This is a genomic window from Serratia sp. root2 (genome assembly GCF_031931805.1).
Lineage (GTDB): Bacteria > Pseudomonadota > Gammaproteobacteria > Enterobacterales > Enterobacteriaceae > Serratia > Serratia inhibens.
Genome location: NZ_JAUJXB010000005.1, coordinates 114,968 through 230,310 on the forward strand (window position 1 = coordinate 114,968; position 115,343 = coordinate 230,310).

The window sequence follows — 115,343 nt, forward strand, 5'->3', positions numbered from 1 at the left end:
TATTGCCGACGGTTTCCATAAAAAAGCCGACCTTAATTAATACCGACATCCGGTGACGCGGAGGGAATAATGCCCTGCCTATTGGAAATGAAAAATATCACCATGCAATTCGGCGCAGTCAAGGCCGTGGATAATGTCAGCCTGCAACTGGAGGCCGGTCAGGTATTATCGCTGTGCGGTGAAAACGGGTCGGGAAAATCCACGCTGATGAAAGTGCTGTGCGGAATATATCCGCACGGCAGTTATCAGGGCGATATTTATTTTTCCGACGATGTGTTAGCGGCAAAAAATATCCGCGACACCGAGAAAAAAGGCATTGCCATCATTCATCAGGAACTGGCGTTGGTGAAACAGATGACGGTGCTGGAAAACATGTTTCTCGGCAACGAACAGTGTCGCCGTGGCGTGATGGATTACGACGCCATGTACCTGCGCTGCCGGCGCATGCTGGCCCAGGTCAAGCTGGAGGTGGATCCCAATACCCGCGTCGGCGAGTTGGGGCTGGGGCAGCAGCAATTGGTGGAGATCGCCAAGGCGCTCAACAAGCAGGTACGGCTGCTGGTGCTGGATGAACCGACGGCGTCGCTGACCGAAAGCGAAACCGCCACGCTGTTGGCGATCATTCAGGATCTGCGCGATCACGGCATCGCCTGCATTTATATTTCGCACAAGCTGAACGAGGTGAAAGCGATCTCGGATCTGATCTGCGTGATCCGCGACGGCAAGCATATCGGCACGCGGCCGGCGGCGGAAATGAGCGAAAAAGACATTATCGCCATGATGGTGGGCCGCGAACTGACCGAGCTGTATCCGCAGCAGGAGCATGCGATCGGCGACGTGATTTTGCAGGTGGACAACCTGACCGCCTGGCACCCGGTGAACCGCCATGTCCGCCGGGTGGATGAGGTGTCGTTCAGCCTGCGGCGCGGCGAAATTCTTGGCGTCGCCGGGTTGGTCGGCTCTGGCCGCACCGAGACCATGCAGTGCCTGTTCGGCGTCTATCCCGGCCGCTGGCAGGGCAGCATCCGCATTAACGGCCTGCCGGCCATTATCAATAATTGCCGGCAGGCGATGCGCCACGGCATCGCCATGGTGCCGGAAGACCGCAAGCGCGACGGCATTGTGCCGGTGATGGGCGTCGGGGCGAATATGACGCTGGCGGCGCTGAGCGATTTCAGCGGCGCATTGACGGTGATCGACGACGCGCAGGAGCAGGCGACCATTCGTCAGTCGCTGGCGCAACTGAAGGTGAAAACATCGTCGCCCGAGCTGGCGATCGCCAGGCTGAGCGGCGGGAACCAGCAGAAGGCGATTTTGGCCAAATGCCTGTTGCTGAAGCCGAAAATCCTCATTCTGGACGAGCCGACCCGGGGCATCGATATCGGCGCAAAACAGGAAATTTATAAATTGATCAATCAGCTGGTACAGCAGGGTATCGCGGTGATCGTGGTGTCTTCGGAACTGCCGGAAGTGCTGGGCCTCAGTGACCGCGTGTTGGTGATGCATCAGGGGCGTATCAAAGCGTCGCTGGAGAACCGGGGTTTGACCCAGGAACAGGTGATGGAAGCCGCATTGAGGAGTGAAACCGATGTCGAAAAGCACGCAGTCTGACGCGATAACGCAGGAAATTACCGAGAAAAAGCCCATCCTGAAGCTGAAATCCATCAATTTTCAGGTGCTGGTGATGCTGGCAGCGATCGCCGTCATTATGCTGTTCTTTACCTTTACCACCGAGGGGGCTTATCTCAGCGCGCGCAATGTCTCCAACCTGCTGCGCCAGACGGCGATTACCGGCATTTTGGCGGTGGGCATGGTGTTCGTGATTATTTCGGCGGAGATCGACTTGTCGGTCGGTTCGATGATGGGGCTACTGGGCGGCGCGGCGGCGATTTTTGACGTCTGGCTCGGCTGGCCGCTGCCGTTGACCATCGTGGTGACGCTGCTGGCCGGCCTGCTGTTGGGCGCCTGGAACGGCTGGTGGGTGGCGTACCGCAAGGTGCCGTCGTTTATCGTCACGCTGGCGGGCATGCTGGCCTTTCGCGGCATTCTGATCGGCATCACCAACGGCACCACGGTAGCGCCGACCAGTGGGGCCATGTCGCAGATCGGCCAGAGCTATCTGCCGAGCGGTGTGGGTTTTGGCATCGGCGCGGTCGGGCTGATGCTGTTCGTCGCCTGGCAATGGCGGCGACGCAGCCGACGCGCGCAGCTCGGGTTGCCGGTGGCCGCGGTGACCGGCGACGTGACCCGGCAAAGCATTCTGGCGGTGGTGGTGCTGGGGGCCATTTATCTGCTCAATGATTATCGGGGCGTACCTACGCCGGTACTGATCCTCACCGCGCTGATGCTGGCGGGGATATTCATGGCCACTCGTACCGCTTTTGGCCGCCGGATTTATGCCATCGGCGGCAATATCGATGCCGCGCGCCTGTCGGGGGTCAACGTCGAACGCACCAAACTGGCGGTGTTCGCCATCAATGGCCTGATGGTGGCGATTGCCGGGCTGATCCTCAGTTCGCGGCTGGGCGCCGGCTCGCCGTCGGCGGGCAATATCGCCGAGCTGGATGCCATCGCCGCCTGCGTGATTGGCGGCACCAGCCTGGCCGGCGGCATCGGCAGCGTAGCCGGCGCGGTGATGGGGGCGTTTATCATGGCGTCGCTGGATAACGGCATGAGCATGCTGGACGTGCCGACCTTCTGGCAGTACATCGTCAAGGGTGCGATCCTGCTGCTGGCGGTGTGGATGGACTCCGCCACCAAGCGCCGGGCATAAGAATATATCCTTCATACTTGAAGCTGCATCTGTGTTGGCTGCGTTATTCGGCCCATCCCTGGGCCTCACCCCTGACGGGGCCGCTGCAAGCAGCGTTCAAATCTACCGGGAGTAGATTTGTCACTCACCCGAATCACTTACTTTAGTAAGCTCATCGGAATGAGTTCCTTTGCCGCCTTGATACAACTCCAATTATTTTGGATATAGCGTTTGAGCTCACAGTTATGAGTTGACGTATGCTGCTCTCGCAGATAATACCCTATAGCTTTCAAGTTGCAGCTAGGCGACCAACTCGCTCATCCCCAGGCGCTTACTTGAGTAAGTCACTGGGGTGAGCGAGTGCAGGCAACAACGCTGCAGCTTGAAAGATGACGGGATGGTTATGCTATCCCAGAGAGCAGTTTATTTATCGGGGATGCCGCATGTTCGCGAAGCGCTTTCGCATTACGTTACTGTTCAACGCCAATAAAGTGTATGACCGCCAGGTGGTCGAGGGCGTCGGCGAGTATTTACAGGCTTCACAGTGCGACTGGGACATCTTTATCGAAGAGGATTTTCGCTGCCGTATCGACAACATCAAGGATTGGTTGGGCGATGGGGTGATAGCCGATTATGACGATCGCGAGATTGAGCGGCTGCTGCATAACGTCAATGTGCCGATCGTCGGCGTTGGCGGCTCCTATCACCGTGAAGAGGACTACCCGCCGGTGCACTATATCGCCACCGATAATCAGGCGCTGGTGGAGGCGGCGTTTATGCACCTGAAGGAGAAGGGGGTCAATCGCTTTGCCTTTTACGGCCTGCCGGCGGAAGGCGGCAAACGCTGGGCGCAGGAGCGCGAACAGGCCTTCCGCCAACGGGTGGCGGCGGAGCAGTATCAGGGCGTGGTGTATCAGGGCATGGCCACCGCGCCGGAGAACTGGCAGTACGCGCAGAACCGGCTGGCGGATTGGGTGCAGACCCTGCCGCAGCAGACCGGCATCATCGCCGTGACCGACGCGCGGGCCCGCCATTTGCTGCAGGTGTGCGAGCACCTGGATATCGCGGTGCCGGAGAAACTCTGCGTGATCGGCATCGATAACGAAGAGCTGACGCGCTACCTGTCGCGGGTGGCGCTGTCGTCGGTGGCGCAGGGTACCCGGCAGATGGGTTACCGCGCCGCCAAGCTGCTGCATCAACTGCTGGACCGCCGCGAACTGCCGCTGCAACGCATTTTGGTGCCGCCGGTGAAGGTGATTGAACGCCGCTCCACCGATTTCCGCTCGCTGCGCGATCCGGCGGTGATTCAGGCCATGCATTACATCCGTCATCACGCCTGCAAGGGCATCAAGGTCGAGCAGGTGCTGGATGCGGTCGGCATGTCGCGCTCCAACCTGGAAAAACGCTTTCGGGACGAGACCGGCGAAACCATCCACCATATGATCCATCAGGAAAAGCTGGAGCGCGCCCGTAATCTGCTGACGGCGACTTCGCTGACCATCAACGAGATCTCCCAGATGTGCGGCTACCCGTCGCTGCAGTATTTCTATTCGGTATTCAAAAAAGGCTATGACGCAACGCCCAAAGAGTACCGCGAACGCCACGGCGAAAGCGGGTATTAAGAGGTGTAGCCATAATGGCTACAAATGTAGTTAATCAGGCTACATCGCTCTTCTCACACCAACCCGCAGAATGCCCTTAGCCGCTCGGCCAGCTCCGGGGTGGCGGCGGGTGCGCTGTCGCGGTAGTAAAGCGCCAGCTCGAAGCTGCCGACCGGCGGTAACCCTTCGGCGATGCCCAGCACCCGGTGGCTCGGCAATCGGCAGCCGGCCGGCAACAGGGTGACGCCCAACCCGGCGGCGGAGGCGGCGGTGAGTGCCGCCAGGCTGGCGCTGCTGTAGCCGATGCGCCAGCGTTTGCCGAGGTTATCCAGCGCCTGACACAGCTCCTCACGGTACAGGCCGTTGAGCGGAAACACCGCCAGCGGCACCGGGGATTGTTCGATCGCCGGAAAGGCCAGGCTGTCGAGCCACAGCAGCGGTTCCGGCCTGGCGGCGCGCGGCGGCTGGCTGCGGCGCTGCTTGACCAGGATCAGATCCAGCTCTTCGCGGGCGTAGGCGCTGTGCAGATCGGCGCTCAGGCCGCTGGCGACGTCGAGGCGCAGGTGCGGGTGCGCACGGCTGAATTCCGCCAGCAGCTCGGTGGTCGGCACCGCGAAATCCTCCGGCATCCCCAGCCGCAATACCCCGTCGCGCCAGATGCCGGTCAGCGCGTCGTGCGCCTCTTCATTCAGCGCGATAATCCGCCGCGCATAGCTCAGCAGCTTGACGCCCTCTTCGGTCAGCAATACCTGATGGGATGAGCGCTCAAACAGCGGCTTGCCGAGCATCTCCTCCAGCCGCCGCACCTGCTGGCTGACGGTCGATTGCGACAGGAACACCCGCTCTGCGGCACGGGTGAAGCTGCCGCTGTCGCAGACCGCGACAAAGCTGAGCAATAACTGCGGATTGAACATCGGGTAACGATTCATTTTCCCACTGCCGGCTATTTTATTATTTAATTTCCCAATACTAGCGGCGATGCCTACAGTAACGCAACGCTGTGGCGCACAGGCTGTGACGCTGCACTCTTCATCCCGCAAGACCAGGATTATGCCGTGTTGAATCATTCCGTTTCCCCCGCCACCCCGCGCCGCTGGTTTAACCCGCTGCTGTGGGCGCTGGTGCTGATTGGCCTGAATATGCGGCCCTTGTTGACCTCTATCGGCCCATTGCTGCCGACGCTGCGGCAGGCCACCGGGCTGAGCTTTGGCGGCGCTGCGCTGCTGACCACTTTGCCGGTGCTGATGATGGGGCTGATGGCGCTGGCGGGCGGGGCGATCAACCGCCTGTTCAGCGAACGAACCAGCGTGGTGCTGAGCCTGCTGGCGATCGGCCTCGGTGCCGCCTGGCGCGAACTGGCGCCGGGCAGCGCGCAACTGATGCTGAGCGCGGTGCTGGGCGGGCTGGGGATTGGGGTGATCCAGGCGGTGATGCCCGGGATTATCAAGCATCACTTTCTCAAGCAGATGGCGTTGGTGGCCGGGCTGTGGTCGGCGGCGCTGATGGGCGGTGGCGGACTGGGAGCGGCGATAACGCCGTGGCTGATGAGCGCCGGGCATGACTGGCACGGCGCGCTGGCCTGGTGGGCCGCACCGGCGCTGGTGGCGTTGATCGCCTGGTGGCCGGTCAGCCGTGGGTTGGCTCGCCTTGCGCCGCCCGGCGCTTCTGCCGGCCCGAGCCTGCTGTTCAGCCGCCGCGCCTGGCTGCTCGGCGCTTATTTTGGTTTGATTAACGGCGGTTATACCAGCCTGATCGCCTGGCTGCCGCCGTATTACATGCAGCTTGGCTGGCAGCCGCAGGCCAGCGGAACGCTGCTGGCGCTGATGACCTTCGGCCAGGTGATTGGCGCGCTGTTGCTGCCGGCGGTGGCGCGGGCGCAGGATCGTCGGCCGCTGTTATTGTTGGCGCTGGTGATGCAACTGATTGGTTTTATCGGCCTGATTTACCTGCCGCAGACGCTGCCGTGGCTATGGGTACTGATCGCCGGCCTGGGGCTGGGCGGTGCCTTCCCGCTGTGCCTGGTGCTGGCGCTCGATCATATTCCGCACCCGGCGGCGGCGGGGCGGCTGGTGGCGTTTATGCAGGGCATCGGTTTTCTGCTGGCGGGGGTGACGCCGTATCTTTCCGGCCTGCTGCGCGATTACAGCGGCGGCTTTACGCTGGACTGGCAAATCCATGCGCTGCTGGTGGTGGTGTTAATCGCCATCACCGGGCGTTTTCATCCGCGCAGCTACCGGCGGGCATTTAGCGAATAATATTTCTGTCATTGCGGCTCCCTATAGTGACGTTGCTTTTACCTCGGGGCGATAACAACAATTAGGGAACCATGACATGCACATCACCAAAACCCGTTTGGCGCTGTTGGCCGGCTGTATGGCGTTAAGCGGCAACCTGTGGGCCGACGCGCAGCCGGCGCAGGCGATACTGGCCGGGCATGCGCTGCTGCCGGTTAAATCCAGCATCTCCGCGCCACAGGATGCGCCGACCGATTTGCGGCAAAGCGGCAAATACACCAGCGGCAAACGTGTCACCGAATTGGGCAGCGTGGCGGGCAAATCGGCCGATCGCATGACCGGCATCGGCCTGCCGATCAACGGCCAACCCTTGCAGGGCCATTCCGGTATCAAGCACATGCCCGACGGCACTTACTGGGTGCTGACCGACAACGGCTTTGGCAGCAAGGCCAACTCGCCGGACGCCATGCTGTATCTTAATCATTACAAAATCGACTTTAGCACCGGCACGGTCACGCCGCTGAAGACGGTATTCCTGCACGACCCGGACCAGAAGGTGCCCTTCCATATCATCAATGAAAGCACCGAAAAACGTTACCTGACCGGCAGCGATTTCGATCCGGAAAGCTTCCAGTTCGCCGACAATGCGTTGTGGATCGGCGACGAGTTCGGTCCTTACCTGATCAAGGCCGATCTGAACGGCAAAGTGCTGGAGGTGTTCGACACCAAGGTGGACGGCAAGGCGGTGAAATCGCCGGACAACCCGACGCTGACTCTGCCGGGCGCACCAGACGGCAAACAGAACTTCCAGGTGGCGCGTTCCAAGGGCTTTGAAGGCATGGCGGCGTCACCGGACGGCAGCAAACTCTACCCGCTGCTGGAGGGCGCGCTGTGGGACGGCGAGAAGTTTGAAAACGTCGACGGCAAACGCTACCTGCGGGTGCTGGAGTTTGACGTGAAACAGCAGGCCTGGACCGGGCGCAGCTGGCAATACGTACTGGAAGACAACCAGAACGCCATCGGCGATTTCAATATGATCGACGCCACGCACGGCCTGGTGATTGAGCGCGACAACGGCGAAGGCACGCCGGACAAAGCCTGCGCTGCGGGCGCACCGACCGACAACTGTTTCAGCCAGGTGGCGAAGTTCAAACGGGTGTATAAAATCGCCTTCTCAGACGCCAACGTCGGCAAACCGGTGGAAAAACTGGCGTATATCGATCTGCTGAACATTCAGGACCCGAACAAGCTGGCGCGCAAACCGCTCAATAACGGCGTACTGACCTTCCCGTTCTTCACCATTGAAAACGTCGACGTGGTGGATGGCAGCCATATCATTGTCGGTAACGACAATAACTTCCCGTTCTCTTCCAGCCGCCAGCCGAACGTGGCGGACGACAACGAATTTATCCTGCTGGACGTGAAAGATCTGCTGAAGCCTTAACCCCGCCGGCCTCCGGTATCGCTGCCGGGGGCCACCGCTATTCCTTCTTACTTAGCGCCAGAGATAAACTGCGCTATAATCAGCCTCTTGCTTCTGACTCCCGAAGGAAGATCCTCGTCCCCGGTGGGGCGGCCGGACTTCAAATCCGGTTGGGGCCGCCAGCGGTCCTGGGCAGGTTCGACTCCTGTGATCTTCCGCCAACGCTTGTCCTGATAGCTCCCGTAAAGTCCGTAAAAACACTATAAATCAATATATTGGTTGCGTTGTTTATCCGTATAAGTCTGTCTGCTACTGCCTGAATCCGTGAAAAATGTGTATAGTGATGCGTATAGATTTTTTATACACAGAATCCACTTATACACATGCTCCTAACTGACATACAAATTCGACGCTCTAAACCGCAGGAAAAGCCCTACACCCTCAACGACGGCCAAGGCCTGTCCCTCCTTATCAATACTGACGGGAGCAAAGGTTGGCGTTTTCGCTATCGCTATGCCGGAAAAGCCAAGCTGATGTCCTTTGGCACCTACCCTTTGATAACGCTGGCCGAAGCGCGAGAAAAGCGCGGGGAGGCCCGTAAGCAGGTTGCGAATGGCATTCCAATCGCATAGAAAAAGACGCAAAATCTCTCCTGTAGCAGCCTCTTTTGCATAATGCCATTGTACGAACCAATTTATATTTAAATGAAAAACTCATCTTCGCTTTTTCCTATACTTGTCATCCTATATGACTTTTATTATATATTTTTTATTCTCAATGCTAAGCCCAGAAATAACTTCGATGCCATGTTGAGGATGCAATAGTTTATATTGGAAATTATCCTCTATATCATTCATAAAAAGGTATTTATTACGATTATTACCGGGAGAATTACTTTCTATGTTTCTGACCTCAACTTTCCCTCTGTTGAAAGTTTTAAGTCTACAGCTACCTTGTGGTATTTTTACAAGACGGGCACCAAGTTCAGCTTTTATTTCATTGATTGCAGGTTTTGTTTTTTTGAGTGGTTTATGCCATCGATGATTGTCATCAATTGTTCGCTGCTGGCGAGTGGCGGATGTTTGTCGAACAGATCGATCTGGGTAAGCTTGTCACAGATCGTTCAAAATTATCCCCGTTTTCTTGTTGTGGTACTCGTCACGCCAGATAGCTTCGAGCAGTTTTCACTGCGGCCGCCACAATATCGCGGGTGTCTTGGGGGTTCTACGCTGGAACCACCTAAATTTCCGGTAGGCAAGTTCTAGGGATTACAAGCGGAGACCGTCCAAAATGTGTCATGTTTTCCTCCTAATTATTAACAACGTAAATATTAACAACACAAAGTGATATTGGTGCTCTGACAACCAGGTTTTTATTTAATATGTTGATTTAAAATTAAAAAAATAATATTTCCCATGTGAAATTACAACCAATCTAAGTAATGTAGACTCGAAAAACATAAAAGCCGCCTCAGTAATGATTAAATTTTCTAATTAAATATGTTGAAAAATTTTCACGCATGGGTTATTGATTAATCGCTTTGCACAAAATTCTATAGGTTAGTATCATCTTCAAAAGGAGTTGTTTATGAAAGTTATTGATTCATCATTATTAGACAATATTTCTGGCGGCCGTGGAAATAATGGTGGTGATCGTTCTGATAACGGTGGTGGTCGCGGTGGCGCTAACGGTAATTCTGGAAATGATCGTCAACATAATAGCTATACTCAATCCAATCGGGGTAGCGGCAGCCAAGCCAATCATTTCGGTCGTCCGGGAGGAATGAAGGGCGGAGATTGTGGTTGTACTGGTGGCATGCGTACTTGTTAAGATAAATTTAAACATCACAAGGAGATATGCTCTCCTTGTGATATCTAAAATATTCTAAGGATAAGCATGAAAAAATTTAATTTTATCTATAATAATGAAAAATATTTTCTCTATGATGAACGTAAAAGAAATGAAAATGAATTAGAGAAACTAATGGGCAAAGGTTTTCAAAAAGTAGAGGTTGAGGCTGAATCCAAAAAAGAAGCGGTGAAAAAATTCAAAGAAAAATTAGGTGAAAATAGCAAGTCCCTTGAGGAATATACAAAAGATATATCATTTTCTTCTATTATTGAGGTGTTTTTAAGATAAAATGGAAAGACACACTCTAAAATACAATCTGGCAATGGGGGGGGGCTATGAAGATGTGAGTCTTAAGCAAGCTATAGATATTATAAAGAATAAAAACTTTAAAAGGATTAAGGTTCCCGACAATATCCACTTTGTCTGGATAGGTGATCTGTACTGTGCCGATATATCATATATAAAAGTATGGAGTGATATTAATAAAGATAAATCGTTATTTTTATGGATCGATTCATCTTCCTCTTTTATTAAATGGTTTCAGCGGGCTTTAAAATCATACTGTGATAGTGACTCTGGTAAGAAAGACATTTTAAAACTCCAGAATGATGCTTTTAAGTATATCTGGCATAAAATAAAAAATGGGGTTGGATTTAATGATGCCGCGCATGAATTTCTTAAGAATATAAATATTGAAGATGTTGGCTGCGATTCTTACTCTAATAAAGAAATATCAGACCGCATAAAAATAATGGATATACAAGAGTTGTTTGATGTTGAGTTCAGTGAGTATAAGAAATTTTACTATTATGAGCTAATATTAAGAGGTAATTTGGCATGTGCAAGTGATGTTATCAGAATTTTGATATTGTACAAATATGGTGGAGTATATATAGATATAGATACACTTCCTTACCTTGAAAGTATTTATCAGAAAACAAATGCTTTGTTAGATAAACTCGATATCCGTCATGATGAAAACGTTTATTTAGCTAAGTCCCATGCTTTCTTGTGCAAGTTTAATTATGAAAATGAAGCCTTGATGAATTTTAACGACTATTTAAAAAAAATTAAATATGTTAGTGATGTTGATATTAGCGATATTTCCGATGCATTAATATCAGACATTAATAACTCTGAGGTTCATCAACTTCCGGCCCTAGGTGATATCTATGTCTATGATGGGTTAATATCAATAAGTACAGTAGCATTTATTGGCGGTGTGTTTTTTAATAACATAATTGCGTCGGCTCCTTGTTCTCGTTTTTTGAAAACTTTACTTAAAAGAGTAGCATTTAACTATCACTATATTGAAAGGCATAATAAAATTTTTGAAGGTAATTTTGTAGTATCTTCTTTACAGGACAGGAGCACTACTTTTAGTTTCTTGCTAAATTATAGACATGATGTAATTTCAAAAAATGAGTTCGTAACATTCTATTTGTCCGGGCCAAGGTTAGTATCTAATACAATATATCGAGTAATATGTAAACTTACTGGCCTACATAGAATCTTGTCAACCGAGAAACTCGCTAAACTTATGCAAAATGACGATTTAGGGGTAGGGTTTCAAAAGCAAACTTTAGACACACCGTTAGGTATCAAATCCTCTTGGAGAACTAGGAATGAATAAAACTGGAATCAGCGCATTAATAATAGTATGCAATGCTGAAAATTCAATATTAAGAACGATAGATTCTATTATTGATGTTACGGATGAAATTGTCATTGTTGATACAGGCTCTGTTGATAATACTTTAGACATAATCCCTAAAGAAAATAGTAAAATAAAAACATATAATCATCGATGGGACGATGACTTTTCAAAATCTCGCAATTATGCAATAGAGCTTGCATCTGGCCCTTATTGTTTTGTTATTGACGCTGACGAGTATTTAGCAGAGGAAAGTCGAAAGGGATTTAGAGAGAATATATATTCGCTATTTGATGGGCAGGAACTTACTCTATACTCCCCTACTATTGATAACATGAATGGTTCTATTTTGCGGAATAATGCAAGGATATTTATGAAGAGGCCATCCTTGAGATATAAAGGGTTTGTTCATGAGTATCTTTTTGAAGATAACTACAATATAAAACACGCACCGGAAATAATAATAAACCATACGGGGTATTTAGAGTATAGGAACCTAGAAGGGAAGAGAAAAAGAAATCTACAGCTTCTGAAACGTCAGTTGGATGAGGCGCCAACGGAGTTAAGGTGGAAGTATTTTATGCTTAGATATTTGGATTTAAATGATAAGCAATTTGAAGATATCCTTGACGAGTTTGGGAAAGTACCCCTACCTTACAGTCATGATATTGAAGTATATGCACTGAACGTGAAGTCGAGGCTTATAATATATCTCTTAGACAAATCTGATTTTTATGAGGCATATCGTCATGCTGATGAACTATTAAAGTTTTATAAAGATAAAAATAGTTGTTTACTCCACTTCATTTCTCTATATTTAATGTCTACGCAACGCTATCATAATGATATGCTTCATTTGGAAAAAATTCATAGTAATATTGATAATTATCAACAAGACGAATTCATAACTGAAACTATAGATGAACAAGCTGTATCATCTATTATGAATAAATTCTTACGAGATATTGATTTTATAATTTAATCATACAATAACTATTTAAGAGATATAACTCTGTCTGCTGATGAAATTGTGGTCTCTCTGTGAGCAATTATCACTCTCGTTATTTTTAGCTTTTTTATTGCTTTATTTACAAAACTTTCACTTTCATGATCCAATGAACTTGTAGCCTCATCCATGAAGAGGATGCCTGGCTTTCGGTAAAGAGCCCTAGCAATAAATATACGCTGTTTTTGTCCTCCAGACAAACCTTCACCCAATTCGCCGATCAAAGTTTCATAACCCATAGGCATTTTAATAATAACATCGTGAATGTAACTTGCCTTAGCGCATTCAATCATCCAGTCTTCATTTTCGCCCTCATCAAATCCACAAATATTCTCTCGTATCGAGCCAGAGAATAATTTGTCATCTTGCATTACGCAACCGATCATTTTATGATAATTATTAACACCAAGCTGCTGTATATCAGTACCGTCTACTATTACTTTGCCTTCATCTGGTTCGAACAACCCGCACAATACTCTCATCAGGGTCGTTTTCCCTGCTCCAGAAGACCCTGTGATTGCTACACTTTCCCCGGGTAGAATATGGATAAAGAGATCACTGAAAACTGGTGAAGACTGGCTATCATAGCGATAACTTAAGTTATATGCTTCTAAAGAAACAGGGCGCATGGCAACATTTACGATAATATCCGGCTTTCTAGCTTCCTGTGAGTGTATTGCAATATCTGTAATACGTTCGTTATGTAGACTCATCATGCGTAATTGCAAAAGAAAGTTAGTCAGAGATGAGACTCTATCGGCAAACTGTTCTCTGAATACACCAAAAGCAATAAACATCCCTATAGTCATTTGGTTGTCAATTACAAGGCTTGCACCTAGCCATAATATTACTATCTGATCACAAGCCCCTATAAATGAGTTTATTCCCCCGAAAAGCAAGTCCATCTTAGTGACTTTTATCTCTGTGTTGATGGTGTCAATCTCTAAATTTAGCCAGTGATTTGCTCTACGTTCGCTCATTCCTTGCATCTTAATCGTTGCGATCCCATATAGGGTTTCCATAAAATATGATCTTGTTCGAGCATCCCTGACTAACGCTTCTTCCGACAACTGCCGATACGTGCCATATGTTAGTAGCCTAATGAGCACATAAGTTGCAGTAAATCCTAGTACAAACCAAGTTAACCAGCCCCCATATAGTATCATCATCACTATTACGCCGATCACCATGATACCATCCATTAGTGCCCCTACGATGCTGCTAGTAAACGTCTCACGTAATGTGTTTAGTGAGCCAAATCGGGACTGAATGTCACCCAGTTTGCGCCTTTCAAAATAACTCAATGGCAGTCTCAGCAGGTGGTTGAATAACCCCGATTGCCACTGGACGTTGATGAGTGTCGCCATTATCAGAGAAGACCAGGAACGAAACATGCTTACTGCCGTTCGCAGTAGAATAAATAGCATGAGCCCAATACAGATAAGAGCGAGTAAACCGTGATCCCCAGCAGGGATCGCGTGATCCATCACCAGTTGCGTTCCTATAGGCATCATCAGGTTGATGGTTTCTATCATTAGTGACAGGAAAAAAATCTTGCCAAGCGTTCCCTTAAGGCCGTGTACACTGCCCACTAATGTGCTTAGACTGAGCCGATTACGCACAATGTGTGCCGTAAATGTGCTGCTTGGCCAGACTTCAAGCGCCACGCCGGTAAAGCTCTGCGAAAGTTCTGCCAGACTGACGGAACGATAACCCCGTGCGGGGTCATGCAGTATCGCGCGGTTGCGATTAACACTGATCAATACCACAAAATGGTTGAACTCCCAGTGCAATATGCATGGCATTTTAAGTGCGCCAAGCTCATCGATCTCCAGAGACAAGGGTCGGGTTGAGAGTCCTAACTGGTCGGCAATACTTGTCAGTCCGGACAACGTGGTACCACGTGCCGACAGATTGAACTGTTGACGCAGTGCAATCAGATCAATGTTCTTGCCATAGTGGCCACATATCATCGCCAAGCAAGCCAAACCGCACTCAGAAGACTCGGTTTGATGAACCAATGGGACACGGTTGCGTAGCCGCATATCCAGCTGGCTTAGCAACTTCTTAATAGAGGGCTTACTCATTGACTGGCCCCTCTGCGCTGTGTTTCATGTCGTAGAAAGGTGATAACATCCATTGATAAATCCTCCTTTTTTCCAGAAACAGGGTGCTCTGTGCTGTCATGCCGTTTTCTAGGCTCAGACGTTTACCATTGTAAGCAATAACCTGCTTCTCCGGTCTGACAATCACCTTGTAGTACGGCACGGCGGCGGTCAGCGCTGCTTTTGGCGCCCCTTGATAGGTCTGCATTTCCTGCGGCGAGGCAGGGGCTTTGGAAATGACGGACACAGTACCTGCGAACTGACCAAATTTCTCCGCCGGAAAGGCGTCATAACGTACATTGACCTTATCTCCGGTGGCAATATAGGGAATGGCATCGTTGGGCACCCAGAGCACTAGGGCATAGTGGTCGATCTTGTGCGGAATGATCTGTAGCAAGCTATCGCCAACGTTGACCATTTGCCCGACAGTGACGCTCAGTGAATCGACGCGACCGCCGGCTAGTGCACGCACAATGATTGCCCCGCCAGCATCGATGTTGAGCATCTCTTTTTGTAGGTCGTAACGTTGCAGCTCCATCTGGTAAATTTGATTGTCAAACTCAGCAGCCTGAGTATGAATCTGACTTTCTAATGCTGTTATTTGCAAGGAATTTTGCTCGTTCTGGCCGGAGAGGCCCAGCAGGTTGTTTTGTTGCTGGTAATACAGTGCGACCTTGTCTGAGAGTTGATCCTTGTTGATGAGGCCCCGGGTCTGATAGTGCCGGTAGTTTTCCATATTTTCCTTCATGATACGGATTCCTTCCTGGGCACGTCGAAGTATGTCGGTGGAACGCTGTAAGGCAGCTGTATACTGCGCTCTTTGTTTTTCCAGCATGTCGAGAGTAGCTTTCTTGCTGCTTTCCAACCGGCTGATGATCTGCGTAATACGCTCTAGCTGATTATCGATATCTCGGCGCTGGTTGTCACTGACCACGCCACTGCGGGTGCTTTTGCTGACATCGATTTGGTAAATGGGATCTCCAGGTTTTATCTCCTGTCCTTCGGTGACGAATTGTTTGACTACCACGCCTTGAACTCCGGAATAGACATTGGCGGCGCGCGGATAGGTACTGATCTCACCAGTTACGTTGACCTGCCGGGTATAGGTGCCGGCAATAACGAAGCTGAGAAGCGCGACGATAAAAAACAGGCATAACCCCGCGGTGAACCAAAAGGGAACTCCGGGGAGAAGGAGGGCTCGACCGCGCCATTTCATTTTCTGATTTTCAATCGCTTCCTGGCGAAACAATGTGTACCTTCCTTGTTTATCAATCCAATGTTATCGGAGGGAGAGGATAGCCTGCAGAGTGGCAGTGAAAAAACGACCTGTCAGTAGGACGACATAGCCTGTGGGCAAATAAGTCACACGTCATGGACTGCCAATATACGTATTTTTTCCGGTGTAAGGACCACTGTGGTGGCTCCATGCAAGTGGGCATCTTGCCACCCGCGCTCGTAATCATAAATAGCATCAATCCCTGCGTGGCGTAATAAGGTGATTTCATGATCGTCATGATACTCAGGATCAATTTTATTGAACCGGAAATAATCAGCGAATAGCGTATCGTAATGGGTCTGCACTGATATACAGACCGGTAAGACGTTGGTTAGCTGTTTCTGGATGGCGGGTTGCTGGTTGAGCGAAATATCGGCTTTCATTAGTACAGCGTCCGCTGCCAATTCGCATTCATAGACCCAGCACTGACTATAGTTGCCCACCTGCCAGGCATGATTGCGTGCCGCAGTAAAGTTATTGGCAAACCAGATAGCATGAATATTACCGGCTTCGCCAGTGCCGGGGTAATCAACACTGAAGGTATCGAAAGTGAATTTAGTGCCGTGAAACAGTTTCATGCGTCATGCTCCTGACTCAGGTTTCGGTATGATGCACTACTTTATGGGCTGGCGAGATTAACTCAAGAAATTCTTTACAATCGATGGTAAAGCGCTGTCGGGGCGTGGCGTAGTTCTTCGCTCTTTCAGTCAGAGGGATCGTCTCGGCGAGGCTCAGCACTACATGGTTACCCCTTTGCAGAGGCATTTCTGATAATGAGTAACGCAGGTAAGTGTGATTCCTGCCTGCGTTATCGCTTCGTGCCATAGTTTGTATGATCACGTAAAAATTTATGTATAGGATTATTGTTTTTATCGTTAATTTTATTGCTTATCAATCAGTTGAATGCATTTCATCACTCCTGTGATCTTCCGCCAAATCACTGTTTTCTGTACTTTCTTAAATTCAACAGAACCCCTCTCCGAGCGAATCGATTTTCGGTTATTTTTCCGGAAAATAACTGTTATCCTGACCTGCTCCCCGTTGATTAGTACACCCCGATGTTAGTAATGTCTTCATAAGCCACATGAGGACATCCCCATGAAGAAGCGTTTTTCCGACCAACAGATCATCAGTATTCTCCGCGAGGCTGAAGCCGGGGTTTCTGCCCGTGAACTCTGCCGCAAGCATGCCATTTCCGACGCCACGTTTTACACATGGCGTAAGAAGTATGGCGGTATGGAGGTGCCTGAGGTTAAGCGCCTGAAGTCGCTTGAGGAAGAGAACGCCAGACTCAAGAAGCTGCTTGCCGAAGCCATGCTGGATAAGGAGGCGCTACAGGTGGCTCTTGGGCGAAAGTACTGACGACAGACCAGAAGCGGGAAGCTGTGGTGTTGATGTGTGATGCGACCGGTCTGTCGCAACGTCGAGCCTGCAGACTCACAGGTTTGTCCCTGTCGACCTGCCGCTATGACGCTCATCGTTCAGTTGCTGATGCGCATTTATCAGGGCGTATCACTGATGCTGGCACTGGAGCGCAGGCGTTTTGGCTACCGCCGCATCTGGCAGTTACTACGCCGTGAAGGCCTTCATGTTAATCACAAGCGCGTGTACCGCCTTTATCATCTGAGCGGACTGGGTGTAAAACACAGACGACGTCGTAAAGGGCTAGCAACAGAACGTCTGCCGCTGCTCCGCCCGGCGGCGCCCAACCTGACCTGGTCGATGGATTTCGTCATGGACGCGCTGGCCACCGGTCGCAGGATCAAGTGCCTGACCTGTGTGGACGACTTCACGAAGGAGTGTCTGACAATTACCATCGCATTCGGGATTTCAGGCGCTCAGGTCACGCGTATTCTGGACAGCATTGCACTGTTTCGAGGCTATCCGGCGACGATAAGAACTGACCAGGGGCCGGAGTTTACCTGCAGAGCACTTGACCAGTGGGCTTACGAGCATGGCGTGGAGCTGCGGCTTATCCAGCCCGGCAAGCCGACACAGAACGGATTTATTGAGAGTTTTAACGGACGCTTTCGCGATGAATGCCTGAATGAACACTGGTTCAGCGACGTCAGTCATGCCAGGAAAACTATCAGTGAATGGCGTCAGGATTATAACGAGTGCCGCCCGCACTCCACGCTGAATTATCAGACGCCGTCTGAATTTGCGGCGGGTTGGAGAAAGGGTAATTCTGATAGTGAAGGATCCGACATTACTAACTGAGCGTTGTATCTAATCCTGGGGGCAGGTCAATCCGAGTAATGAGCTTCGATATGGATCTCTGGTGACTCTCTGCGGGCTATATGGTAAAGCTAAAGCGACCATAAGCAATATCTTTGAAGACTCTGGTCTAGGCATCATCACCATCCTGATGCCGGGTCATCGTCATTGCGGAAGCAAAATGAAGGTGCCGGCCGGTATCGATGCGTTCGAACCGGCGGGCTATTAGGATAGTCGAGTGCTAATATTTCTTCTATAAAGCCGTTAAAACGATAAAATATTAGCACTTTTAGTGTTGGGTTTAGATACGGCAGGGCACTCTGCATTTGGCCCGCATAAAAATTAAGACACCCACGGTCGGTGTCTTTTTTGCAGGTTTCGCCATCAAATCAATAACGCATAGCGGGCAAACTAGGATTGATAAACACCGCCTTCATGCATCCGAAACAGGTGGTTGTTCGCCTGCTCGCTGAGTTCTAACAGGGCTGGGAGCACATGCGCGGAGGCTTTGAGCCAGGCGCTGATTTGCGCCCTGCTGCTCGTTGAGCTCTGTTCCCCGTTTTCCAGCGATTCCGCCAGATACAATAAGCCATGACATAACCCTTCTGCGGATTCCTGAGCCACGGCGCTGAGATCGCACAATTGGATATCGCTGAGTTTGCAGAATTGCAGGTCGGCAATGAGGTTGCGGAAGATGGAGATAGAGCTGTCGATAGGTGTTTGATTCATTTCAGTCATGATGATATTCCCTTGAAGGATGGTTATCACCACTGCCAAAGAGTTCCAAGCTTTGGTGGTGGCCCAGACAGGTTTGGAACTCCGGCCCTTCAGTCACCGGCCAACCTTGCGGTTGTCCTGCCTGAGCCACCGAACTGAGTGTGCACGTAGGCGCTGAAAAAACACAAGTCTTTTCAGAGTTGAAGGGTACGGGGTTCCAATCCCGACTGCGGATTTTGCCGCAGCAAGAAGACTCTATCCCGGCGATAACACGCAGGAAACAGGCTGGATGGATTTACAGGGATTTGTTGCAGGGATTGGAATCGGGATCGCAATTTACTATTACCTTACTGTCCTTATTATCTCCGACACCTGTACAGGGTGGGTAGAGCAATATTACCGGTAGGATCATCCCCCTTGCTCTGAGCGGCTAACATTGATTACAGAGCGCTATTTTTCACGAGAATTTTTATTTAAATATTATCATCATGATAAATTTAATCCCCTCAGTGATTCCTGCCGAAATTATTCCAAGTGCAATCATAATTGGTTTTCCAGGGCAATAGAAAAACGTCTAATCTGTATTTAAATAAACTACTACCGGAGTACACATGTTCGAGCCATGCTTTCCAGAGAATGAAGCCGAACGTCTGTCGGTTCTGAATTCGTTGAACGTATTGGACACGAATTCAGTGGAAAAATTGGACCGCATCACGCGGCTGGCCGCAAAATATTTTGGCGTCAGCATTGCGCTGATTTCTCTGATAGATCGTGATCGTCAGTGGTTTTTATCGCGCTTTGGTCTGGATGCCAGGGAGACACCACGCAATATTTCTTTCTGCGGGCACGCCATTTTGCAGCGAGAGACCATGGTGGTGCCCGATACCGCAGTCGACCCCCGTTTTTTCGATAACCCTTTGGTCACCGGTGGCCCAAAGATTGGGTTCTACGCCGGGCAGCCCTTGCTCTCGCTGGATGGCCTGCCGCTGGGCACGCTATGCATTATTGACAGCCGTCCTCAATCCTTTTCCCATGACAGGGCGCACGACTTACGGGATTTTGCCGCGGTAATCGAAGAACACCTGCATGGTGTTGAGCGTGATATTTATACCGAAAGCCTGAAATCTAACCTGCAGCGCACCGAAGCCCTGTTTGAACAGACATTTTCTCAGGCGGCGGTAGGCATGGCACTGGTCTCGCTGGAAGGGTATTGGTTGCGCGTCAACCCACGCATTTGCGAAATGCTGCAGTATTCTGAACGGGAATTACTGGAGCGCACGTTCCAGGACATCACCTATCCGGACGATCTGCATATCGACCTTGGCCTGCTGAAACAGTTGCTGGCCAACGAGATAGCAACCTATTCGATGGAAAAACGTTATTACCGTGCAGATGGCTCAATTATTTGGGTTCAACTTACGGTGGCCCTTAACCGCTTGCCAAACGGTAATCCCCACCATTTTATTTCGGTCATCGTGGATATCAGCGAGCGTAAAGCGGCTGAGGCCGATTTGTTCGCGTTGCAGCATGAGCTGGAAGAGCGGGTCGAACTGCGTACCCACGAGCTCAGCGTGGTCGTCAATAAACTCAATCTCGAAATTGACAGCAGAGTCCTTACCGAACATCAACTTAGCGCGGAGAAAGAACGTCTGCGCGCCATTACCGACAATATGCCGGCCCTGATCAGCCAGATCGACAACGAGGAACGTTATCTTTTCGCCAACAGCGCTTATAAGACCTGGTTTGGCCTGGATGAAGCGCGCCTCAAGGAAATGACGGTACGGGAGTTGATAGGAGAGGCTGCTTATGCGACGGCCAAACCTGTGATCGAAAGAGCGTTATGCGGGGAAGCCGTAAGCTTTGAGAATGAACTCCAGACGCGGCAAGGGTTATTGATGGTCCATACCACATTAGTGCCCTGCGAAACGCAGGGTCTCTATATTTTGTCTATGGACATCACCGAGCTTAAACGCTTGCAGCAGCGGCTGGAATACGATGTCACCCATGACATGCTGACAGGGTTAACCAACCGACGCGCTTTCCTGCGCCGGCTGGCCGGCACATTGCAGCTCTGTTGCCCCCAGCAGCAGATGGCGCTGTTGTTCATCGATCTTGATGGCTTTAAAGCCATCAACGACACCTTCGGCCATGATTTTGGCGATCTGATCCTGAAGACTTTCGCCAAACTGCTCAGTGCCTGTGCCGGCACCAACAACAGCAACAGTGTGTCGCGGTTAGCCGGGGATGAGTTTACGGTGATTCTGTGGCCGCTAATGGATCCGGAGCGGCAGGTCAGTGAGTTTTGCGAGAAGCTGCTCACGCAGCTGGCGGCGATAACGCAAATTGGCAACCAGAAGGTGACCCTGTCCGCGAGTATCGGCGCAGCGATTTCCTCAGACGGCACTCTCAGCGCTGAAGCGTTACTGACCAAAGCCGATGACGCCATGTACCAGGCGAAGTCCGCAGGCAAAAAGACCTATACGATCCGCTAGGTGAATCGTCTTTATCGGCTTTGATGGGGGATTACAGGCATGCTAAGACACCTCAGTTGAAGCATTTTTGCATTTCCCTGTGCTCACGCTAAAACCCCACATATGGAGCAGCCAATGACATTGGACGGCGATATTTTTATTCCCATGGTGACCGGTTTTCAGCTACAGGATGCGTTCGCGCCCGTGCTGGCGGCATTGACCACTGGGCTGCCGCGTCAATTTCCTGAACTGATCCACAGCATTTATCTCTACGGCAGCGTCGCGCGGGGTGAAGCGATGCCCGGTGTTTCCGATCTGGACATTACCCTGCTGTTGGCCCGGCCAGCCGACGAGGTGGAGTTACGGCGCATCGAGCAGTGGCGACAAAATTTTCAGCAGCATCACGCGATAGTAAGCAAGGTGGATTTTGATATCGGCACTGTTGATCAGGCGCTGAAACCGAGCAATCTCTCTAGCTGGGGCTATTGGTTGAAACACCATTGTCGGTGTATTTGGGGGAGCGATCTCTCCTCCGCGTTTCCGCTTTTTCAGCCGGACCGACGCATTGCGCAGGCGGTAAATGCCGATCTGCGGGCTGTGCTTGAGCAATATTTCCAAAACATCGCCGGGGAGCGGGTGCCCGCAGAGCTACAGCGGCTTAAACGTGAGGTGGCCAGAAAGCTGATCAGGGCAACCAATATGCTGCGCGATCCAGACAGCCTGTTTTGGCCGATTGCCCTTAATGATTACGCTGAGCAATTTTTGGCTGTTTATCCTGATAAGGCGGGAGAGGTGGAATATCTGCTGGCGCATGCTGCCGGCACTGCTAACGACGCGGCATTTGCCGATAAAGCGAGGGACTTTCTCGGTTGGCTTGAACACCAATAATAGGGAGAGGTGTCTGCCATGCGGGTTTATCACATGTTACCCATGTTCGCCCTGACAGGGTGAAGAAAAACGATGAAGACTTTGTCAGCTGTATTAAGCCCCTTCTATAAGAAGAGGCTTAATACTCTGTGGCTTAGGCGTACTGGGTTAACTTCCAGGTGACAGCCTGTTTATTATAGGGCGGCATGGTGTTGCCTTTAGCGATAGGCGCGGTGGTTGAAGGTATACCCACAACCGTCCAAACGCCACTTTCAGGGCATTTTTGCCCTGTTGGTGCTGTAGTGCCAAGGGGAGATTTAGACATAATGATCTTTCCTTAATCAGTGCGGTGCTACCTTAGCCCCGCTAAGAAAGATATTTACACGTTCTCGTATATATTCAATCCAAATAATGAAATACAAAATATTATTTTGATATTAGTGAAGGTGGCTGTTTGTTATTCAAATTTAAAATGGTTTTATAACGATTTATTTCAATAAATAATTAATTGTTATATTGATTCCAATAACATATGGATTTCATATGTTATTGGATAATGGTTTGGTATTATTTAATCAATAGTTGGCTTATTTGCATGATTGGAATCATTAATCGAACATAAAGCTATTATGCCTTCTGAGTTCCCGGTTACATCTCTACCTGGCATCGGAAATAAACTCAAATCGGAGGTGTCTGGTTAAAGACCTGCTGCTTTGGTGAAGATGAATTTGAAAATATAGATTAGCAGTGTTAAAGTAATCACCCCGGTCAGCAGTGACTTTTTGCATACCCTGTCTGACCGGAAAATTTTCCCTGGTGTTGGCTGTATTGGCTACCTGACCGTAAAGGTCAGGTTTTTTTTACCAGCGCCTAACGAGGTTTATTATATATCGCGGGTCATAATATATAAGCTGTACTTAAGTCCAGGTTCTTTCATCTAAAGGGCAAAGCCAGATCGCTACGGAGCCCGTATGTTTTCTACCCTCAGTGAAAATCAAATAAGCAGGCCCACCTCATCGACGGCAGTTTGGTTTTACCCTGCGGAAGGGCAGGTCTCCGCCAATTGAGTCAACCCCTCACTTTCCTGCTTGAATGACACCTTATTCACTCCGCCGCTGGTATCCAGCGTGACCACAAAAATGCTGTCGAAGTCGCTGCCTGGCCATTTGGGCACCTGATTGGCGTCGCCACCGCGTGCGGCAACGATGTTCTTCACCACCTTGTCGAGGTTCTTGTGTTCCCAGGCGATGAAAACGCGCGAATTCTGGTATTTATCGCTGAGCAGCGCTTGTTCAAGCCCGGCGATGTCGTCGGCGTGGAACTGAATGTTGATGGGCAACTCTGCACGCACGGCGGTGGGCATAATGGTCGATAAAGCGCGCAGCGAACTGCCGCTTTTGTTCTCCTTCGGCCCGGCGGCAAAGATAAAGTCCGGCTTGCCGTAGCGGCTCAGCAGCACCTGCGGTAACGCCAGTGCGCGGTTCAATCCCTTGCAGGTCAGCTGGCCGCTGTTGTTGGCGGGTTTCTCCCCGTGCCGGACGAAGATCAGCGTTTCCTGCGCCTGTGCGCTCTGGCTGCACAGCAGCAATGCCGCCAAACAGCCCAGTATGTTGTGGCCTATCTTATTGCGCATCTTTACCCTCAACCTTCATGCAATGGTTCATTGATTTTCCTGCGCTTTGCCTCGCATAACTCGTTATCATAACCGGCGTAACAAATAGGGCCGGCCGCCATATCGACGCGTCGCCTCTGGGATAATTAAATACTGACCTAAGGAAGGATTTACAATGAAAAATATTTTCTTTTTTGACGCGATGCTGACGCCGAAAATCATCACTGCCGTTTACTGGCTGTGCCTGTTGGGCATTCTTGTTAGCGGCATTGGAGCGATGTTCTACGGGGAGTTCTTCCGTGGCCTGCTCGGGATTATTCTCGGCGGCGTGTTTACCCGCGTCTGTTTTGAAATGATCATCATTGCATTCAAAAACAACGAGTACCTGCGCAAAATCGCCGAAAAGCCTTAATTTAAAAAAATGCCGGGCTTTGCCCGGCGTTGTTCATTCCTGTCTTGGTGCTTTCATGGCACTCCGCTGCCCCTGAGCGCCTTTAGCACCTATAATCGCTGCTGGATAACCGTGAATTCAGGGGTGAGTATGCCGTCCAGGGCGATAATCAAAGGGATCAAACGGCTGACGATAGTGGCCGTCACCGTCGTATTCACGTTGCTTGCGGTACGGGTTTACGACACCCAAAGCGGCCCGGCGTTGGAGCCGTGGCACACTTTTGTACCGCACGAATTGTCTGCAGCCGAGCTGGATAAGGCTGACTGGCAAGCGTATCTGGCCGCCGAAAACCGCGTGTTCAACGAAGTGAAGGCTAACGTTACCGACAAGCTTTCCGCCAGCGAACGCATTCCGCTCAACCGCTATTTCGACGGCAGCCCTGTGTATCCACCGCACTTCGCCCAGGACTGGAACCGCTCCTATGAGCTGTTGCCGCAGGGCGAACCGCGTGGCGCGGTGGTGTTGCTGCACGGCCTGACTGATTCCCCTTACAGCCTGCGGCATATCGCCGAAAACTACCGGCAGCGCGGTTTTGTGGCCGTCGGCATTCGCCTGCCTGCGCACGGTACGGTGCCGGGGGCGTTGACCGATATCGAATGGCGCGATTGGCTGGCGGCGACGCGGTTGGCGGTACGCGAGGCACGCAGTAAAGTCGGGGCCGACAAGCCGCTGCATATCGTGGGCTTTTCTAACGGCGGTGCGCTGGCGATGAAATATGCGCTGGACGCGCTGGAAGACCCAAAACTGGCGGCACCGCAGCGGCTGATTCTGATTTCGCCGATGATCGGCGTCACCAGCTTTGCCCGTTTCGCCGGCATCGCCGGTTGGCCGGCGGTGTTCCCGGCGTTTGCCAAAGCGGCGTGGCTCGGGGTGTTGCCGGAGTTTAATCCGTATAAATACAACTCGTTTCCGGTGAACGGCGCACGGCAGTCTTATCTGCTTAGCAATAGCCTGCAACAGCAAATCGTCCGTGCGGCGCGTGCCGGCAAAACAGGCACATTGCCGCCGGTGCTGACCTTCCAGTCGGTGATGGATTCCACCGTCAGCACCCGGGCGGTGATCCGCGCCTTATACAACGAATTACCGGCGAACGGCAGCGAACTGGTGCTGTTTGACGTCAATCGTACAATCAACTTCGGGCCGCTGCTGCGGCCAAACGCGGCGGCGGCGGTTAGCCAGTTGTTGCCCGCACCCCCGCGCCGTTACCAGACGACGGTAATCGCCAATGCTTTACCGGAAAGCAGTGAGGCGATTGCCCGCATAACGGCCGCCGGGGAAACCACGGAAACCGTGCAGCCGCTGGGGATGACTTACCCGGCGGATATTTATTCGTTGTCGCATGTGGCGCTGCCGTTCCCGGTGAGCGATTCGCTGTATGGGCGTTTCCCGGCGCAGCGCAATGAGTTCGGCATCAGCCTTGGTACTATCGCCGCGCGCGGCGAACGGTCGGTGTTGGTGGTCGATCTCGATTCGCTGATGCGCATCGCTTCCAACCCGTTCTTTCCCTACCTGCTGATGCGTATCGACGAAAAACTCTAGGCGAAGCCGAGGATGCTGAACGCATCGTCCTGCGGGTAGTAGCCGAGCAGGCGGCTGGTCTCTTCCAGCGACAGCCGCTTGTAGCGGTTGTTGGAGACGCCGTGCACCACCGCATGGTGCACGCCTTCAATGCGGATGCAGCGTTCCAGCAGATCGGCGGCGTCGCGATGGCTGAGGAAAGCGCTCATGTCACGCGCGCTTAGCTGCTCGCCGGCTTCCAGCGTGGTGAAGTTGGCGATGCGTACCGACAGCGCGGAAAGCCCTTCCTGATGGGCGAAATAGGCGGCGATGCCTTCGCCGAACGCCTTGCTGACGCCGTACAGGTTTTTCGGTTTGGGGGCGTCTTCCGGCCGAATCTGATAATCCAGCGGATAGCCTTCTACCGCCTGTGCGCTGCTGGCGAATACCACGCGTTTGCAGCCTGCGTCTTTCGCCGCGCGGAAAATATTGTAGGTGCCGAGGATATTGTTATCCTTCAGCGAGTGGCAAAAATCGGCGTCGGGGGAAGGATCGGCGGCCAGGTGCAGCACGGTATCGATATTGGCGCAGGCCGCATGGCAGGCCTCGAGATCGGCAATGTCGAAGCTGATCACTTCATCGCCGGGTTGCAGGCCGGTCAACAGCTTGATGTCTCTTTCCGCCAGCCGCAGTTGATAGCGATTTCCTACCGACTGACGGAATGCCGTGGCAACCCGGCCGCCCGCGCCGGTAATCAAAATTCGTCCAAACTCAGTACGCAATGTCATGATCACAGCTGTCCATAAAGTAAATTACGCGGTGATCAGTAATAATCCCCCGCGTGACTTTTGTCCAGCATTCAATTAGCCATTCTGATGTTTCATGTTGCCAGCGGGCATTGTTTTCCGATGAGATCGCTCAGGAAAGTCATGACCGTGCGGATAGCGGTGGAACGCGCCAGGTCGGGGTAGGTGACCAGCCATAACTCGCGCGTTGGCGGCGCTATCGACGTCGGCAGTGCGACCAGTGCCGGGTCGTTATCGGCGACGAATGTCGGCAATACTACGGCCCCCAGCCCCGATCGTGCAGCCTCCTGCAAAGAGAACAGATCGCTGGCCTGAAACACCACCGGGCGGCCCTGCAGCAGTTGCTGCAACCACTGCTGGTGGGGCTGGTTGCTGTAGTGATGGTCGTAGGCGATAAACGCTCGCGCCGCTTCCGGCAGGGCGGCGTGCTGCGGGGTAGCGTACAGCCTGTAGCGCATCATGCCGATGCGTTGTACCAGCAGATCCGGCTGCTGTGGCCGCACCATGCGTACCGCCACTTCGGCGTCGCCGCGATCCAGTTCGGCAATGGAGGCTTCACCGGAGAGCACCAGCGTAATATGCGGAAAAGCCTGGTGAAACTCGGCGATATGCGGCGCTATGACCCGTGCGGCGACCGACGGCGGCGCGCTGATGCGCACCTGGGCCTGCGGGGTTTCACTGGCGCTGCGGGCATGGCGAGCAATGGCATGGCTTTGATTTTCTATCTCTGCCGCCAGCCCGGCGACCCTTTGGCCGTCCGGCGTCAGCGGAGTGCTGCGCGGCAACCGCAGGATCAGCCGCAGCCCGAGCGCCTTCTCCAGCGCCGCCACCCGCCGGCCGACCGTTGCGTGGTCGCAGCCCAATTCTCGCGCTGCCGCCGACAATGAACCGGTGCGTGCCAGCACCACAAAGTGTTTTAAATCCTGCCAATCGAACATCAGTGAATTCCTGCACAGTATTGCCGCGATTTTAAGGAATATTCACACAGAGCGGGCTGTGATTCAATGCCGTTATCTCTTTAGCGAAATTGAATTATTCAATTAGGATTACTTATGAATTTGCAGCTCCAGGATCGTGTTGCGCTGGTTACCGGCGCCAGCGAAGGCATCGGTGCCGGTATGGTTAGGGTTCTGGCGGCGCAGGGAGTTACCGTGGTGGCGACCGCCCGCCGTGAGGAACGTTTGCTGGCTCTGGCCGATGAGGTTGAACGAAGCGGCGGTACGCGGCCCTATGCGATCGCGGCGGACATCACCGACGCGGCGGCGCTCGACAGCATGCTGGCGCAGGCGGCACGCCTGGTCGGGACGATTGATATCCTGATTAATGCGGTCGGCGGCGCTCGTCCAACCGCGTTGAGCGAAGGTGACGCCGGTTGGGAAGAGGCCTTTGCCTTGAACTTTACGCCGGCCCGCCGGGTGACCCATGCGCTGTTGCCCGGCATGCAGGCGCAGGGGTGGGGGCGAGTGATCAACATCAGCGGTTCGATGGAACCGCGCAGCCTGAATGCCGCCACCGCCGCCAAGGGCGCACTGCACCTGTGGGCCAAGGGGTTGGCAAGCGAGCTGGCGGCGCAGGGCATTACCGTCAATACGCTGCAGCCCGGGAGGATTAACAGCGAACAGGTGCGCGAAAAACTGCATCCCACCGAGGCCGCACGCCAGGCGTTCATCAAGCAGAACATCCCGATCGGCTACTTTGGCGAACCGGAGGACATGGCTTATCTGGCGGCGTTTCTTTGTTCCCCGCTGGCGCGCTATATCACCGGCGCCGTGATCCCGGTAGATGGCGGCATGCACTATTTTGCCCACTGAGGTCGTTTTGTACTGCCGATCACAGTTCCACAATTTGCTGCCGGAAAGTCTTGCCTCGGCAAAAAGCCGGGTGTTAACGTCATAGCTCAGCCGATTTAGGGTTGTCACTGCTCCGGCAGGCAAAACCTAAACCTCGTGCTTCTGTCCTTATTGGGATCAGAGGCCATGAGGTTTAGGTTTTTTTTTGCGCTGAATTCCGTCAAGGCGATTGGCCATCGCTGCGCAGGAGCGGCAGAACATTGATTGTAAGGATAACGCTATGAAATATGACACATTAGCCAGTGAGATTTTGGCCGGCGTCGGTGGCCGCGACAACGTGAAAAGCCTGGTGCATTGCGCCACTCGCTTGCGCTTTAAGCTGCGTGATAGTCAGCGCGCCGATGCTGCGGCGTTGAAAGAAAACCCCGGCGTCATCATGGTGGTCGAGAGCGGCGGGCAGTTCCAGGTGGTGGTGGGTAACCATGTGGCGGAAGTCTATAACGCGGTTAATCAGGTCGCCGGTCTGGGCGATGGAACGGCTGCGGGTGACGAGGGTGACGGCAAGAAGGAAAACCTGTTCAGCCGTTTTATCGACGTGGTGTCGGGCATCTTTACCCCGCTGTTGGGGGTAATGGCCGCTTCGGGGATCCTGAAAGGTTTTCTGGCGCTGAGCCTCGCCTGTGGCTGGCTGTTGGAAAGCGGCGGCACCTTTAAAATGTTGTTTGCCGCCAGCGACTCGCTGTTCTACTTCCTGCCGATCATGCTGGGCTATACCGCCGGGAAAAAGTTCGGCGGCAATCCGTTCGTTACCATGGCGATCGGCGGCGCGCTGACTCACCCGCTGATGATGGCGGCGTTCGAAGCCGCGCAGCAGCCAGGCGCAGTGCGCGAGTATTTCCTCGGCATCCCGATGACCTTCATCAATTACAGCTCATCGGTGATCCCGATTATTTTCGCCGCCTGGGTTTCATGCCGGCTGGAGCCGTTGTTTAACCGGGTGATCCACAGCGCGCTGCGCAACTTCATTACGCCGCTATTGTGCCTGGCTATTACCGTGCCACTGACCTTTTTGCTGATCGGCCCGGCGGCAACCTGGCTCAGCCACCTGTTGGCCAACGGTTATCAAAGTATCTATGCCTTTAACCCGATCGTTGCCGGTGCCTTTATGGGGGCAATGTGGCAGGTGTGCGTGATCTTCGGCCTGCATTGGGGCCTGGTGCCGTTGATGATCAATAACCTGAGCGTGCTGGGGCGCGACACCATGGTGCCGCTGCTGCTGCCGGCGGTGATGGGGCAGGTAGGCGCCACGCTGGGCGTGATGCTGCGCACCCGCGACGCCAAACTGCGGGCGCTGGCCGGTTCGGCCATCGGCGCCGGGGTATTTGGCATTACCGAGCCGGCGGTCTACGGCGTGACCTTGCCGAACAAACGGCCCTTTATCTTTGGCTGCATCGGTGGTGCGCTCGGCGGTGCGGTGATCGGCTATGCCCATACCGCCACTTACTCTTTCGGACTGGTGGGCGTCTTCACCTTTGCGCAGATTATTCCCGCAGGCGGCTTCGATGCCACGGTGTGGGGGGCGATTGGCGGCACCCTGTTGTCGTTCTGTTTCGCCGCTGTGGCCAGTTATCTGTTCGGCGTAGTGCCGGCCGAGGAAGCCGCGCCACAGGAGCCGAAATCCGTCACGCCGCTGAATCGCAAGGAGATTGTCGTCAGCCCGATCGCCGGCGAGGTGATGCCGTTGGCACAGGTCGACGACGCCACCTTCGCCAGCGGGTTGCTGGGCAAGGGCGTGGCGATCGTTCCGTTGCAAGGGCGGGTAGTGGCGCCAGTGGCGGGGCGCGTGGCGTCATTGTTTAAAACCAAACACGCGATTGGCATTGAGTCGGAGGACGGGGCGGAAATTCTCATCCATGTCGGCATCGATACCGTCAAGCTCGACGGGCTGCATTTCACCGCCCACGTGCAAGAAGGGGATCGGGTCAACCCGGGCGATCTGCTGATTGAGTTTGACCAGGCGGCGATCCACGCCGCCGGCTTTGATACCACCACGCCGATCATCGTCAGCAACAGCGATGACTACGTCGACGTGTTGGCCAGCGGCCAGGGCAGGGTGCAGGAACAGGCGCCGCTGCTGACTTTATTACGTTAACCAAGGAGAAAGCGATGAGCAGCAAATTTCCAGACCATTTTCTGTGGGGCGGCGCAGTGGCGGCAAATCAGGTGGAAGGGGCTTACCAGACCGACGGTAAAGGGCTGTCGACTTCCGATCTGCAGCCACAGGGCATTTTCGGTGCGGTGACGCCACGGGTTGACGGCGACAGCGGCATCAAGGACGTGGCGATCGACTTCTACCATCGTTATCCGCAGGACATCGCATTGTTCGCGGAAATGGGCTTCAAGTGCCTGCGCACCTCCATTGCCTGGACGCGCATTTTCCCGCAGGGCGATGAGGAAACCCCCAACGAGGCCGGGCTGGCGTTTTACGATCGGCTGTTCGATGAAATGGCCAAATACGGCATTCAACCGCTGATTACCCTGTCGCACTATGAGATGCCGTACGGGCTGGCGAAAAAGTACGGCGGTTGGGGTAATCGCAAGACCATCGGCTTCTTTGAGCGCTATGCGCGTACCGTGTTTGAACGCTATAAGCACAAGGTGAAGCACTGGCTGACCTTCAATGAGATCAATATGTCGCTGCACGCCCCGTTCACCGGCGTCGGCCTGCCGGAGGGCAGCAGCAAGAGCGAGATTTATCAGGCGATCCATCATCAGCTGGTAGCCAGCGCCAAGGCGGTGAAGGCCTGCCATGAGATCGTGCCGGAAGGCAAAATCGGCAACATGCTGTTGGGCGGTATTTTGTATCCGCTGAGCTGCCGGCCGGAGGACCTGCTGGAAACCCAGCGTCAGAACCGCGACTGGCTGTTCTTTGGCGATGTGCAGGCGCGCGGTGGCTATCCGGCCTATATGAAGCGCTATTTCCGTGAAAACGGCATTCAGGTCGAGATCACCGCCGAGGATCAACAGGCGCTGCGCGAGACCATCGATTTTATCTCATTCAGCTACTACATGAGCGGCTGCGTCACCACCGACGAGACGCAGAACGAAACTGCCCGTGCCAACATTCTGAACATGGTGCCGAACCCGCATCTGGCCAGTTCGGAATGGGGCTGGCAGATAGACCCGATTGGCCTGCGTTATCTGCTCAACGTGTTGTATGACCGCTACCAAAAGCCGCTGTTTATCGTGGAGAACGGGCTGGGTGCCAAGGATCGCATTGAAGCCGACGGCAGCATCAACGACGACTATCGCATCAACTACCTCAATGACCATCTGGTGCAGGTGGCGGAAGCGATTGACGACGGCGTGGAGGTGATGGGCTACACCAGCTGGGGGCCGATCGATCTGGTCAGCGCCTCCAAAGCCGAGATGTCCAAGCGCTACGGCTTTATTTACGTCGATCGTGATGATGAAGGCAACGGCAGCCTGGAGCGTCGCCGCAAAAAGAGTTTCTACTGGTATCGCGATGTGATCCAGAGCAACGGTAACAGCCTGAAAGACCAAGGCTAAATCTGAATACCCGCCCGGCGGCAATCGTCGGGCAATCACCTTTATTCACTGCTGCCAATTATGGGGAATTCTCGCCCAGGGAATGCTGTTGCCCGCAGTCAGCGTTTTATATGCGGAGAAATATAATAATGAAATATCCATTACCTCACACCGGGACACTCGCGGCACTGCTGCTGTTTTGCAGTAGCGTGCAGGCGGAAACGCTGCAAACCGGCAAAGACGTCGAAGCGGCAACCGTTAAATGGGAGGGTCTGGCGCTCGGCTTCGAACCGCCTTCTCCGGGGTTGCTGGGCGATATGCTGGGGATCAGACCGATCCTCGAAGAGAGCGGCTTTCACTATAACCTCGGCTATCTTAGCCAGCTGTCGTATAACGCCGGCGGCGGGTATAACCAGGATAAGCAGGCTTCGTATATCGATCAGTTCTCGTTGACCTTCAGTCAGGATTTGCAGGCGCTGACCGGCATCCCGGACGCGGCCATTGAGGGCAATATCGTTAACCGCAACCACGACAATAACCTGACGCGCGATCGTTTGCAGGATCCGCGCGCCAATACGACCGATCTGTCGCAGGAAAGTTATGGCGGCCAGTCGATCACCCGGTTGGGCTGGCTGACCTTCAGCCGCAGTTTTCTCGATCGCCGGCTGCAGTGGCGAGTCGGCATGATGAACAAGGTGCAGGATTTCGATCAGATCATTCCCTGCGATTTCCAGACGCTGGCGCTGTGCGGCGGCAAGTCCGCCAACTCGCTGACCTGGTATAACTGGAACGTGCACTACTGGGGCACCACGCTGCAGTACAAATTGACCGACGGGCTGACCTTCAAAACCGGGGTGATGGAGCAGAACCCGAACGCCACGAGCCGCGGCCATGCCTGGAGCACCACCACCAAGGGCAGCAAGGGCTTTTTACTGCCGATGGAGCTGGAGCTGAAAACCAACGCGGTCAATCAGTTGCCGGGGGTGTACAACATCGGTGTCCTGTTCACCAACGCCAGGCAGCAGGATCTGTATGAAGGGGTTTCCGGTGGGGCGGGTGCGACCGATCCGAACGGATATCGCAACCATAACCGCACCTGGTTCCTGTATAGCGGTTTTAACCAACAGGTGACGCGCCACCGTGATGACGCCAGCCGGGGTTTGAGCCTGTTCTACAGCCTGGGGCTGGCGGACCAGCGCTCTAATTATATGCACTATTCCACCTCGACCGGCATTCGCTACCATGGCCTGTTCGACGCGCGGCCGGACGACTGGCTGGGGCTGGGGGTGTCTATGGTCAAGCTGAGCGATCGTTACCGGGATAATCAGCGTTATATGAATCAAATCAACAACGTTACCGATTACCAGGATCCCAACTATCGCCCGGTGCCGGGGCATTCGGTAACGGCGGAGCTGTTCTATCGCTTCAATGTTACCCCCTGGCTACAGTTGCAGCCGGGTCTGCAATATTGGCATCACCCGGCGGGCGTCAGCGAAACCCAGGATGCCTGGGTGACGGCGCTGAAAACGGTGGTGACGTTCTGACGGTTACGCCGCATCGCTTTCCCGGTAACGTTGGCGCGCATGTTCGAACCAGCTTGCCGGGACGTTATGCGGCGGCAACTGGAGCCTGGCCAGCCCTTGTTCGACGATATGGCTGGCCTGGCGCCACAGCGTCGGGTCACCTTCGGTCAGCACTTCCAGCAGCCGCTGTTTTTCAATCAGATAGGTTCGTGCAAAGTGGCTGTCGTATTCCAGCAGTGAACGGGTATTGTCGATCAGGTCCGCCAGTTTGATGGTTTTAGCCTGTGGCGAGGCGCCGGCGCTGTGCCGTCGGTCACGGTTTTTGCGTTCAAAGCGGTTGCCGCCGCCGGCGCTGCTGACGTTGGTCAGCATGCCCACCAGTTCAGCGACCTGCGGCCCAAAATGGCTTGCGATATCCCCGAGGGTGGTCGGCGTGTCTTCCACCGTGTCATGCAGCCAGGCGGCGGCCAGCATCGCTTCGTTGTGCGGTACGCTGCTGACGATCTCCATCACCGCCTGCGGGTGAACAATGTAGGGGTCATTGGTGTATTTGCGGCGCTGATCTATCGCCGCATGCGCTTTGGTGGCGTAGCGGCGCGCACGTTCTACCAGTGTGGTTGTCATATCCTTTTCCTCCGCACAGCACCCTGCTGTGGCATCCCCTGCATTAAAAAATGTAGCACATCGCGAAAAAAATAGTTTGCGATTACATCGTGCACTATCTATATTCAATTCATGAAAACCAAAGATAGCGAACAACCCACGGCGAAAAACCTGCTGCTGCTCGACCAGCAGATGTGTTTTGCCCTGTACTCCGCCAACCTGGCGTTGAACAAGGTCTATCGCAAACTGCTGAGCCAACTCGAACTCACCTATCCGCAATACCTGGTGATGCTGGTGCTGTGGGAGCGGGATGAAATCAGGGTAACGGACATCGGTGAACGGCTGTTTCTCGATTCCGCCACCCTGACGCCGCTGCTGAAGCGGCTGGAGACCGCCGGCCTGTTGGTGCGTTACCGCGCCACTACCGATGAGCGGCAGGTGATTATCGCCTTAACCGATAACGGCCGCGCGCTGCGTGAAAAAGCGCAGGCGGTGCCGGAAGCGGTGATGTGCGCCACCGATTGCAGCCTCGACGAAATAGTGAATATCAAGCAGCAGCTGGAAAAGCTGCGCGGCAAGCTGATCGACCAGATTTGATGACCCGTGCCGGAAGCACGATCGCCGATCGTGCACTACACTGAGTTAAGCGCCAAATATAAGTAGTGTGCGATTTAATCGTGAAAGATAGAGCAGTGACGGCGTTCAGCCTACTGAACCCGATGTCATACCTCCAACCCAGAAAGAAGGAACGATTTATGTCCATTGAAAAAGTTGTTTACCGCGCTCATGCAACAGCCACCGGTGGCCGCGACGGCCGTGCGACCTCATCCGACGGCGTGTTGGATGTAAAACTGGGCGTGCCGAAAGAAATGGGTGGCGCGGGCGGTGAAGTCACCAACCCGGAACAGCTGTTTGCCGCCGGTTACTCGGCCTGCTTCCTCGGCGCGCTGAAGTTTGTCGCGGCGAAAGAAAAAGTGAAGATCCCGGCCGAGGCCAAAATCGACGGTACCGTCGGCATCGGTGAAATCCCCAATGGGTTCGGCATCGAAGTGCAGCTGGATATCACCCTGCCGGGCATTGAACGCAGCGTAGCCGAAGATCTGGTGAAAAAAGCCCATGTGGTGTGCCCGTACTCCAACGCCACCCGCGGTAATATTGATGTAACTCTTAACGTTAAATAACGTTTTCGCCGACACCACGGAAAAAATGGAGGGATAACCCTCCATTTCCCTTCTGCCCCGCATTTATCTTCATCACAAAAAACGGCAAAAAATGCCTATTTTTTGAGAATTCACTTGATTATTACCCCCAAAATAGCGCTTATTGCCGATCGGCTGAACCTGCAGCCGCATCCAATGTCTGACTGATTCAGAACTGTTAAAGCTCCGGAGCCACCGCGTTACATGAACAAAGTCAAATCGCTATCACAGCAGAATTTATCGTTATTGTTAGCGATCTATATCGGCATCTTTTTGAACCTTTCCGTTTTTTATCGTCGCTTTGATTCGCTTTCGCACGGCATTCAGGGGATTAAGGTTATCTCTGCGGTAACTGAAGTTATCGCGATCGTTCTGTTCACCTTCTTCATTATGCGGTTGGTATCGCTGGGCGGCCGGCTGTTTTACCGCATTATCGCTTCGCTATTGGTGCTGATTTCCGTTGCCGCCAGCTATTACATGACGTTCTTCAACGTGGTGATTGGCTACGGTATCGTCGTTTCGGTGATGACCACGGATATCGACCTGTCGAAAGAAGTGGTCGGGATGCATTTCGTACTGTGGATGGTGGTGCTCAGCGCATTGCCGCTGTTGTGCATCTGGAAAAACAACCTGCGCTATACGCTGATCGAACAGCTGAAAACCCCTGGGCACCGGGTGAAACCGCTGGTGGTGCTGGCGGCGGTGGTGGCGTTGGTCTGGCTGCCGCTGCGTATGCTGGACAAAGAGCAAAGCGCACAGGAAAAAATCACTAACGTCGATCTGCCGAGTTACGGCGGCGTGGTGGCGCATTCCTACCTGCCATCCAACTGGATCTCGGCGCTGGGGCTGTTTGCCTATACCCGCTACGACGAAAGCCTCGATCAGGCCAATTTGTTCGATCCGGCCAAGAATTTTACCTATGTGCCGCCGGCGGATATCGATGATACCTACGTGGTGTTCATCATTGGTGAGACCACGCGTTGGGATCACATGGGCATTCTCGGCTATGACCGTGATACCACGCCAAGGCTGTCGCAGGAGAAAAACCTGGTGGCATTCCGCGGTGAATCCTGCGATACCTCCACCAAGCTGTCGCTGCGTTGCATGTTCGTGCGCGAAGGCGGCACGTCGGACAATCCGCAGCGCACGCTGAAAGAGCAAAACGTGTTCGCGGTGCTGAAAAATCTGGGCTTCACCTCCGAGCTGTTCGCCATGCAGAGCGAGGTGTGGTTCTACAACAATACCGAAGTGGATAACTATTCGTTCCGCGAGATGATCGCTTCCGAGAAACGCAACGACGGCAAATCGGTTGACGATATGCTGCTGGTGGACGAAATGAAGGAGTCGCTGGCGCGTTACCCGAAAGGCAAGCATATGGTGATCTTGCACACCAAAGGCTCACATTACCTCTATTCGCAGCGTTATCCGCGCAGCTACGCGCGCTATCAGCCGGAGTGCATCGGCGTTGACGACTTCTGTTCCAAAGATCAGTTGGTTAACGCTTTCGATAACTCGGTGCTGTATACCGACAGCTTTATCGCCAATGTGATCGACCAGGTGCGCGATAAGAAGGCGATTGTGTTCTATTCGTCCGATCACGGTGAGTCGATAGGCGAGAATTCACACCTGCACGGCACGCCGCGCGAAATGGCGCCGCCGGAGCAATTCCGCGTGCCGATGATGGTATGGACCTCCGACAAGTTCCTGGAAGATCCGCAGCATCGCAGCGCGTTTGAGCAATTGCAGGCGCAGCAGCGCATCGGCAAGACCCACCGTCACGTCGAGCTGTTTGATACCATTCTCGGCTGCCTGGGTTACACATCGCCGGATGGCGGCATCGTAGATAAAAACAACTGGTGCAACATCCCGCAGGAAAAAGCGGCGGCGACCCCGCTGTAATTTTCTTCCCGCCGGGCGCGGCCGCGCCCGGCGTTAATATCCCCGTCATACTTGAAGCTGCATCTGTGTTGGCTGTACCCGTGATGCAACTCCAATTATTTTGTGGATGTATTCTCTTCAATACATTTCCTTCATCAATTCATCCGGCTCAGGCTGCGGTATACTTGCGCACTTTCCCCTCGGACCGGAGATTTCCATGACCTTGCGCGTGGCGTTTATTGACGATCATGACATTGTGCGATCGGGCTTTGTACAACTGCTGTCGCTGGAGGCGGATATTCAGGTGGTCGGAGAGTTCAGCAGCGCGGCTCAGGCGCGCGCCGGATTGCCGGGCCTGGAGGCGGAAATCTGCATCTGCGATATTTCGATGCCGGACGGCAGCGGGCTGGATTTGCTGGCGGACATTCCATCAGGGATCCGGGTTGTGATGCTGTCGATGCATGACAATCCGGCGCTGGTGGAGCTGGCATTGGAGCGCGGCGCCTGCGGCTTTTTGTCCAAGCGCTGCAAGCCGGAAGATTTGATCACCGCGGTGCGCACCGTCGCCAGCGGTGGTGTGTACCTGATGCCTGAAATCGCCCAACAGCTGGCGCGGGTGAAGGTCGATCCGCTCACCCGCCGCGAACGCGAAATCGCGCTGCTGCTGGCGCAGGGACAAGAAGTGCGGGAGATCGCCGTCGCACTGGGGCTGTCGCCGAAAACGGTGCATGTGCATCGCGCTAATTTGTTCGCCAAGCTGGGTATCAATAACAACGTCGAACTGGCCAAGCGGATGCTGAATCTGTGATGCAACGCCTGATCACCCAGTTGGCGCTGTTCTTTATCTACGCCACCAGCGCTTTTTGCCTGTGGGGCATAGGAACTGCGCTGATCGACCCGCCGTGGCAGGCGCTGTTGCTGTTCCCGTTTGGCCTGCGCATGGGCATTTTGCTGCAAAGCCCTTACCGTTTCTGGCCTGGGATTTTGCTGGCCGATCTGCTGCTGATGGTGCTGTTGGCGGATCAGTTCGGCTATGGTCCGGCGCTGTGGGCTTCGGTGGTGGTACTGGCGCTGACGGTGCTGCTCAGCCTGCTGGCCTCCCCCTGGCTGTTGCGCCATCAGCAAAGCGACAGTGAATGGCAATGGCCACTGCTGCAGGGCGCGGTGGTGGCGGTGGCTGCACTGTTGCAGGCCATGGTGTGGCAACTGGTGAACGGTGAGGGTGCGCGCGTGCTGCTGCTAGGCCTGGCTGGCGGTTTCACCATTGCGCCGACCTGCCTGCTGCTGTGGCATTATCTGGCGCGGCAAATCTGGGTGCCGCTCGAACCGGGCCTGATCCATAAACCGGTGACGTTGCGTTTGCACCATCTGGCCAGCTATCTGCTGCTGTTCGCGCTCAGCATCTGGCTCCAGCAACAGGTGAACGCCGCCGAGCTGCGCCGCTTCGCACCGTTCTGCCTGGCTATTCCGATTGTCTTTATGTCCTATCGCTATGGCTGGCAGGGCGCGCTGTTGGCGACGCTGCTCAACGGCGTGGTGCTGGTGGCCAACGAGCCGCCGCAGCCGGAATCACATCGCGATCTGCTGTTGTCGCTGCTGGCCCAGAGCCTGACCGGCCTGTTGCTCGGCGCGGGCATCCAGCGCCAGCGCGAACTGAACCAGCAACTGCGGTTGCGGCTGACGGAGAACCGCCAACTGGCGCGTGCGTTGGTCACCGCAGAGGAACAGACCCGGCGTGAGGTGGCACGGGAACTGCACGATGAGGTCGGGCAGACCATCACCGTCATCCGTACCCAGGCCAGTATCATTAAACGCCTGGCACCGCATCCGCAGGTGGTGGGTTGCGCCGAAGCCATAGATACGCTGGCGCTGCGGGTCTATGACGGCGTACATGACGTGCTGACCCAACTGTGGCCGGCGGCGTTGAATAACCTGCCGCTGTCGGCGGCGGTGGCGGCGATGCTGCGTGAATCACTGCCGCAAGATGCCTCGCTGGTGAGCGTGATGCAGTGGCAGGTGCCGGATGAGCTGCTGGACGAAACGCTGAAGATTACGCTGTATCGGGTGTGCCAGGAGGCGGTGACCAATGTCTGTCGTCATGCTGCCGCCAGCCGGATTGAGCTGGATGCGCGTCTTGGCCGCCGCAAAGGGCAGCTGCCGCAAATCCTGCTGACCATTCGCGATAACGGCGTGGGTATCGATCTGGCCAGCCACGAGCCGGGTTATGGCCTGCGCGGCATGCAGGAGCGTATCAGCGCGCTGGGCGGCCGGCTGCGGTTGACGTCAGAACAGGGCACCTGTTTGAATGTGATCTTACCCACAGTTTCACTGACAGAGGGGCAAAACTAGGAAATACTCCTAGTCGCGTCGGGAATCCGGCGTAAGCCATTCGCGCGCGCGCGCAGCATGATAGCGGCACTTTTCCCACTCTTTCTGAGGTTTCACATGTGGTCTTTCCTTAAAAGCCGCCAGGATGTGCCGCAGGTCACCGATCAAAAACAGATCGATGCCAGCTATAAATACTGGCGTATCCAGCTGATGTGGACGATGTATATCGGCTATGCCGCGTTTTACTTCACGCGTAAAAGCTTCAACTTCATCATGCCGGCAATGCTGAGCGATCTTGGCCTGACGATGTCCGATGTCGGCATCCTCGGCACGCTGTTTTACATCACCTACGGCTGTTCGAAGTTTATCTCGGGCATGATCAGCGATCGCTCCAACCCGCGTTATTTCATGGGGCTGGGCCTGATCATGACCGGCATACTCAACATCTTCTTCGGCCTCAGCTCGTCGCTGCTGATGCTGGGCACGCTGTGGATCCTCAACGCCTTCTTCCAGGGTTGGGGCTGGCCGCCATGCTCCAAAATCCTCACCAGTTGGTACTCCCGCTCCGAGCGCGGCGGCTGGTGGGCTATTTGGAACACCTCGCACAACTTTGGCGGCGCGCTGATCCCGCTGCTGGTCGGCTTTATCTCGCTGCACTTCAGCTGGCGCTACGGCATGATCATTCCGGGCATCATCGGCGTGGTGCTGGGCCTGTTGATGTGCTGGCGCCTGCGTGACAAGCCGTCCACCATGGGCCTGCCCAGCGTCGGCAAATGGCGCAACGACGCCATGGAACTGGTGCAGGAATCGGAAGGCCAGGGGCTGACCAACCGGGAAATCATCAAGCGCTATGTGCTGACCAACAAGTACATCTGGCTGCTGGCGGTGTCTTACGTGCTGGTGTACATCGTACGTACCGCGATCAACGACTGGGGCAACCTGTATCTGACGCAGGAGAAAGGCTATTCGCTGATGACCGCCAACTCGGCGATCTCCCTGTTCGAAGTGGGCGGATTTATCGGCTCGCTGGTGGCCGGCTGGGGTTCTGACAAGCTGTTCCGCGGCAACCGTGGGCCAATGAACCTGATCTTCGCCATCGGTATCTTCCTGTCGGTTGCGGCGCTGTGGATCATGCCGGGCGTCACCTTCCTGTTGCAGGCCGCCTGCTTCTTTGCCATCGGTTTCTTCATCTTTGGCCCGCAGATGCTGATCGGCATGGCGGCGGCGGAATGTTCGCACAAGGATGCTGCCGGCGCGGCGACCGGTTTTGTCGGCCTGTTCGCTTACCTTGGTGCGGCGCTGTCCGGCTACCCGATCGCGCGGGTGATGGAAATCTGGCACTGGAACGGTTTCTTTGTGGTGATCTCCATCGCCGCCTGCCTGTCCGCGCTGTTCCTGTTGCCGTTCCTGCGCGCTCAGTCGCCGGCGCTGAATACCGCCAAGGCATAATGAAAAAGCGCTGCGCAGGCTCTGGTGCAGCGCTTTATGCCGCTTTTATCGCCACTTGACGGGCGCGATTGAAAAAGTCATTGACGCCTATGATGGCCGGCAGTAACATGCGCCCCCATCGGCGAGTAGCGCAGCTTGGTAGCGCAACTGGTTTGGGACCAGTGGGTCGGAGGTTCGAATCCTCTCTCGCCGACCACATTTAAGAAACCTGCTTTTTAAGCAGGTTTTTTTTCGCCTGTTGTTCAAGAGGATGAGCACCTCCGAAGGAGGTTTGAGCCGAGCGCAGCGAGACCACGTTGCTTTAGCAACGGCCCGCAGGGCAAGCATCAAAGATGCGCGTAATCCTCTCTCGCCGACCACATTTAAGAAACCTGCTTTTTAAGCAGGTTTTTTTTCGCCTGGCGTTCAAGAGGATGAGCACCTCCGAAGGAGGTTTGAGCCGAGCGTAGCGAGACCACGTTGCTTTAGCAACGGCCCGCAGGGCAAGCATCAAAGATGCGCGTAATCCTCTCTCGCCGACCACATTTAAGAAACCTGCTTTTTAAGCAGGTTTTTTTTCGCCTGGCGTTTGTGTTTTGCACCCAGCGTCCAGAATTCACGCACTCCCATGAAAAACATTCATCCTTCCTCACTAATTAATTTACTCTCCTTATTCCTGGCTGCTCCCTTTATTCATATTTAAATAAATTCACCGTTGGCCAATAAAACCCGGTTGATAGCGCTATTGTTTTACCGGCGGTTTTATCTATAGTCTGAGTACATACAGCGGAATTAATTAATTCCCGTTGTGTGGCAAGATATTTGATATTTTTTACTTTAATTGGCCAATATTATTGCGGAGTTTATTTTCTCCGAACATAGGCGGCCGTCATTCACTTTTTTACGTTTATCCTCTCGGAATAAAGGAATCAGTTATGCGCAAATTTAATAAACCGCTGTTGGCGTTGCTGATCGGCAGCACGCTGTGTTCTGCGGCGCAGGCCGCTACACCGGGCAAGCCAACGCTGGCCTGGGGTAATACCAAGTTCGCCATTGTCGAGGTTGATCAGGCGGCGACGGCTTATAATAATCTGGTGAAAGTAAAAACTGCCGCGGATGTTTCCGTTTCATGGAATTTATGGAATGGCGATACCGGTACCACGGCTAAAGTGCTATTAAACGGCAAAGAAGTCTGGAGCGGCGCGTCAACCGGCGCTTCGGGCACGGCAAACTTCAAGGTTAATAAAGGCGGCCGTTATCAAATGCAGGTGGCATTATGCAATGCTGAAGGTTGCACCGCCAGCGACGCGACTGAAATTGTGGTGGCGGATACCGACGGCAGCCATTTGGCGCCGTTAAAAGAACCGCTGCTGGAAAAGAATAAACCTTATAAACAAGATTCCGGAAAAGTCGTAGGTTCCTATTTTGTTGAATGGGGCGTTTACGGCCGTAATTTCACCGTCGACAAAATCCCGGCGCAGAACCTGACGCATTTGCTGTACGGGTTTATCCCGGTCTGCGGCGGCGACGGCATTAACGACAGCCTGAAAGAGATCGAAGGCAGCTTCCAGGCGCTGCAACGCTCCTGCCAGGGCCGCGAGGACTTTAAGGTGTCAATCCACGATCCGTTCGCCGCGCTGCAGAAAGGGCAGAAGGGCGTTACTGCCTGGGATGACCCCTACAAAGGTAACTTCGGCCAGCTGATGGCGCTCAAACAGGCGCGTCCTGATCTGAAAATCCTGCCGTCTATTGGCGGCTGGACGCTCTCCGACCCGTTCTTCTTTATGGGAGATAAGGTGAAGCGCGATCGCTTCGTCGGTTCGGTGAAAGAGTTCCTGCAGACCTGGAAGTTCTTTGACGGTGTGGATATCGACTGGGAATTCCCGGGTGGGGAGGGTGCTAATCCAAAACTGGGCAGCGCGCAGGACGGAGCGACCTACGTGCAGTTGATGAAAGATTTGCGGGCCATGCTGGATCAGCTTTCGGCGGAAACCGGCCGCAAGTATGAGCTGACCTCCGCCATCAGCGCCGGTAAGGACAAGATCGACAAAGTGGATTACAACACCGCGCAGAACTCGATGGATCACATCTTCCTGATGAGCTACGACTTCTATGGCGCTTTTGATCTGAAAAATCTGGGCCACCAGACCGCGCTGAAAGCGCCGGCCTGGAAACCGGACACGGCTTATACCACGGTTAACGGCGTCAATGCGTTGCTGGCGCAGGGCGTGAAGCCGGGCAAAATTGTGGTGGGTGCGGCCAAGTACGGCCGTGGCTGGACCGGCGTGAGCGGTTACCAGAACAACAATCCGTTTACCGGCACCGCCACCGGGCCGGTGAAAGGCACCTGGGAAAATGGCATCGTGGATTACCGCCAAATCGCCAACGAGTTTATGAGCGGCGAATGGCAGTACAACTATGACGCCACCGCAGAAGCGCCTTATGTGTTCAAGCCGTCTACCGGCGACCTGATCACCTTTGACGATCCGCGCTCGGTGCAGGCGAAAGGCAAGTATGTGCTGGATAAGCAGTTGGGGGGATTGTTCTCCTGGGAAATTGACGCCGACAACGGGGATATTCTGAACAATATGAATACCAGTCTGGGCAATAGCGCCGGCGCGCAATAATTCGGTTGTAGCACGTTGCCGGGGGATATCCTTTCGCCCCCGGCTTTTTGACAGCCGAAAGTTTTTTCACGTCGCACAGATTGTGACGTCACAGGGCTCAAAAAAGACAACCCTGCCTCACCCTTTCGAGTAAGTAATCAGCATTTCATCCTGTTTTTAACCTAGATAACGAAAATAACCGTTCAGATATTCATCATTCAACAACAAACTTTTTTAGTTTTTTCTCGGAGTTAAATACCAATAACTTTCTGCAGAGCAGCCTATCGAGCTAAAAATGACCGCATAGCATAATTTTTAATGCTGTAACTGTTAAAAAAAGGTTTTTTTTATGTTTGTTTGCTGTTTCTCACAGTCTGTGTAAATCCCTACTGGTTATATTGACGACACCCCAAACAGTTGGCAATTTGGTAGCCTCAGGGGTAAGAGCGAGAGTTGTTTGAGTGAATTCCACGCGCTCAGACGCCCCGTCGGGATGCGTTCTACCCGGCTCTCTCGCGCGTTTATCCCTTCTGCCTTCGGGCACCGACTGCACAGGCCGCGCAAAAAAAAATATAGGGTCTGGCAGTAATACACACATCACATCACATAACGGAGCACAGCGATGACAAGTTCCTTGGGAAAAACAGGGATTCTGAAATTCGGGATTGGGCTGATTGCGTTGACCGTAGCGGCCAGCGTGCAGGCAAAAACGTTGGTTTACTGTTCTGAAGGGTCCCCGGAAGGGTTCAACCCGCAGCTGTTCACCTCGGGTACCACTTATGACGCCAGCTCGGTGCCCATCTATAACCGTTTGGTCGAATTCAAAATCGGCACCACCGAGTTGGAGCCGGGCCTGGCCGAAAAATGGGACGTCAGCGAAGACGGCAAAACCTACACTTTCCACCTGCGTAAAGGCGTGAAGTGGCAGAGCAACAAAGACTTCAAACCGACCCGCGATTTTAACGCCGACGACGTGGTGTTCTCGTTCGAACGTCAGCTGGACGCGAACAATGCCTATCATAAAGTCTCCGGCGGCAGCTATGAGTACTTTGAAGGCATGGACATGCCGAAGCTGATCGCCAAAATCGAAAAAGTGGACGATAACACCGTGCGCTTCGTGCTGAACCGTCCGGAGTCACCGTTCCTGGCCGATCTGGGCATGGACTTCGCGTCCATCCTGTCAGCCGAATACGCCGACAACATGATGAAAGCCGGCACGCCGGAAAAAGTAGACCTGAACCCGGTCGGTACCGGCCCGTTCCAGCTGCTGCAATACCAGAAAGACTCCAAAATCCTGTACAAGGCATTTGACGGTTACTGGGGCACCAAGCCGAAGATCGACCGTTTAGTCTTCTCCATTACGCCTGACGCTTCCGTGCGTTATGCCAAGCTGCAGAAAAACGAGTGCCAGGTGATGCCTTTCCCGAACCCGGCTGATATCGCTCGTATGAAGCAGGACAAAACCATCAACCTGATGGAAAAACCGGGGCTGAACGTGGGTTATCTGTCGTTCAACGTCGAGAAAAAACCGCTGGATAACCTGAAAGTGCGTCAGGCGCTGACCCTGGCGGTCAACAAGCAGGCGATCATCGACGCGGTGTATCAGGGTGCGGGCCAGGCGGCCAAGAACCTGATCCCACCGACCATGTGGGGCTATAACGACGCGGTGAAGGATTACACTTACGATCCGGTCAAGGCCAAAGAACTGCTGAAAGAAGCCGGTATGGCTGACGGTTTCGCCATCGATCTGTGGGCGATGCCGGTACAGCGTCCGTATAACCCGAATGCGCGTCGCATGGCGGAAATGATCCAGAACGACTGGGCGAAAATCGGCGTGAAAGCCAAAATCGTGACCTATGAGTGGGGTGAATACCTCAAGCGCGCCAAGGCGGGCGAACATCAGACGGTGATGATGGGCTGGACCGGCGACAACGGGGATCCGGATAACTTCTTCGCCACGCTGTTCAGCTGCGCCGCAGCGAAAGACGGCTCCAACTACTCCCGCTGGTGCTACAAGCCGTTTGAAGATCTGATTCAACCGGCACGCGCCGAATCGAACCACGACAAACGCGTAGAACTGTACAAACAGGCTCAGGTAGTGATGCACGATCAGGCTCCGGCGCTGATTGTCGCTCACTCCACCGTGTATGAGCCCGTGCGTAAAGAAGTGAAAGGCTACGTCGTGGATCCGCTTGGTAAGCATCACTTTGAGAACGTCTCTCTAGATTGATTCTGGCCCTTCGGCCGGGGATGCACAAAAGGACTTGGCAGGGGCGCAACAGGTTGCGCCCCTGCTGAGTAGTCCCCGTCGTATGGCATCAGGGTTGTTCAAAGTGTGTGAGCTTTAATAAGCCTGGCGGACGATGAGCTGCCGGGCATTTTATACAGAGAGTTCGGGATATGTTGCAGTTCATACTCCGACGTTTGGGGTTAGTTATCCCAACGTTTATCGGCATAACTTTGCTGACTTTTGCATTCGTCCATATGATCCCGGGTGACCCGGTGACCATCATGGCCGGGGAACGCGGGATCTCCGCAGAACGCCATGCGCAGTTGATGGCGGAAATGGGGCTGGACAAGCCGCTTTATCAACAATACTTCACTTACGTATCCAACGTGCTGCATGGCGATTTGGGTACTTCCCTCAAGAGCCGCATCTCGGTGTGGGAAGAGTTTGTTCCACGCTTTAAAGCCACGCTGGAGCTCGGTTTCTGCGCGATGATCTTCGCCGTGCTGGTGGGCATTCCGGTTGGCGTGCTGGCGGCGGTCCGGCGGGGGTCGATATTCGATCACACCGCTGTGGGCATTTCGTTGACCGGCTATTCGATGCCGATTTTCTGGTGGGGCATGATGCTGATCATGCTGGTATCGGTGCAGCTGAACCTGACGCCGGTATCGGGGCGCGTCAGCGATACGGTATTCCTCGATGATAGCCTGCCGCTGACCGGCTTTATGCTGATCGACACCCTGATCTGGGGCGAACCGGGCGACTTCAAGGATGCGGTAATGCACATGATCCTGCCGGCCATCGTGCTCGGCACCATCCCGCTGGCGGTTATCGTGCGCATGACGCGCTCCTCGATGCTGGAAGTGCTTGGCGAAGATTACATCCGTACCGCACGCGCCAAGGGTGTGAGCCGTATGCGGGTGATTGTGGTGCATGCGTTGCGCAATGCCCTGTTGCCGGTAGTGACGGTCATCGGCCTGCAGGTCGGCACCATGCTGGCCGGCGCCATTCTGACCGAAACCATCTTCTCCTGGCCGGGCCTGGGGCGTTGGCTGATGGACGCGCTGCAACGTCGCGACTACCCGGTCGTTCAGGGCGGCGTGTTGCTGGTCGCCTGTATGATTATTCTGGTTAACCTGCTGGTAGACGTGCTCTACGGCGTGGTCAACCCGCGTATTCGCCACAAGAAATAAGGGGCGCTCTAATGTCTCAAGTCACTGAGCCTGTTGTTAAAGGTGCGCCGAAGCCCATGAGCCCGTTCCAGGAGTTCTGGCACTATTTCAAGCGCAACAAAGGGGCCGTTGTCGGCCTGGTTTATATCGTTTTGATGTTTGTGATTGCCATTGGTGCCGGCGTATTGGCGCCGCATGCCCCGGCGGATCAGTTCCGCGACGCGCTGCTCAGGCCACCGGCCTGGCAGGAAGGAGGCAGCTGGCAGTATTTCCTCGGTACCGACGATGTGGGTCGCGATGTGCTGTCGCGCCTGATGTACGGCGCGCGGTTGTCGCTGCTGGTCGGTTGTCTGGTGGTGGTGCTGTCGCTGATCATGGGCGTAGTGCTGGGCCTGTTGGCCGGTTACTTCGGCGGTGTGGTGGATGCGGTCATCATGCGCATCGTCGACATCATGCTGGCGTTGCCAAGCCTGCTGTTGGCGCTGGTGCTGGTGGCGATCTTCGGCCCCTCCATCGTTAACGCCTCGCTGGCGCTGACCTTCGTCGCCTTGCCGCATTATGTGCGTCTGACCCGTGCGGCGGTGCTGGTGGAAGTGAACCGCGACTACGTCACTGCCTCACGCGTGGCGGGTGCCGGTGCGCTGCGCCAAATGTTTATCAACATCTTGCCAAACTGCCTGGCGCCGCTGATCGTCCAGGCCTCTCTTGGCTTCTCGAATGCCATTCTGGATATGGCCGCTCTCGGCTTTCTGGGCATGGGGGCGCAACCGCCAACGCCGGAGTGGGGCACCATGCTCTCCGACGTGCTGCAGTTCGCCCAAAGCGCCTGGTGGGTCGTGACCTTCCCCGGTGTGGCGATTCTGCTGACGGTGCTTGCATTCAACCTGATGGGGGACGGCTTGCGTGACGCTCTCGACCCCAAACTCAAGCAGTAACAGAGGACGAGAGAGATGGCGTTATTAAATGTAGACAAGCTTTCGGTGCACTTCGGTGACGAAGGCACCCCCTTCCGTGCGGTAGACCGTATCAGTTACAGCATTGAGCAGGGCCAGGTGGTCGGCATCGTCGGCGAATCCGGCTCCGGGAAGTCCGTCAGTTCGCTGGCGATCATGGGATTGATCGATTTCCCCGGTAAGGTGATGGCCGAAAAACTGGAGTTTAACGGCCAGGATCTGCGCAAGATTTCCGAAAAAGAGCGCCGCCAACTGGTGGGCTCGGAAGTGGCGATGATCTTCCAGGACCCGATGACCAGCCTGAACCCATGCTACACCGTCGGTTTCCAGATCATGGAAGCGTTGAAGGTGCATCAGGGCGGCAATCGCAGTACCCGCCGCCAGCGGGCTATCGATCTGCTGATCCAGGTGGGTATCCCCGATCCGGCCTCGCGGCTGGACGTGTACCCGCATCAGCTTTCCGGCGGGATGAGCCAGCGCGTGATGATCGCGATGGCAATCGCCTGTCGGCCGAAGTTGCTGATTGCCGATGAACCGACCACGGCGCTCGACGTGACCATCCAGGCGCAAATTATCGAACTGCTGCTGGAGTTGCAGCAGCGCGAGAATATGGCGCTATTGCTGATCACCCACGATCTGGCGCTGGTAGCCGAAGCGGCGCACCACATCATCGTGATGTACGCCGGCCAGGTGGTGGAGTCCGGCAAGGCCTCAGAGATCTTCCGCGCGCCGCGCCACCCTTACACTCAGGCGCTACTGCGTGCGCTGCCGGAATTCGCCGCCGACAAGGCGCGCCTGGCTTCGCTGCCGGGCGTGGTACCGGGCAAATACGACCGCCCGAACGGGTGTTTGCTCAACCCGCGCTGCCCGTACGCCAATGAACGTTGCCGTGTTGAGGAGCCGGAATTGCGCAGCATTCCCGGCCGTCAGGTTAAATGTCACACACCGCTGGATGATGCGGGGAGGCCGACCGTATGAGCCAGAATCAACCCTTATTGCAGGCGATTGACCTGAAGAAACATTATGCGGTCAAGAAGGGGATGTTTGCCCCGGAACGGCTGGTCAAAGCGCTGGATGGCGTTTCCTTCACCCTCGAGCGTGGTAAAACGTTGGCGGTGGTGGGTGAATCAGGCTGTGGCAAATCAACCCTGGGCCGCCTGCTGACGATGATCGAAGTGCCGACGGCCGGCGAGCTGTACTATCAGGGGCAGGATCTGCTGAAGCCGGACGTCACCGCCGAGAAGCTGCGGCGCCAGAAGATCCAGATTGTGTTCCAGAATCCTTACGGATCGCTCAACCCACGCAAAAAGGTTGGGCAGATCCTCGAGGAACCGTTGCAGATCAACACATCGCTGAACAGTGCGGAGCGCCGTGAAAAGGCGCTGGCGATGATGGCGAAGGTCGGACTGAAAACCGAACATTACGATCGCTACCCGCACATGTTTTCCGGCGGCCAGCGGCAGCGTATCGCCATCGCGCGTGGGCTGATGCTAAACCCGGACGTGGTGATTGCCGATGAGCCGGTATCTGCACTCGATGTGTCGGTACGTGCGCAGGTGCTGAACCTGATGATGGACCTGCAGCAGGATTTGGGGCTGTCCTATGTGTTCATTTCTCATGATTTGTCGGTGGTGGAGCACATTGCCGACGAGGTGATGGTGATGTATCTCGGTCGTTGTGTAGAGAAGGGCAGTAAAGACGCCATTTTCAATAACCCACGCCATCCGTATACCCAGGCGCTGTTGTCTGCCACGCCGCGCCTGAATCCGGATATGCGCCGCGAGCGCATCAAGCTGACCGGCGAACTGCCAAGCCCGATGAATCCGCCGCCGGGCTGTGCATTCAATGCCCGCTGCCGTCGCGCCTTCGGGCCATGCACCCAGCTGCAACCGCAGCTTAAGCAATACGGCGAACAGATGGTGGCCTGCTTTGCGGTCGATCAGGATGAAAATCCCGGCGTATAAGTCTGTTATTACTGATAATTAATGTTAACGCCGGCATTTGCGCCGGCGTTTTTTTTGGCGAATGCCCGGCGTTATTTATTTTATTTATTGAATAATTATTCCGGGTATATCCATAAATATCTAATTTATTACCGAAACTCCTCAAAAAAATTCTTTATATTCGGAATATCCTTAAAAACGTCATACCTGTCATCCTCCCGCTTAATTAGCCCGATATTTAATGACTGGCGGTTCAGCGCTGTAGCTACCCTTATTCTCCAAGCCATAAAAAAGCACGCCCGAAGGCGTGCCTGAGAATTAACTGCGGGATTGGCTGTGGCGCTTACTGTGGATAAGGCACCCAATCGCCACCGTTAAGGCGTATGTACGGCTTACCCTGGTATTGCATCACAATGGCGTTGTCATTCTCCGAGATAACCGGCGTTTGCGGCAGATTCTGAGTCAGCGCCTGCCAGTCTACGCTTGGTGCGGTGAAGGCTTTACCGTCTACCAGGCGGGATACCAGATCAGAGAGCGCCAGATAACTGCTTGGCGTTTTAATCTGCAACGGGCCGCCCTGATGCGGCGCTGTCATGCCCACCAGTTTGATGCCGACCGGCGTATGGGTAATGTTCGGGCTTGGGATATCACGCAGGCCGGACATCTGCATTTTGTCGCCCACCAGCGCTGCGCCATGTTCCGGCACAATCACTACCATCACTTTACGCCCGGACTTCTCCAGTTGTTCCAGGAAGGTATTCAACTGGTCAAACAGCTTTTGCGCACGCGGCTGATAATCCGCGCTCTTGTTCGAGCCGACGAAACGGTTGCCGTCATGCAACGGAATGACGTTAAAGAAGGTCGCACTGCGGGTATCGCCGGCCTTCTGCTGCTGATCCAGCCAGCGGGTGAGCAGCTCCAGATCGTTGTAAATCGGCTCGCCGTCGAAAGAGGCCAGCTCATTGCCGATACCGGCTTGCGACATCAGCGGTGCCTGCAGATCGCCCTGCTCGCGCAGCTCTTTGAGGAAATTGCCGAACACGCCCGAGTGGTCCAGCATCAGCTGTTCTTTAAAGCCAAGCTTTGCAAGGTTATCAAACAGATAGCACTGCTGATTCACCGGTTGATACAAATCGTGATGCGAAGGTTGGCCGCAACTGGCGCGCAGCAGGCGGATCGCCGCCGGGCCGCTGTAGGCCGTCGCCGAGTTGAAGTTGTCGAACATGATGTCCATCTTCGACCACAGCGGGTGATTCTGCAGTTTCACCGCATCCATATCGGCCCAGGCCAGCGAACAGATATTGATTACCAGCAGATCAAACGGCTGAGCATCGGCCGGCAGAGTGGCCGGGAAGGCGGTAGCGCGGGCTTTTTCCTTATCGTAAAACTGATTCAGGTAGGCCGTCAGGTTGGCGTTGGTCGGCGGCGCGCTGTCGGTCGGGGCGTTATCGTTGCCTGCTGCGGCCGGCGCCGTCGTTGCCGGCGTGGTGGTGGCTGCGGTGGTGTTGGCGGGCAACAGCGACACGGCCGGGCCGGCGATGGTCAGGACATTCAGCCACACCAGCGCCCCTACGGTGAAGACCGTGACGCGCACCCACTGGGCCAGGAACAGATAGGCAATCAGCATCACGAAGGCGGCGCCGATCATCTGCCAGTTGATAAAGCGGTTCACCAGCTCCAGCAGGTATTGGGCGCTGAAGCCGGTCAACTGCGAGCCCTGGCTGAGAATGCTGTTAATGCCCGGCAGCCAGGTATCGTAATAGAACAGGGCGATGCCGACGGGAATGGCGACATAGTGCCGCCAGCGGTGCAGACGCAGCGCCGGTATCGGCATCAGCAGGAACGCCATGAACACCAGGTTCGGCAGCGGGTGGAAATTCAGGTAGCCGAACCACAGCAGGCCGAATTTGGCCAGGAAGTAGTAGTTCCAGCCGCCGAGCCCGCGCCAGTAGCGCCACAGGGAGTTATCGGGTTGGGTGTTGTTTTTTGGCTTCATGGCTGTTTCTTATGCTTAATCTGAGATGAAGAACCTTCGCGCACCCATAACCCGGAGGATTTTAAATAGCGCGGTGATAAAAAAAGGTTTTGCCAATGTTGACGCCAGCGCGGGAAACGGCGGTGAAAGAAATAGCCCAGCGGAATAAAAATGATCGCGCACAGCAGGATCAGCTGCACGATATCGTTAAGGTTCAGCATGTTTGTTCTCCTGTGCGCCGGTAGTCAGCGTGAAGGCCACCGGTTGGCGGCGCTCTTGCGGGCTGTCAGCCACGACGGCGCTCTGGCGCGGCGCGGACGGCGTAATGGTCTGCGGCGCTAACGGAATATTGGCGTTTTGCGCCAGCCGTTTGATTTCTGAAGTAATATCCACGTCCTGGTGCCACACCACCCGGTTGCTGAACGCTTCGTTTACCGGCAGGCGGAAGATGAATTTCAGCGCGGTGTCCAGATCGTTAATCCGGCACGTGGAGAGAAACAGCACCAGCCGGCCTTGCACTACGGTCATTACGTCACCGAAGCGCCGCAGATGACACAGGGTCATCGCCTGTTCGGCTCGCAGCCCCGGCGCAGGGCGCAGCGCCACCATCACGCCTTTGCCGTCTTCCGGCAGCAGCGTGTTGTCCATCAGCGAAATGACGGCCTGGCTGAAGTCATCCGGACGCATATAGCCTTTCAATTGCAGCGGTCGCAAGCCATGCAGCAGGGCGTCGATATCCGCGGGAACATGGCGCGAGAAGCGTTGCCCCTGGATGCCCTCCAGCATGGTCAGAAAACGTGATAGCGGCGCAACGTGCGGCACAATCAGGTTGGCGCCGCAGGCCAGCAGCAGGCGTTCATCGCTGTAGCGCAGGCTGGCGCTCATTTCGCGCACCGCAATTTTCAGCCCGTTGCCGCGATGGCGGCGCAGGCTGTGAATTTGATGGGCCAGCGCATCGATCTCATCGCTTTGGTACAGCGCAAATATCAGCGTTGCCGAGAGCGTCAGCATGCCGTGCTGAGCCAGTTGCGTATTACTTTCCAACAGTTGCCAGTTGGTCGACAGCGGCGGGGCACCCTCAAGAATGCTTTGCTGGGCCAGATAGAGGCCTTCGTCGCTGCGTATCGAGGTTGGCGAGGGCTGGTCGTTGTCATCGTCACCCTGCCAGCCGTTTTCACCGACATACAACGTCAGTAACTGGTTGGCATTAATGCCATTTTCCGTACTCCACCAGTTAACCAGATATTGTGCGCTGTCTTGCTGCCACTGCAGGCTTGCCAGGCCGCTAAGAATGCGGTGCTGGGTGCTGAGCTGCCCTTTGAGTTTGTTCACGCCGCCGCCATGACTGAGGATCAGCAGGGTGCACCCTTGACGACGCAGCCAGTTGCCGGTGCTGCCTGCCCAGTCGCGCAACTCCTCGGTCGTGAAGGTTTGCCACAGGCTGGCGTGGGCCAGCAGGATTAATAAGCGGTTTTGCGGTTTTAAGGCGCGCATCAGGTCATCGCAGAAATGCGTCAGCGCCGCTTTTTTTTCCGGCAACTGGTACAGCGGAATTTTTTTCAGCGCGGGGGAGGCGAGTTCAGACAGCAGTTTGTCGGGTTTATCTCCGCTGCAAATCAACGCGACCTGGCTGGTTGCGGCCTGGGCGGCTAGGGTTTGTTGGCAGAGCAGGTTGGCGTCGGTTTGACGGTCGACATTCACCCAATAAAGGCCCGGGGACTGCATCACTGACAGTTCTTCCCAAATCTGCCGAATACCTAATGAGAAAGATTGCGCCATAGGTTATTTTTCTACTTTCGTTGAAAGTGCGGTCACGGCCAACTGAGTATTGTTAGTCAGTCATCGTATCATTGGGAACAATAATAACAAATCTGACAATCTGTGTAATAATATCTGTTAAGAATCATCTTATTGGTTATCTCTTTTTAAGTTGCTCTTTTTTTTACATTGCTATAGTTAATTAACATTAGCCTATTTTTAAAAGGCGGCAGAATGAATAATCAATTAACGCGGTTTCACGCAGTGGTATCGCCGGAAACTCAGGACGATCTGCAGGCCCTTAGCGAGGCATTTGCTCTGCCAACATTAAGTTATGTCGATATTTCGCGTCAGGAACGATTAACGCAGATGATGACGCGCTGGCCACTGCTGGCCGAGTTGGCGCAAACAACAGGGAGCCGCTAGTTTATGCCGGTAATTGCGCTGCAAGGGCTGCGAGGCGGGATGGGGGCGACGTCAGTCACGGCGGCGCTCGCCTGGGCATTACAACAGTTGGGCGAGTCGGTGCTGGCGATTGATTTCGCGCCGGATAATCTGTTACGCCTGCATTTCAATACACCGTTTGAGCTGGCACGCGGCTGGGCCCGTGCAGAGCAGGACGGCGGCGACTGGCAGCAGGGTGCCATGCGCTACTGCGAAAAACTCGATTTTCTTCCTTTTGGCCGGCTAACGGCTACGGAACGACTGAATCTGCAATCCCCGGCTCGCTGGCAAGATAATCTGGCGCAGTTGGCCGCCGGCGGTCAATACAACTGGATCCTGCTGGATGTGCCGGCGGATGATGGCGTGCTGGCGCGTCAGGCGTTGGCATTGGCAGACAGCGTTTTCATGCTGATCGCCCCGGACGCCAACTGCCAGATCCGCCTGCATCAACAGGCATTGCCGGAAGGCTGCCGCTTCCTGATTAACCATTATTTTGCCGCCAGTCAGTTGCAGCAGGATCTGCATCAGCTGTGGCTGCAAACGCTGGGTGGTCTGTTGCCGGTGGTTATCCACCGCGATGAGGCGATGGCCGAGGCGCTGGCGGCAAAGCAGCCGCTGGGTGAGTACCGCCCCGAGAGCCTGGCTGCCGATGAGGTGCTGACGCTGGCCAACTGGTGCCTGATCAATCTCAAGGATGCGGCGCCATGAGCCGGGTGATGAGCCTGCTGCTGGTGCCGCCGGTCTATCAGGCCGTGCAGACGCGCTACCGAACCTACCGCCGTAACGGATCCTCGGCCTTTAGCGCTTTCTTCGCCACGTTGCTGGTGGCGTTGGGCTGGATTTTCCTGCGTTTTGAATCTCCGGGCTGGCAGCGGGTGCGTGCCGGCCGCGCCTATTGGTTCCCACATCTGTCCTTCATCCGCCCGCGCCCTGCAGATGGGCTGCGCTATCTGTTGCAGGGGCTGTGGCTGCTGCTGTTTCGCACCGGCCGCGCACCGATGGGCCGCCATTATTTCGCCGGTTGGCATCGCCTGCAATTGCGCTATGCCAACTGGCTGCAAAGGCTCCCGCACCGGTTGCAAAGCGCCGGGGTGGAGCAGCGTTCGGTGGAGCGCCTGAGCCAGATGAGCCGGCGTATGCGCCGCGTGCTGTTTATTATTGTCGGCGTGCTGGCGGCGATCCTCGCCATGCTGTGCATTTCGCAGCCCTTCGATTTGCCGGCGCAGTTCGTGTTTGTGCTGCTGTTGTGGTGCATTGCGATGGTGGTGCGCCGGGTGCCGGGCCGCCTGCCGGGGCTGATGCTGATTGTGTTGTCGCTGACCGTTTCCTGCCGCTACCTTTGGTGGCGCTACACCGCCACGCTGAACTGGGACGATCCGCTCAGCCTGATCTGCGGCCTGCTGCTGCTGGCGGCGGAAACCTATGCCTGGGTGGTGCTGGTGCTGGGGTATTTTCAGACCGTCTGGCCGCTTAACCGCCAGCCGGTGCCGCTGCCTGCCGACAGCACCACCTGGCCGACCATAGATCTGCTGGTGCCGACCTACAACGAAGATCTTGGGGTGGTGAAACCGACCATTTATGCCGCGCTGGGCATCGACTGGCCTAAAGAGAAGGTCAATATCTACCTCCTCGACGACGGCAACCGGCCCGAATTCAAAGCCTTCGCCGCAGAGGTGGGGGTGAAGTATATCGCCCGGCCGACCCATGAGCATGCCAAGGCAGGTAACATCAACAATGCGTTGAAGCAGGCCACCGGCGAGTTTGTGGCGATTTTCGACTGCGACCACGTACCGACTCGCTCCTTCCTGCAATTGACCATGGGCTGGTTCTTCAAAGACAAGAAGCTGGCGATGTTGCAGACCCCGCATCACTTCTTCTCGCCGGATCCGTTTGAGCGCAACCTCGGGCGCTTCCGCCAGACCCCGAACGAAGGCACGCTATTCTACGGCCTGGTGCAGGACGGCAACGATATGTGGGACGCGGCCTTTTTCTGCGGCTCTTGCGCCATCCTGCGCCGCAGCGCGCTGGATGAGATAGGCGGCATCGCGGTGGAAACCGTCACCGAAGATGCCCACACCTCGTTGCGTTTGCATCGTCGCGGGCACACTTCGGCCTATATCCGTATTCCACAGGCTGCCGGCTTGGCGACCGAAAGCCTGTCGGCGCACATTGGCCAGCGCATTCGTTGGGCGCGCGGCATGGTGCAGATTTTCCGGCTGGATAACCCGCTGTTCGGCAAGGGGCTGAAACTGGCGCAGCGGCTGTGTTATGCCAACGCCATGTTGCACTTCTTGTCCGGCATTCCGCGGCTGATTTTCCTTACCGCGCCCCTGGCGTTCCTGCTGCTGCACGCCTATATCATCTTTGCGCCGGCGCTGGCGATCGCGCTCTATGTGTTGCCGCACATGATCCACGCCAGCCTGACCAACTCGCGTATCCAGGGTAAATACCGTCACTCCTTCTGGAGCGAGATCTATGAAACGGTGCTGGCCTGGTATATCGCCCGGCCTACCACGGTGGCGCTGTTCAATCCGCACAAAGGCAAATTCAACGTGACCGCCAAAGGCGGTCTGGTGGAAGAGGAGCATGTCGATTGGGTGATTACCCGGCCTTATATGTTCCTGGTGGTGCTCAATCTGGCGGGATTGATCTTCGGCGTCTGGCGGTTGGGTTACGGCCCAGCGGACGAAGTCATGACGGTGATCATCAGCCTGGTGTGGGTGCTGTACAACATGACCATTCTCGGCGGCGCGGTGGCGGTGGCGGTGGAGGCCAAGCAGGTGCGCCAGGCGCACCGCGTGGAGATTGCCATGCCGGCCGCGATAGCCCGCGCCGATGGCCACTTGTTCCCTTGCACGCTGCGCGACTATTCCGATGGCGGGGTAGGGATTGAAATGCGCGTATCCGATGCGCTGAAAGAGGGCGACAAGGCATCACTGCTGTTAAAACGCGGTCAGCAGGAATACAGCTTCCCGTGCGTGGTCACGCGCGCCTTCGGCAGTAAGGTGGGGATCCGCATGGTCGATCTCAGCACCCGTGAACATATTGATTTTATTCAGTGCACCTTTGCCCGCGCCGATACCTGGGCGCTGTGGCAGGACGGGTTCCCTGAAGATAAACCGATCGAAAGCCTGCGCGACGTACTGGCGTTGGGCTTCCGGGGTTACCTGCGCATGGCGGACTATGCGCCGCCGATGGTGCGAAGCCTGCTGATCGGATTCACGACGCTGATTGCGTGGATAGCGTCGTTTATCCCGCGCGGCGTAGGCCGGAATCCGGCTTTCAGCCAAAAAGAGACAGTGGTATAGGCAAACCGCCCGCTCACTTGCCTGGTTCCCAGGCGCTAACATTGATGATGATACGATGACGAGAAAAATAACCTGGTTTACCGCCCTGGCCTTAGGCATCAGCACCCTGTCTCAGGCTGAAACCGCCACTGCGCCGACCGTCGTCGCGCCACCGGTGAGCGTACCGACCGATGCACCGGTCACTGCACCGATGGGAGCGGCTGCACCGCAGGATGCGAATGCGCCGGTCCGTGACGTGCAATTGCAGTTTGCCCAGATAGCGCCGCCGCCGGGAACCTTTACCCTGCGCGGCACCCGGCCGGATGGCCAGGTTGAATTCGGCGTACGCAGTGACGAAGTGGTGTCGCAGGCGACGCTCGATCTGGAGTTCACTCCGTCGCCGTCGCTGATCCCGGTGGAATCGCACGTCAAGGTGTACCTCAATGACGAACTGATGGGCGTGACCACCCTCACCAAAGAACAGCTCGGCAAACCGAACCGCATCCAGATGGCGATCGACCCGCGCTATATCACCGATTTTAACCGCGTGCGGTTGGTGTTCGTCGGCCATTATCAGAACATTTGCGAAAATCCGGCCAACAGTACGCTGTGGCTCGACGTCAGCAAGTCCAGCTCGCTGAATTTGCGTTTCCAAACGCTGCCATTGAAGAACGAACTGTCGCATTTCCCGGAACCCTTCCTGGACAGCCGCGACAACCGGCCGCTGACCTTGCCGATGGTATTCGCCGGCTCGCCGGACCTCGTTCAGCAGCGTGCGGCGGGCATGCTGGCCTCGTGGTTCGGCAGCAAGGCGCAGTGGCGCGGCCAGTCGTTCCCTACGCTGTATAACAAGCTGCCGGACCGGCACGCCATCGTCTTCGCCACCAATAAGCAGCGCCCGGATTTCCTGCGCGATTACCCGGTGGTCAACGGGCCAACGGTGGAAATGATCAGCCATCCGGATAATCCGTACGTCAAACTGCTGCTGGTGCAGGGGCGCGACGACAACGATTTGATCACCGCGGTAAAAGGCATTGCGCAAGGCAACATTCTGTTCCGCGGCCAGAACGTCACGGTGGACAAGGTTGAACAACTGGCGCCGCGCAAGCCGTACGATGCGCCTAACTGGGTGCGTACCGATCGGCCAATGACCTTTGCCGAGTTGCAGCAATATGCCGAACAACTGCAAACCAGCGGCATCGAACCAGGCCCGATCTCGCTGACCATGAACCTGCCGCCGGATCTGTTCCTGATCCGCAGTACCGGCATAGATATGCACCTGAAATATCGCTACACCGCGCCGCGCATTCAGGACGGTTCGCGCCTGAGCGTTAGCCTGAACAACCAGTTTGTGCAGGCCTATTCGCTGGTGCCGGAACACGAACAGGGCGCTCAATTGCTGCGTCTGCCGCTGACTCAGGGGCTGATCGATTCCGACAAGAGCGTCAATATTCCGGCGCTGCGGCTGGGTGCCAGCAACCAGATGCGTTTCGACTTTGATTACACCACGCTGCTGGCCAGTGGGGCGGAAGGGCGTTGCGAAACGTATTCCTTCACCCAAAACCACGCAGTAATCGACGGTTCATCGACCATTGATTTCTCCGGGTACCGTCACTTTATGGCGATGCCGGACCTGCGCGCCTTCGCCAATGCCGGTTTCCCGTTCAGCCGTATGGCCGACCTGTCGCAAACGCTGGTGCTGGTCAACAAGCAGCCGCAGCCGGCGCAGGTTAGCGCAATGCTGAACGCGCTGGGGATCATCGGTGCCCAAACCGGTTATCCGGCGCTGGCGATGACCTTGAGTGACGACTGGTCGCAGGCCAAAGACCGCGATGCCGATATCCTGATGATCGGCACCATTCCGCCGGAACTGCGGGACGACAAAAAAATCAGCCTGTTGGTGGATGCCACCCAGAGCTGGGTGAAGCAGCCAACGCGTCAGTTGCCGCTGCCGGCAATGGATATATTGCCGGAGGACACCAAACCGGACAGCCAGACCACCATCAGTTCCGAAGGTGCGATGTCGGCGATTATCGGCGTGCAGTCTCCGTTTAACGATCAGCGCAGCATTGTGGCGCTGCTGGCCGACAGCCCGCGCGGTTATGATTTGCTGAACACGGCGCTGTTGGACAGCGGTAAGCGTGCGGCGGTGTTTGGCTCGGTGGCGGTGATCCGCGAATCGGGGGTGAACAGCCTGCGTGTGGGCGACGTTTATTATGTCGGTCACCTGCCGTGGTGGGAGCGGATCTGGCACGCGTTGTCGACCCATCCGGTGTTGCTGGCGGCGATTGCGGTGATTGTGGTGGTGATTCTGGCGCTGATGTTGTGGCGTGGCCTGAAGGCTTTCAGCCGCCGTCGCCTGTCGCCTGAAGATCGGGATTAATCACCATGTCCGTAACGCTGAAACGCCTGACGTTAGGCATGCTGCTGTTGTGCGCATTCAGCGCGGCGGCGGCCTGCGAATGGCCGGCCTGGCAACAGTACAAACAGTTTTACGTCAGCGACGAAGGCCGGGTGATCGACCCGAGCAGCCCGAACCGCATCACCACTTCGGAAGGACAGAGCTACGGCCTGTTCTTCGCCCTGGTGGCGAACGATCGGCCAGCGTTCGACAAGTTGCTGGCGTGGACGGAAAACAACCTGGCGGCGGGCGATCTCAGCGCCCATTTGCCCGCCTGGCTGTGGGGTGAGGACGATAAAAAACGCTGGACGGTGCTGGACACGAATACGGCGTCCGATGCCGACCTGTGGATTGCCTACAATCTGCTGGAAGCCGGCCGTTTGTGGAAAAGCCGGCGTTATCAAACTCTGGGTACGCTGCTGTTGCAGCGTATCGGCCGCGAAGAAGTGGCGGATATCCCCGGGCTGGGGCTGATGTTGTTACCCGGCAAGGTCGGATTTGTGGCGGAAGACCGCTGGCGGCTCAATCCGAGCTACCTGCCGCCGCAGTTGCTGGCGCGTTTCGCCGCGCTGAACGGCCCATGGCGAGCGATGCAGCAAACCAATCAGCGGCTGTTGCTGGAAACCGCACCGCACGGCTTCTCGCCGGATTGGGCGGTGTGGCAGGTCGGTAAAGGCTGGCAACCGGACACCGCGAAACCGGATATCGGCAGCTACGACGCTATCCGGGTCTATCTGTGGGCCGGCATGCTGGCGGACGATGACGAGCATAAGGCGGCATTGGTCAAACAGCTGCTGCCGATGGCGCAATTGACCGCTCGACAGGGCGTTCCGCCGGAAAAAACCGACACCGCCAGCGGTAAAACTAGCGGTGACGGCCCGGTGGGTTTTTCCGCGGCCATGCTGCCGATGCTGGCCAATCAAACGGCTGCGCTGGACACCCAGCGTCAACGTATCAATCAACACCCGCCGGGCGACGATGCCTATTTCAGCGCCTCGCTGACGCTGTTCGGCCAGGGATGGGATCAACAACGTTATCGTTTTAATCGGCAGGGTGAACTTCAGCCCGCCTGGGGCGGCCAATGCGTAACTTCAGAATAAACTGGTTGGGCCTGGTGCCTTTAAGTTTGGCGATGCTGCCGCAGGCACAGGCGGCAGAAGCCGTCTCGCCGGAGCAGTGGCTGTTGGAGCAGGTGCGCGTCGGGGAGGCCAGAAACAAGGATGAACTGGTGCGCCAGTCGCTTTATCGGCTTGAACTGATGGATCCGAATAACCCGGACGTGATTTCAGCGCGCATGCGCCTGGCGTTGCGGCAGGGCAATCAGGCGCTGGCGCAGCAGCAACTGGATAAGCTTAAGCAGGTCGCGCCGCAGTCCAGCGCTTATCGCCAGGCGCAAATGAACATGCTGCTGACCCAGCCGGAAACCCGTCAGAAATTGCAACAGGCGCGGTTGATGGCGACCGCCGGCCGTTTGCCGGAGGCGAAAGCGCAATATGACGACCTGTTCCATGGCGATCCGCCGACGCTGGAACTGGCGGTGGAATACTGGCGTCTGGTTGCCCGTCTGCCGGGCCAGCAAGCCGCTGCGCTGAAACAGCTACAGGCGTTGGATAAAAACTATTCAGGTAACGTGCCGTTGCGCATGTCTCTGGTGCGGATGCTGTTCAGCCAGGATCGTGACGCGCAGGCCTATGATTTACTGCAAAAAATAGCCACCGATCCCGCCGGGCGCGGCGAGGCCGCCGATCTGTGGCTGGAAAAGGTCAAAGCCATGCCGGTCGGCCCGCAAAGCGTGGCGGCCCTCAATCGATTCCTCGGCGTATTTGAAACCGGCGATCAGGCGGTCAACGCCCGACAGGAACTGGCCCGACAGCAAGCGCTGTTGTCGGATCCCACCTATCTGGCGCGTGCGCGCGGGTTGGCGCAAGTGGATAAGGGCGGCAGCCGTGCGGCAATCCCCGAATTGAGAAAAGCGTTGGCGGCCTCGCCCAATGATGCCGACGTGCTGGGGGCGCTGGGCCAGGCCTATTCACGCGCCGGTAATCGTCCGCAGGCGTTGAATCTGTTCCGTCAGGCGTTGCAGGCCGATAAAGGCGGCAATAACCGCAGTAAATGGCAGAGCCTGATTAAGAGCAACGGTTATTGGTTGGCGATTGACGAAGGCGACAAGGCGTTGAAAGCCGGCAATCTGGCGTTGGCACAGCAGAAATACCAGCAGGCGAGCCAGATTGACGGCCGCGACAGCAGTGCGGCGCTCGGTCTGGGCGATGTTGCGGCGGCGCGTAAAGATGACGTTGCCGCCGAACGTTATTATCAGCAGGCGCTGAGGCTGGAACCGGGTAACGGCAGTGCGGTGCGCGGCCTGGTGAATATCTATCAGCGTCAGTCGCCGGAAAAGGCGCTGGCCTATCTCAATAGCCTGCCGCGCAGCCAGCAAAACAAGCTGCGCAGTACGCTCGACGGCCTGCAGCTTGACATGCTGAAACAGCAGGCTGACGATTTGGCCGGGCAGCAGCAATGGCATCAGGCGGCGGAAAAATACCGCCGTGCCCAATTGATGGATCCCGATGACGTCTGGCTGACCTATCGCTATGCGCAGACGCTGCGTCAGGCCGGGCAACCGCAGCAGGCGGACGCCTTGTTCAGCCGGTTGGCGCAGAAGCAGCGTGACAATCCGCAGCAGGCCTATGCTTATGCGTTATACCTCTCCGGCAGCGATCGCGACCGGCAGGCGCTGGCGCAGCTGAATACCTTGCCCGCTGCGCAGTGGAACGACAACATGCGCGAGCTGGCGCAACGGCTGAAAATGCAGGCGACGCTGGAACAGGCCGAACGGCTGCGTGCCGCAGGCGACGAACCTGGCGCGGTGGCCTTTTTGCGCCGGCAGCCGGCGGATACCCGTATCGATCTTCAGTTGGCCGATTGGGCGCTGGCCCGCGGTGAATATGACGCTGCGCTGGCCGATTATCAGCGGGTACGAGCCCGTGAGCCGAACAACCCGGATGCACGGTTGGGGGAGATTGAGGCCTATGTGGCGCAGGGCAAGCTCAGTGAGGCGCGCCAGCGCCTGCAAACCGAACCGCAGGAGCCGGAACCTTCCGGCAATAGCGGGCGGCGGGTGGCCAATGCCTGGTATGCCGTCGGGGAGCCGCAGAAAGCCAGCGATATCTTTACCCGTCTGAAAACGGCCGCGCAACAGGAACCGGCGGGGCAGGCGAAAGCGTTGATTTACCGCGATGCGGCCCGGATCGAACGTGAACAACGGCAGCCGGAATTGGCACAGCAGGACTATAAACAAGCGATGGTCGCCAGTGGCATCACGCCAAGCGTGCCGCAGGATAACGACAGCTATACCTATCTGACGCGCAATAACCCGGGTGACGACTGGCTCAAGCGCGGTATTCGATCGGACGCGGCGGATCTGTACCGCCAGCAAGATGTCAATGTTACGCTCGATCACGATTACTGGCGTTCCAGCGGCACCGGCGGCATCTCCGACTACAAAGCGCACGACACCATGTTGCAGGTGGACATGCCGCTGTACGATGGGCGGGCCTTCTTGCGGACCGATACCGTGCAACTGGATGCGGGCAGTTTCTCCTCCGACGGCAGCGGCAAGTATTACGAAACCTTCGGCACCTGCAATACCCAGGGCTGCAGCGGCGATGAACATCAGAAAACCACCGGCACCAGTGTGGCGGCCGGTTGGAAAAACGATCGCTGGGCGGGGGACATCGGTACCACGCCGATGGGCTTTGAGGTGGTCGATTGGGTGGGGGGGCTGGCCTACAGCAATGACTGGAACCACATTGGCTGGACGCTGGCGGCCTCGCGGCGGCCGATCTCCAGTTCGCTGCTGGCGTTTGGCGGGACCAAGGATCCGAATACCGGCACCACCTGGGGGGGCGTGCGCGCCACCGGGGTAAGCCTTAGCGCCAGCTACGATCGCGGCGAAGCGCACGGCGTCTGGGCTGACCTCAGCGCGCACCAGTTGACCGGCAAAAACGTCGAGGATAACCAGCGCGAGCGGTTTATGGCCGGTTATTACTACAAGCTGATCAACGAAGATAACCGCCGCGTCACCGTCGGGTTGAACACCATGCTGTGGCACTATCAAAAGGATTTGAGTGGTTACTCGCTCGGCCAGGGCGGCTATTACAGTCCGCAGCAATATATGTCGCTGGCGGTGCCGGTCAATTATCGCCAACGCACCGAAAACTGGTCCTGGGAACTGGGTGGTTCGGTGTCACTGTCCCATTCGAAAACCAACAGCCAGCGGCGTTATCCGCTGCAGGGGCTGATACCGGATTCGTTGCCGGACAAGTTCGCGGTGGAAGACGGCAGCTCCTCTTCCGGCGTCGGTTATACTTTGCGGGCGATCGTTGAGCGCCGTCTCAGCTCGCATTGGACGCTGGGCGCCGGTATCGATATTCAGCAGGCGAAGGATTATACGCCGAGCCACGCATTGATTTATCTCCGTTATTCGTTGGCGGGCTGGCAGGGCGATCTCGATTTACCGCCGCAACCGCTTACGCCTTACGCAGACTTCAAATAACCTGGTTCAGTCAGATTCGGAGTGTCGGACGCAGGGTAGTTTTGCTACCCTGTGTTAAGGCTGCACCCTGCCATTTTCCGCCGCCGGCGCTCAAGTATCAGGGCGAGACAGGACCTTTCGTTTAAGAAAAGACTGAAACCCGCGGTTTTCTTGGTTCTGCCATGGGTATGGCAAGATAAAAACAGCAGACAATCGAGTATACTCGGACCGGTCCGAAGGGGGGCAGGATACTTCTTAACCTCTTTTTTATTTCAGCCCGAATTAACGGAGAGCAGGTTTGCGGGTCAGGCGTTCATTAACGATTAAACAGATGGCAACGGTGTCCGGTGTGGCGCTGGTGACGATCTGCATATTTATCGTGATCCAGTTATTCCATTTTGTGCAGCAGCGCAGGGATGACTATGCCCAGCAACTGGAAAACATTGCTCATTCCGTGCGGCAACCGCTGGCGGAGGCCGTGCTGCGCATGGATGTGCCGGAAACCAAACGGGTGCTGAATACCTTGTTGCCGGTGGGCATTCTGACCCGTGCGGATATCGTGCTGCCGAATGAATTTCAGGCACTGCACGCCAACTTCCCGCCGGAACGTCCGGTACCTACGTTGATCGCCCGCCTCTTCGAGCTGCCGATCCAAATTTCCGTTCCGCTCTATTCGCTGGAGCGCGTGCCCGCCAACCCGCAGCCTCTGGCTTATCTGGTGCTGCAGGCCGATTCGTTCCGCATGTACCAATTCATTCTCAGCATGTTGTCGACCATGCTGTCGACTTATTTGCTGCTGGCGTTGATTCTGTCGGTCGCTATCAGCTGGTGTATGAACCGGTTGATGGTGCATCCGCTGCGAGCAATGGCGAAAGAGCTGGAAAATATTTCGCAAGATGAAGCGCCTTATCACCAACTGATGCTGCCGGCCCTGCACCAGGACGATGAGCTGGGGTTGCTGGTGCGCAACTACAACCGCAATCAGCAGCGGCTGGCTAAAGCCTATGCCGAGATGAGCCGGCTGAGCACGCGCCATCCGGTAACCGAGCTGCCTAACCAGGCGTTGTTTACCGCTCTGCTGGAACAGCATATCGCCTCCAGCCTGCGGCCCGAACGTTTCAATTTGCTGGTCATTGGCATTGAGACGCTGCATGAGGCATCGGGTGTGCTCAATCCGGCGATGCGCGAAGCGCTGTTGCTGACGTTGGCGAAGAAGCTGCGTGAGTGTATTGATGAAAACGGCGTACTGGCGCAACTGAGCAACACCGAGTTCGCTATTTTGGCCAAAGGCGTTGAGCGACCGTTCCACGCCATGCAGTTGGCGCGCCGCATCATGGCGCAAATCAATGCGCCGCTGAGCCTGCAGGAAATGCCGCTGCGGCCAAGCGCCAGCATCGGTATCGCCCACTATCTCAATGTGGGAGAGAGCGCGGAACAGCTGCTGCGCAGTGCCACTTCGGCGATGATGTCGGCGCATCGCGAAGGCAAAAATCAGATCCTGTTCTTCGAGCCGAGCCTGACGGAGCGTACCCAAAAGCGGCTGACGCAGGAAAGTGAAATTCTGCACGCCATTGATCAACGCCGTTTCACCCTGTTTTTACAACCGCAGATGGACATGAAGTCCAATGCGGTGATCGGCGCCGAGGCGCTGCTGCGTTGGCAGCAGTACGACGGCAGCTTTACTCTGCCGGCAGACGTCATTCCGTTGGCCGAGGAACTTGGCGTGATTGTGCCGCTCGGCAACTGGGTGCTGGAAGAGTCCTGCCGCATTCTGGCGGATTGGCAAACCAGAGGCATTACGCTGCCGCTGGCGGTCAACATTTCCGCCATCCAAATGCAGCATGAAGACTTTATCCCGCATCTGAAGAGCATGTTGGCGCAGCATCATATCGACCCGCGCAAGTTGCTGCTGGAAATTACCGAAACGGTGCGCATTGACGATCTCGATCGTGCGCTGGCGCTGTTGCGGGAATTGCACGATCTGGGGCTGTCGATTGCGCTGGACGATTTTGGCATGGGATATTCCAGCCTTAATTACCTTAACCGCCTGAAATGCCTGCCGATCGATTTGATTAAAATCGACAAGAGCTTTATTCAGGGGCTACCGGCGGATGACGCGATGGTACGCATCGTCAGTTCCATTTCTGAGGTGCTGCATCTGCCGGTAATGGCTGAAGGGGTCGAAAACGCCGGGCAGCGCGATTGGCTGTTGCAACACGGGATTCACAGCGGTCAGGGGTTCTTGTTTGCCCGCCCGTTGCCGCGTGCGGAGTTTGAATCGCAGTTCTGCCAACCCTTGGCTTAAGCCCTTCTATTTCTGTCTTTCGCTTCGGGCGACGTGTGCGTCGCCCGTTGACTATCCTGCCCGAAAAACGTTGGTTATCAGCTACCCCTTTTGCGTTAGTGCAAAGAAATAGTTACGCAATTCGCCGCCTTACATTCGAGCTGGCGCGTTTCAGCTCTTAAATTCGTATCAACATGTGTCTGTGGCTGCAACAAATTATTTCCATGTTGTTATGTGGGTGTTATTTTCCGCGCAAGCGATGAACAGGCGAGATAACTAGACTACCGCCTGGTGCGTGTCTTCCCCCCCAAAGGATGTTCATATGAAAATCACTATCTTTAAGAGCCTCTATTTTCAGGTGCTGACGGCGATTACGCTGGGCGTCCTGCTTGGCCATTTTTATCCTGATATTGGCGCACAGATGAAACCTCTGGGCGATGGATTCGTTAAGCTGATTAAAATGATCATCGCTCCGGTGATTTTCTGTACCGTGGTGACCGGCATTGCGGGTATGGAGAGCATGAAGGCCGTAGGCCGCACCGGTGCGATCGCGCTGCTCTATTTTGAAATTGTCAGCACCCTGGCGCTGCTGATTGGCCTGCTGATCGTCAACGTGGTGCAGCCGGGCGCGGGGATGAACATCGATCCGGGCACGCTGGATGCCAAAGCGGTGGCGGTATACGCCGAACAGGCTCAACAGCAGGGTATCATTCCATTCCTGCTGGACATCATTCCCGGCAGCGTCATTGGCGCTTTCGCCAGCGGCAACATTCTGCAGGTCTTGCTGTTTGCCGTGCTGTTCGGTTTCGCCCTGCACCGCCTGGGCGATAAAGGCCAATTGATCTTCAACGTAATCGACAGCTTCTCGCGCGTTATTTTCGGCATCATCAATATGATCATGCGCCTGGCACCGCTGGGTGCCTTCGGGGCGATGGCGTTCACCATCGGTAAGTATGGCGTGGGTACGCTGCTGCAACTCGGCCAGTTGATTGCCTGCTTCTATATTACCTGCGTGCTGTTTGTGGTGGTGGTGCTTGGCACCATTGCCCGCGCCAATGGTTTCAGCATTTTCAAATTTGTTCGCTATATCAAAGAAGAGTTGCTGATTGTGCTCGGGACCTCTTCTTCCGAGTCGGTGCTGCCGCGCATGCTCGACAAAATGGAAAAGCTGGGCTGTAAAAAATCGGTGGTGGGGCTGGTTATTCCGACAGGCTATTCCTTTAACCTGGACGGCACTTCGATCTACCTGACCATGGCGGCGGTATTTATCGCTCAGGCGACCAATACCCATATGGATATCATGCATCAGGTAACCCTGCTGGTGGTGCTGTTGCTGTCATCTAAAGGGGCTGCGGGGGTGACCGGTAGCGGCTTTATCGTGCTGGCCGCCACCATTTCCGCCGTGGGCCACCTGCCGTTGGCCGGCCTGGCGCTGATTCTGGGTATTGACCGCTTTATGTCCGAAGCCCGCGCGCTGACCAACCTGGTCGGTAACGGCGTGGCAACCGTGGTGGTGGCGAAATGGTGTAAACAGCTGGATGAAAAACAGCTGAAAGACACCTTGTCCAACAAGCACGGTAACGGTGCCGATAAAACACTGCCTTCCGCCTGATTTTAGCTTCAAATCACCGGCTGCGGCCGTAGCCGGTGATGCTTTATTCCTCCCGGTAAAGAATTCTTGCATTAAAAACCCGACTATCCATTATTTTTCACTTCAATGAGTGACATCCGCAAAGGCATGCGGTCTAACAGAGTGGTACACTTTCTGCTTTCCGCCCCACTGTGAAACTCAGGGCGTATTTGTAGGCTGTACGACACAGCCTAATATTCCGGTGAATGGAATATCCGCATTTGTATATAGAAATTGGATAGTAATTAAGTAGGGGTTCACATGCAGGGCACCAGAATTCATCTCATAGTGGGTGGGCTGTTGTTGGCTGTAGCCAACGGCAGCGTGCAGGCTGAAGCACTACAACCCGATCCTGCCTGGCAGCAGGGTAAGCTCGATAACGGGTTTTCATGGCAGATACTCGATACGCCGCAGCGACCGAGCGATCGCGTCGAGCTGCGGTTGATGGTCAATACCGGCTCGCTGGTGGAGTCTTCCCAGCAGATCGGTTTTGCCCACCTGCTGCCGCGCCTGTCGCTGGCACGCAGTGAAAGCTTTACGCCACCGCAGTTGCGTTCGCTGTGGCAGCAGAGTGTGGACAGCGAGCGGCCTTTGCCGCCTGCAATCAGCTCTTATGATTTCACCCTGTATAATCTCAGCCTGCCGAATAACCGCCCAGATTTGCTGAAAGAAGCGCTGGCGTGGCTTTCCGATACCACGGGCAAGCTGGCGATCGACGAACATACCGTGCATGCGGTGGTGAACTCGAGCGTCGACCCGGTCGGCACTTTCCCGCCGAACCCCAAAGAGGCTTGGTGGCGCTATCGCCTGAAAGGCTCGACGCTGCTGGCGCACGATCCGGCTCAGCCGGTGAAACGGCCGGTGAATGTCGATCAACTGAAGAAGTTCTATCAGCAATGGTACACGCCGGACGCGATGACTCTGTACGTGGTGGGTAAAGTGGACAGCCGCAGCCTGGGCGAGCAGATCAACAAAGCTTTCTCGCCGCTGAAAGGGAAACGTGAAACGCCGGCCACCATGCCGACGCTGACGCCGTTGCCGCCACAGCCGGTCAGCCTGATCAGCGAGCAGGTGAAGCAGGATACGTTGTCGATCATGTGGGACGCGCCGTGGCACCCGATCCGCGATTCGCAGAACCTTAGCCGTTACTGGCGCAGCGATATCGCCCGCGAGGCGCTGTTCTGGCACCTTCAGCAGGTGTTGGAAAAGAGCGATCAGAAAAACCTGCATTTGGGCTTTGATTGCCGTGTGCAGTACCAGCGTGCCCAGTGCGCGATTCACCTTGATACGCCGAACAACAATCTGAACAACAGCCTGGGCTTTATCGCCCGCGAATTGGTCAACGTGCGGAACAATGGGCTGTCGCAGGACGAGTTTAACGGCCTGTTGGCACAGAAGAACGATCAACTGAGCAAGCTGTTCGCCACCTATGCTCGCACCGACACTGACGTGCTGATGAGCCAGCGTCTGCGCTCGCAGCAAAGCGGTGTTGTGGACATCGCGCCGGAGCAATATCAAAAACTGCGTCAGGAGTTCCTGTCCGGATTAACGCTGGAAGCGCTGAACCAGGAGCTGAAGCTTCAGCTCTCGCAGGATGCGACGTTGGTGTTGATGCAGCCGAAGGGCGAACCGGAAATGAGCATGAAGCAGTTGCAGGAAACCTATAACGGCATTATGGCGCCGGCGCCGGCCGTGGTGACGGAAGAGATCAAACCGACCGACACCGCTCCGGCTCCGGAGACCAGCGCGCAGTAAAAGCAAAGGGGGCGGCTCGCCCCCTTAGTTGCGGTACAGTACCTTGATGATGTGGTAGCCGAACTGGGTTTTCACCGGGCCATAAGGCTTCAGCAGCGGGATGCTGAACACCGCTTTATCAAAGGCCGCCACCATGGTGCCCTTGTTGAATTCGCCCAGGGCACCGCCGTTGCGCTTTGACGGGCAACTGGAATATTTGCGCGCCAGCGTGTCGAAGCTGACGCCGCGCTTCAGCTTGGCCAGCAGATCGTTGGCCAGTTTTTCGTTATCTACCAAAATGTGCAGGGCGCACGCCGTCTTTGCCATGGTATTGCCTTATCGATACAGAAATTGCGCCGAGTATACCCGTTAAATCTCATCGGCGCTTTCTGCTACAATCCTCTTCCACGTGATAAAGCCGAGCAATAAAGCGCCATGCGATTAAATCCCAGCCAACAACAAGCCGTCGAATTCGTTACCGGGCCTTGCCTGGTGCTGGCCGGTGCAGGTTCCGGCAAGACGCGCGTCATCACCAATAAAATCGCTCACCTGATCCACAACTGTGGTTATCAGGCGCGGCATATCGCCGCCGTGACCTTTACCAACAAGGCGGCGCGCGAGATGAAAGAGCGTGTGGCGCAAACCATGGGGCGCAAAGAAGCGCGCGGGCTGATGATTTCCACTTTTCATACGCTGGGTCTGGAAATCATCAAGCGTGAATACGCCGCGCTGGAGATGAAGTCCAACTTCTCGCTGTTTGACGATCAGGATCAGCTGGCGTTGTTGAAAGAGCTGACTGAAAAATGGCTGGAGAATGACAAAACGCTGGTGGCGCAGCTGATTTCGACTATCTCCAACTGGAAAAATGACCTGGTCGACCCCAAAAAGGCGATGGAGCTGGCACGTTCCGAACGTGACAAGCTGTTCGCTCATTGCTACGGCCTGTATCACGCCCATATGAGGGCGTGTAACGTGCTGGATTTCGACGATTTGATCCTGTTGCCGACCTTACTGCTGCAGCGTAATGAAGAAGTGCGCGAGCGTTGGCAGAATCGTATTCGTTATCTGTTGGTGGATGAGTATCAGGACACCAATACCAGCCAGTATGAACTGGTAAAACTGCTGGTGGGTAATCGTGCGCGCTTTACCGTGGTAGGGGATGATGACCAGTCGATCTACTCTTGGCGCGGCGCGCGGCCGCAAAATTTGGTGTTGCTGAAGGAAGATTTCCCGGCGCTGCAGGTGATCAAGCTGGAGCAAAACTACCGTTCCAGCGAACGCATTCTGAAAGCGGCGAATATTCTGATCGCCAATAATCCGCACGTATTTGAAAAACGGCTATTTTCCGAGCTGGGCTACGGTGAAGAGCTGAAAGTGGTGACTGCGAATAATGAGGATCACGAGGCCGAGCGGGTGGTAGGGGAACTGATTGCCCACCACTTCGTGAAGAAAACCAATTACGGCGATTATGCGATTCTCTATCGCGGTAACCACCAGTCGCGGCTGTTCGAAAAAATGCTGATGCAGAACCGCATTCCTTACAAGATTTCCGGCGGTACCTCGTTTTTCTCGCGGCCGGAAATCAAGGATTTGCTGGCCTATTTGCGCGTACTGACCAACCAGGATGACGACAGCGCTTTCCTACGTATCGTCAATACGCCAAAGCGTGAGATTGGTCCTGCGACGCTGCAAAAGTTGGGTGAGTGGGCTAATCAGCGTAACAAAAGCCTGTTTCGCGCCAGTTTCGATCTGGGCCTGAGCCAGCATCTGACCGGCCGCGGGCTGGAGTCGCTGCAACGCTTCACCCATTGGCTGGACGGTATCGCCCAACTGGCGGAGCGCGAACCTGTGGCCGCGGTGCGCGACCTGATCCACGGCGTGGATTATGAAAGCTGGCTGTTTGAAACGTCACCCAGCCCGAAAGCCGCCGAAATGCGCATGAAAAACGTCAACACCTTGTTTGGTTGGATGACGGAAATGCTCGAAGGTAGCGAGCTGGATGAGCCGATGACGCTGACCCAGGTGGTGACGCGCTTTACCCTGCGGGACATGATGGAACGCGGCGAAAGCGATGAGGAACTGGATCAGGTTCAATTAATGACGCTGCACGCTTCCAAAGGGCTGGAGTTTCCTTATGTGTTCCTGGTGGGAATGGAGGAGGGATTATTACCGCATCAGAGCAGCATCGACGAGGATAACGTCGATGAAGAGCGGCGTTTGGCCTATGTGGGGATCACTCGTGCCCAAAAAGAGCTGATTTTCACGCTGTGCCGCGAGCGCCGCCAATATGGCGAGCTGGTGCGGCCGGAACCGAGCCGTTTCTTGCTGGAGCTGCCGCAGGATGATCTGGCGTGGGAAAGCGAACGTAAGGTGGTCAGCCCGCAGGAGCGGATGCAAAAAGGGCAGAGCCATTTGGCCAATATTCGCGCGCAGCTGGCCAAGGCCAAGGGTGAAGGCTAAAAAGAAAGGGCGCTTGGCGCCCTTGTCATATTAACGTTGTTCTTCCAGCATCAGCGGCCAGTGCACATAGCTTTGCCAGTGGCTTTCCTGATCCAGCGCCTCTGCACGTAGCGGGTGCTGTTCCAGCCAGCCCGACGGCAGGATCACCGTCAGCTCGTCATCGTTATTGGCGCGCAGGCGCACCGCAGGCAGCGTGTCGTCGCGGCGTCGGCTGGCAAAGATGATGGCCAGCCGCAAAATGCGGCATAAACGTTGCGCCATACGCGGCGGCAGGGCGTTTTGCTGGCTCAGCAGCGGCAGATCGATAGGGTTGCTCTGGTTTTGCAACAGCGTAGCCAACAGCTTTTTTTGCGCCGGCGTGAAACCGGGTAAATCCAGATGGCGGATCAGGTAGGCGGCGTGTTGTGGCGCCTGCTTGAAATCAACGCTAAGGCCGATTTCGTGGATCAGGCAGGCGCTGTGCAATAACTCGCGACATCGTGCGTCCAACTGCCACTCATTGCTCACCTGCTGCGAGAAGTTGGCAGCCAGTTGGCTGACGCGCTCGGCCTGTTCGGTATCCAGCAGGTAGCGCCGTTGCAGATTGCGAATGGTGCGGCTGCGGATATCCTGTTCAACCGGCAGATGCAGCATGCCGTAGACCAGTCCTTCGCGCAGCGCGCCGCCGGCCAGCATCATGCTTTCAATGCCCAGCTCCTGGAAAATCGCCAGCAGGATCGACAGCCCGCTTGGAAACACCAGTGCGCGTTCCAGCGTCAAGCCTTCGATTTCCAACTCTTCCAGCTTGCCGCATTGAATGGCGCGCTGTTTCAATTGACGCAGCTTAGGCAGGGTGATGCGCTCATCCATACCTTGCGCCACCATGATTTCCTGCAGTGCCTGTACGGTGCCTGAAGCGCCGACGCAGATTTGCCAGCCGTGCTGACGCAGATGCGGTGCGATAGGGCGCACCATTTCGCGCGCGGCTTGCTCGGCGCGTTCGAAATTATCCTGCCCCAGATTACGATCGCTAAAGAAACGCTCCAGCCAGGTGACACAGCCCATAGACAGGCTATATAGCTGGGCGGCCTGAGCGCCGGTACCGGTCACCAACTCGGTGCTGCCACCGCCGATATCGACCACCAAACGCTGGTCCGGCCCGCCAGTGGTGTGGGCAACGCCATGATAAATCAAACGCGCTTCTTCTTCGCCGCTGATCACCTGGATCGGACAACCGAGAATTTGCTCGGCGGTCTGCAGGAATTCATCGGCATTTGACGCCAGACGCAGCGTGGCCGTAGCGACCACACGGATCTGGGCGCGGGGGATGTCCTGCAAGCGTTCGGAGAACAGCTTCAGGCATTGCCAACCGCGCTGCATGGCGTCATGCGACAGGTGATTGTTCTGATCCAGCCCGGCCGCCAGACGCACTTTACGCTTGATGCGCGCCAGGGTCTGAATGCTGCCGGCCACTTCCCGCACCACCAGCATGTGGAAGCTGTTGGAACCGAGATCGATAGCGGCATAGAGCGTGCTGGAACTGAGCATGGTTATCAGCCTGGACGTTTACGGTTATTGCGTGGTGCACCGCCGCCACGACGCGGCGCGGAATTACGGCGTGGGCCGTTGCCACCGCGTGGACGCGCAAGGCGTTTCGGCGCAGGCAGGTCAGTCAGCAACGCGTCGCTGTTGTACTTGCTCACCGGAATGCTGTGGCCGGTATAGGTTTCGATCGCCGGCAGGTTGAGCGCGTACTCTTCGCAGGCCAGGCTGATGGAATGGCCGCTTTCGCCTGCACGGCCGGTACGACCGATACGGTGAACATAGTCTTCGCAGTCGTCAGGCAAATCGTAGTTGAACACATGCGTGACCAACGGGATGTGCAGGCCGCGGGCGGCGACGTCGGTGGCGACCAGAATATCGAGGTTGCCTTTGGTGAAGTCTTCCAGAATACGCAGGCGTTTTTTCTGCGCCACATCGCCGGTCAGCAGGCCTACGCGGTGGCCGTCGGCCGCCAAATGCCCCCAGACGTCTTCACAGCGATGCTTGGTGTTGGCGAAGATGATGCAGCGGTCCGGCCACTCTTCTTCGATCAGCGTCTGCAACAGGCGCATCTTTTCTTCGTTGGACGGGTAGAACAGTTCTTCCTGAATGCGATGGCCGGTTTTCTGTTCCGGTTCCACTTCAACATATTCAGCGTTGTTCATCTGCTCGAAAGCCAGTTCGCGTACGCGATAGGACAGGGTGGCGGAGAACAGCATGTTCAGGCGTTGATCGACCGCAGGCATGCGGCGGAACAGCCAGCGAATGTCTTTGATAAAGCCCAGATCGTACATGCGATCGGCTTCATCCAGCACCACAACCTGGATCGCGCCCAGATCGATGTAGTTCTGTTTGGCGTAATCGATTAAACGGCCGGTAGTGCCCACCAGAATATCTACGCCGCTTTCCAGCACTTTCAGCTGTTTGTCGTAGCCGTCGCCGCCGTACGCCAGACCAAGTTTCAGGCCGGTGGATTGGGAGAGGGCTTCCGCATCGGAGTGGATCTGCACCGCCAGTTCACGCGTTGGCGCCATGATCAAGGCGCGCGGCTGGTTGGTCTGGCGACCCTGTTTCGCCGGGTTAGAAAGCAAATAGTGAAAAGTAGACGCTAAAAATGCCAGCGTCTTTCCGGTACCGGTTTGCGCCTGACCTGCAACGTCACGCCCGGAGAGCGTGAGCGGCAATGCTAACGCCTGGATAGGCGTGCAATGGTGAAACCCTTTTTTTTCAAGGGCTTCAAGGACTAACGGGTGCAGGGCGAAGTCGGAAAACTTCTGTTCGGTCAAGTGTGTTTTGCTCATAGTGTGGTAGAATATCAGCTAACTATTGCTTTACGAAAGCACATCCGTTGAAATAAACGCGGTGAAATAAAATCACCTTAGGTTGGTTAATGCTACACCAACAAGGTAGACATAATCCTGTGGAGTAGAACATGAGCGATAAAATTATTCACCTGACTGACAGCAGCTTCGACACCGACGTGCTAAAAGCTGAAGGGCCAATCCTGGTCGATTTCTGGGCTGAATGGTGTGGACCGTGCAAGATGATTGCTCCGATCCTGGATGAAATTGCCGTTGAGTTCGAAGGCAAGTTGACCATCACCAAGCTGAATATCGATCAAAACCCGGCAACCGCACCTAAGTACGGTATCCGCGGTATCCCGACGCTGTTGCTGTTCAAAAACGGTGAAGTGGCTGCGACCAAGGTGGGTGCGTTGTCCAAAGGTCAGCTCAAAGACTTCCTGAACGCGAATCTGTAATCGGCTGTAACGCCCTATATCCTATGGGATCAAAGCCGTAGCCAATAAGGTTGTAGCTTCAGCGGCAATGGGGATATTCAGGCGTCTGGCGGGGATTTAAATTCACCGCTAGACGCCTGCCAATAAGCGTGTTAAGTTTAGCCACACTGCATATAGAACTTGCCCGAAGTTTTAAATCTAAAGAGTTTGAATCTAAAGCTATACTCTGTGCTGAACCGCTGGTGTTGACAGTAAAATGAACTCAACCCGTGTTTTAGCAGTCAAACGGTTTTGCAAAATCAATTTTAAGGTACCTTCGATCTTAAACCGTCAATGCGCGCGTCTCTTGTAAGCCATTTCTTACCGTGACAGCTCAGCGCCCGGTGGTCGAACGTCCAGTAAACAGGCACGTATCACGCTGCCATACCATTCACGATAGCAGTTCGAGACACACCCCGAGTTTAAGAACCCACCACTATGAATCTTACCGAATTAAAGAATACGCCGGTTTCTGAGCTGATTACTCTCGGCGAAAATATGGGGCTGGAAAACCTTGCCCGTATGCGCAAGCAGGACATTATCTTCTCCATCCTTAAGCAGCATGCGAAAAGTGGAGAAGATATCTTCGGCGATGGCGTGTTGGAGATATTGCAGGATGGATTTGGTTTCCTCCGCTCTGGAGACAGTTCCTACCTTGCAGGCCCCGACGACATCTACGTATCCCCTAGCCAAATCCGCCGTTTCAACCTCCGTACAGGTGACTCCGTTTCAGGTAAGATTCGTCCGCCAAAAGAAGGCGAGCGCTATTTTGCCCTGTTGAAGGTTAATGAAGTCAACTACGACAAACCGGAAAACGCCCGCAGCAAGATCCTGTTCGAGAACTTAACCCCGCTGCATGCCAACTCCCGTCTGCGGATGGAACGTGGCAACGGTTCAACCGAAGACCTGACAGCGCGCGTACTGGATCTGGCTTCTCCGATTGGCCGTGGTCAGCGTGGCCTGATTGTTGCTCCACCGAAAGCCGGTAAAACCATGCTGCTGCAGAACATTGCGCAGAGCATCGCTTACAACCATCCCGACTGCGTGCTGATGGTGCTGCTGATCGACGAGCGTCCGGAAGAAGTTACCGAGATGCAGCGTCTGGTGAAGGGTGAAGTCATCGCCTCTACCTTCGACGAGCCGGCTTCCCGTCACGTCCAGGTTGCGGAAATGGTGATCGAGAAGGCCAAGCGTCTGGTTGAGCACAAGAAAGACGTTATCATCCTTCTTGACTCCATCACCCGTTTGGCACGTGCCTACAACACCGTTGTGCCTGCTTCCGGTAAAGTACTGACCGGTGGTGTGGACGCCAATGCCCTGCATCGTCCCAAGCGTTTCTTCGGTGCGGCACGTAACGTTGAGGAGGGCGGTAGCCTGACCATCATCGCTACTGCGCTGGTAGATACCGGTTCCAAAATGGACGAGGTTATCTACGAAGAGTTTAAAGGTACCGGCAACATGGAATTGCATCTGGCGCGCAAAATCGCCGAGAAGCGAGTATTCCCTGCGATCGACTACAATCGCTCCGGTACCCGTAAAGAAGAGTTACTCACCACGTCTGAAGAACTGCAAAAAATGTGGATCCTGCGTAAAATCATTCACCCAATGGGTGAGATTGATGCGATGGAGTTCCTCATTAACAAGTTGGCCATGACCAAGACCAACGATGAGTTCTTCGATATGATGAAGCGCTCATAATGACGACGCGCTCATAATTGAGTAAAAAATTCAGAGAACGCCACGCCTAGTCGTGGCGTTTTTTGCATTTGGCGGATACGATAAGTAACAGAAATGGAAATGTAAGTTTTGTGTGACTTACTGAGAATTCATCTTATTTGCGGTCGGCGCTTTGCCGCTCGCGCTTTGTTGCTGTCTAAACGGCGGGCACACACATTGGCGTAAGAATGAATGGCTGTTGTCATAGGAAATGACTGAAAGGTAGCGGGATTCAATGGCGCAACCTGTCGCCCGTGTTAAGCTGCCTTATCTTCTACAGAGATCTGTTAACTGTGAACTTACTCACTATGAGTACTGAAATTCTATTTGTTTTCCTGTTTTCTTTGGCGTTTCTCTTTGTTGCCCGTAAAGCAGCAAAACGTATTGGTCTGGTTGATAAACCTAATTACCGTAAGCGTCATCAGGGGTTAATTCCTCTTGTCGGCGGTATTTCCGTTTATGCCGGGCTGTGCTTTGCCTTTCTTATCTCTGACCAAACGATTGCGCACGGCAAACTTTACCTGACTTGTGCGGGTATATTGGTGTTCGTTGGTGCTCTCGACGATCGTTTCGATATCAGCGTGAAAATTCGTGCTCTTGTTCAGGCGTTGGTTGGCATCGCGATGATGGTTTTCGCCGGTCTCTATCTGCGCAGTTTCGGCCATGTGCTGGGTGACTGGGAAATGCAGCTGGGGCCTTTCGGCTATCTGGTCACGCTGTTTGCCGTTTGGGCCGCCATCAACGCCTTTAACATGGTGGACGGCATTGACGGTCTGTTGGGTGGGCTTTCATGCGTTTCTTTCGGTGCGCTGGGTGTTCTGCTGTATCTGAGCGGCCATTCTGATTTGGCTTTCTGGTGCTTCGCGATGATCGCCACCATCGTTCCCTATATCCTGCTTAACCTCGGCATTCTTGGCCGGCGGTATAAGGTATTCATGGGGGATGCAGGCAGTACGCTGATCGGCTTCACCGCTATCTGGCTATTGCTGCAAAGCTCGCAGGGTAAAGTTCACTCCATCAATCCGGTTACTGCCCTGTGGATTATCGCTATTCCGCTGATGGACATGATTGCGATCATGTACCGTCGCTTACGCAAGGGGATGAGCCCCTTCTCCCCCGATCGTCAACACATTCACCATCTGATTATGCGCGCAGGCTTTACGCCGCGGCAGGCTTTCGTGCTGATTACCCTGGCGGCAGCGCTGCTGGCGGCGATTGGCGTGCTTGGCGAGCGTCTTACTTTTGTCCCTGAATGGGTAATGTTGGCATTATTCTTGCTTGCTTTCTTCTTGTACGGTTATTGCATCAAACGCGCCTGGCGTGTTGCACGTTACATTAAGCGTATCAAGCGCCGCTTACGGCGTTCGACCGACAATAAGCAAGTATCTTAACCAGAGGCTTTTGGGCAGTGATGAATCCAGAAACAACGTCTGACAAGAATATCTCGGCAGTGGATAACGAACTCGATATCCGCGGCTTGTGTCGTACCCTGTGGCGCGGCAAGCAATGGATCATCGGCATGGCGGCATTGTTCGCGGTGGTTGCGCTGGTCGTATCCTACCTGGTGAAACAGGAATGGAGTGCGGCGGCAATTACCGATCGGCCAACCGTGAATGCACTGGGGGGCTATTATTCCCAGCAGCAATTCCTGCGAAATCTGGATGTACGTACTCTGCCGGCGGTCTCGGCTGAGCAACCGGGCATTGCTGACGAAGCCTATAATGAATTCATTATGCAGTTGGCGGCATACGATACGCGTCGCGATTTCTGGCTGCAGAGCGATTATTACAAACAGCGTCAGGAAGGTGATGCACGTGCCGATGCGGCATTGCTTGATGAACTGATTAACAACGTTCAGTTTACGCCGCGCGATGACAAAAAAGTGCCGAACGACGGCGTGAAGCTGACGGCGGAAACTGCGGCGGACGCCAATCACCTGCTGCGCCAGTACGTGGCTTTTGCCAGCCATCGTGCAGCCCAGCATCTGAATGAAGAAATCCAGGGCGCATGGGCTGCCCGCACCACCTCGATGAAAGCGCAGGTGAAGCGTCAGGAGGCGGTGGCGGACGCGGTTTACAAGCGCGAGCTGAACACTATTGAGCAGGCGCTGAAAATTGCCGAGACGCAGGGCATCAGCCGGACTCAAACCGACACGCCGGCCGAACAATTGCCAGATTCCGATCTGTTCCTGCTGGGGAAACCTATGCTGCAGGCGCGTCTGGAAGGGCTGCAGGCTTCAGGGCCAACCTACGATCTGGATTACGATCAAAATCGTGCGATGTTGTCGACATTGAATGTTGGTCCGACTCTGGACGAGAAATTTCAGACTTACCGCTATTTGCGGACCCCGGAAGAACCGGTAAAACGTGACAGCCCGCGGCGGGTATTCTGGTTGATCATGTGGGGCGCGATGGGCGCTTTGGTTGGCGCAGGTATTGCCCTGGTGCGCCGCCCGCGTAATTAAAAATAATATAATAATTCGCTTATGGGCGTGTGAGCGCCCAATTCGCAGGTATGCCTGCGATTAACCGACCAAAAGAGATTCGCTGTGAAAGTGTTGACTGTTTTCGGCACCAGACCTGAAGCCATCAAAATGGCACCGCTGGTACATGCCCTGGCTCAGGATGAAGCCTTTGAATCAAGAGTCTGCGTAACGGCACAGCATCGTGAGATGTTGGATCAAGTATTGCGGTTATTTGAAATCGTGCCTGATTACGATCTGAACATCATGAAGCCCGGCCAGGGACTGAGTGAGATCACCTGCCGCATTTTGGAAGGCCTGAAAGGCGTTCTGGAAGAATTCAAGCCGGATGTGGTGTTGGTCCACGGTGATACAACCACCACACTGGCGACCAGCCTGGCGGCTTTTTATCAGCGCATCCCGGTTGGACATGTGGAGGCGGGCTTGCGCACCGGCGATCTGTACTCGCCGTGGCCGGAAGAGGCCAACCGCAAGCTGACCGGTCATCTGGCGATGTATCATTTTGCACCGACGGAAAATTCACGCCAGAACCTGTTGCGCGAACTGTTGCCCGACGATCACATTTTCGTTACCGGCAATACGGTTATCGATGCGCTGTTCTGGGTGCGCGACCGGGTAATGGGTGATGCCGCCGTGCATGACGGTCTGGCACAGCGCTACCCGTTCCTGGATGCCAGCAAGAAATTGATCCTGGTGACGGGCCACCGTCGCGAAAGCTTCGGCGGCGGGTTTGAGCGGATTTGCAGCGCACTGGCAGAAATCGCGCGTACTCATCCTGACGTGCAGGTGGTGTACCCGGTGCATCTCAACCCGAACGTCAGCGAGCCGGTCAACCGCATTCTGAAAGGGATTGATAACATTATCCTGATCGATCCGCAGGATTACTTGCCCTTTGTGTATCTGATGGCTAACGCTTATATGATCCTGACCGACTCTGGTGGTATCCAGGAAGAAGCGCCGTCGTTGGGTAAACCTGTGCTGGTCATGCGTGACACTACCGAACGGCCGGAAGCGGTGGATGCGGGTACGGTCCGTCTGGTCGGTACTGACGTGGCTAAAATTGTTGATGCGGTGACCCGGCTGTTGACGGATGAAAAGGAATATCACGCCATGAGTCGGGCGCATAACCCTTACGGTGACGGGCATGCCTGCCAGCGTATTCTCGCAGCTTTGAAGAATCATCAGGTGACACTATGAGTTTTAACACTATTTCGGTTATCGGCCTGGGGTATATCGGTCTGCCAACGGCGGCGGCGTTTGCCTCCCGCAAGAAAAAAGTGGTCGGCGTAGATGTTAACCAGCATGCGGTAGATACCATTAACCGCGGCGCGATTCATATCGTTGAACCCGATCTGGATAAAGTGGTTAAAGAGGCCGTCGACGGTGGTTATCTGCAGGCGGTGACCAAACCCTTGGCCGCGGATGCTTTTCTGATCGCGGTACCGACGCCGTTTAAAGGCGATCATGAGCCTGATCTGGCCTATGTCGAGGCTGCCGCCAAATCACTGGCGCCGGTACTGAAAAAGGGTGACCTGGTTATCCTGGAGTCCACCTCCCCGGTGGGGGCTACCGAACAGATGGCGCAGTGGCTGGCCGAGGCGCGCAGCGATCTCAGCTTCCCACAGCAGGCGGGTGAAGCTGCCGATGTGAATATCGCTTACTGTCCGGAGCGTGTGCTGCCGGGGCAGGTGATGGTTGAGCTGATTCAGAACGATCGCGTTATTGGTGGCATGACGCCAAAATGCTCGGATCGCGCCAGCGAGCTGTACAAGATCTTCCTTGAAGGCGAATGTGTGGTGACCAATTCACGCACCGCCGAGATGTGCAAACTGACCGAAAACAGTTTCCGCGACGTGAATATCGCCTTTGCGAATGAGCTGTCGCTGATTTGCGCCGAGCAGGGCATCAACGTCTGGGAACTTATCCGTCTGGCGAATCGTCATCCGCGGGTGAATATCCTGCAGCCAGGTCCTGGCGTCGGCGGCCACTGTATAGCGGTCGATCCGTGGTTTATCGTGTCGCAAAATCCGCAGCAGGCGCGCCTGATCCATACCGCGCGTCTGGTGAATGACGGAAAACCGCTGTGGGTGGTTGACCGTGTGAAAGCCGCGGTTGCCGACTGTCTGGCGGCCACCGACAAGCGCGCTTCAGAAGTGAAAATTGCCTGTTTCGGTCTGGCTTTCAAGCCGAATATCGACGATTTGCGCGAAAGCCCGGCGGTGGAAGTGGCGCATCTGATTGCTGATTGGCACGTCGGCGACACGTGGGTGGTAGAGCCCAATGTTGAACAGTTGCCGAAATCTCTGGCCGGTCACGTGACGTTGAAAGCCTTGGCCGATGCCTTGCAGCAGGCGGATGTGATCGTAATGCTGGTCGACCATAAACAATTCAAAGCGATCAAGCCGGAAGAGATTACACAATCCTGGGTAGTGGATACCAAAGGGGTATGGCGTTGAAACGTATTTTAGTCACTGGAGGCGCCGGCTTTATTGGCTCCGCAGTCGTGAGGCATATCATTGACGCCACGCAGGACAGCGTCATGGTGGTAGATAAGCTCACTTACGCGGGCAATCTGGAGTCGCTTGCGGTGATTGCCGACAACGAACGCTATTCGTTTGAACAGGTGGATATCTGCGATCGCGCAGCCTTGGATCGGGTATTTGCCCAGTATCAGCCGGATGTAATCATGCACCTGGCGGCGGAAAGCCATGTTGACCGTTCGATCGACGGCCCGGCGACATTTATTGAAACCAACGTGGTGGGGACCTACACCATGCTGGAAGCGGCCCGTCAGTATTGGCAGTCGCTGGACGCGGAGAAGAAGCAGAATTTCCGCTTTCACCACATTTCCACCGACGAAGTGTATGGCGATCTGCACGGCACCGACGATCTGTTCACTGAAACCACGCCTTACTCGCCAAGCAGCCCGTATTCGGCCTCTAAAGCTTCCAGTGACCATCTGGTGCGCGCCTGGCTACGAACCTACGGTCTGCCGACCATCGTCACTAACTGCTCCAATAACTACGGCCCGTATCACTTCCCGGAGAAACTGATCCCGCTGGTGATCCTGAATGCCATTGCCGGAAAGCCATTGCCGGTATATGGCGACGGCGCGCAAGTACGCGATTGGCTGTATGTTGAAGACCATGCGCGCGCGTTGTACCAGGTTGTTACCGAAGGTGTGGTTGGTGAAACCTACAACATCGGCGGCCACAACGAGCGCAAGAATATCGAAGTGGTACACAGCATCTGCGATCTGTTGGAAGAACTGGCCCCGAACAAGCCGCAGGGCGTGGAGAAATACCGCGACCTGATTACTTACGTCAAGGATCGTCCGGGCCACGATATGCGCTATGCGATCGATGCCGGGAAAATCGACCGAGAGTTGGGCTGGCGCCCGCAGGAAACCTTTGAAAGCGGCATTCGCAAAACGGTTTCCTGGTATCTGAACAACGAAACCTGGTGGCGACGCGTTCAGGACGGTTCCTATGCGGGTGAACGTTTAGGTTTATCCGACTAAATTTAGCGAGGCCGCTGCCGTTTGGCGGCCCTGTGGAGTCTGGAGTGAGTATGAAAGGTATTATTCTGGCGGGCGGCTCCGGCACACGCCTGCACCCGATTACCCGTGGCGTATCCAAGCAACTGCTGCCTATATACGACAAGCCGATGATTTACTACCCGCTGTCGGTGCTGATGTTGGCGGGGATCCGCGACATTCTGATCATCTCCACCCCGGAAGATTTACCCTCATTCAGACGCTTGCTGGGCACCGGAGAAGAGTTCGGCATTACTCTCAGCTATGCCGAACAACCTAGCCCAGATGGCTTGGCACAGGCATTTTTAATTGGTGAAGAATTCCTGGCCGGCGAGCCGAGCTGCCTGGTGCTGGGTGATAATATCTACTTTGGCCAAGGCTTTAGCCCGAAACTGAAAACTGTCTCTGCCCGTATGCAAGGCGCTACCGTGTTCGGCTATCAGGTGATGGATCCTGAGCGCTTCGGCGTCGTGGAATTTGACGATAATTTCCGCGCACTGTCGATCGAGGAAAAACCGCAACAACCTAAATCCAATTGGGCGGTGACCGGCCTGTATTTCTACGACAATCAGGTGGTGGAGTTTGCCAAACAGGTGAAACCTTCCGAGCGCGGCGAGCTGGAAATCACCAGCATTAACCAGATGTACCTGGAGCGTGGTGAGCTGACCGTCGAGCTGCTGGGCCGTGGTTTCGCCTGGCTGGATACCGGTACCCACGACAGCCTGCTGGAAGCCAGCAGCTTTGTGCAGACGGTGGAAAAACGCCAGGGCTTCAAAATTGCCTGCCTGGAAGAGATCGCCTGGCGCAATGGTTGGCTGGACGATGACGGTGTGAAACGCGCCGCGCAATCGTTGCTTAAAACCGGTTACGGTAAGTATCTGCTGGATTTATTGCATGCACGTCCGCGCCAGTATTGAGCCCTTAGCCTGGGAAACCGAGTTTTTTGCCCTTAACAGCGCAAAACTCAACTTTGCCACGGCAGCCCCCATACTCGCTGAAACCGATTTGAACGCCTACGCATTGGTGCAGGCCAAAATTCCTGCGCATCAAACGGCCTTGGCGGATGGATTGGCCAGGTTGGGTTTCCAACTGGTTGAAGGTGAAATCGATCTGGTACTGAATATCGGTACGGAATGTGCATCATCCCAGAGCGTGCCGCCACGGGCCATTCGCCCGGCAGTGCCGGGCGATATCCCGGCGTTGCGTGCGGCAGCGGCCAATGTGTTCACCGCCAGCCGTTTTCGTGCGCCCTGGTATGACGTTCATGACAGTGGCCGCTTCTATGCTATGTGGATAGAAAAAGCGGTATTGGGGACATTTGACCACCAGTGTCTGTTGGCGCTGGACGAAACCGGGCAACCTGAAGGGTTTGTCAGCCTGCGTGATGTCGGTGGCCAGGAGGCGCGTATAGGTTTGCTGGCGGCATTCCCCGGCGCGTCCGGCAAAGGGATTGGTTCCCGATTGATGGCGGCCGCTATCGCAGAGTGCCGGTCGCTGCAGCGCCTGCGGGTCGCCACTCAGATAGGTAATATCGCCGCGTTACGGCTCTATCAACGACAGGGTGCCGCTATCGAAAGCACCTCGTATTGGTTATACAGAGGAAAACATGATCCCATTTAACGCACCACCGGTTGTTGGCACCGAACTTGAGTATATGCAGGCTGCAATGAGCAGTGGCAAACTGTGTGGCGATGGAGGTTTTACCCGTCGTTGCCAACAGTGGATGGAGCAGCGTTTTGGCAGCCAGAAAGTGCTGTTGACGCCGTCCTGTACCGCTTCGCTGGAGATGGCGGCGATCCTGCTGGATATTCAGCCGGGTGATGAAGTGATCATGCCGAGCTTCACCTTTGTTTCAACCGCCAACGCCTTTGTGCTGCGCGGCGCTAAAGTGGTGTTTGTCGACCTGCGTCCGGACACCATGAACATCGATGAGAGCAAAATCGAAGCGGCGATCACCGATAAGACCCGCGCCATTGTGCCGGTTCATTACGCCGGCGTGGCCTGCGAGATGGACACCATCATGGCGTTGGCGAAAAAATATAATTTGTACGTGGTGGAAGATGCCGCCCAGGGCGTGATGTCGACCTATAAAGGTAAAGCGCTCGGCACCATCGGCCATATTGGTTGTTTCAGCTTCCACGAAACCAAAAACTACACCGCAGGCGGTGAGGGCGGTGCCACGCTGATTAACGATCCGGCGCTGATCGACCGGGCGGAAGTCATTCGCGAGAAAGGCACCAACCGCAGCCAGTTCTTCCGTGGTCAGGTCGACAAGTACACCTGGCGCGATATCGGCTCCAGCTATCTGATGTCAGATCTGCAGGCCGCTTATCTGTGGGGCCAGCTAGAGGCGGCCGATCGCATTAACCAGCGCCGTCTGGCGCTATGGCAGAACTATTACGATAGCTTCCTGCCGCTGGCCGAGGCCGGTCGCATCGTATTGCCGACCATTCCGGCGGACTGCGTGCAAAATGCGCATATGTTCTATATCAAGCTGCGTGATATTGAAGACCGCACGGCGTTTATCGATTATCTGAAAGAAGCCGAAATCATGGCTGTGTTCCATTACATTCCGCTGCACGACTGCCCGGCGGGCGATCGTTTCGGCCGTTTTGCCGGCGAAGACCGCTTCACCAGCCAGGAAAGCGCGCGCCTGGTGCGCCTGCCGCTGTTCTACAATATGTCTGATGCTAATCAGCGTACGGTGATCAATACCATTCTTAGTTTCTTCGCCTGATATGTCGTTGGCAAAAGCATCGATTTGGACCGCCGGCTCCACGCTGATCAAAATTGGCGTGGGGTTACTGGTGGTGAAGTTGCTGGCGGTGGCGTTTGGCCCCAGCGGCGTTGGGCAGGCAGGTAACTTCCGCCAACTGATCACCGTGCTGGGCGTATTGTCCGGGGCCGGGATTTTTAACGGCATCACTAAATACGTTGCCGAATATCATCAGGATCCACAGCGGTTGCGGCTGGCGGTCGGCACGGCGTCGACTATCGTGCTGGGCTTCTCGACGCTGTTGGCGTTGGTGTTTTTATTCGCAGCAGTTCCCATCAGCATTGGGCTGTTCGGCCACGCCGAGTATGTGAACGTGGTGCGCGCGGTGGCCTTTATTCAGATGGGCATCGCCTACGCCAACCTGTTTATGGCGGTGCTGAAAGGCTACCGCGATGCGATGGGCAACGCGTTGGCGGTGATCGGCGGCAGCCTGATTGGCGTGGTGGCGTATTACCTGTGCTTTAAGCTGGGCGGTTATGAAGGCGCGCTCGCGGGGTTGGCGCTGGTGCCGGCATTGGTGGTATTGCCCGCCGGCTTCATGCTGTGGCGGCGCAAGACCTTGCCACTGCGCTATCTGGCGCTGGCTTGGGACAAGGCGCTGGCCAGTCATCTCGGCAAGTTCACCATTATGGCGCTGATTACCTCAGTGACGCTGCCGGTGGCCTATGTGATGATGCGTAACCTGCTGGCCAGCCATTACAGTTGGGATGAGGTGGGGATTTGGCAGGGCGTCAGCAGCATTTCCGACGCTTACCTGCAGTTTATCACCGCTTCGTTTACCGTCTATCTGCTGCCGACGCTGTCGCGCCTGAAGGACAAAAGCGCCATCTCGCAGGAGATAGTGCGTTCCCTGAAGTTTGTGCTGCCCGCCGTGGCGGCGGCAAGTTTCACCGTCTGGCTGCTGCGTGACGTCGCCATCTGGTTGCTGTTCACGGACAAGTTCGTCGCCATGCGCGATTTGTTCGCCTGGCAACTGGTGGGGGATGTACTTAAGGTGGGCGCTTATGTCTTTGGCTACCTGGTTATCGCCAAGGCGTCCCTGCGCTTTTACATCCTGACGGAAGTCAGCCAGTTTGTGCTGCTGACGCTGTTTTCGCATTGGCTGATACCGCTGCACGGCGCATTGGGTGCGGCGCAGGCCTACATGGCAACCTACATCGTGTATTTCGCGCTCTGTAGCTGCGTATTTCTTCTTTATCGTAGACGAGTATGACCATACTGATTCACGTATTGGGTTCTGATATCCCGCATCACAATCAGACGGTGCTGCGTTTCTTCAACGACGTGTTGGCGAAGCGCCTGCCGTCCGAACAGACGCGCCATTTTATGGTGACAGCCAGAGACGTAGCGGCGCTGGGCGATTTTCCCGAACTGAACATCGAGGCTTTCCCGGATAAAAAAAGCCTGGCGGCGGCGGTCATCTCCCGCGCTCAGGCCGATCGTAATCAGCGCTTCTTCCTGCATGGGCAGTTTAATCCCACGCTGTGGCTGGCGCTGCTGAGCGGTAAAATCAAAGCTCGCCAGGTGAGCTGGCATATCTGGGGCGCGGATCTGTACGAGGACGCCACCAGTTGGAAATTCCGCCTGTTCTATTTACTGCGCCGCATCGCGCAGGGGCGGGTGGAGCATGTATTTGCGACCCGTGGCGACGTGATCCATTACCAGCAGCGCCATGCACGCGTGCCGGCCTCGCTGTTGTATTTTCCAACGCGAATGGATCCGGCTCTGACCGGCATTAACGTAGAGAAAAGCCTGGCCGGGCCAATGACCATTCTGGTAGGGAACTCCGGCGATCGCACCAACCGCCACGTTGAAGCGCTGAAGGCGATCCACCAGCAGTTCGGTGCGGACGTGCGCGTGATCCTGCCGATGGGTTATCCGACCAACAACGACGCCTACATTGAGCAGGTGCGTACCGCCGGGTTGCAATTGTTCGGCGACAAGAACCTGCAGTTGCTGACGCAGCAGGTGGCGTTCGACGATTACCTGAACATTTTGCGTGAGTGCGATCTCGGCTACTTTATTTTTAACCGCCAGCAGGGTATCGGTACCCTGTGTTTGCTGATTCAGTTCGGCGTGCCGTTCGTGCTCAGCCGGCAGAACCCCTTCTGGCAGGATTTGGCGGAGCAGCACCTGCCGGTGTTGTTCTACGGCGATTCGCTGGATGAAGCGGTGGTGCGCGAGGCGCAGCGCCAACTGGCATCGGTAGATAAACAGGCGATCGCTTTCTTTAATCCAAACTACATTGATGGCTGGCAACAGGCATTGGCGCTGGCTGCGGGGGAAGGCTCATGACGTTGGCGCAATTTGGCGGATTGTTTGTCGTCTATCTGGTCAGCGTGCTGTTTATCCTCACTCTGACCTATCAGGAGTTTCGGCGTATCCGCTTTAACTTCAACGTTTTCTTTTCCTTGCTGTATTTGCTGACGTTTTACTTCGGCTTTCCGCTGACGTGTCTGTTGGTGTTTCAGTTCGACGTTGAGGTGGTGCCGGTCGAGTTCCTGCTGTACGCCATTCTCTCCGCTACCGCGTTTTACGCGATTTATTACGTCAGTTATAAAACCCGGCTGCGCAAGCCCAGCGTACGGCCGCGTAGGCCGGTATTTACCATGAACCGAGTGGAAACCAATCTGACCTGGATACTGCTGGCGCTGGTGGCAATCGGCACCGTTGGCATTTTCTTCATGCAAAACGGTTTTCTGTTGTTCAAGCTCAACTCTTATAGCCAGATTTTCTCCAGCGACGTATCCGGCGTAGCGCTCAAGCGGTTCTTCTATTTCTTTATTCCGGCAATGCTGGTGGTGTATTTCCTGAAACAGGATCTGCGCGCCTGGTTCTTCTTCCTGGCGGCTACGGTGGCCTTCGGTATCCTGACCTACGTGATTGTCGGCGGCACCCGCGCCAATATCATCATCGCTTTCTCGCTGTTTTTGTTTATCGGCATCGTGCGCGGCTGGATTTCGCTGTGGATGCTGGTGGCCGCCGGCGTGTTCGGCATCGTCGGCATGTTCTGGTTGGCGTTAAAGCGTTACAGCCTGGACGTCAGCGGTTCTGAAGCGTTTTACACCTTCCTTTACCTGACGCGAGACACTTTCTCGCCATGGGAAAACCTGGCGTTGCTGCTGCAAAACTACGACAAAATCGACTTCCAGGGGTTGGCACCGATAGTGCGTGACTTCTACGTGTTCATTCCGGCTTGGCTGTGGCCGGGCCGTCCGGATACGGTGCTGAATACCGCCAACTATTTCACCTGGGAAGTCTTGGATAACCATTCTGGCCTGGCGATCTCGCCGACGCTGATCGGGTCGCTGGTGGTGATGGGCGGCGCGTTGTTCATCCCTGTTGGCGCAGTGCTGGTTGGCATGATCATCAAATGGTTCGACTGGTTGTACGAAATGGGCAAAAGCGAGCCTAACCGCTATAAGGCGGCCATATTGCAGAGTTTCTGTTTTGGCGCGGTGTTCAACATTATCGTCTTGGCGAGGGAAGGCGTGGATTCGTTTGTCTCGCGGGTGGTGTTCTTCTGCCTCATTTTTGGCGCCTGTTTGCTGATGGCGAAATTGCTGTACTGGCTGTTCGACGCTGCCGGTTTGATTAAGGCACGGGTGTTGCGTTCACGCAGGCTGGCATCGCCGGTATCCTCCCCACGCGCCGACGGCCTTCTGTAAGGATAAGAATAACGATGGAAGCAACGATTAGGGTTCCCAAATACGAGCTGCGCGGTTTCAGCCTTTGGGGATTTCGCGATATGGCGCAATGCATGGATTTTCTGTTTGACGGTGGTCAGGTAAAACAGGGCACGCTGGTAGCCATGAACGCAGAAAAGATACTGAAGGCGGAGGAAGATACCGCGCTGCATGCACTGCTGGACGAAGCGGAATACAAATATGCCGACGGCATCAGCATGGTGCGATCAATCCGCCGCAAATATCCGGGCGCTGAAGTGTCGCGCGTAGCGGGAGCCGATCTGTGGGAAGCGCTGATGCAGCGTGCCGGCCGGGAAGGGACGCCGGTGTTCCTGATTGGTGGTAAACCTTCGGTACTGGCGGAAACCGAGCAGAAGTTGCGCCGCCAGTGGAATGTGAACCTGGTCGGTAGCCAGGATGGTTACTTCAAGCCTGAACAGCGCGATGCGCTGTTTGAACGCATCCGTGCCAGCGGCGCCGCTATAGTGACGGTTGCCATGGGATCGCCGAAACAGGAAATCCTGATGCGGGACTGCCGCAAGGTGTACCCGCAAGCATTGTATATGGGCGTAGGCGGGACCTACGACGTGTTCACCGGTCACGTGAAGCGGGCACCAAAGGTATGGCAGAATCTTGGCCTGGAGTGGCTGTACCGGCTGCTAAGCCAACCCAGCCGGATTGGCCGCCAGTTGAAATTGCTGAAGTTTGTCGGTTACTACTACCTCGGCAAGATGTGATAAATACGTCGGGGTGTATTGTGCTGCCCTGACGTATTCACTTGTTCAAATAATCTGCTTTATGACGCATTAGGCAGCACCTCTATAACCTCAGCCCCTAAGCCCACCCTCATTTATTCCATAAAGTTTTAAGCTGCGGTTTGCTTATAGCGGCAAAATGCGAAACGATACCGTCCGGAAATTATCCCTAGCCGCTGGCACCCGGAGTGGCAGCGCTGAGCGACGTTTTTCTCGCCGTAAGATCGCCCCGATCACAAATCGATGTCAGCCAAAACGGCGGGGGATGATTTACTCTATTTTAATTAAAAACAATAACGACCGGCAGCGGCCGGCATGCAAACACAATCAAAAAAACATCATTGAGGATTTATGGCACACATTGAAAAACCGCAAGGACTGCACCGGGGGCTAGAGGCCCGGCATATTGAGCTGATTGCTCTGGGCGGCACCATTGGCGTCGGCCTGTTTATGGGGTCGGCCAGCACGCTGAAATGGGCGGGGCCGTCGGTATTGCTGGCCTATATCATCGCCGGGTTGTTCGTGTTCTTTATTATGCGTTCGATGGGCGAGATGCTGTTCCTGGAGCCGGTAGCGGGTTCTTTTGCCGTTTATGCGCATAAATACATGGGGCCGTATTTCGGTTATCTCACCGCCTGGGGCTATTGGTTTATGTGGATTGCCGTTGGCATCTCCGAAATCACCGCCATTGGGGTCTACGTTCAGTTCTGGTTCCCGGAAATCCCGCAGTGGGTGCCGGCACTGATCGCCGTGGCGATGGTCGCTTTGGCCAACATGGCGGCGGTGCGTCTTTACGGTGAACTGGAGTTCTGGTTTGCCATGATTAAAGTGACCACCATCATCGTAATGATTCTGGTGGGACTGGGGGTGATCTTCTTTGGCTTTGGCAACGGCGGTGAGCCGATCGGTTTCGCCAATCTTACGCAACACGGCGGCTTCTTTGCCGGTGGTTGGAAGGGCTTCCTGTTCGCGCTGTGTATCGTTGTAGCGTCCTATCAGGGGGTTGAGCTGGTCGGCATTACCGCCGGTGAGGCCAAGAACCCACAGGTCACGCTGAAACGCGCGATTAACAATATCCTGTGGCGCATTCTGATCTTCTATGTCGGTGCCATCTTTGTCATCGTCACTATTTTCCCGTGGAACGGTATTGGTACCAGCGGCAGCCCGTTCGTGCTGACCTTCGCCAAAATCGGTATTGTCGCCGCCGCTGGCATCATTAACTTCGTGGTGCTGACCGCGGCACTCTCCGGCTGCAACAGCGGTATGTACAGCGGTGGCCGCATGCTGTACGCCCTGGCCAAGAACCGCCAACTGCCCGCTTGGTTGACCAAGCTGTCCGCCAGCGGCGTGCCGGTGAACTGCATTGCCGTGACCATCGTCTGCCTGCTGATCGGCTCCGGGCTGAACTACCTCATTCCGAATCCGCAGCAGGTGTTTGTCTATGTCTACAGCGCCAGCGTGCTGCCCGGTATGGTGCCGTGGTTTGTGGTGCTGATTAGCCAGCTGTATTTCCGCCGTGCCCATAAAGAAGCGATCAAAACTCACAGCTTCAAGTCAGTGATGTTCCCGTATGTGAACTATCTGACCATCGCTTTCCTGGTCTGTGTACTGATTGGCATGGGAATTAACCCCGATACGCGTATTTCTCTGCTGGTGGGGGCGATTTTCCTGGCGGGTGTCAGCCTGTGCTACTTTGCTTTCGGTATGCACAAGAAACATCATCCGGCTGAAAAACGGGCAGAAACGCAGCAATAACCGGTGAAAAGGGGCTACGGATAGCGCTTTTCAGCGTGGGAGTGAGCAAAGCGTAATCAAACGCAACATTTCTTCGAAAAAGCACTAGACAGGATTGGGTTAAATCCGTAGTATCCCCTCCCGCAACGGCGCTACGCGCCCGTAGCTCAGCTGGATAGAGCGCTGCCCTCCGGAGGCAGAGGTCTCAGGTTCGAATCCTGTCGGGCGCACCATTAAGTTTGTGTGCAAGAGCTGCGGTGGTAGTATTACCGCGTGAAGTTAAGAAGTAATGGTGGCTATAGCTCAGTTGGTAGAGCCCTGGATTGTGATTCCAGTTGTCGTGGGTTCGAGTCCCATTAGCCACCCCACTTCCTAAGAGAAGTGAAGAATTGTAAGCTGTTTTGTGACTGTGCGAAGGTGGCGGAATTGGTAGACGCGCTAGCTTCAGGTGTTAGTGTTCTTACGGACGTGAGGGTTCAAGTCCCTCTCTTCGCACCACACAAAATGTCTAATAAATAGTAATATTTACATAGACATAAGCGATAAAATTCAGTAGTATCTGCAACAAGAAATCGGCGAGTAGCGCAGCTTGGTAGCGCAACTGGTTTGGGACCAGTGGGTCGGAGGTTCGAATCCTCTCTCGCCGACCACATTCAAAGAAACCGACGAAAGTCGGTTTTTTTACATCTGTAGTTTATGAGGATGAGAACCTCCGAAGGAGGTTTGAGCCGAGCGCAGCGAGACCACGTTGCTTTAGCAACGGCCCGCAGGGCAAGCATCGCAGATGCGCGTAATCCTCTCTCGCCGACCACATTCAAAGAAACCGACGAAAGTCGGTTTTTTTACGTCTGTAGTTTATGAGGATGAGAACCTCCGAAGGAGGTTTGAGCCGAGCGCAGCGAGACCACGTTGCTTTAGCAACGGCCCGCAGGGCAAGCATCGCAGATGCGCGTAATCCTCTCGCGCGACCACTTTCAGAAAAGCCCGTTCAGCAATGAACGGGCTTTTCGCTTTCTGCAATCCGCGCTTTATATTTCCCTCAGGCTTTCTCGTTGTCCTTACCATCCTTCTTGCTTGTCGTTGGGTTTCAGCGACATGGACACCGCGTATTGTCGTCAGGTTGAGACATATAACATGATGATTTTGTTTGATAAAAATAACTTTGGCTTAAGTCGTCGTTTTAAGGCGACATAGTTAGCTGCGACAGACCAAGAGAATGGCGCAGGAGAACGAACTGCGCTATCGGCATGAAAATAATTAAATGTTTTGTAATTCAATAGAGTAGTGGCTTTTATGCAAAATTCGGCGAGCGTCTGCCCGAAGTTGGCACGCCACGTGCAATATCTATTCTGTAGATGCTCATTCCACCTCTTATGTTCGCCTTAGGCTTCATAAACCCTGGGAATGATGCAGAGCCGATTTAGGGTGCCTATTGTCCACCAGAACGATGACAGCGTTGTTTGCAACTGCTGACATCACACTCCGGGCATAACGTTGAGTGAGGCACCGCCCCTGTTGTCCTAGACCTGATTGCTTTTTTATACACTTGCCACCGCGGCAAGTGTTTTTTTTTGCCTATCCACTTCATACTTGAAGCTGTATCTGTGTTGGCTGCGTTTGTGCACCCCAGTCACTTACCTGAGTAAGCTCCTGGGGATTTACAAACTTGCCGCCTTGATTCAGCTCCAATTATTTTGGGTATATATAATTGCCATACTTGAAGCTGTATCTGTGTTGGCTGCGTTTGTATGCCCTGGCCAGAGAATAAAGCGGATAAAAAAAGGCGCGCCCAGGGGGCGCGCCTTGAAGACCATGCCTTGCCGCGTTACTCGCCGTTATGCTTCAGCGTCAGCATCAGCCCTTCACGTCGCATTTGAGCGGCTTCGTCCGAGCGGTGCAACTTATCCAGCACATCAGCCAGCCAGGCGTAGTCGTAGGCATCCGGACGCTGTTTCAGCGCTTCCCGGAATGCGTCGACGGCTTGCTGCCATTCACCGTGTTTCATCAACAGCTGACCGAGCGTACTGTTCAGCAGCGACGTGGCGCCATGCTGTTTGACCTGCTGACGCAGCGCTTTTTCCAGTTGTTCCGGATTGCCGGACTTCAGACGCGGGATCAACAACACCAGACGTTCGTCATACTGACGCTTCAGGCTGTCGAGCACGATTTCCTGCGCCATTTCGTGGTCATTGCATTCGATCAGATGCTCTACCATCGCAATTTGCAGCGGGACTTCATGGCGGGTTTTACGGCTCTGATCTTTCCACCAGCGCTTCAGGCCATCGCTGCCCTCGTCTGCCATCGCCTGGTTCATCAGACCGATATAAGCCTGCTGTTGCAGCGCTTGCAGTTCATCTTCGGTGTGCAAATTGATTTTGCCCATCGACGGCAGAATTTCCAGCAGCGAGGCAAAGGCGCCGGTGCGCAGATAAGCCTGCTCTGCCAGACGCAAGACTTCGGGATGACGCGGCGCCTGGTTCAGCAGGCGATCGACGCCGTGACGCGCGGCATGGTTTTCCCCCTGTGCCAGTTGAATGCGCACGCGCGTGATATCTACCGGTAACTGATCGGTATCGGCGGCCTCGGCTGCGCGCTCCAGGTACTGATTGGTGCGGAAAGCATCACCGCGTTGCTGTGCGGCTTCGGCAGCCAGCAAATAGTTCACTACCGGCTGTTCGGCGTGGTCGGCATTGCGCGTCAACAGCTTTTCAACCTGCTTGTAATCCCCTTCAGCCAGTTTGATCAGCGCGGCTTTGGTTTGTTTACGCGCCCGGCTGCGTTTGCGGCCAAGGAACCAGCCGCGAGTGCGGGCGCCAGTGCGGAAGAGGCGGCGCAGGATCCATTCGATCACCAGCAGCACCACAAAGAACAGGACTGCCATGATCACCAGGCCGGTGACGCTGGTTTCGACATTGTAGTTGTCGGTCTGGATCAGCACATAGCCCTGATGGCCGGCCAGCATCGGCCCGACCACCACGCTTGCGATCAGTACCAGGAACAGAAATAGCACGCGTAACATGGCTTATCCCTCCTGGTGAGCGGCAGGGGACTGGGTCAGCAGATTGCGTACCCGGGTCTGCATCAGTTTTTCCAGCAACGGCTGGCTTTTCAGCTGATCCGGCACGTCCATGGAGATCGACTGCTGGCTCAGACTATCCAACTCCTCCAAAAAAGCTTTGGTGGCCGGATCGGTGGTATCAAAGTAGGCGCGTACCCAGGTGGAAATGGTTTCCAGCGACTGTTTGTACGTCTCATTCTGATGACGCGGGATCGCCTGCGCCGCCACCAGCAGGCGCGAACGGATATTTTCTCGCAGGTAGATGTCCTGATTCGGTGCCAGCAGCGGTTCTGCGCTGGCATCACGGCGGCGAACGGTAATAAAGTCTGCCATAAAGTTGTGCCAGCTTTTGCTCAGGTTCTGCCGCCATTCGCCAATCGAGCTGGAAAGCTCGCTGCTGTCCTGATCCATTGGCGCTTCATCGCTGTCGTTATCCGCCAGGCGCAGGTTGTCGACCTGGTTAGACAGCTGATTGGTTTTGAGAATGATACCGTCGAAATCGACCTGGGTCAGGGTGGACAGGGTGCTGATGTCTTCGGTGATGGCGCGACGTACCTCGAGCAGGCTCGGGTCGTTCATGTCCGCCAGGCTGGCGTCGGCGCTTTTCAGCAGCGTGGCTGCACTGGTCACGTCCTGATCGCTCCACAGCTTGCGCCCGGCCATTTTCACCAGGAAGTCGGCTTGCGCCAGCAGCCAGGTTTTGGCATCGCTGCCGGAGATGGTCGCGACCTTTTCCTGCAGTTCGTTAAGCTGCCGGGCCAGAGTGGCTTGCTCGCGGTCGGCGGCGTCCAGCGTTTTACCCTGTTGCTGCAACAGACCTTCCAGCGCGTTTCTTTCTTGCTGCTGGCTCTGTTTCAGCCCGTCAAGCTGCTGCTGCAAAGCGTGATTGGCGGCGATAAGCTGTTGTGCCTGCTGATGTGTGTGGTAATAACCGCCCGCGCCCAGAGCGATAACCAGCACGATGGCGATCGCGCCGAGCACCGGACCGGTATTTTTCCCTTTGCGGCGGTCAGCCTCTGGCTGCTGGGAGATCTCAACCGCTGGGGTTGGTTCTTCAACCGGGGCGGATGGGGTATTTTGTTCCGTCATAGTGGCACATCCCATAGTCAGGTTTATTGTAGCGCGCGGATTAGCGCGTCATTATCGGCTTTATCAGCTACCCGAATCGTGCTCCAGCCCAATTCCTGGGCAAGGGTAGCCAGACGTTCGCTCACTACTATCAGGCGGCAACGCAACAGCCACGAAGAACGATAGTAATCAGGAACTAAAGTATAGAGCTGTTGTAACATTTCACCGCTGGTAACGACCAGCGTATCAACACCGGCGCGCTGCCAGTGGGCGCTTTGCTCACTGCCGTCATAGTGCACCGGGCTGCGTTGATAACATTCATAATAGCTGACGTTGGCACCACGCTCGCTCAACTGGTTGCCAAGTAACTCGCGCCCGCCGTTGCCGCGCAGTATCAGCGCTTGCTTGCCGTCCAGCTTCTGTAATGCCGGCAGCAGCAGCAGCGTTTCACTGATCTCCTGCTCGCGCGGGTATTCCACCGGCAGGCTGCTGATGCGGTGCATCGCCAGCCCGGTTGCACGGCCAATAGCATAATAGGACAACCGTGCCGGCCATGTCAGCCCGGCGCGGCCAATGACCGAATTGGCGTAATTCACCGAATGCTGCGATACGACAAACACCAGATCGCCATCATTAAGTCGCTGCAATGCCTGCGGCAGTTTAGGCAGATCGCTGCCGGGGGCGAAATCGATCAACGGGGCATGATAGGCAACCCGGCCGAGTGCGCGCAGGCGGCTCACCAGTTGTTCTCCAAAAGGAGAGGGGCGGGTTACCAGAATCGTCATGCCGGGGGATTTCCCTGATAAACGTCGTGCAGAATATCACGCGCGCCGCGTGCCAGCAGTTCTTCCGCCAGCTCAACGCCCATTTGTTCGGCCAGGGCCGCCGGGCCGCGGCGTTCGCCGCGTACCATCTGGCTGCCGTCCGGTGAGCCGACCAAGGCTCTCAGCCACAGGCTATCGCCTTCCAGTTCGGCATAGCTGCCGATCGGTACCTGACAACCGCCTTCCAGCCGCGTATTCATCGCCCGTTCAGCGCGTACGCGGATATCGGTTGCGGTGTGGTTGAGTGGCGCGAGCAGCGCGCGGGTAGCGTCATCGTCGAGTCGACATTCGATGCCCACCGCGCCCTGACCGACTGCCGGCAGGCACTCTTCGGGGCTCAATGGACTGCGGATTCGCTGCTCCAGCCCAAGGCGCTTCAACCCGGCGACCGCCAGAATAATGGCGTCGTAATCGCCGTTATCCAGCTTGGCCAAGCGAGTACCGACATTGCCGCGCAAATCGCGCACGATCAAATCCGGGCGGCGTTCGCGCAACTGGCACTGACGGCGCAGGCTTGAGGTGCCAACCACGCTGCCCTGCGGCAACTGATCGAACGAGGCGAAACGATTGGAAACAAATGCGTCGCGCGGATCGTCACGCTCACATATGGTCACCAGGCCCAGGCCGGCGGGGAAATCTATCGGGACGTCTTTCATCGAATGGACGGCGATATCGGCGCGGCCTTCCAGCAGCGCCAACTCAAGTTCTTTAACAAACAGGCCTTTACCGCCGACCTTTGCCAGCGGCGTATCCAGAATAATGTCGCCCTTTGTGACCATTGGCACCAGTTCAACCTGCAGGCCGGGGTGGCTGGCCATCAGACGCTGTTGCACATAATGTGCTTGCCAGAGAGCGAGTGGGCTTTGTCGGGTGGCAATTCGAATAATTTTGTCTAACATGCTTGTTACCGTTTTTATAATTCGCCATCCATCCTACCACTGAGTGTGAAAACTGTCAGTGCAAGAAGCCACAGGCGAAGAAAGGACAACGGAATCAACGGGACGTGTGATGTGTTTTGGGGCAGTTAACACTGCGGGTAAATCGTTTAGAGAAGCGCTACAATAATAGTGGAGCGTTACCTCCTTTACGGTCAATCAGCAAGGTGTTAAATTGATCACGTTTCCGACAATAAGTTGCCAAATATTCTTCCAATACAAACGGCGCTTATGGAATACGGGTTTTTTCTAAACACCGGGATAATCAGGCGAGACGTCTTGTACCTCTACATCGAGACACTGAAGCAGAGACTGGATGCGATCAACCAATTACGAGTCGATCGCGCCCTAGCGGCCATGAAGCCCGCGTTTCAACGGGTATACAGTCTGCTGCCTACCTTACTGCACCACCATCACCCACTGATGCCGGGCTATCTGAACGGTAACGTTCCCCACGGCGTTTGCCTTTATACGCCCGATGAAACCCAGCAAGATTACCTTAACGATTTAGAAGACAAATGGGGCAGCCCGTTTGACAAGCTGGCCAGCGGTGAGCTGCCGATTACCGGCGTATACTCGATGGGCAGCACGTCGTCGATCGGCCAAAGCTGCAGCTCGGATCTCGATATCTGGGTATGCCATCAGTCCTGGCTGGATAACGAAGAGCGCAGCCGTCTGCAGGAAAAATGCAGCCTGCTGGAAAAATGGTCGGCATCGATGGGTGTAGAAGTCAGCTTCTTCCTGATCGACGAAAACCGCTTCCGCCATAACGAGAGCGGTAGCCTGGGTGGCGAGAACTGCGGATCCACCCAACATATCCTGTTGCTGGATGAGTTTTACCGCACCGCAGTGCGCCTGGCCGGCAAACGTATTTTGTGGAACATGGTGCCGGGCGAAGAAGAAGCGCATTACGATGAATATGTGCTGTCGCTGTATTCGCAAGGCGCGTTGACGCCGAACGAATGGCTGGATCTCGGCGGCCTGAGCACACTGTCGGCGGAGGAGTATTTTGGCGCCAGCCTGTGGCAGTTGTACAAGAGCATCGATTCGCCTTACAAAGCCGTGCTGAAGACCTTGCTGCTGGAAGCCTATTCCTGGGAATACCCGAATACCCAACTGCTGGCGATGGACATTAAACACCGCCTGCATGAAGGCGAGATCGTCTGTTTCGGTCTCGACTCCTACTGCATGATGCTCGAACGCGTCACGCATTATCTGAACCAAATCAACGACACCACCCGCCTCGATCTCGTCCGCCGCTGTTTCTATCTGAAAGTCTGTGAAAAACTGTCGCGCGCTAACGCTTGCGTCGGTTGGCGGCGCGAAATCCTGAGCCAACTGGTCAGCGAATGGGGCTGGGACGAAGGGCGCTTGGCTATCCTGGATAACCGCGCCAACTGGAAGATCGAGCGGGTACGTGAAGCGCACAACGAACTGCTGGATGCGATGATGCAGAGTTATCGCAACCTGATCCGCTTCGCGCGCCGCAACAACCTCAGCGTCAGCGCCAGCCCGCAGGATATCGGTGTGCTCACCCGCAAGCTGTATGCGGCGTTTGAAGCCCTGCCCGGCAAGGTAACGCTGGTCAACCCGCAGATTTCACCGGACCTGTCGGAGAACGACTTAACCTTTATTCATGTGCCGATTGGCCGCGCCAACCGCACCGGTTGGTATCTGTACAATCAGGCGCCGGCGATGGATTCCATCGTCAGCCATCAACCGCTGGAATATAACCGCTACCTGAACAAGCTGGTAGCCTGGGCCTATTTCAACGGCCTGCTGACACCGCAGACCCGTCTGCACATCAAGAGCGGCAACCTGTGCGATACGGCCAAACTGCAGGAACTGGTGGCGGATGTGTCGCACCATTTCCCGCTGCGCCTGGCGGCACCGACGCCAAAAGCCTTGTACAGCCCGTGTGAAATCCGCCATCTGGCGATTATCGTCAATCTGGAAAACGATCCAACCGCCGCCTTCCGCAATCAGGTGGTGCATTTTGATTTCCGCAAGCTCGACGTGTTCAGTTTTGGTCAGCAGCAGCAATGCCTGGTGGGCAGTATCGATCTGCTGTACCGCAACTCATGGAACGAAGTGCGTACCCTGCATTTCAGCGGTGAGCAATCGGTGCTGGAAGCGCTGAAGACCATTCTCGGTAAAATGCATCAGGACGCCGCGCCACCGGAATCGGTGGAAGTGTTCTGCTACAGCCAGCATTTGCGCGGTCTTATCCGCACACGCATTCAGCAACTGGTATCGGAATGCATAGAGCTGCGCCTGTCCAGTACCCGCCTGGAGCCGGGCCGTTTCAAAGCGGTGCGCGTTGCCGGCCAGACCTGGGGTCTGTTCTTTGAGCGTCTGAGCGTTTCTGTGCAAAAGCTGGAGAACGCGGTGGAATTCTACGGCGCCATTTCCAACAACAAATTGCACGGTCTGTCGATCAAAGTGGAAACCGATCAGGTGCACTTGCCGCCGGTAGTGGATGGTTTCGCCAGTGAGGGGATCATTCAGTTCTTCTTTGAAGACACGTCGGACGATAAAGGCTTTAATATCTATATTCTGGATGAATCTAACCGGGTTGAGGTTTATCACCATTGTGAAGGCAGTAAAGAGGAACTGGTGCGCGACGTCAGCCGTTTCTACTCCTCTTCGCACGATCGCTTCACTTACGGTTCCAGTTTTATCAACTTCAACCTGCCGCAGTTTTACCAGATAGTGCAGCTGGATGGCCGCACTCAGGTGATCCCGTTCCGCAGCAATGTCCTGTCGAGCCTGTGCGTTACTTTGGCCGATGGCGCCGCTCAGCCGCTGAAGCAACAATTTCAGTTGCATTGATTCCGTAGGGCAAGCCCTACGGAATCAGCCGCTTATCAGGAAAAATGTACGTCTTCGCCGGCCTGTGCGCTGGCCGCTTCGCTGAGCAACGGGTAGAACCCGCGATCGCTGCGATCGCAGAGCCAGGCGCCGTCTCGGTAGTTAAAGTGATAGCCGCCGGTTTTGGTTGCCAGCCACACCTGATGCAGCGGCTCCTGGCGGTTGATCACGATTTTGGTGCCATTTTCGAAGCTTAGCGTCATTACGCCGCCGTTAGTTTCGTAATCGATGTCCGCATCGCCGTCAAAATCGTCCAGTGTCTCTTCGATATTAAGCATCAGTTGGTCAGCCAACTGGTGAAACTCACTGTCGTTCATAATCAATTCCTATTGCTTTTCATGATCCACCTGCGATTATAGAGATCTTGGACGCATGAATTACAGGCATTAATGCAAATGAAAAAACAACTACGCTATGCGCTGATGGCAGTGACGCTGGTCGGGCTTTCCGGCTGCGGTCTGAAAGGCCCGCTGTATTTCCCTCCGGCCGAACCTGGCAGCCAGAAATCGGCCACTCCGCCGGTGCAAACGGGCGATCAGGTACAGAAAAATCAGCAGGAAACCTCTGTCTCTCAGCAAAAACCGTCGATGAGCGACCAGTAACACCTGATTTGCGGTGGCGGGGTGTCGCCGCAAACCCAAGACGGATAGCGCGTCCAGATAGCGGAGTATGATATGCAGTTCTCCAAAATGCACGGTCTGGGCAACGACTTTATGGTGGTCGATGCCGTTACACAGAATGTCTATTTTTCACCTGAACTGATCCGCCGATTGGCCGATCGGCACTTGGGCGTTGGCTTTGACCAGATGCTGGTGGTAGAACCGCCTTACGATCCGGAACTTGATTTCCACTACCGCATTTTCAACGCCGACGGCAGTGAAGTGGCGCAGTGCGGTAATGGCGCCCGCTGTTTCGCCCGTTTTGTGCGGCTGAAAGGGCTGACCAACAAACGCGACATTCGCGTCAGTACCCAAACCGGGCGCATGGTGCTCAGCGTCACCGACGACGATCTGGTGTGCGTGAATATGGGCGAACCGAATTTTGATCCTCAGGCGGTGCCGTTTCGCGCCACCAAAGAGGAAAGGACATACATCATGCGTGCGGCGGAACATACCGTGCTGTGCGGCGTGGTGTCGATGGGCAATCCACATTGTGTTTTACAGGTGGATGATGTAAAAACCGCCAAGGTAGAGCTGCTTGGACCGGTGCTGGAAGGGCATGAGCGCTTCCCGGAACGGGCCAATATCGGTTTTATGCAAATCGTCAGTCGCGAACACATCAAGCTGCGGGTCTATGAGCGCGGTGCCGGTGAAACGCAGGCCTGCGGCAGCGGAGCCTGTGCGGCAGTGGCCGTGGGGATTCAACAGGAATTGCTGTCAGAAGAGGTGCACGTAGAACTGCCGGGTGGCAGCCTGCATATTCGCTGGAAAGGGCCAGGCAATCCGCTGTTTATGACCGGTCCGGCAACCCATGTATATGACGGATTTATTCATCTATGAAGAGTGTTGAGGACCAGGCTGTCGCAGGCATTGAGCTTGACGACGACGCCGTAATGCAGTTTTTGCTGCAAAACCCGGATTTCTTTATCCGCAATGCGCGCTTGGTTGAACAGATGCGCGTCCCCCATCCCGTCCGCGGAACCGTATCGCTGGTCGAGTGGCATCTGGCCCGCCAGCGCAACCATATTGGCCGGCTCGAAGAAGAGATCACCCTGTTGATGGAGCAGGCCAGCGCCAACGAAACGCTGTTTGCCAGCTTGCTGCATCTGCAGGCCAATCTGGCCACTGCCGGCAGCCTGCAGGATATGCTCAATCGCTTGCAGCGTTGGGCGCGTGGCTTCGGTTTGGCCGGCGCCAATATCCGCCTGTTTTCCGAAAGCTGGAAAATCGGCGCACCTTCCGACTTCACCCATCTTGCCCTGACGCGTTCGTCGTTTGAACCGCTACGCATTCAGCGTCTGGGTGACCAACAGCATTTTCTCGGCAGCCTGAATGGTCCCGAGCTGCTGCTGCTGTTGCCGCAGGCCAAGCTGGTCGGCTCGGTCGCACTGTCGATGTTGGGCGAAGACGGCGAACTGGGCATGGTGATTTTCAGCAGCCGCGATACGCAACACTATCAGCAGGGCATGGGTACCGTGATGCTCAATCAGTTGGCGCGCATGCTGCCTGAACTGCTGGAACGCTGGATAGAACGAGCATGACCCCGGTAGCGGCCAGCCTGCAACAGCCGGTGGACGCTTTCCTGCGTTATCTGAAGGTTGAGCGCCAGCTCAGCCCGCTCACTCAGCTCAGCTATTCACGCCAACTGCAGGCGCTGATGGCGCTGGCACAGGAGATGGGCGTGACCGAATGGCCGGCGCTGGACGCCGCCAAAGTCCGCATGCTGGCGGCGCGCAGCAAACGCGCGGGCCTGCAATCTTCCAGCCTTGCGCTGCGCTTGTCGGCGCTGCGCAGCTTTCTCGACTGGCAGGTCAGCCAGGGTGCGTTGATCGCCAATCCTGCCAAAGGCATTCGAACGCCACGCAGCGGTCGTCATCTGCCGAAAAATATCGATGTCGATGAGATAAACCAGCTGTTGAATATCGATCTTAACGATCCGCTGGCGGTGCGCGATCGCGCCATGCTGGAGGTAATGTATGGCGCTGGGCTGCGCCTTTCGGAGCTGGTGGGGCTGGACTGCCGCCATGCCGACCTGGCCGCCGGCGAAATTTGGGTGTTGGGCAAGGGCAGCAAAGAACGCAAGCTGCCGGTGGGCCGCACCGCCGTTACCTGGCTGGAGCACTGGTTGGCGATGCGTGACCTGTTTGGCCCGACAGACGACGCGATGTTCCTGTCCAATCAGGGAAAACGCATCTCGACCCGCAACGTGCAAAAGCGTTTTGCCGAGTGGGGCGTCAAGCAGGGCGTTAACAGCCATATTCATCCGCACAAGCTGCGCCACTCGTTTGCGACCCATATGCTGGAGTCGAGCGGCGATCTGCGTGCAGTGCAGGAACTGCTCGGCCACGCCAACCTCACCACCACCCAAATCTATACCCACCTCGACTTTCAACATCTGGCGAACGTGTACGATGCTGCGCATCCGCGCGCCAAACGGGGGAAATCCTGATGCATTTTTATCGTCCGCTACGCCCGCTGGCGGCGCTGACCTTCGATCTGGACGACACGCTGTACGACAACCGCCCGGTGATCAGGCAGACCGAGCTGCAGTCGGTAGCCTTTCTGCAGAATTATCATCCTGGGCTGAATCACTTTCAGTCGGCGGATTTTCACCGCCTGCGCCAGGAGCTGCGCGAGCAGGATCCGGAGATTTATCACGACGTTACCCAGTGGCGCTGGCGTGCCATTCATCTGGCGCTGAGCCGCCAGGGGTTGCGGGATACCGAGGCCGCCCTCGGCGCCGACGCGGCAATGCAGAACTTTGCGCTGTGGCGTAGCCGCATCGAGGTGCCGGAGGCCACTCACGCCACGTTGAAAGCGCTGGGAGAGCGTTTCCCGCTGGTGGCGATCACCAACGGGAATGCCGATCCGGCGCTGTGCGGGTTGGACGGTTACTTCCAGTTTGTGCTGCGTTCCGGGCCGGATGGCCGCGCCAAACCCTATCAGGACATGTACCGGTTGGCCGCGGAACGGTTAGGCGTTCCCGCCGAGCGCATTCTGCACGTCGGCGATGATTTGACCACCGACGTCGCCGGGGCGCTGCGCTCAGGCCTGCAGGCCTGCTGGATTAACGACCGCCAGCGTAACCTGATGCAGGTTGCGGACAGCCGCCTGCTGCCACATATTGAGATTTCGCAGTTGGCATCGCTGACAGCATTGTTATAATCCCTGCCAGAACTCTGTATAAATTCCCAGTGGAAAACGCGTCCCAGGCGCGTTTCCCCTTACCAATTAATGGTGCCTATGGACGTTTCCGATCTGCTCGACAGCCTGAATGAAAAACAACGCGAAGCCGTGGCGGCGCCACGCTGCAACCTGTTGGTATTGGCCGGCGCGGGCAGCGGTAAAACCCGGGTGCTGGTACATCGCATCGCCTGGCTGCTGTCGGTAGAGAACTGCTCGCCGTATTCGATTATGGCGGTGACGTTCACCAATAAAGCGGCGGCGGAGATGCGCCACCGTATCGAACACCTGATTGGCACCAGCCAGGGCGGCATGTGGATCGGCACCTTCCACGGCCTGGCTCACCGGCTGCTGCGCGCCCACCATATGGACGCCAATCTGCCGCAGGATTTCCAGATCCTCGACAGCGACGACCAGTTTCGTTTGCTGAAGCGTATCGTTAAAGCACTGAATATCGACGAAAAACAATGGCCGCCGCGGCAGGCGATGTGGTACATCAACGGCAAAAAAGACGAGGGACTGCGCCCGCAGCACGTTGAAACCTATAACAACCCGGTGGAGGCGACCTGGTTGCGTATCTATCAGGCCTATCAGGAAGCTTGCGACCGTGCCGGGCTGGTGGACTTTGCCGAACTGCTGCTGCGCGCCCATGAGCTGTGGCTGAACAAGCCGCATATCCTCAATCACTACCGCGAGCGTTTCACCAACGTATTGGTGGATGAGTTCCAGGATACCAACAGCATCCAGTACGCCTGGATCCGCCTGCTGTCCGGCAATAACAGCAACGTGATGATCGTGGGCGACGATGACCAGTCAATCTACGGTTGGCGCGGTGCGCAGGTGGAAAACATCCAGCGTTTCCTGAAGGATTTCCCCGGCGCGCAAACCGTCCGCCTGGAACAGAACTACCGTTCGACCAGCAATATCCTGAAGGCCGCCAATACCCTGATCGCCAACAACGGCGGGCGTATGGGTAAAAACCTGTGGACCGAGGGGGCCGAAGGCGAACCCATATCGATCTACTGTGCGTTCAATGAACTCGACGAGTCGCGCTTTGTCGTCGGCCGCATCAAAACCTGGCAGGAAAACGGCGGTGCGCTGAATGATTGCGCGATACTCTACCGCAGTAACGCCCAGTCGCGCGTGCTGGAAGAAGCGCTGCTGCAAACCGCTATGCCGTACCGTATTTATGGCGGGCAGCGCTTCTTCGAACGTCAGGAAATCAAGGATGCGCTGGCCTATTTGCGGTTGATCGCCAACCGTAACGACGACGCGGCGTTCGAGCGCGTCGTCAATACCCCGACGCGCGGCATTGGCGACCGAACGCTGGATGAAGTGCGCCGTACGGCGCGCGATCGCCAACTGACGCTATGGCAGGCCACCCGCGCGCTGTTGCAGGACAAAGTGCTGGCCGGGCGTGCGGCGTCCGCGCTGCAACGTTTTACCGAATTGGTGGATTCCCTGGCGCACGAAACCGCAGATATGCCGCTGCATGTGCAGACCGACCGGGTGATCCGCGACTCGGGGCTGTTCATCATGTATGAGCAGGAAAAGGGTGAAAAGGGCCAGGCGCGTATCGAAAACCTTGAGGAATTGGTGACGGCGACGCGGCAGTACAGCTATCAGGACGAAGATCAGGATCTGATGCCGCTGCAGGCGTTTTTGTCACATGCCGCGCTGGAGGCGGGAGAGGGGCAGGCAGATGCTTATCAGGATGCGGTGCAACTGATGACCCTGCACTCCGCCAAGGGGCTGGAGTTTCCTCTGGTGTTTATCGTCGGTATGGAAGAGGGAATGTTCCCGAGCCAGATGTCGCTGGACGAAGGCGGACGATTGGAGGAAGAGCGCAGGCTGGCTTACGTTGGCCTGACGCGTGCCATGCAGAAACTGACGCTGACCTATGCCGAAACGCGTCGTTTGTACGGCAAAGAGGTTTACCACCGGCCTTCGCGTTTTATCGGCGAACTGCCGGAAGACTGTGTGGAAGAAGTGCGGCTGCGCGCCAGCGTATCGCGGCCGGTCAATCATCGCCGCATGGGCACGCCAATCAGCGAAAACGACACCGGCTACAAGCTTGGCCAGCGGGTGCGCCATCCCAAGTTTGGCGAAGGCACCATCGTCAATCTGGAAGGCAGTGGCGAACACAGCCGGCTGCAAATTGCGTTTCCGGGCGAAGGCATCAAGTGGCTGGTGGCGGCCTACGCCCGGTTGGAAACGGTATAAGGCAGGCGAGTTGCAGGGGAAATTCCCCTGCAATCAACCAAATCAGTGAGCGTAACTGTCGCCGATTTGTGCGGTCGCATACCAGCGCATCACCGCTTCGGTGCCCTCACCGCCTTCCGCCGGCGCCCATGACATGCAGTCTTCTTCCGCCAGCGGCTGATATGGCCCCTGCTTCACCTCGAATATCACTCCGCCCACATCGACTGACAGCACCGCATGCCAGGTAAATGCCGGCATCTCCAGCACTTTGGTTTCTTCGCCGAGTAGCGTGCGTTGGATGACGACGCCATCCTGGTCAAATTGCAGCACCACGAAGCGGCCACGCAGCGGTGTCAACAGCTCCCAGGTTTGCGGATGGCGGTGCGGACGGATATAGGTGCCCGGTTCCATGGCAATCGCCAGGCGCTGTACGGGATCGCTTAACTCTTCGTGTAATGTACGGTGCGCGCGCAGGCGCGCCACTTTGGCAGCCTGTTCGCTCATCGCGGTCAGGTCGTGGGCGGTAATCTGTTTCATCGGCTAAATCCGCAGGCTTATAGTGGCCTAATCTTAGCAACTTTCCCGGATGCGGTGAGAGATCGCCGCAGACTTTTTCTGCACGCTTTACTTCGGGTTAAGCGCGCTTTTGGTCATTTGTCATGGTGATGAGTTGTTGCGCAATTATCCTGTCTAACGTGTTGACAGGCTTTTTCTTCTCGGCGTAACATGCGCGCACGATTATCAATGGGGACATACGCCTTGGACACACCCAGTAGATACTGGCTCACTGACCTGGACAACAACAGGTACAACTTCTAAGGCTATCCCATTGAGCTGATAGCCTTCGTGGTTGTCGGCGACCCCGCAAAGCGTCGCTACGAGTCAGATCCTTCATGGTCTGAAACAAGCTGGTGATGCAACACCCCCTCTGTTTCTGTGCTTCCACGCGTTGTCTGCACCCGTCACCAATAGGGAGTTTTGGCACATGCTAAGCGCGTTTAAATTAGATAACAGTCGCCTGTCCCGTCTGGAGTTGGATGACTCGGATGATCTCACTTCGTCACTGTGGGTTGACCTGGTTGAACCGGAAGAGGGCGAACGTGAGCGCGTGCAAAATGAGCTGGGCCAGAGCCTGGCTACGCGCCCGGAGCTGGACGACATCGAAGCTTCCGCGCGTTTTTTCGAAGATGAAGATGGCTTGCATATTCACTCCTTCTTCTATTTTGAAGATGCGGAAGATCACGCCGGCAACTCGACCGTGGCCTTCACCATTCGCGACGGCCGGTTGTATACCCTGCGTGAGCGCGAACTGCCGGCGTTTCGTCTGTACCGCATGCGCGCCCGCAATCTGACGATGGTTGACGGCAATGCCTATGAGCTGTTGCTGGATCTGTTCGAAACCAAGATTGAGCAGTTGGCGGACGAGATCGAAAACATCTATAGCGATCTGGAAAAGCTCAGCCGGGTGATCATGGAAGGCCATCAGGGCGACGAATACGACGCAGCGCTGTCAACCTTGGCGGAACTGGAAGATATCGGCTGGAAAGTGCGCCTGTGTCTGATGGATACCCAACGCGCGCTTAACTTCCTGGTACGCAAGGCGCGCCTGCCGACCGGCCAGTTGGAACAGGCGCGTGAAGTGCTGCGCGACATCGAATCCCTGTTGCCGCATAACGAGTCGCTGTTCCAGAAGGTGAACTTCCTGATGCAGGCGGCGATGGGTTTTATCAATATCGAACAGAACCGCATCATCAAGATTTTCTCGGTGGTGTCGGTGGTGTTCCTGCCGCCCACGCTGGTGGCTTCCAGTTACGGGATGAACTTTGAGTTTATGCCGGAACTGAAATGGTCGTTCGGTTATCCGGGCGCCATCAGCCTGATGATCCTCGCGGGGCTGGCCCCTTACCTGTATTTCAAGCGCAAGAACTGGCTTTAAACGAAACTCGCTTTGCCAACTTGAGTCTGGGCAGTGCTCGGCCTCCTTACATACTGCGTGTATGTCCAGGGCCTGCGCGCTGTCCGCACTCAATGTGACTGTGCGCGCTACGTTTAAAGAATCAGGGTTCATTATCCCTTAGCTTGCTAAATAGGGGTACAATGACGCCTCGTCTCATCTGCCCGTAAGGCGTGAGTTTTGATGGAGAAGTTGCCCCGCTGGTCTCAATGGCTGCTCCTGCTGCTGGCTTCGCTGGCGTTGGGGTTTGGCCTGCAAACATTTCATATTCCCGCTGCACTGTTGCTGGGGCCGATGATCGTCGGTGTGGCGATGGGGCTTTCGGGTGCCACGGTGCGTATTCCCACTCGTCTGTTTATCGTCGCGCAGGCGGTGCTCGGCTGCATGATCGCGCAAAGTCTCTCTCCCGCTATCCTCACGCCGTTACTCGACGACTGGCCACTGGTGCTGCTGGTACTGATTGCTACGCTTGCGGCCAGCGGCGTTTCTGGTTGGTGTCTGGTGCGTTTCAGCGGGTTGCCGGGGCCGACCGGGGCCTGGGGTTCATCGCCCGGCGGCGCTTCGGCGATGGTGGCGATGGCGGGGGATTTCGGTGCAGATGTCCGGTTAGTGGCGTTCATGCAATATCTGCGGGTGCTGTTTGTCGCCACGGCGGCAGCAATGGTGGCGCGGATTGGATTGGGCGATGAGGCAGGACACGGCAGCGGCGCCCTGGAATGGTTTCCGCCGCTGGATTGGCGTTTTCTCGCGACGCTGGGTATCGCCGTTGCCGGTGCCTGGCTGGGCCCCCGGCTGCGCATTCCTTCCGGCGCGTTGCTTTTACCGATGATCATCGGCGCAACGCTTCACTCCAGCGGCGCGATGGCGTTGCAGGTGCCGGAATGGTTGCTGGCGCTGGCTTATACCCTGATTGGCTGGAGCGTCGGGCTACGTTTCACCCGGCCGATATTTTTGCTGGCGTTGCGCACTTTGCCGCAGATGGTGGCGTCGATAGTGGCGCTGATGCTGTTTTGCGGGCTACTGGCGTGGATGCTGACTCGCTTCCTGCCGGTGGATCTGATGACCGCTTATCTGGCGACCAGCCCGGGCGGGCTGGACACCGTGGCGATCATTGCGGCGGGCAGCCGGGTAGATATGTCCTTCGTGATGGCGATGCAAACGTTGCGGCTGTTCACCATCCTGCTGACCGGCCCGGCGATGGCCCGCTTCATTTCCAATCGAGCCTCGCCTGCGTCAACGTAATTTGCGCTGGGTGTAGAGTGCGTCGAGGATAAACAACAGCAGTGCCGCCCAGATAAAACCGAAGGTCACCAGTTTGTCCTGACCGATGGTCTCCCCATAGAAAGTGACGGCCAGCAGGAACATCAGCGTCGGGCCTAGGTACTGGAAAAAACCGAGTGTCGACAGGCGCAGGCGGGTCGCCGCCGCGGTGAAGAACAGCAGCGGTATGGTGGTGACGATGCCGGCCGCGACCAGCAGCAGGTTCAGCGACCACGGGTTAGCGCCCAGATGGCTGGTTGGGCTTTCGGCGAACAGGAACAGGTAGGCCGCCGCTACCGGCAGTAACCACAGGGTTTCAATCAGCATGCCGGTCTGCGCGTCAATGGCGATTTTCTTGCGCAGCAGGCCGTAGAAAGCAAAGCTGAACGCCAGCCCCAGGCCGATAATCGGCAGCGACCCGAATTGCCATAGCTGAATCAACACGCCGGCAAACGCCAGCGCGACCGCCAACCACTGCATGCGGCGGAAACGCTCGCCCAGGAACAGCATTCCCAATAACACGTTAACCAGTGGGTTAATGAAATAGCCCAGGCTGGCTTCCAGCATGTGGTGGTTATTTACCGCCCAGATAAACAACAGCCAGTTGCCGCCGATCAACACTGCGGTCACCGCCAGCAACAGCAGCCGTTTGCGGTTGCTGCAGGCGGCACGAACCTGTGGCCAGTTGCGGCCCAGCGTGATCAGCGCCAGCATAAAGAAGAAGGACCAAATGACCCGATGAGTGAGGATCTCATCGGCGGGCACCTGTTGAATCAGTTTGAAATAGGCCGGGGCGATACCCCAAATAAAATAGGCGGCCAGAGCAAAGAAGATGCCCTGCCGCGTTTGCTGTGCGTCCATGACGATACTCGGATGGGTAAAACGGAGATGCGGTGAGTGTACTTAAGACGCTCACCGCGCACAATCACCCGACCAGGTAGGTGGCGGTAGCGCTGGCGATATGCAGGCCATCGTGGTTATGCAGTTCGACGCGTGCGACCGCCACTTTGTTGCCGCTGCGCAAGACGCTGGCGGAGGCGACGAAATGCTCGCCGCGGCCGGGGCGCAGGTAGTCGACGCGCAGATCTATGGTTCCCATGCGCGACAGGCGCGAGGCCACTTCCTCTTCGATCAGCGGATCCATACGCATCAGCACGCTCCCGGCGCAGGCCAACCCGGCGGCAACGTCCAGCACTGAAGCGATCACGCCGCCATGCAGGATCTTCTGGGTGGTGTTGCCCACCAGTTTGGGCTGATTGGTGAAGCTCAGTTCAACGTAGTCATCTTCAAAGCGGCGCAGCTCAAGGCCCAGCTCGCGGTTAAACGGCATGTGATAAACAAAGATTTCGCCGATTTTCTGGCGTGCAGCATCGAGAGTTAGTGGTGTAGTGGGCATAAATACCTGTTCTTTATTCAATAGAGTGGGGAGGTTGTTAACTGGTCGGTCCAGGTTAATCGTTTGTTGATTTTATGCCTATATTTTGTTGCTTACCAGACTAATCCAATAAATGCACGCCGCACTGCTGCAAAACCGCCTTTGTGTGTAAAATGGCCTGTTTTTATTTCAGAGTTTGTCATTTTTGTTGGAGTGAGGAACGTTATGCGCATTTTGTCAGGGATCGTTTTGGCCATGTTGGCGGCACCTTTGCTGGTGCAGGCGGAAGAGGCCAAAGAGCAGCAAATTCATGATAAACCTGCAGTGCGCGGCAGCATTATCGCCAACATGCTGCAGGATCACGACAACCCCTTCACGCTATATCCGTACGACACCAACTATGTGCTGTACACCGATACCAGCAATATCAACAAAGAGGCCATCAAGACCTACAACTGGGCCGAGAAGGCGCGCAAGGATGAAGTGAAATACCAGCTCAGCCTGGCCTTCCCGCTGTGGCGTGGCATTCTGGGCGACAACTCGGTGCTGGGCGCCTCTTATACTCAGCGTTCCTGGTGGCAGCTTTCCAACCACGGCGAATCGTCACCGTTTCGCGAAACCAACTACGAGCCGCAGGTATTCCTCGGCTGGGCGACGGATTACCGCTTTGCCGGCTGGACGTTGCGTGACGTTGAAGTGGGTCTCAACCATCAGTCCAACGGGCGTTCTGATCCAACCTCCCGCAGCTGGAACCGCGGCTATGCGCGTTTTATGGCGCAGAACGGTAATTGGCAGGTGGATCTGAAACCCTGGTTCCGCTTCTCGGAAAGCGACAGCAGCGATGACAACCCGGATATCACCAAATACATGGGGTATTACCGTCTGAAAGTCGGTTACGCCTGGGGCGACAGCGTGTTCAGCGTCGACAGCCATTACAACTGGAACAGCGGTTACGGCGGTGCGGAACTGGGTTGGAGCTACCCAATCTCCAAACACGTGCGTTTCTACACTCAGGTGTTCAGCGGCTACGGCGAATCGTTGATTGATTACAACTTCCGGCAGACACGGGTTGGCGTTGGTGTCATGCTTAACGATATTATGTAATACGGCCGTCATGATGGCGGCGCTATGCAGCAAAAAGTGGGGAAGTGTGTGTCAACCGCAGCAGTGATAAACAAAGAGTTGCTGGCAGAGCAGGTATTGCGCGATACCTTTGGCTACCAGCAATTCCGACCGGGTCAACAAACGATTATCAACGCGGCGATCGGCGGGCTGGATTGTCTGGTGGTCATGCCGACCGGCGGCGGTAAATCGTTGTGCTACCAAATCCCGGCGCTGGTGATGGATGGCCTGACGCTAGTGGTTTCCCCGCTGATCTCGCTGATGAAAGATCAGGTCGATCAACTGCTGGCCTACGGCGTTTCCGCCGCCTGCTATAACTCGACGCAGACGCGCGAGCAGCAGCTGGAGGTTATGGCGGGTTGCCGCAGCGGGCAGATCAAAATGCTGTACATCGCCCCCGAACGGCTGATGATGGACAGTTTCCTCGACTTGCTCGACCACTGTCCGCCGGCGCTATTGGCGGTGGACGAAGCGCACTGCATTTCGCAGTGGGGCCATGATTTCCGTCCTGAGTACCGCGCGTTGGGTCAGTTGAAGCAGCGCTTCCCGACGATGCCGGTGATTGCCCTGACCGCTACCGCCGATGAGTCTACCCGTGGCGACATCGTACGCCTGTTGGCGCTGCATGATCCGCTGGTGCAGGTCAGCAGCTTCGACCGCCCAAACATTCGCTATACGCTGGTGGAGAAATTCAAGCCGCTCGATCAATTGTGGCGCTTCGTGCAGGACCAACGCGGCAAGAGCGGTATCATTTACTGCAACAGCCGCGCCAAGGTGGAAGACACCACGGCGCGTTTGCAGAGCCGCGGGTTGAGCGTGGGCGCCTATCATGCCGGGCTGGACAACGATCGCCGCGCGCAGGTGCAGGAAGCGTTCCAGCGTGACGATTTGCAGGTGGTGGTAGCCACCGTCGCCTTTGGCATGGGCATCAACAAACCCAACGTGCGTTTCGTGGTGCACTTTGATATTCCGCGCAATATCGAGTCCTACTATCAGGAAACCGGCCGCGCCGGGCGAGATGGCCTGCCGGCCGAAGCGATCCTGTTGTATGATCCGGCCGACATGGCCTGGCTGCGCCGCTGTCTGGAAGAGAAACCGGCCGGGCAGCAGTTGGATATCGAACGGCACAAACTGAACGCCATGGGGGCTTTCGCCGAAGCGCAAACCTGCCGTCGTTTGGTGTTGCTCAATTACTTTGGCGAGGGCAAGCAGCAAAATTGCGGTAACTGCGATATCTGCCTCGATCCCCCCAAGCGCTATGACGGACTGGAAGACGCGCGCAAGGCGCTGTCCTGCGTGTATCGCGTCGGCCAGCGGTTTGGCCTGGGCTATATTGTCGAAGTGCTGCGCGGTTCCAATAACCAGCGCATCCGCGAATACGGGCACGACAAGTTACCGGTGTACGGCATCGGCCGCGAGCAAACGACCGAGCACTGGACCAGCGTGCTGCGTCAGTTGATCCACCTGGGGTTTATTACCCAGAACATCGCCATGCACTCGGCGCTGCAATTGACCGAGGCCGCGCGCCCGGTGCTGCGTGGTGAGCTGGAGCTGCAACTGGCGGTGCCGCGCATCCAAAGCCTGAAGTCGCGTGGCAGCGCCAATCAGAAATCCTACGGCGGCAATTACGATCGCAAGCTGTTTGCCAAACTGCGCAAGCTGCGTAAATCGATTGCCGACGAAGAAAATATCCCGCCTTACGTGGTGTTTAACGATGCCACGCTGTTGGAAATGGCGGAGCAAATGCCGATCAAGGCCGGCGACTTGCTTAGCGTTAACGGCGTTGGCCAGCGCAAACTGGAGCGTTTCGGTGCCCCGTTTATGGCGATGATCCGCGATCACCTCGATAATGACGAAGAATAAGGGCAATAAATCATGCTGATGCTGTTTCTGACCGTGGCGCTGGTGCACTTGATCGCGCTGATGAGCCCCGGGCCGGACTTCTTTTTTGTTTCGCAAACCGCCGCCAGCCGTTCGCGCCGTGAGGCGATGATGGGCGTAGTGGGTATTTCACTGGGTATCGTGGTGTGGGCGGGGGTTGCGCTGATGGGCCTGCACCTGATCTTGCAGAAAATGGCCTGGCTGCACCAGATCATCATGGTCGGCGGTGGGATTTACTTATGCTGGATGGGCTGGCAACTGCTGCGTTCCGCACGCTCTCAGAACGCCCAATCGGTGCCGACGGAAGACGTGAAAGTGGCGTTGCCAAAGGCCGGGCGCAGCTTTATTCGCGGTTTCCTGACCAACCTTTCAAACCCGAAAGCGGTTATCTATTTCGGCAGCGTGTTCTCGCTGTTTGTGGGTGACGACGTGGGGGCCGGCGCGCGCTGGGGCTTGTTCCTGCTGATTATCGCCGAGACCTTTGTCTGGTTCAGCCTGGTGGCGGTCGTGTTTGCGTTGCCGGCAATGCGCCGCGGCTACCAGCGTTTGGCGAAATGGATCGACGGGCTGGCGGGTGTATTGTTCACCGGTTTCGGGTTGCATCTGATCTTTACCCGTTAATCGCAGGATGCTATCGCGAGGGCCGAACAGTGATGTTCGGCCCTTTTGCATTATGCCTTTCTGGCCGTAGCCAATAATCCGGCCACCAGAATAAACAGCGAA

Annotated in this window: 91 protein-coding genes, 6 tRNA genes, 4 other RNA genes and 2 pseudogenes (2 of these 103 running past the window's edge); 79 read left to right on the top strand and 24 right to left on the bottom strand. The window is 55.7% G+C overall.

Going from position 1 to position 115,343, the window contains the following annotated elements:
- The 4 genes from xylF to xylR all read left to right on the top strand — a co-directional run.
- Positions 1 to 40, top strand: partial view of a D-xylose ABC transporter substrate-binding protein gene (gene xylF, locus QZQ97_RS19975; protein ID WP_311994869.1) — the 3' end only. It extends 956 nt beyond the left edge of the window; the window shows 40 of its 996 coding nt (coding positions 957–996); its start codon lies beyond the left edge, outside the window; the stop codon is at positions 38 to 40.
- 29 nt (positions 41 to 69) lie between these two features.
- On the top strand, positions 70 to 1,611 hold the full coding sequence (locus QZQ97_RS19980) for a xylose ABC transporter ATP-binding protein (RefSeq protein WP_311994870.1): 1,542 nt from the start codon (positions 70 to 72) through the stop codon (positions 1,609 to 1,611).
- Positions 1,589 to 2,773 carry a xylose ABC transporter permease XylH gene (xylH, locus tag QZQ97_RS19985; protein ID WP_311994871.1) on the top strand — a complete coding sequence of 395 codons (1,185 nt, stop codon included), beginning with the start codon at positions 1,589 to 1,591 and terminating at the stop codon, positions 2,771 to 2,773. Before QZQ97_RS19980 ends, xylH begins: the two co-directional genes overlap by 23 nt.
- 422 nt (positions 2,774 to 3,195) lie before the next feature.
- Positions 3,196 to 4,374, top strand: a complete 1,179-nt coding sequence (gene xylR / locus QZQ97_RS19990) for a D-xylose utilization transcriptional activator XylR (RefSeq protein ID WP_311994872.1) — start codon at positions 3,196 to 3,198, stop codon at positions 4,372 to 4,374.
- A 53-nt stretch (positions 4,375 to 4,427) separates the two neighbouring features.
- Here xylR and QZQ97_RS19995 read toward each other — a convergent pair whose 3' ends face one another.
- A complete protein-coding gene (locus QZQ97_RS19995) occupies positions 4,428 to 5,282 on the bottom strand; it encodes a LysR family transcriptional regulator (RefSeq protein ID WP_311994873.1) in 855 nt (284 codons plus the stop codon).
- 126 nt (positions 5,283 to 5,408) lie between these two features.
- On the opposite strand from QZQ97_RS19995, the gene QZQ97_RS20000 reads away from it, so the two are divergent.
- The 8 genes and pseudogenes from QZQ97_RS20000 (at position 5,409) to QZQ97_RS20035 (ending at position 12,497) form a co-directional block, all read left to right on the top strand.
- Positions 5,409 to 6,608, top strand: a complete 1,200-nt coding sequence (locus QZQ97_RS20000; RefSeq protein ID WP_311994874.1) for a cyanate transporter — start codon at positions 5,409 to 5,411, stop codon at positions 6,606 to 6,608.
- Between the two features lie 76 nt (positions 6,609 to 6,684).
- Positions 6,685 to 8,031, top strand: coding sequence for an esterase-like activity of phytase family protein (locus QZQ97_RS20005; protein ID WP_311994875.1), 1,347 nt, complete (start codon positions 6,685 to 6,687; stop codon positions 8,029 to 8,031).
- Between the two features lie 105 nt (positions 8,032 to 8,136).
- Positions 8,137 to 8,231, top strand: a tRNA-Sec gene (locus QZQ97_RS20010).
- Positions 8,232 to 8,393: 162 nt separating this feature from the next.
- A pseudogene (locus tag QZQ97_RS20015) lies at positions 8,394 to 8,630 on the top strand (Arm DNA-binding domain-containing protein); the annotation flags it as partial.
- Positions 8,631 to 9,597: 967 nt separating this feature from the next.
- Positions 9,598 to 9,840, top strand: a complete 243-nt coding sequence (locus QZQ97_RS20020) for a hypothetical protein (protein ID WP_158307038.1) — start codon at positions 9,598 to 9,600, stop codon at positions 9,838 to 9,840.
- A 66-nt stretch (positions 9,841 to 9,906) separates the two neighbouring features.
- Positions 9,907 to 10,149 (top strand): hypothetical protein, encoded by a 243-nt coding sequence (locus QZQ97_RS20025; RefSeq protein ID WP_013810986.1) that lies wholly within the window; start codon positions 9,907 to 9,909, stop codon positions 10,147 to 10,149.
- Position 10,150: 1 nt separating this feature from the next.
- Complete coding sequence (locus QZQ97_RS20030; protein WP_311994876.1) at positions 10,151 to 11,494, top strand: TcdA/TcdB catalytic glycosyltransferase domain-containing protein; 1,344 nt, start codon at positions 10,151 to 10,153, stop codon at positions 11,492 to 11,494.
- The gene (locus QZQ97_RS20035) at positions 11,487 to 12,497 is read left to right on the top strand and encodes a glycosyltransferase (protein ID WP_311994877.1); all 1,011 of its coding nucleotides are present in this window, start codon (positions 11,487 to 11,489) and stop codon (positions 12,495 to 12,497) included. Before QZQ97_RS20030 ends, QZQ97_RS20035 begins: the two co-directional genes overlap by 8 nt.
- 11 nt (positions 12,498 to 12,508) lie before the next feature.
- Here QZQ97_RS20035 and QZQ97_RS20040 read toward each other — a convergent pair whose 3' ends face one another.
- From QZQ97_RS20040 to QZQ97_RS20050, 3 genes are all read right to left on the bottom strand, one after another.
- Positions 12,509 to 14,608 carry a peptidase domain-containing ABC transporter gene (locus QZQ97_RS20040; RefSeq protein ID WP_311994878.1) on the bottom strand — a complete coding sequence of 700 codons (2,100 nt, stop codon included), beginning with the start codon at positions 14,606 to 14,608 and terminating at the stop codon, positions 12,509 to 12,511.
- Entirely contained in the window at positions 14,601 to 15,875 is a 1,275-nt protein-coding gene (locus QZQ97_RS20045; protein ID WP_311994879.1) for an HlyD family secretion protein, read from the bottom strand. Before QZQ97_RS20045 ends, QZQ97_RS20040 begins: the two co-directional genes overlap by 8 nt.
- Positions 15,876 to 15,988: 113 nt before the next feature.
- Positions 15,989 to 16,480 (bottom strand): hypothetical protein, encoded by a 492-nt coding sequence (locus QZQ97_RS20050; protein WP_311994880.1) that lies wholly within the window; start codon positions 16,478 to 16,480, stop codon positions 15,989 to 15,991.
- Between the two features lie 520 nt (positions 16,481 to 17,000).
- Here QZQ97_RS20050 and QZQ97_RS20055 point away from each other — a divergent pair.
- A pseudogene (locus QZQ97_RS20055) lies at positions 17,001 to 18,122 on the top strand (IS3 family transposase).
- A 408-nt stretch (positions 18,123 to 18,530) separates the two neighbouring features.
- On the opposite strand, the gene QZQ97_RS20060 reads toward QZQ97_RS20055, so the two are convergent.
- Positions 18,531 to 18,857: a hypothetical protein gene (locus QZQ97_RS20060; protein ID WP_311994881.1), complete on the bottom strand. Its 327-nt coding sequence runs from the start codon at positions 18,855 to 18,857 to the stop codon at positions 18,531 to 18,533.
- A 590-nt stretch (positions 18,858 to 19,447) separates the two neighbouring features.
- On the opposite strand from QZQ97_RS20060, the gene QZQ97_RS20065 reads away from it, so the two are divergent.
- Both QZQ97_RS20065 and QZQ97_RS20070 read left to right on the top strand, forming a co-directional pair.
- Entirely contained in the window at positions 19,448 to 21,328 is a 1,881-nt protein-coding gene (locus QZQ97_RS20065; protein WP_311994882.1) for a diguanylate cyclase domain-containing protein, read from the top strand.
- A gap of 114 nt (positions 21,329 to 21,442) precedes the next feature.
- Positions 21,443 to 22,195 (top strand): nucleotidyltransferase domain-containing protein, encoded by a 753-nt coding sequence (locus QZQ97_RS20070; RefSeq protein ID WP_311994883.1) that lies wholly within the window; start codon positions 21,443 to 21,445, stop codon positions 22,193 to 22,195.
- Positions 22,196 to 23,207: 1,012 nt separating this feature from the next.
- Here the strand turns inward: QZQ97_RS20070 and QZQ97_RS20075 are convergent.
- Complete coding sequence (locus QZQ97_RS20075) at positions 23,208 to 23,807, bottom strand: histidine phosphatase family protein (RefSeq protein ID WP_311994884.1); 600 nt, start codon at positions 23,805 to 23,807, stop codon at positions 23,208 to 23,210.
- A gap of 154 nt (positions 23,808 to 23,961) precedes the next feature.
- Here QZQ97_RS20075 and QZQ97_RS20080 point away from each other — a divergent pair, with 154 nt between their 5' ends.
- Both QZQ97_RS20080 and QZQ97_RS20085 read left to right on the top strand, forming a co-directional pair.
- Positions 23,962 to 24,198: a DUF4282 domain-containing protein gene (locus QZQ97_RS20080; protein ID WP_004950762.1), complete on the top strand. Its 237-nt coding sequence runs from the start codon at positions 23,962 to 23,964 to the stop codon at positions 24,196 to 24,198.
- Between the two features lie 129 nt (positions 24,199 to 24,327).
- On the top strand, positions 24,328 to 25,776 hold the full coding sequence (locus tag QZQ97_RS20085; protein WP_311994885.1) for an alpha/beta hydrolase: 1,449 nt from the start codon (positions 24,328 to 24,330) through the stop codon (positions 25,774 to 25,776).
- Here QZQ97_RS20085 and QZQ97_RS20090 read toward each other — a convergent pair.
- On the bottom strand, positions 25,773 to 26,522 hold the full coding sequence (locus QZQ97_RS20090; RefSeq protein WP_311994886.1) for an NAD-dependent epimerase/dehydratase family protein: 750 nt from the start codon (positions 26,520 to 26,522) through the stop codon (positions 25,773 to 25,775). The two genes, QZQ97_RS20085 and QZQ97_RS20090, sit on opposite strands and share 4 nt — an antisense overlap.
- A gap of 92 nt (positions 26,523 to 26,614) precedes the next feature.
- Positions 26,615 to 27,478 (bottom strand): LysR family transcriptional regulator, encoded by an 864-nt coding sequence (locus tag QZQ97_RS20095; RefSeq protein ID WP_311994887.1) that lies wholly within the window; start codon positions 27,476 to 27,478, stop codon positions 26,615 to 26,617.
- A gap of 114 nt (positions 27,479 to 27,592) precedes the next feature.
- On the opposite strand from QZQ97_RS20095, the gene QZQ97_RS20100 reads away from it, so the two are divergent.
- From QZQ97_RS20100 to QZQ97_RS20115, 4 genes are all read left to right on the top strand, one after another.
- Positions 27,593 to 28,351 carry an SDR family NAD(P)-dependent oxidoreductase gene (locus tag QZQ97_RS20100; RefSeq protein WP_311994888.1) on the top strand — a complete coding sequence of 253 codons (759 nt, stop codon included), beginning with the start codon at positions 27,593 to 27,595 and terminating at the stop codon, positions 28,349 to 28,351.
- Positions 28,352 to 28,610: 259 nt separating this feature from the next.
- Entirely contained in the window at positions 28,611 to 30,482 is a 1,872-nt protein-coding gene (gene bglF / locus QZQ97_RS20105; protein WP_311994889.1) for a PTS beta-glucoside transporter subunit IIABC, read from the top strand.
- 14 nt (positions 30,483 to 30,496) lie between these two features.
- Positions 30,497 to 31,900, top strand: a complete 1,404-nt coding sequence (locus QZQ97_RS20110) for a glycoside hydrolase family 1 protein (protein ID WP_311994890.1) — start codon at positions 30,497 to 30,499, stop codon at positions 31,898 to 31,900.
- Between the two features lie 128 nt (positions 31,901 to 32,028).
- Positions 32,029 to 33,423, top strand: coding sequence for a carbohydrate porin (locus tag QZQ97_RS20115; protein ID WP_311994891.1), 1,395 nt, complete (start codon positions 32,029 to 32,031; stop codon positions 33,421 to 33,423).
- A gap of 3 nt (positions 33,424 to 33,426) precedes the next feature.
- Here QZQ97_RS20115 and QZQ97_RS20120 read toward each other — a convergent pair whose 3' ends face one another.
- Positions 33,427 to 34,026 carry an HD domain-containing protein gene (locus QZQ97_RS20120; protein WP_311994892.1) on the bottom strand — a complete coding sequence of 200 codons (600 nt, stop codon included), beginning with the start codon at positions 34,024 to 34,026 and terminating at the stop codon, positions 33,427 to 33,429.
- 111 nt (positions 34,027 to 34,137) lie between these two features.
- On the opposite strand from QZQ97_RS20120, the gene QZQ97_RS20125 reads away from it, so the two are divergent.
- The 15 genes from QZQ97_RS20125 (at position 34,138) to dppF (ending at position 49,760) form a co-directional block, all read left to right on the top strand.
- Entirely contained in the window at positions 34,138 to 34,602 is a 465-nt protein-coding gene (locus QZQ97_RS20125; protein WP_311994893.1) for a MarR family winged helix-turn-helix transcriptional regulator, read from the top strand.
- A 158-nt stretch (positions 34,603 to 34,760) separates the two neighbouring features.
- Positions 34,761 to 35,186: an organic hydroperoxide resistance protein gene (locus QZQ97_RS20130; protein ID WP_004950797.1), complete on the top strand. Its 426-nt coding sequence runs from the start codon at positions 34,761 to 34,763 to the stop codon at positions 35,184 to 35,186.
- A 222-nt stretch (positions 35,187 to 35,408) separates the two neighbouring features.
- A complete protein-coding gene (gene eptB / locus QZQ97_RS20135; RefSeq protein ID WP_311994894.1) occupies positions 35,409 to 37,103 on the top strand; it encodes a kdo(2)-lipid A phosphoethanolamine 7''-transferase in 1,695 nt (564 codons plus the stop codon).
- 196 nt (positions 37,104 to 37,299) lie between these two features.
- A complete protein-coding gene (gene uhpA, locus QZQ97_RS20140; protein ID WP_006316823.1) occupies positions 37,300 to 37,890 on the top strand; it encodes a transcriptional regulator UhpA in 591 nt (196 codons plus the stop codon).
- A complete protein-coding gene (uhpB, locus tag QZQ97_RS20145) occupies positions 37,890 to 39,431 on the top strand; it encodes a signal transduction histidine-protein kinase/phosphatase UhpB (RefSeq protein WP_311994991.1) in 1,542 nt (513 codons plus the stop codon). The genes uhpA and uhpB overlap by 1 nt, the downstream gene beginning before the upstream one ends.
- Positions 39,432 to 39,527: 96 nt before the next feature.
- Positions 39,528 to 40,859 carry an MFS transporter gene (locus tag QZQ97_RS20150; RefSeq protein ID WP_311994895.1) on the top strand — a complete coding sequence of 444 codons (1,332 nt, stop codon included), beginning with the start codon at positions 39,528 to 39,530 and terminating at the stop codon, positions 40,857 to 40,859.
- Positions 40,860 to 40,978: 119 nt separating this feature from the next.
- A tRNA-Pro gene (locus QZQ97_RS20155) sits at positions 40,979 to 41,055 on the top strand.
- A 33-nt stretch (positions 41,056 to 41,088) separates the two neighbouring features.
- Positions 41,089 to 41,218: non-coding RNA, RtT sRNA (locus tag QZQ97_RS20160), on the top strand.
- Between the two features lie 33 nt (positions 41,219 to 41,251).
- Positions 41,252 to 41,381, top strand: a non-coding RNA gene (locus tag QZQ97_RS20165) — RtT sRNA.
- 392 nt (positions 41,382 to 41,773) lie between these two features.
- Complete coding sequence (locus QZQ97_RS20170; protein WP_311994896.1) at positions 41,774 to 43,465, top strand: glycosyl hydrolase family 18 protein; 1,692 nt, start codon at positions 41,774 to 41,776, stop codon at positions 43,463 to 43,465.
- A 601-nt stretch (positions 43,466 to 44,066) separates the two neighbouring features.
- Positions 44,067 to 45,674 (top strand): dipeptide ABC transporter periplasmic-binding protein DppA, encoded by a 1,608-nt coding sequence (gene dppA, locus QZQ97_RS20175; protein WP_311994897.1) that lies wholly within the window; start codon positions 44,067 to 44,069, stop codon positions 45,672 to 45,674.
- 170 nt (positions 45,675 to 45,844) lie between these two features.
- Entirely contained in the window at positions 45,845 to 46,864 is a 1,020-nt protein-coding gene (dppB, locus tag QZQ97_RS20180) for a dipeptide ABC transporter permease DppB (RefSeq protein ID WP_065505679.1), read from the top strand.
- Between the two features lie 11 nt (positions 46,865 to 46,875).
- Positions 46,876 to 47,778, top strand: coding sequence for a dipeptide ABC transporter permease DppC (gene dppC, locus QZQ97_RS20185; protein WP_311994898.1), 903 nt, complete (start codon positions 46,876 to 46,878; stop codon positions 47,776 to 47,778).
- A 15-nt stretch (positions 47,779 to 47,793) separates the two neighbouring features.
- A complete protein-coding gene (gene dppD / locus QZQ97_RS20190; RefSeq protein WP_311994899.1) occupies positions 47,794 to 48,774 on the top strand; it encodes a dipeptide ABC transporter ATP-binding protein in 981 nt (326 codons plus the stop codon).
- Positions 48,771 to 49,760: a dipeptide ABC transporter ATP-binding subunit DppF gene (gene dppF / locus QZQ97_RS20195; protein ID WP_065505682.1), complete on the top strand. Its 990-nt coding sequence runs from the start codon at positions 48,771 to 48,773 to the stop codon at positions 49,758 to 49,760. The genes dppD and dppF overlap by 4 nt, the downstream gene beginning before the upstream one ends.
- A 322-nt stretch (positions 49,761 to 50,082) precedes the next feature.
- Here dppF and bcsG read toward each other — a convergent pair whose 3' ends face one another.
- Genes bcsG through bcsE form a run of 3 tightly spaced genes read right to left on the bottom strand, consistent with a single transcriptional unit; the run spans position 50,083 to position 53,493 of the window.
- Entirely contained in the window at positions 50,083 to 51,735 is a 1,653-nt protein-coding gene (gene bcsG, locus QZQ97_RS20200; RefSeq protein ID WP_311994900.1) for a cellulose biosynthesis protein BcsG, read from the bottom strand.
- Positions 51,732 to 51,935, bottom strand: coding sequence for a cellulose biosynthesis protein BcsF (bcsF, locus tag QZQ97_RS20205; protein WP_311994901.1), 204 nt, complete (start codon positions 51,933 to 51,935; stop codon positions 51,732 to 51,734). The genes bcsG and bcsF overlap by 4 nt, the downstream gene beginning before the upstream one ends.
- Positions 51,922 to 53,493 (bottom strand): cellulose biosynthesis protein BcsE, encoded by a 1,572-nt coding sequence (gene bcsE, locus QZQ97_RS20210; RefSeq protein WP_311994902.1) that lies wholly within the window; start codon positions 53,491 to 53,493, stop codon positions 51,922 to 51,924. The genes bcsF and bcsE overlap by 14 nt, the downstream gene beginning before the upstream one ends.
- Before the next feature lie 213 nt (positions 53,494 to 53,706).
- Between bcsE and bcsR the strand changes: the two genes are divergently transcribed.
- The 9 genes from bcsR (at position 53,707) to QZQ97_RS20255 (ending at position 69,807) form a co-directional block, all read left to right on the top strand.
- Entirely contained in the window at positions 53,707 to 53,898 is a 192-nt protein-coding gene (bcsR, locus tag QZQ97_RS20215; protein WP_311994903.1) for a cellulose biosynthesis protein BcsR, read from the top strand.
- 3 nt (positions 53,899 to 53,901) lie between these two features.
- Positions 53,902 to 54,624: a cellulose biosynthesis protein BcsQ gene (gene bcsQ, locus QZQ97_RS20220; RefSeq protein WP_311994904.1), complete on the top strand. Its 723-nt coding sequence runs from the start codon at positions 53,902 to 53,904 to the stop codon at positions 54,622 to 54,624.
- Positions 54,621 to 57,224, top strand: a complete 2,604-nt coding sequence (gene bcsA, locus QZQ97_RS20225; protein ID WP_311994905.1) for a UDP-forming cellulose synthase catalytic subunit — start codon at positions 54,621 to 54,623, stop codon at positions 57,222 to 57,224. The genes bcsQ and bcsA overlap by 4 nt, the downstream gene beginning before the upstream one ends.
- A 55-nt stretch (positions 57,225 to 57,279) precedes the next feature.
- On the top strand, positions 57,280 to 59,586 hold the full coding sequence (gene bcsB, locus QZQ97_RS20230) for a cellulose biosynthesis cyclic di-GMP-binding regulatory protein BcsB (protein ID WP_311994906.1): 2,307 nt from the start codon (positions 57,280 to 57,282) through the stop codon (positions 59,584 to 59,586).
- A 5-nt stretch (positions 59,587 to 59,591) separates the two neighbouring features.
- Positions 59,592 to 60,704, top strand: coding sequence for a cellulose synthase complex periplasmic endoglucanase BcsZ (bcsZ, locus tag QZQ97_RS20235; RefSeq protein WP_311994907.1), 1,113 nt, complete (start codon positions 59,592 to 59,594; stop codon positions 60,702 to 60,704).
- Positions 60,686 to 64,159, top strand: coding sequence for a cellulose synthase complex outer membrane protein BcsC (gene bcsC / locus QZQ97_RS20240; RefSeq protein WP_311994908.1), 3,474 nt, complete (start codon positions 60,686 to 60,688; stop codon positions 64,157 to 64,159). Before bcsZ ends, bcsC begins: the two co-directional genes overlap by 19 nt.
- A 277-nt stretch (positions 64,160 to 64,436) precedes the next feature.
- The gene (gene hmsP, locus QZQ97_RS20245) at positions 64,437 to 66,443 is read left to right on the top strand and encodes a biofilm formation regulator HmsP (protein ID WP_311994909.1); all 2,007 of its coding nucleotides are present in this window, start codon (positions 64,437 to 64,439) and stop codon (positions 66,441 to 66,443) included.
- Positions 66,444 to 66,744: 301 nt separating this feature from the next.
- Entirely contained in the window at positions 66,745 to 68,034 is a 1,290-nt protein-coding gene (locus QZQ97_RS20250; protein ID WP_311994910.1) for a dicarboxylate/amino acid:cation symporter, read from the top strand.
- A 279-nt stretch (positions 68,035 to 68,313) separates the two neighbouring features.
- Positions 68,314 to 69,807 carry a M16 family metallopeptidase gene (locus QZQ97_RS20255; protein WP_311994911.1) on the top strand — a complete coding sequence of 498 codons (1,494 nt, stop codon included), beginning with the start codon at positions 68,314 to 68,316 and terminating at the stop codon, positions 69,805 to 69,807.
- 24 nt (positions 69,808 to 69,831) lie between these two features.
- Here QZQ97_RS20255 and ppiC read toward each other — a convergent pair whose 3' ends face one another.
- Positions 69,832 to 70,113 (bottom strand): peptidylprolyl isomerase PpiC, encoded by a 282-nt coding sequence (gene ppiC / locus QZQ97_RS20260; protein WP_004950862.1) that lies wholly within the window; start codon positions 70,111 to 70,113, stop codon positions 69,832 to 69,834.
- A 108-nt stretch (positions 70,114 to 70,221) separates the two neighbouring features.
- Here ppiC and rep point away from each other — a divergent pair, with 108 nt between their 5' ends.
- A complete protein-coding gene (rep, locus tag QZQ97_RS20265; protein ID WP_020438282.1) occupies positions 70,222 to 72,246 on the top strand; it encodes a DNA helicase Rep in 2,025 nt (674 codons plus the stop codon).
- A 30-nt stretch (positions 72,247 to 72,276) separates the two neighbouring features.
- Here rep and ppx read toward each other — a convergent pair whose 3' ends face one another.
- Together ppx and rhlB are read right to left on the bottom strand one after the other, a co-directional pair.
- Positions 72,277 to 73,773, bottom strand: coding sequence for an exopolyphosphatase (gene ppx, locus QZQ97_RS20270; protein ID WP_065505696.1), 1,497 nt, complete (start codon positions 73,771 to 73,773; stop codon positions 72,277 to 72,279).
- Between the two features lie 5 nt (positions 73,774 to 73,778).
- Positions 73,779 to 75,068, bottom strand: coding sequence for an ATP-dependent RNA helicase RhlB (gene rhlB / locus QZQ97_RS20275; protein WP_119804677.1), 1,290 nt, complete (start codon positions 75,066 to 75,068; stop codon positions 73,779 to 73,781).
- 131 nt (positions 75,069 to 75,199) lie between these two features.
- On the opposite strand from rhlB, the gene trxA reads away from it, so the two are divergent.
- The 21 genes from trxA to QZQ97_RS20380 all read left to right on the top strand — a co-directional run bounded on the left by trxA (position 75,200) and on the right by QZQ97_RS20380 (position 93,199).
- Positions 75,200 to 75,526 (top strand): thioredoxin TrxA, encoded by a 327-nt coding sequence (gene trxA, locus QZQ97_RS20280; RefSeq protein WP_208904529.1) that lies wholly within the window; start codon positions 75,200 to 75,202, stop codon positions 75,524 to 75,526.
- A gap of 456 nt (positions 75,527 to 75,982) precedes the next feature.
- Positions 75,983 to 77,242 (top strand): transcription termination factor Rho, encoded by a 1,260-nt coding sequence (rho, locus tag QZQ97_RS20285; RefSeq protein WP_004950874.1) that lies wholly within the window; start codon positions 75,983 to 75,985, stop codon positions 77,240 to 77,242.
- A gap of 311 nt (positions 77,243 to 77,553) precedes the next feature.
- Complete coding sequence (wecA, locus tag QZQ97_RS20290; RefSeq protein WP_119804676.1) at positions 77,554 to 78,651, top strand: UDP-N-acetylglucosamine--undecaprenyl-phosphate N-acetylglucosaminephosphotransferase; 1,098 nt, start codon at positions 77,554 to 77,556, stop codon at positions 78,649 to 78,651.
- A 20-nt stretch (positions 78,652 to 78,671) separates the two neighbouring features.
- Entirely contained in the window at positions 78,672 to 79,724 is a 1,053-nt protein-coding gene (gene wzzE, locus QZQ97_RS20295; protein WP_311994912.1) for an ECA polysaccharide chain length modulation protein, read from the top strand.
- Between the two features lie 84 nt (positions 79,725 to 79,808).
- Entirely contained in the window at positions 79,809 to 80,939 is a 1,131-nt protein-coding gene (gene wecB / locus QZQ97_RS20300) for a non-hydrolyzing UDP-N-acetylglucosamine 2-epimerase (protein WP_065505701.1), read from the top strand.
- A complete protein-coding gene (wecC, locus tag QZQ97_RS20305; RefSeq protein WP_311994913.1) occupies positions 80,936 to 82,198 on the top strand; it encodes a UDP-N-acetyl-D-mannosamine dehydrogenase in 1,263 nt (420 codons plus the stop codon). Before wecB ends, wecC begins: the two co-directional genes overlap by 4 nt.
- A complete protein-coding gene (rffG, locus tag QZQ97_RS20310) occupies positions 82,189 to 83,262 on the top strand; it encodes a dTDP-glucose 4,6-dehydratase (RefSeq protein WP_311994914.1) in 1,074 nt (357 codons plus the stop codon). Before wecC ends, rffG begins: the two co-directional genes overlap by 10 nt.
- Positions 83,263 to 83,312: 50 nt before the next feature.
- Positions 83,313 to 84,194, top strand: a complete 882-nt coding sequence (gene rfbA / locus QZQ97_RS20315) for a glucose-1-phosphate thymidylyltransferase RfbA (RefSeq protein ID WP_311994915.1) — start codon at positions 83,313 to 83,315, stop codon at positions 84,192 to 84,194.
- Complete coding sequence (gene rffC / locus QZQ97_RS20320; RefSeq protein WP_311994916.1) at positions 84,172 to 84,897, top strand: dTDP-4-amino-4,6-dideoxy-D-galactose acyltransferase; 726 nt, start codon at positions 84,172 to 84,174, stop codon at positions 84,895 to 84,897. Before rfbA ends, rffC begins: the two co-directional genes overlap by 23 nt.
- A complete protein-coding gene (gene rffA / locus QZQ97_RS20325; protein WP_311994917.1) occupies positions 84,884 to 86,014 on the top strand; it encodes a dTDP-4-amino-4,6-dideoxygalactose transaminase in 1,131 nt (376 codons plus the stop codon). Before rffC ends, rffA begins: the two co-directional genes overlap by 14 nt.
- Position 86,015: 1 nt before the next feature.
- Positions 86,016 to 87,266, top strand: a complete 1,251-nt coding sequence (gene wzxE / locus QZQ97_RS20330; RefSeq protein ID WP_311994918.1) for a lipid III flippase WzxE — start codon at positions 86,016 to 86,018, stop codon at positions 87,264 to 87,266.
- Positions 87,263 to 88,348, top strand: a complete 1,086-nt coding sequence (locus QZQ97_RS20335) for a TDP-N-acetylfucosamine:lipid II N-acetylfucosaminyltransferase (RefSeq protein WP_311994919.1) — start codon at positions 87,263 to 87,265, stop codon at positions 88,346 to 88,348. Before wzxE ends, QZQ97_RS20335 begins: the two co-directional genes overlap by 4 nt.
- A complete protein-coding gene (gene wzyE, locus QZQ97_RS20340; RefSeq protein ID WP_311994920.1) occupies positions 88,345 to 89,721 on the top strand; it encodes an ECA oligosaccharide polymerase in 1,377 nt (458 codons plus the stop codon). The genes QZQ97_RS20335 and wzyE overlap by 4 nt, the downstream gene beginning before the upstream one ends.
- A gap of 14 nt (positions 89,722 to 89,735) precedes the next feature.
- Entirely contained in the window at positions 89,736 to 90,476 is a 741-nt protein-coding gene (gene wecG / locus QZQ97_RS20345; RefSeq protein ID WP_311994921.1) for a lipopolysaccharide N-acetylmannosaminouronosyltransferase, read from the top strand.
- Positions 90,477 to 90,845: 369 nt separating this feature from the next.
- Complete coding sequence (gene thrP, locus QZQ97_RS20350; protein ID WP_311994922.1) at positions 90,846 to 92,249, top strand: bifunctional threonine/serine APC transporter ThrP; 1,404 nt, start codon at positions 90,846 to 90,848, stop codon at positions 92,247 to 92,249.
- Between the two features lie 135 nt (positions 92,250 to 92,384).
- Positions 92,385 to 92,461, top strand: a tRNA-Arg gene (locus QZQ97_RS20355).
- Between the two features lie 59 nt (positions 92,462 to 92,520).
- A tRNA-His gene (locus QZQ97_RS20360) sits at positions 92,521 to 92,596 on the top strand.
- A gap of 43 nt (positions 92,597 to 92,639) precedes the next feature.
- Positions 92,640 to 92,726 (top strand) — tRNA-Leu (locus QZQ97_RS20365).
- A 75-nt stretch (positions 92,727 to 92,801) separates the two neighbouring features.
- Positions 92,802 to 92,878: transfer RNA gene (locus tag QZQ97_RS20370), tRNA-Pro, on the top strand.
- A 32-nt stretch (positions 92,879 to 92,910) separates the two neighbouring features.
- Positions 92,911 to 93,039: non-coding RNA, RtT sRNA (locus tag QZQ97_RS20375), on the top strand.
- A 32-nt stretch (positions 93,040 to 93,071) separates the two neighbouring features.
- Positions 93,072 to 93,199, top strand: a non-coding RNA gene (locus QZQ97_RS20380) — RtT sRNA.
- Between the two features lie 854 nt (positions 93,200 to 94,053).
- On the opposite strand, the gene hemY is transcribed toward QZQ97_RS20380, so the two are convergent.
- From hemY to hemC, 4 genes are read right to left on the bottom strand one after another with little or no spacing between them, the layout of a single operon-like run.
- The gene (gene hemY / locus QZQ97_RS20385; RefSeq protein WP_311994923.1) at positions 94,054 to 95,247 is read right to left on the bottom strand and encodes a protoheme IX biogenesis protein HemY; all 1,194 of its coding nucleotides are present in this window, start codon (positions 95,245 to 95,247) and stop codon (positions 94,054 to 94,056) included.
- Between the two features lie 3 nt (positions 95,248 to 95,250).
- Complete coding sequence (gene hemX / locus QZQ97_RS20390) at positions 95,251 to 96,375, bottom strand: uroporphyrinogen-III C-methyltransferase (RefSeq protein ID WP_311994924.1); 1,125 nt, start codon at positions 96,373 to 96,375, stop codon at positions 95,251 to 95,253.
- 23 nt (positions 96,376 to 96,398) lie between these two features.
- On the bottom strand, positions 96,399 to 97,139 hold the full coding sequence (gene hemD, locus QZQ97_RS20395; protein WP_311994925.1) for a uroporphyrinogen-III synthase: 741 nt from the start codon (positions 97,137 to 97,139) through the stop codon (positions 96,399 to 96,401).
- Positions 97,136 to 98,077 carry a hydroxymethylbilane synthase gene (hemC, locus tag QZQ97_RS20400; RefSeq protein WP_311994926.1) on the bottom strand — a complete coding sequence of 314 codons (942 nt, stop codon included), beginning with the start codon at positions 98,075 to 98,077 and terminating at the stop codon, positions 97,136 to 97,138. Before hemC ends, hemD begins: the two co-directional genes overlap by 4 nt.
- Positions 98,078 to 98,392: 315 nt before the next feature.
- Between hemC and QZQ97_RS20405 the strand changes: the two genes are divergently transcribed.
- The gene (locus tag QZQ97_RS20405; protein WP_311994927.1) at positions 98,393 to 100,945 is read left to right on the top strand and encodes a class I adenylate cyclase; all 2,553 of its coding nucleotides are present in this window, start codon (positions 98,393 to 98,395) and stop codon (positions 100,943 to 100,945) included.
- A gap of 35 nt (positions 100,946 to 100,980) precedes the next feature.
- On the opposite strand, the gene cyaY is transcribed toward QZQ97_RS20405, so the two are convergent.
- Positions 100,981 to 101,301, bottom strand: a complete 321-nt coding sequence (gene cyaY, locus QZQ97_RS20410; RefSeq protein ID WP_311994928.1) for an iron donor protein CyaY — start codon at positions 101,299 to 101,301, stop codon at positions 100,981 to 100,983.
- Positions 101,302 to 101,379: 78 nt separating this feature from the next.
- On the opposite strand from cyaY, the gene lptM reads away from it, so the two are divergent.
- From lptM to uvrD, 6 genes are all read left to right on the top strand, one after another.
- A complete protein-coding gene (lptM, locus tag QZQ97_RS20415; protein ID WP_311994929.1) occupies positions 101,380 to 101,586 on the top strand; it encodes an LPS translocon maturation chaperone LptM in 207 nt (68 codons plus the stop codon).
- Positions 101,587 to 101,658: 72 nt separating this feature from the next.
- Positions 101,659 to 102,483, top strand: a complete 825-nt coding sequence (gene dapF / locus QZQ97_RS20420) for a diaminopimelate epimerase (protein ID WP_004950915.1) — start codon at positions 101,659 to 101,661, stop codon at positions 102,481 to 102,483.
- Positions 102,480 to 103,184 carry a DUF484 domain-containing protein gene (locus tag QZQ97_RS20425; RefSeq protein WP_311994930.1) on the top strand — a complete coding sequence of 235 codons (705 nt, stop codon included), beginning with the start codon at positions 102,480 to 102,482 and terminating at the stop codon, positions 103,182 to 103,184. Before dapF ends, QZQ97_RS20425 begins: the two co-directional genes overlap by 4 nt.
- Entirely contained in the window at positions 103,181 to 104,092 is a 912-nt protein-coding gene (xerC, locus tag QZQ97_RS20430; protein ID WP_311994931.1) for a tyrosine recombinase XerC, read from the top strand. Before QZQ97_RS20425 ends, xerC begins: the two co-directional genes overlap by 4 nt.
- Complete coding sequence (gene yigB, locus QZQ97_RS20435; protein WP_311994932.1) at positions 104,092 to 104,808, top strand: 5-amino-6-(5-phospho-D-ribitylamino)uracil phosphatase YigB; 717 nt, start codon at positions 104,092 to 104,094, stop codon at positions 104,806 to 104,808. The genes xerC and yigB overlap by 1 nt, the downstream gene beginning before the upstream one ends.
- Positions 104,809 to 104,886: 78 nt before the next feature.
- Positions 104,887 to 107,049, top strand: coding sequence for a DNA helicase II (uvrD, locus tag QZQ97_RS20440; RefSeq protein WP_006318315.1), 2,163 nt, complete (start codon positions 104,887 to 104,889; stop codon positions 107,047 to 107,049).
- A 42-nt stretch (positions 107,050 to 107,091) separates the two neighbouring features.
- On the opposite strand, the gene QZQ97_RS20445 is transcribed toward uvrD, so the two are convergent.
- Positions 107,092 to 107,565, bottom strand: a complete 474-nt coding sequence (locus QZQ97_RS20445) for a WbuC family cupin fold metalloprotein (RefSeq protein WP_311994933.1) — start codon at positions 107,563 to 107,565, stop codon at positions 107,092 to 107,094.
- Positions 107,566 to 108,013: 448 nt separating this feature from the next.
- Between QZQ97_RS20445 and corA the strand changes: the two genes are divergently transcribed.
- Together corA and QZQ97_RS20455 are read left to right on the top strand one after the other, a co-directional pair.
- Entirely contained in the window at positions 108,014 to 108,964 is a 951-nt protein-coding gene (corA, locus tag QZQ97_RS20450) for a magnesium/cobalt transporter CorA (protein ID WP_311994934.1), read from the top strand.
- 201 nt (positions 108,965 to 109,165) lie between these two features.
- A complete protein-coding gene (locus QZQ97_RS20455) occupies positions 109,166 to 110,224 on the top strand; it encodes an AbrB family transcriptional regulator (protein ID WP_311994935.1) in 1,059 nt (352 codons plus the stop codon).
- On the opposite strand, the gene rarD is transcribed toward QZQ97_RS20455, so the two are convergent.
- Both rarD and QZQ97_RS20465 read right to left on the bottom strand, forming a co-directional pair.
- Positions 110,216 to 111,103 carry an EamA family transporter RarD gene (rarD, locus tag QZQ97_RS20460; RefSeq protein ID WP_311994936.1) on the bottom strand — a complete coding sequence of 296 codons (888 nt, stop codon included), beginning with the start codon at positions 111,101 to 111,103 and terminating at the stop codon, positions 110,216 to 110,218. The genes QZQ97_RS20455 and rarD overlap by 9 nt on opposite strands.
- Before the next feature lie 64 nt (positions 111,104 to 111,167).
- The gene (locus tag QZQ97_RS20465; RefSeq protein ID WP_311994937.1) at positions 111,168 to 111,638 is read right to left on the bottom strand and encodes a thioesterase family protein; all 471 of its coding nucleotides are present in this window, start codon (positions 111,636 to 111,638) and stop codon (positions 111,168 to 111,170) included.
- A gap of 204 nt (positions 111,639 to 111,842) precedes the next feature.
- On the opposite strand from QZQ97_RS20465, the gene pldA reads away from it, so the two are divergent.
- The 3 genes from pldA to rhtC are packed head-to-tail and all read left to right on the top strand — an operon-like array spanning position 111,843 to position 115,241.
- Positions 111,843 to 112,721, top strand: coding sequence for a phospholipase A (gene pldA / locus QZQ97_RS20470; protein ID WP_004950930.1), 879 nt, complete (start codon positions 111,843 to 111,845; stop codon positions 112,719 to 112,721).
- Positions 112,722 to 112,769: 48 nt separating this feature from the next.
- A complete protein-coding gene (gene recQ, locus QZQ97_RS20475) occupies positions 112,770 to 114,602 on the top strand; it encodes an ATP-dependent DNA helicase RecQ (RefSeq protein ID WP_006318304.1) in 1,833 nt (610 codons plus the stop codon).
- Between the two features lie 12 nt (positions 114,603 to 114,614).
- Positions 114,615 to 115,241 (top strand): threonine export protein RhtC, encoded by a 627-nt coding sequence (gene rhtC, locus QZQ97_RS20480; protein ID WP_311994938.1) that lies wholly within the window; start codon positions 114,615 to 114,617, stop codon positions 115,239 to 115,241.
- Positions 115,242 to 115,291: 50 nt separating this feature from the next.
- On the opposite strand, the gene rhtB is transcribed toward rhtC, so the two are convergent.
- Positions 115,292 to 115,343 carry the 3' portion of a homoserine/homoserine lactone efflux protein gene (gene rhtB / locus QZQ97_RS20485; RefSeq protein ID WP_311994939.1) on the bottom strand. It continues 569 nt past the right edge of the window, so the window shows 52 of its 621 coding nt (coding positions 570–621); its start codon lies off the right edge, out of view — the gene reads right to left on this strand; its stop codon occupies positions 115,292 to 115,294.

Coding starts and splice junctions, on each gene's coding strand:
- QZQ97_RS19980 (WP_311994870.1), top strand. CDS start 70: ATGCCCTGCCTATTGGAAATGAAAAATATCACCATGCAATTCGGCGCA.
- xylH (WP_311994871.1), top strand. CDS start 1,589: ATGTCGAAAAGCACGCAGTCTGACGCGATAACGCAGGAAATTACCGAG.
- xylR (WP_311994872.1), top strand. CDS start 3,196: ATGTTCGCGAAGCGCTTTCGCATTACGTTACTGTTCAACGCCAATAAA.
- QZQ97_RS19995 (WP_311994873.1), bottom strand. CDS start 5,282: ATGAATCGTTACCCGATGTTCAATCCGCAGTTATTGCTCAGCTTTGTC.
- QZQ97_RS20005 (WP_311994875.1), top strand. CDS start 6,685: ATGCACATCACCAAAACCCGTTTGGCGCTGTTGGCCGGCTGTATGGCG.
- QZQ97_RS20020 (WP_158307038.1), top strand. CDS start 9,598: ATGAAAGTTATTGATTCATCATTATTAGACAATATTTCTGGCGGCCGT.
- QZQ97_RS20025 (WP_013810986.1), top strand. CDS start 9,907: ATGAAAAAATTTAATTTTATCTATAATAATGAAAAATATTTTCTCTAT.
- QZQ97_RS20030 (WP_311994876.1), top strand. CDS start 10,151: ATGGAAAGACACACTCTAAAATACAATCTGGCAATGGGGGGGGGCTAT.
- QZQ97_RS20035 (WP_311994877.1), top strand. CDS start 11,487: ATGAATAAAACTGGAATCAGCGCATTAATAATAGTATGCAATGCTGAA.
- QZQ97_RS20040 (WP_311994878.1), bottom strand. CDS start 14,608: ATGAGTAAGCCCTCTATTAAGAAGTTGCTAAGCCAGCTGGATATGCGG.
- QZQ97_RS20050 (WP_311994880.1), bottom strand. CDS start 16,480: ATGAAACTGTTTCACGGCACTAAATTCACTTTCGATACCTTCAGTGTT.
- QZQ97_RS20060 (WP_311994881.1), bottom strand. CDS start 18,857: ATGACTGAAATGAATCAAACACCTATCGACAGCTCTATCTCCATCTTC.
- QZQ97_RS20065 (WP_311994882.1), top strand. CDS start 19,448: ATGTTCGAGCCATGCTTTCCAGAGAATGAAGCCGAACGTCTGTCGGTT.
- QZQ97_RS20070 (WP_311994883.1), top strand. CDS start 21,443: ATGACATTGGACGGCGATATTTTTATTCCCATGGTGACCGGTTTTCAG.
- QZQ97_RS20075 (WP_311994884.1), bottom strand. CDS start 23,807: ATGCGCAATAAGATAGGCCACAACATACTGGGCTGTTTGGCGGCATTG.
- QZQ97_RS20080 (WP_004950762.1), top strand. CDS start 23,962: ATGAAAAATATTTTCTTTTTTGACGCGATGCTGACGCCGAAAATCATC.
- QZQ97_RS20085 (WP_311994885.1), top strand. CDS start 24,328: ATGCCGTCCAGGGCGATAATCAAAGGGATCAAACGGCTGACGATAGTG.
- QZQ97_RS20090 (WP_311994886.1), bottom strand. CDS start 26,522: ATGACATTGCGTACTGAGTTTGGACGAATTTTGATTACCGGCGCGGGC.
- QZQ97_RS20095 (WP_311994887.1), bottom strand. CDS start 27,478: ATGTTCGATTGGCAGGATTTAAAACACTTTGTGGTGCTGGCACGCACC.
- QZQ97_RS20100 (WP_311994888.1), top strand. CDS start 27,593: ATGAATTTGCAGCTCCAGGATCGTGTTGCGCTGGTTACCGGCGCCAGC.
- bglF (WP_311994889.1), top strand. CDS start 28,611: ATGAAATATGACACATTAGCCAGTGAGATTTTGGCCGGCGTCGGTGGC.
- QZQ97_RS20110 (WP_311994890.1), top strand. CDS start 30,497: ATGAGCAGCAAATTTCCAGACCATTTTCTGTGGGGCGGCGCAGTGGCG.
- QZQ97_RS20115 (WP_311994891.1), top strand. CDS start 32,029: ATGAAATATCCATTACCTCACACCGGGACACTCGCGGCACTGCTGCTG.
- QZQ97_RS20120 (WP_311994892.1), bottom strand. CDS start 34,026: ATGACAACCACACTGGTAGAACGTGCGCGCCGCTACGCCACCAAAGCG.
- QZQ97_RS20125 (WP_311994893.1), top strand. CDS start 34,138: ATGAAAACCAAAGATAGCGAACAACCCACGGCGAAAAACCTGCTGCTG.
- QZQ97_RS20130 (WP_004950797.1), top strand. CDS start 34,761: ATGTCCATTGAAAAAGTTGTTTACCGCGCTCATGCAACAGCCACCGGT.
- eptB (WP_311994894.1), top strand. CDS start 35,409: ATGAACAAAGTCAAATCGCTATCACAGCAGAATTTATCGTTATTGTTA.
- uhpA (WP_006316823.1), top strand. CDS start 37,300: ATGACCTTGCGCGTGGCGTTTATTGACGATCATGACATTGTGCGATCG.
- uhpB (WP_311994991.1), top strand. CDS start 37,890: ATGCAACGCCTGATCACCCAGTTGGCGCTGTTCTTTATCTACGCCACC.
- QZQ97_RS20150 (WP_311994895.1), top strand. CDS start 39,528: ATGTGGTCTTTCCTTAAAAGCCGCCAGGATGTGCCGCAGGTCACCGAT.
- QZQ97_RS20170 (WP_311994896.1), top strand. CDS start 41,774: ATGCGCAAATTTAATAAACCGCTGTTGGCGTTGCTGATCGGCAGCACG.
- dppA (WP_311994897.1), top strand. CDS start 44,067: ATGACAAGTTCCTTGGGAAAAACAGGGATTCTGAAATTCGGGATTGGG.
- dppB (WP_065505679.1), top strand. CDS start 45,845: ATGTTGCAGTTCATACTCCGACGTTTGGGGTTAGTTATCCCAACGTTT.
- dppC (WP_311994898.1), top strand. CDS start 46,876: ATGTCTCAAGTCACTGAGCCTGTTGTTAAAGGTGCGCCGAAGCCCATG.
- dppD (WP_311994899.1), top strand. CDS start 47,794: ATGGCGTTATTAAATGTAGACAAGCTTTCGGTGCACTTCGGTGACGAA.
- dppF (WP_065505682.1), top strand. CDS start 48,771: ATGAGCCAGAATCAACCCTTATTGCAGGCGATTGACCTGAAGAAACAT.
- bcsG (WP_311994900.1), bottom strand. CDS start 51,735: ATGAAGCCAAAAAACAACACCCAACCCGATAACTCCCTGTGGCGCTAC.
- bcsF (WP_311994901.1), bottom strand. CDS start 51,935: ATGCTGAACCTTAACGATATCGTGCAGCTGATCCTGCTGTGCGCGATC.
- bcsE (WP_311994902.1), bottom strand. CDS start 53,493: ATGGCGCAATCTTTCTCATTAGGTATTCGGCAGATTTGGGAAGAACTG.
- bcsR (WP_311994903.1), top strand. CDS start 53,707: ATGAATAATCAATTAACGCGGTTTCACGCAGTGGTATCGCCGGAAACT.
- bcsQ (WP_311994904.1), top strand. CDS start 53,902: ATGCCGGTAATTGCGCTGCAAGGGCTGCGAGGCGGGATGGGGGCGACG.
- bcsA (WP_311994905.1), top strand. CDS start 54,621: ATGAGCCGGGTGATGAGCCTGCTGCTGGTGCCGCCGGTCTATCAGGCC.
- bcsB (WP_311994906.1), top strand. CDS start 57,280: ATGACGAGAAAAATAACCTGGTTTACCGCCCTGGCCTTAGGCATCAGC.
- bcsZ (WP_311994907.1), top strand. CDS start 59,592: ATGTCCGTAACGCTGAAACGCCTGACGTTAGGCATGCTGCTGTTGTGC.
- bcsC (WP_311994908.1), top strand. CDS start 60,686: ATGCGTAACTTCAGAATAAACTGGTTGGGCCTGGTGCCTTTAAGTTTG.
- QZQ97_RS20250 (WP_311994910.1), top strand. CDS start 66,745: ATGAAAATCACTATCTTTAAGAGCCTCTATTTTCAGGTGCTGACGGCG.
- QZQ97_RS20255 (WP_311994911.1), top strand. CDS start 68,314: ATGCAGGGCACCAGAATTCATCTCATAGTGGGTGGGCTGTTGTTGGCT.
- ppiC (WP_004950862.1), bottom strand. CDS start 70,113: ATGGCAAAGACGGCGTGCGCCCTGCACATTTTGGTAGATAACGAAAAA.
- rep (WP_020438282.1), top strand. CDS start 70,222: ATGCGATTAAATCCCAGCCAACAACAAGCCGTCGAATTCGTTACCGGG.
- ppx (WP_065505696.1), bottom strand. CDS start 73,773: ATGCTCAGTTCCAGCACGCTCTATGCCGCTATCGATCTCGGTTCCAAC.
- rhlB (WP_119804677.1), bottom strand. CDS start 75,068: ATGAGCAAAACACACTTGACCGAACAGAAGTTTTCCGACTTCGCCCTG.
- trxA (WP_208904529.1), top strand. CDS start 75,200: ATGAGCGATAAAATTATTCACCTGACTGACAGCAGCTTCGACACCGAC.
- rho (WP_004950874.1), top strand. CDS start 75,983: ATGAATCTTACCGAATTAAAGAATACGCCGGTTTCTGAGCTGATTACT.
- wzzE (WP_311994912.1), top strand. CDS start 78,672: ATGAATCCAGAAACAACGTCTGACAAGAATATCTCGGCAGTGGATAAC.
- wecC (WP_311994913.1), top strand. CDS start 80,936: ATGAGTTTTAACACTATTTCGGTTATCGGCCTGGGGTATATCGGTCTG.
- rffG (WP_311994914.1), top strand. CDS start 82,189: ATGGCGTTGAAACGTATTTTAGTCACTGGAGGCGCCGGCTTTATTGGC.
- rfbA (WP_311994915.1), top strand. CDS start 83,313: ATGAAAGGTATTATTCTGGCGGGCGGCTCCGGCACACGCCTGCACCCG.
- rffC (WP_311994916.1), top strand. CDS start 84,172: ATGCACGTCCGCGCCAGTATTGAGCCCTTAGCCTGGGAAACCGAGTTT.
- rffA (WP_311994917.1), top strand. CDS start 84,884: ATGATCCCATTTAACGCACCACCGGTTGTTGGCACCGAACTTGAGTAT.
- wzxE (WP_311994918.1), top strand. CDS start 86,016: ATGTCGTTGGCAAAAGCATCGATTTGGACCGCCGGCTCCACGCTGATC.
- QZQ97_RS20335 (WP_311994919.1), top strand. CDS start 87,263: ATGACCATACTGATTCACGTATTGGGTTCTGATATCCCGCATCACAAT.
- wzyE (WP_311994920.1), top strand. CDS start 88,345: ATGACGTTGGCGCAATTTGGCGGATTGTTTGTCGTCTATCTGGTCAGC.
- wecG (WP_311994921.1), top strand. CDS start 89,736: ATGGAAGCAACGATTAGGGTTCCCAAATACGAGCTGCGCGGTTTCAGC.
- thrP (WP_311994922.1), top strand. CDS start 90,846: ATGGCACACATTGAAAAACCGCAAGGACTGCACCGGGGGCTAGAGGCC.
- hemY (WP_311994923.1), bottom strand. CDS start 95,247: ATGTTACGCGTGCTATTTCTGTTCCTGGTACTGATCGCAAGCGTGGTG.
- hemX (WP_311994924.1), bottom strand. CDS start 96,375: ATGACGGAACAAAATACCCCATCCGCCCCGGTTGAAGAACCAACCCCA.
- hemD (WP_311994925.1), bottom strand. CDS start 97,139: ATGACGATTCTGGTAACCCGCCCCTCTCCTTTTGGAGAACAACTGGTG.
- hemC (WP_311994926.1), bottom strand. CDS start 98,077: ATGTTAGACAAAATTATTCGAATTGCCACCCGACAAAGCCCACTCGCT.
- cyaY (WP_311994928.1), bottom strand. CDS start 101,301: ATGAACGACAGTGAGTTTCACCAGTTGGCTGACCAACTGATGCTTAAT.
- lptM (WP_311994929.1), top strand. CDS start 101,380: ATGAAAAAACAACTACGCTATGCGCTGATGGCAGTGACGCTGGTCGGG.
- dapF (WP_004950915.1), top strand. CDS start 101,659: ATGCAGTTCTCCAAAATGCACGGTCTGGGCAACGACTTTATGGTGGTC.
- QZQ97_RS20425 (WP_311994930.1), top strand. CDS start 102,480: ATGAAGAGTGTTGAGGACCAGGCTGTCGCAGGCATTGAGCTTGACGAC.
- xerC (WP_311994931.1), top strand. CDS start 103,181: ATGACCCCGGTAGCGGCCAGCCTGCAACAGCCGGTGGACGCTTTCCTG.
- yigB (WP_311994932.1), top strand. CDS start 104,092: ATGCATTTTTATCGTCCGCTACGCCCGCTGGCGGCGCTGACCTTCGAT.
- uvrD (WP_006318315.1), top strand. CDS start 104,887: ATGGACGTTTCCGATCTGCTCGACAGCCTGAATGAAAAACAACGCGAA.
- QZQ97_RS20445 (WP_311994933.1), bottom strand. CDS start 107,565: ATGAAACAGATTACCGCCCACGACCTGACCGCGATGAGCGAACAGGCT.
- corA (WP_311994934.1), top strand. CDS start 108,014: ATGCTAAGCGCGTTTAAATTAGATAACAGTCGCCTGTCCCGTCTGGAG.
- QZQ97_RS20455 (WP_311994935.1), top strand. CDS start 109,166: ATGGAGAAGTTGCCCCGCTGGTCTCAATGGCTGCTCCTGCTGCTGGCT.
- rarD (WP_311994936.1), bottom strand. CDS start 111,103: ATGGACGCACAGCAAACGCGGCAGGGCATCTTCTTTGCTCTGGCCGCC.
- QZQ97_RS20465 (WP_311994937.1), bottom strand. CDS start 111,638: ATGCCCACTACACCACTAACTCTCGATGCTGCACGCCAGAAAATCGGC.
- pldA (WP_004950930.1), top strand. CDS start 111,843: ATGCGCATTTTGTCAGGGATCGTTTTGGCCATGTTGGCGGCACCTTTG.
- rhtC (WP_311994938.1), top strand. CDS start 114,615: ATGCTGATGCTGTTTCTGACCGTGGCGCTGGTGCACTTGATCGCGCTG.